Consider the following 112,158-nt stretch of genomic DNA (forward strand, 5'->3'; position numbering starts at 1 on the left):
CGTGGAGCTGCCCCCCGGGCAATGGTGAGAACGCGGACGTTTCCGCGGTCACGTGTTGCGATGGATCTGCGAGGAGTCGCCCGGCTGTCCCGCTCCACGGGGTGCCGCCGCCGCTTACGTGGCTGGACAGCAGGTGCCGGACCCGGCCGATAAGGGAGGGGCCCGTTCCCGGCCGTCTGCCAAATTTTCCCCACGATAGCCCTGCGGGGCGCCCGCCCGGGTAGGCGCTGACCTCATGAGATTCGGTAATTGGGATGTCAGACCGTTGGGCGGCTGGGCGGGCTGCCTGGTCATGATCCTCATATCGGTGGTGCTGTCGATCGTATTGACGATCGTCATCAATCTGCTGCTCTAGGGTAACGACTACGCCAAGCAGCTCGCCGCCTCGGGCCAGCTGCCCGACGTGCAGATCGGCATGCTCTTCGCCGAGGCGGGCGTCACCGCGCCGCCCAAGACGTACGCCGAGTTGCCGGCCGCCGCGGAGAAACTCAAGACCGCCGGGATCACGCCGTTCGTCAGCGGCGGGGTGTTCGTCACCTCCCGGCCGTGGACCGCCATCCTCGCCATCGACGTGTACGCCGAAATCCGCCTCACCGGAGAGGGCAGGCAAGGGCGCGATGTACCCGATGGGCAGCTGGTTCGCCGCCGCGGCAGACAAGTCCGACATGAAGGGCAGGGGTGTTCGCCTGGCCGAGCGACGCCGGCACCCTGCATCTGCCGGCGTTCGCCGGCGGCGGACTGTCCGGGAGCGCGACCGCCAGGAACAGGGCGGCGGCCAAGAAATTCGCCCTGGCCTTCCAGCTCACGAAAGAGAACCTGGATGCCTCGGTCAAGGCCGACGCCCTGTTCCCCACGATCAAGGGCTACACGCCGCCGTCCGACACCGGACCCGTGTTCAAGCCCGTGTACGACCTCTGGCAGCAGGCGCTCGCCCAGAACGCGACCGTGCCGCCGTTCAGCTGGGAGGCCGGTGACACGGCCATGTTGCCGGGAATGCAGGGCACGTTCTGGTCGGCCGCGCAGGATCTCGTCAGCGGCAAGAAGAACGTGGACCAGGTGCCGGCGTTCCTCGACACCGAGTGGGAGAAGAGCGGCTGATGGCCGTCGGCGCCAGCGAACGCAGCCCCGGCCACGCGGCCACCGGAGCGCGAGGGAGCCGCGTGAGGCGGTCGCGACGGCCGGGCCTGTGGCATTTCCTGACCTTCGCGGCGCCGGGCACGCTCCTTCTGCGTGGTCGTCTACCTGGCCGCTGCCGGCCCCGGCGCTGACCGTCAACACCGTCGTGCTGCTGATCTCCGCGTTCAAGATCTTCGATCACGTGAAGGTCATCACGTACGGCGGCCCTGGCGGCGGGCGATGTTCAGGTGGTCGTGCAGATCGCGGCGGGCCGGCGGGGGCGCGTCGATGCGCCAGGAGGAGGCCGAGACGGCCGCCGGACGATGGAGCAGCCGTCCCGCCCGGGCCGGGTCGATCAGGGCGAGCAGTCCGTCGGCCGCGCCGCGGACGATGGCGTGCGGCGTGTTGGCCGGGATGAGCGCGGCCGTCATGGCGTGGTCGGTCCCGTCCGCGCCACGCAGGACCAGCCCTTCGCCGATCAGCAGCTGGGCCGCGTAGTGGGCGTGGAGCGCGGCGGGGCCGATCCGCCCGCCGAAGTAGAGCCGGCCGGTTGTGATCGCCGCCCAACCCTGCCAGCGAGGCGCTGGTCTGCCCGGCGGCGCCGAGCTCGTGGGTGGTGGGAGGCGACGGATCGTCATCGTTCGGGGGTGGCGGGGGAGCAGCAACCGCCCGAGCACCCGCCGGGGGCGCTGAGCGAGGTGGCGGCGGGCACGGCGCAGCAGGCGTCGCCGCGCCAGGCTTCGCGGCCCTCCTTCACCGCGACCGCGGCGATGACCAGGGCGGCGACGGGGTCGGCCCAGGACCAGCCGAAGAGGCTGTTGAGCGCCAGCCCGGCCAGCAGCACCCCGGACAGATAGGTGCACAGCAGCGTCTGCTTGGAGTCGGCCACGGCGGAGGCGGAGCCGAGCTCACGGCCGGCGCGGCGCTGGGCGTACGACAGGAACGGCATGACGATCAGGGAGAGCGCGGCCAGGATCAGGCCGGGCGTCGAGTGCTCGGCCTCACCGGCGCCGAGCAGTGCCCGGACGGCGTCGAAGCTGACGTACGCGGCCAGGGCGAAGAACGAGATCGCGATGACGCGCAGCGCTGTCCGCTCACGGCGTTCGTGGTCGGCGGCGGAGAACTGCCAGGCCACCGCGGCGGCCGAGGCCACCTCCACGATGGAGTCGAGGCCGAATCCGATCAGCGCGGCGGAGGAGGCGATCGTGCCGGCGGTGATGGCGACCGCCGCTTCGATCACGTTGTAGGTGATGGTGGCGGCGACCAGGAGCCGGATGCGGCGTTGCAGCAGGGTGCGCCGGGCGGGGGAGGGGCCGAGGCCGGGCAGGTTCAGCGCGGTCATGACACCGTTTCCTCCTCCGCGAGCGCCCGGTCGTAGGTGGGGCAGAGCGCGACGGCGTGGCCGGTGGCGGCCAGCAGGTGCTCGGCGGAGGCGAGCAGGTCCATCAGCTCGGGGCGGGTCAGGGAGTAGAACGACTGGCGGCCCTCGGCGCGGTAGTCGACGAGGCCGCAGTCGCGCAGGCAGGCAAGGTGCTTGGACACGGTGGACTGGGCGAGCCCGAGCTCGGCGGTCAGATCCACCACGCGTGCCTCGCCGCGGGCCAGGCGCTGCACGATGCGCAGCCGGTTCTCATCCGCCAGGGAGTGGAACAGCGCCGCCGCCGGAGGAATCCCGGCGGCGATGTCCGCACTCACACACCGCCCGGCATCAGTATCAATCGCCATATGTCGATGATAACGCCATTCCGGCATGTCATTGCAAGATGGCAACCAAAGGTGGCGTCGCCGGCTGACCCACCGAAGGCCGACCGCGCCCAGTCCCGCGCCCAGTCCCGCACCCAGCCCGATGGCCTGCCACGGCGCGAGCGCCGCGCGGGTGTACCCCCCGCCCGAGCCTCGCGACCTTAGCGAACACGTCCTGTTCGGTATCGCGGGGTGAGCGCCCGAGCGACGCCGCGGCGGACGGAATGCAGGAGCAGACATCACGTCGTTGTGCTCATCGCGTGCCCCTGCGAGGGCGGCGGAATTCGCTGACACGACAGGAGTCTCCCCGGTGCGGGTGTTACCGCGGTCTCGTCGTCGCTCGCGCGAGGAGGTTGGACGACCGCTGATGTTCACCCTCGTGCTATCTGCACGTGATGTCGCACTTGTCCCCGGTGCGGCAGGATCTGGCCGGGGGTATGGACCGTGGCAATCGATCAAGGGCCCCGTGACCTCGAGCGTGGCCGGTTCCTGTGGGAGTTCGTCAAATCGCCGCTGCGTACGGCCTCGGTGGTGCCGAGCTCGGTCTGGCTGGCGGAGCGCATGGTGGTGGGCGTTCCGGAGCGCGGTCACCCGGTGGTGGTGGAGCTCGGCGCGGGGACGGGCGCCTTCACCTCGGCCATCCAGCGGCGGCTGGCCGGCCGCGGCAGGCACGTCGTCGTCGAGCTCAACGAGAGGTTCGCGGCGGGGATCGCGCAGGCGTACCCGTCGGTCGAGGTGGTGTGCGACGACGTCACCCGCCTGCCCGAACTGCTCGCGGAACGTGGCATCGGGCCGGTGGACGTCATGGTCAGCGGCCTGCGTGGGTCGCCTACGCAGGGGAGCCTCCCCTGATCCGGTCGGTGGCCCGCGCGCTCGCCCCCGCCGGGGTCTACACGCAGTTCGCCTACACCTGGACGCGCTGGGCGGCCCCGGCCCGGCGGCTGCTCGGCGACCTGCGGACGGAGTTCGAAGAGGTCGTGACCAGCATGACGGTCTGGCGCAACCTGCCGCCCGCGGTGGTCTACGTCGCCCGCCGCCCCCGCTGGAGGTGAAGGCACGTCACCGCGGGTCGTTGCGCTCGGGGAGGTCGATGACGCCGCAGGCGGCCAGAGGAGCCGTATGTCAAACGGGCTTGAGCAGGGTGAGGAAACTGTCGAGCTGTGCGGTGAGGGTCTGAGCGGTCTCCAGGGTGGGCATCAGGGTCGCGGTGATCTGCGCGCCGAGCAGCGCGGTGAGCAGGTGCCCGATGACGTGTTCGTCGGGGATCGGGGTGCGGATCTCTCCGGCGTCGCGGGCTTCGGTGAGATGGCGCTGTAGTTGTTGGCGCCACTCGCGCATGGCGTGCTCGTGCCGCGCGGCCAGGTGGGGACTTGCGAGAGCTTTGTACCAGAAGGGAATGACGATGCGGGCCTCGTCCAGGGTTGTGTCATCCAGCGGCAGGATCTCCCTGCAGTAGGCGCGCAGGGCCGTCAGGCCGTGCTTGCCGGCGGTGGCCGCGGCCATGCGGCGGCCGGTCTGGACGTAGATGTAGTCGAAGGCGGCGGCCAGCAGGTCGTCCTTGGTCGCGAAGTACGGTTTGAGCGCTCCGTTGGAGAAGCCGGCTTCGGCGGCGATGGCGGCCATGGTGGCCGAGTCCCATCCGGTGCGGGCGATGGTGCGCCAGGCGGCCTCGATGAGCTCCACGCGGCGTCCGTCGTGGTCGACGACCTTCGGCACGTCTCGTCCCTTCCCTCGGTCGGCGGCTGGGGTGTGTGCGGGCCGCTACGCGTCGGCGTCGGCGAGCAGGTCGAGGACGTGCTGGTGCAGGGACGGCACGTGCTGCTCGGTCTCGGGCTTCATGAGCACGCTGCGCAGGATGCGGCCGTGCGGCACGTCGGCGGTCACCTGGTGCCCGCGCGCGGCCAGCGCGGCGGCATCGACGGTGTACGTGGCCACGAACAGCGACTGCGCCGGAGGCAGGTGCATGCCCCGCGTCAGGACGTGGGCGCTGGCCCGGTCCACCTCGGACAAGCGGTCACGGGTGGGGTAGTAGGTGAGGATGTCCAGCTGCGGCTGCTGGTACAGGCTCAGCTGCTCGCTCGCCCTGATGCGCTCGGCCCAGGCCAGTGCGGCGCGCCGGCCGGGGCGCAGCGCCGCGCCCAAGCCCTCAGGCGTCAGCGGCAGCAGCCGGAGTGTCAGCCACAGGGCGGCGGCCGCCGCGCCCGCGCGGGAGCACTCCAGGGAGATCTCACCCAGGTGCAGTTCCTCGGAGGTGAAGTAGGTGTAGGGCGATTCGTGCAGGTAGTGCCGCGCCGCGCCGGGGTCCTTGAACAGCACCGCGCCGCAGCCGTAGGGCTGCAGGCCGTGTTTGTGCGGGTCGATGACGACCGAGTCGCACTCGGCGATGGCGGCGAAGGGGGCGGCGGCCACACCGTCGGGGCCGTCGTCGGCGATGAGGCGGAAGAACCCGCCGTAGGCGGCGTCGACGTGCACCCGGGCCCCGTACCGCCGGCACAGCGCGACGATGTCGTGGACGGGGTCGACCGCGCCCAGCCCGGTGGTGCCGGTGGTGGCCACCACGGTGCCGATGCCTCCCGCGCGCAGCAGCTCCTCCAGGGCCTGCAGGTCCATCGTGCCGTCGGACGCCGTCGGGACCGCCGTGCCCGCCACGCCCAGGAGGTGGCACATGCGGGAGTGGGTGTAATGGGCGTCGGCGCTGTAGGCCACCGCCTTGCCCGGGTGCGTCTGGCGGGCGACGAACAGCGCCTCGAGGTTGGCGATGGTGCCGCTGCTGGTGAGGTGGCCCAAGTGCTGGTCGAAGCCGAACATGGCCGCCAGCTGCGCCACGACCTCTTTCTCCATCCGCGCGGTCGCCGGCCCGCCGTCGAGGGCGTGATTGTTCGGGTTGATCAGCATCGCGGTCACGTAGCCGATCACCGCTGCCGGGTGCGGTGGCTTGAGCATCTGCCCGACGTAGCGGGGGTGGAAGAACGGGTAGTTGTCCCGCAACCGGGTGCGCAACTCCTCGGTGGCCCGCTCCAGTGCGCCCACCTCGACGTCCAAGGACGTGTGCGGGCTGAAGCTCCCGTACTCGTCCATCCAACGGGCCATCTCCGCGACGGCGGTCTGCAACTGCTCGGCCAGCGCCGCTGCGCCTGCCGGGCCGCTGTGCAGCAGCCGGCTCGCGGTGTGAGGTGTCGTCGCCACGTCGTCATCCCTCCAGATCCGCCCTCACCGTCATCGCACCGAGGGCCGGGGAGGACGGAAACCGAGGATCGTTTTTCTATAGTCATAGAAAAACGCTGGTCGACGGTACCACCGGGCCGCCGGGCGGGTCAACGGCAGGAAACCGCCGCGAGCTCGGGCCTTGGCCTGGGAGCGCGGCGGACCTCGAACACGAGAAAGCCGCTCCGTCGAGCATGCCGACCCGTAAGGACGGGAGCGTCTCCTGACAGTGAAACGGCCGCGGCATGTCCCGGTCGGTGGAGGTGCAGCTCATCGGCGGGCCGCCGAGTGAGACGCCTCGGGCTCCTTACCGGGGTCTCCTGGATGACGGGTCTGATTCTCCGCCGAAGCCGGAACGGCCGGAAACCCGTGAGAAGGGTTTCCGGCCGCTGCGGAGCCGATGTCAGTTGCAGGTGGTGGTGTAGAGGTACTTCGCCACCTCGGGGTCGTCGACGTTCTCCTTGGTGATGACGGTGGAGTCCGTGCCGATCTGCTTCCGCACCTGCTCGCCGCGTGCCGCCGCGGCGGCCTGTGCGACGCCGTCGGCGCCGATCTGCGCCGGCTGCTGAGCGACCAGGGCCTGGACCACGTCTTCGCGCAACTGCTCGACCTGCGCGGGTCCGGCGTCGAAGCCCACCAGCTTGATCTTGCCGGCCTTGCCCGCCGCCTTCACCGCGTTGTTGGCACCCTGGCTCTGGTCCGTGCTGAGCGCGAAGATGCCGGCCAGGTCGGGATGCGCCGCGAGCTGGGCGGAGACCAGCTGGGAGATCTTCGCGACGCCGTTGGAGGTGAACACGTTGCCGAGATATTTGATGTTGGGATATTTCTTCAGCCCCTCCTCGAACCCCTTCTGACGCGCCTCGGCCGTGCTCACCCCGGGCTGGCCGCCGACCAGGAGGACGCTGCCCTTCTCGCCGATGAGCTTCGCCAGCGCGTCGGCGGCGACCTGCCCGCCCTTGACGTTGTCACTGGCGATCGCCGAGGAGACGAAGCTGGTGTCCGACAGCGTGGTGTCCACCAGCACCACCTTGATGCCGGCCTCGGTCGCCTGCTTCAGTGGCTGGACCAGGGCCTCGGAGTCGTTGGGGGCGATGAACATCGCGTCCGGCCGGGCGGCGATGACCGAGTTGACCATCGGGATCTGCAGGCTCACGTCCCAGTTCTTGGCGCCCTGTACGTTGAGCTCCACGTTGTGCTGCGCCGCCGCCTCCTTGGCGCCGCAGGCCATGGTCTCGTAGAAGGGGTCACCGGCGACCCCTTCGATGAAGGTCACTTTGACCTTCTTGGCTCCCGCCGCGGTCGACGCGGCGGAGGCGCCGGCGTGCGAGGCGGTGTCCGTGCCGCTGGAAGCGGAGGAACCGCAGGCGGCGAGCGTGGTCACGAGACCGGCGACGACGGCCAGCCATGCCATGGGTGTTCTCTGCATCGTCGACTCTCCTGATTGATGCGGCCGCACACGGTCGGCGTGTGCAGGCGATGGCGTGAAACGTGCGTCGTCGGAGGAGGGAGCCTCGTGGGCGGCGCAGGGCGTGAGGAGACGTGGGGGTGAGCGGGATGGATCCTGTGGAGGTCCCGTGGTCCTCTGGAGGCCTGCGGGGATGAGTTCCGTGGGGGGACGGGACGTGTCGTGGTGCGGGTGAGCGTGCGCGGAGACCGCGCTATGTCCGTACGTCGCGCCGGCGGCGGCGCTGGTCGACCATCACGACCACGACCAGAGCGACGCCGAGCGCGACCTGCTGCCAGAAGGGCTCCAAGCCGAGGATGACGAAGCCGTCCGTGAGCACCGATGGGATCATGACGCCGACGACGGTGCCGAGCACGGTGCCGACACCCCCGATCAGACTCGTCCCGCCGATGACGACCGCGAGAATCGCCTGCAGCATGTCGGTCTGGTGTCCGTTGAGCGTCGTCGTCTGGAACCGGGCCAGGCTCATGAATCCGGACAACCCCGCCAGTGCACTGGAGAGAACGTAAACCTTGACGATGTGGTTGTTGACGTTGACCGCGGCCCGGCGGACCGCCTCCTCGTTGGATCCGATCGCGGCCGTGTAGCGGCCGAACCGCGTCTGTGACATCACGAAGGCGCCGACGGCGGCGACCGCCAGCGCCACCAGCACCGTGTACGGCACGCCGAGGAACTCGCCGAAGCCGAGGGTGTCGGCCAGCGTGCGTGGCACACCGTGCATGTCCTGCCCGCCGGCCAGGAGATAGGCGAGGCCGGTGGCGGCGGCGAAACTGCCCAGCGTCGTGATCAGTGGAGAGACGCCGCCGCGGGTGGTGACCAGCCCGTTGACCAGACCCCATGCCAACCCGGAGAGCACCGCGGCGGCGAGTCCGGCCAGCAGGACGAGTGGCCCGTCACCGCCGATCGCGAGCATCACCTTGAGGCTGACGACGCCGGAGAACACGAGCACCGAGCCGACCGAGAGGTCGATGCCCGCGATCGTGATGACGAAGGTCATCCCGACCGCGATGAGCAGATAGCTGGAGGCGTCGACGGCGATGCTCTTGGCGTTGAACCAGGACACGAACTGCTCTGGGCGCATCACCGAGAAGATCGCGATCAAGGTGAGCAGGACGAGCACCGACCAGCTGCGTTGCGTCCGGTGCAGGTTACGGAGCCGGCCGGGCATCTGCGATCTCGGCCGGGCGCCGTCCGCGGCGGCCACCGGACGTGCCGCGTCGGCGCTCGTCGGCGCTGTCTCAGTCTCTGACATCGCTCACCTCTATGGGGTGCGCCATTGGTGACAACGTTGTCACATCGGATGAGGCACGGTAACCCCGGCCGCCGGTGGTCGTCAACGCCGGTGGCCGAATTGTTGCCGGCGGAGGGTCACCGGGGAGTCCGCCGTCCGTACGGCGTCGGCCACCTCGGCCGGCACAGGAGGAATCGGACGCGGCACCGGGAGCCCCGCCAGGGAGAGCGACACCTCGGCGAACAGGGAGTTCGCCCAGGCGAACCACGGCCGGGTGAAGGCGGAGGGGTCGTCGGCGTGGAAGCTCTCGTGCATCAGGCCGGTGCCGGCGTCCGTGGCCAGGAGCACGCGGTAGACGTCGGCCGACTCCTGCCGTGACCCGGCGGTGAGGGCCTGCACGCACAACGCCATCGGCCAGACGTGCCGGGCGGGTGTGTGCGGGCTGCCGACGCCTTCCGCAGCCCGGCCCCGGTAGTAGTAGGGGTTCCGCCCGCTCAGCACGAACTCGCGGGTCCGCCGATAGAGCGGATCATCGCGGTCGCACCAGCCGAGATAGGGCAGCGACAGCAGGCTGGGCACGTTGGCGTCGTCCATCAGGTTCACGTTGCCGAGGCCGTCCACCTCGTACGCGTAGACGGGGCCGGAGTCGCTCTGCGCCACTCCGTGGCGGGCGATGCCGTCCGCGAGCTCGACGGCCAGCTCCAGCGCCCGGGCGCGGAGGGCCGGCTCCAGCAGGCCCTCGTCGCACAGCCGTACGACGCCGTTGAGCGCGACCACGGCCGCCGCGTTGGCCGGGATCAGGTAGCCGTACTGGCACCGGTCGTCGCTGGGCCGGAATCCCGACCAGGTCATCCCCGTGCGGGCGACCGGCGACCCGAGACCGCCGCGGTCCAGCGTGTCGCCCCGGAACGGGCCGGCCACGCGCTCGAACCGGTACGGCGAGGCCCGCTCGTGGTCCTGCTCGACCCGCCAGACCCGCATGACCAGGTCCGCCGCCGCCGCGAAGTGCCCGTCCAGATGCGCCGCCGATCCACTGGCCGCCCACAGCTCGTAGCCGAACGACAGCAACGAGCACAGCGAGTCCACCTCGTACTTGCGCTCCCACACGTCCGGGGACGGCGCCGGCCGGTCGTGCTCGTCCGCATGGCCGCCGGTGGGCCCGTCGTTCACCGCGTTCGCGTAGGGGTCGGCCAGGACCGCGCGGGCCATCCGCCGGACGACGCCGGTCAGGACGCGCAGCACGGCCGGGTCCGGCAGCCCTGTCAAGTACGGCCGGAGCTGGCCGACCGTGTCCCGGTGCCACATGGCCTCGATGTCGCCGGTGATGACGAAGGGCTCGGCCGGGTCCCCGCGCAGCGTGGTCGTCCACGCGTTGGCGAAGCAGCGCCGGAACATCTCACCCGCACCGAACTCCGCCTCCAGCCGAGCCGCCGCCCGGGAGGACACGGAGGCCAGGCTCTCGGCGAGAACCGCCCAGTGTGCTGCGTGGACGTCGGCTGACAAGAGAACGCACCCCTCACCTGATCGGCGGAACGGCGCGGCACCGCGAGTGGCGGCGGGATCTCCGCACCGCGGATATCTTTGCAGGCGAACGCTACCCTAGTACTGTCCGATGCGACAGCGTTGTCACCCCTGTGATGGATCTCCGGCTTCCCCCGGCCGGACGGGATCCGAGGAGGCGCCCATGAGCAGCAGCCCTGACACCCCGCTCCTGCAGTTGTCCGGGATCGTCAAGCACTACGGGACGGTCCGGGCCCTCCAGGGCGCCTCGCTGACCGTTCACCCGAACGAGGTCGTCGCCCTGGTCGGAGACAACGGCGCGGGCAAGAGCACCGTGATAAAAGTGATCTCGGGAGTGATCCAGCCGGATGAGGGCGAGATCGTCGTCGACGGCCGCCCGGTCAGCTTCTCCAGCCCGCTCGATCCGCGAAGCCACGGCATCGAGACCGTCTATCAGGATCTCGCCCTCGCCCCCGACCTCGATCCCGCCGCGAACCTCTTCCTCGGCCGTGAAGTGCTGCGCGGCGGTCTGCTCGGCATGCTGGGCATGCTGGACAAGCCGAAGATGCGTCGCCAGGCCGACGACGCGTTCGCCCGCCTCAGCGTCGGCCTGCAGGACACCCGCAGCACGGTCGGCACCATGTCCGGTGGACAGCGGCAGGGGATCGCGGTGGCGCGGGCGGTGCTGTGGGCGAGCCGCCTGGTCCTGATGGACGAGCCGACGGCCGCTCTGGGCGTCGTCCAGACCGGCCGCGTCCGGGCGTTGATCGAGTCCGTACGGGAGCAGGGCGTGTCCGTGGTGCTGGTCAGCCACAATCTCCCCTTCGTCTTCGAGGTGGCCGACCGGATCGAGGTGCTGCGGCTGGGGCAGCGCGTGGCCGCCTTCACGCGGGCGGAGGCCACGGCGGAACGCGTGCTCGGCGCCATGACCGGCGCGCTGGCCGAGGTGCCGCCCGGCGATCCCGCCCCGGATACGATGATCGGTAGCGTGATCGACGCCGGGGCGGACGGCATCAGCCGGGTGGACGACACCGGCGGTGTCAGCGGAACCCGCGGGATGGAGGCATGACGGGCCCCGCCGACGTGCCCGCGGCCTTGTAGTGATCGACGAGCCGCAGGAAAGGGGACGGACCGTGACTCGGCCGACGATGAAGCAGGTGGCCGAACTCGCCGGGGTGGGCATGAAGACGGTGTCCCGGGTCGTGAACGGGGAGGGGCGGGTCAGCCGCGAGACGCGGTCGAAGGTGGAGGCGGCCATCGCCGCGACCGGCTACCGGCGCAACGAGGTGGCCCGGAGCATGCGGGGCATGCGATCGGGGCAGAGCACCGGAGACATCGGCCTGCTGCTCGGAGACCTCACCAACCCGTTCTTCGCGGCCATCGCCTCGGCGGTGATCGGCGTGGCCCGGGCGCGCGGCTACGCCGTCGTGCTGGCCAGCGCCGACGAGGATCCCCAGGCGGAGCGCGCGGCCATCGACGGCCTGCTGGGACGCCAGGTGGCCGGGCTCCTCGTCGTTCCCGGCGGCCGGGACTACAGCTACCTGCAGCCGGAGATCGAGCGCGGCACCCCGGTCGTCTTCGTGGACCGCCCAGGCGCCGGAGTGGAGGCCGACGAGGTCGTGCTCGACAACGCCGCCGGAGCGCGGATGGCCGTACGGCACCTCCTCTCGTACGGGCACTCCCGGATCGGCGCCATCGTGGCGCCGAGCCGCTGGACGACCACGCAGCGCCTGCGCGGCTTCCGGGACGCCATGCGCGCCGAGGCCGGTCCGGCCGACCCCGCACTGATCCGGCGCCTGTCCACCGGTTCCGTCGCCGAGGCCGAACGGGCGGCCCGCGAGCTCCTGGCGATGCCGGACCCGCCGACGGCCGTCTTCACCACCACCGGCTTCATGACCCAGGGCCTGCTGCGTGCGCTGGGGCCGCGCCGGGACGTCGCGGTCACCGGCTTCGACGACTTCCCGCTGGCCGACATGCTTCCGGTCCCGCTGACCGTCGTCGCGGGCGATCCGGTCAGCCTGGGCACGGTCGCCGCGCAGACCCTGTTCGCCAGGATCGACGGGTGGACCGGGCCACCGGCCCGCCGCGTCATCCGCCCCACGCTGGTGCCGCGCGGCAGCGGCGAGATCCGTCCGCCCGCCTCGTCGATCCAGCCGGCCCTGCTGCCCTCCTGATCAGGCGAACGCCGCCCAGCGCCGCCCCCGGGTATACCCGGGAGGCGAGGGCGGCCACGCTCACCGCCGCCACCACCTATGGCCGCACTGCCCGTTCCACACCGGCCCGACGCCGACCTGGCCGGCCGCCCCATCCTCGTCGACCCGGTGCGCTGGCGCGGCGGAGCCGCCCGCGATGCCACCGGCCCGGCCGTTCCTGGTCGCCGGTCACCGCGGCGAGCCCGCACTCTTCCGGACCGATCGGGCCCTGTCCGCCGCCATCCTGGTCCGCCGCCATCCTGGACGAGCCCGTCCGGCGCCGCGGCGACGGGCTGGAGTGGGCCGGCGTCTGGGACGGCCTGCGCCGCCGCATCGACGACATTCCCGCCCCGCTGCCGTCACGGTCAGCATCCACCGGGACATCCTGGACGAATTCCTGCGCATCCAGGAGGCCGACCTGGCCGGGCCCCTCCCGCCGACCTCCCACCCGGCACCGCGCCCCGGCCGAGCTCCGCCAGGCCCTGGCCCGCAAGCGGCCGAGGCCGCCGCCCGCTACACGCGGCTGATCGGCCCCGGCCGTCATGCCGGCCGCTGTCTAGTGGCGGCCGCGGCCGGACAAGCGGTCGCGTACGCGGTCGACCAGCCCGGCGCCGGGAGCCAGCAGCTTGTTCAGCGGCGGCCGGTCAGGGGCCGACGGATGCGGACGAGTGGGCGCTTTCGCCTTGGCGGATTCGACCTTCTTGCCCAGTTCGAGCAGATCGTCGGGGGTGGCGTGCCGGGCGAGCGCGGGGAACAGGTTGCTCTCCTCGTCCCGTACGTGGGAGGTCACGTCCTCGACCAGCCGGCGCACCAGCGTGTCGAAGTCCGCGCCGGTGGCCGTGTCCATCTTCTCCAGTTCCTTGAGGACGCGTTCGATCTCGGCGTGGTCGGAGAGCTCCTTGTCGGCGATCGCGTCGCCGTCCGGGACGTGCCGGCGTACGGCGGGGTACAGGTGCATCTCTTCGGCGATCGCATGCCGTACCAGCTCGATGGTGACGTCGTCGGCGATCCGCCGGCGCTTTTCCGGATCCGTTTCGGCGGTCAGCTGGGTGAACATGTCCTCCACCTCGCGATGATCCTGAGTGAGGATCTCGATGACGCTACGTCGGTTCTCTGCCATGACCACTCCCCGCGACGGCAGACGTCGGCCTCGATGGACCGTGATTGCGACGACTGCCTACCCGAATGCCGCACAACGTAAGGGCAAGGGCGCGCCAAGTGGACCAAGGATTCCAGGCCTGAACCACTCGTTTCCGGCGTTGAGAGGTCACATCCGGAGATGAACGGATATTCCGGACTCTGCAGGGTACACGGCGCTTGTGGCCAAGAGTGGCCGAACCGTTACGGAAGGCAACACGATGGCCGCTGCGGTAGCGGCGTCCGTGTCAGCAGGTGAAGGAGCGCGCCTGATGGAATTCGAGGGCCTCGTCGTCGAGGAAGAGGCGAGGTGGAGTGGTGACGGCGCGGCGCGGCAGGCCGCGCGCGGCCTGGGGTGGCTGAGCCTCGGTCTCGGTGCGGTGCAGCTGGCCGCACCTCGGGGAGTCAGCAGGCTCGCGGGGGTGGACGACTCGGCCGTGGCCCGTGTGGCGGTCCGGCTCGTGGGCGTACGCGAGCTGGTCCAGGCGGCGGGCCTGTTGAGCGGTCGCCGGCCCGCCGAGTGGATCTGGATGCGGGTCGCCGGCGACGTCCTGGACGTGTCGGCACTGGGCTGGGCGCTGAACGCGCGGCGCGGCGGGAGGCGGCTGCGGGCCGGGTTCGCGTCGGCAGCCCTCGTCGGCATCGCGGCCGTGGACCTGATGACCGCCGCTCGCGTGGCCCGCTCCCGGGCGGTGACGGCTGGGGGCAGAACCATGCGCCTGGAGCGTTCTGTCACGATCAACCGGCCGGTGTCCGAGGTGTTCTCGTTCTGGCGTGACTTCACGAACCTGCCGCGCTTCATGACGCACCTGGACCGGGTCGAGGTGCTGGACGAGCGGCATTCGCATTGGGTGGCGAAGGCCCCCATGGGGCACGTGGCGTGGGACGCCGAGATCATCGCCGAGGAGCAGGACCGGATGATCGCCTGGCGGGCGATCGGGGCGCCCGGCGTGCCGAACGCCGGGCAGGTCACCTTCGCGGCAGCGCCGGGAGGACGCGGTACGGAGGTACGCGTCAGGCTGGCCTACCGTCCGCCGGGCGGGGCGGTCGGGGTGGCCCTGGCCCGCCTGGCCGGGCGGGAGCCGGACCAGCAGGTGCGCGAGGATCTGCGCCGGCTCAAGCAGGTGCTCGAATGCGGGGAAGTGATCGCCGTCGACGAGCGCGTGTCGGCTCGAGGGCCGATGCAGCGGCGTGTGACCCGGGTGCTCCGGCGGCGTCTGGCGACGGGAGGGCGGCCGTGAAGGCGATCTGCTGGATGGGGGTCAACCAGGTGAGCGTCGAGGACGTTCCCGAACCGGAGATCCTGAGCAGCCGGGACGCGATCGTCCGCGTCACCGCCAGTTCGGTGTGCGGCTCGGACCTGCATCTCATCGACGGCTACCTGCCGGGCATGCGCGAGGGCGACGTCCTCGGCCACGAGTTCACCGGAGAGGTCGTCGAGGTCGGGTCCGACGTGCGCAAGGTCCGCCCTGGTGACCGGGTCGTGGTCGGCTCGTTCGTCGGGTGCGGCGGCTGCCACTACTGCCAGGAGGAGCTGTGGTCGCTGTGCGACAACACCAACCCCCAGCCGCTGCTGCAGGAGAAGCTGTGGGGGCACGCGATCGGCGGAGTGTACGGGTACACCCACGCGACGGGCGGCTTCCCGGGTAGCCATGCCGAGCTGATCCGGGTCCCGTTCGCCGACAACAACGCCTTCCCCGTACCCGATGGGCTGTCCGACGAGCAGGTGGTGTTCGCCTCCGATGCGCTGCCGACCGGCTGGATGGGCGCGGAGATGTGCAACCTGTGGCCGGGCAGCGTCGTCGCGGTGTGGGGATGCGGCGCCGTCGGCCAGGCCGCGATACGGGCGGCTTACCTGCTCGGCGCCGAGCGCGTGATCGCGATCGACCGGCTGCCGGAGCGGCTGACGATGACCGCGCGGCATACCGGGGCGCAGACGCTGAACTACGAGGAGGCCGACGTCCTCGAGGCGCTGCGGGAAGCCACCGGCGGACGCGGGCCGGACGCCTGCATCGAGGCGGTGGGGATGGAGGCGCACAGCACCGGCCTGCAGCACGCCTACGACCGCACCAAGCAGGCGCTGCGCCTGCACACCGAACGGGGCGCCACCCTGCGGCAGGCGATCCTCGCCTGCCGCAAGGGCGGCACGGTGTCGATCATCGGCGTGTTCGGCGGATATCTCGACAAGATGCCGATCGGCGCCGCCATGAACAAGGCGCTGACCTTCCGGATGGGCCAGCAGCACGGCCAGCGGTACATCCCGATGCTGCTCGACCGCATCGCCCGCGGCGAGATCGACCTCCGGTACCTGGCCACCCACTCGCTGCCCTTGGAGGACGGCCCTTGGGGCTACGAGATGTTCAAGCACAAGCAGGACGGCTGCGTGCGGGCGGTCTTTCACCCGGCCGCCTGAGAAGACGCGCGGTCAAGGGACGGAACCACCTGTCGGCGTCGTGCGGACTCACCGGGACGAGACTTGCGGCTGGGGCGTGGGACGGGTCAGGAAGGGGCCGCCTGTTCGCTCAGAAGGCGCTGTTCGAGCACCACGTCGAGTTGGAGCTCGCGGTAGCCGGCCTCCTCGAAGAGCACCGTCAGCCGGTCCTCGCCCCGCTGGATGACCTGACCGGGCCCCCAGGTCCGGTGCTCCACCCGGGCGTGCACAGGGAACGGGCCGGCCTCCTCCGGCGGCCGGCCGGCGGTTCCGGCGCGGCACGTGTCACAGTTGCCGCAGGCGTCGGCGAGTTCCTCGCCGAAGTAGCCGAGCAGGAAACGTCGCCGGCAGTCGCCGGTCTCGGCGTAGCGGCGCATCATCTCCAGGCGGGTGCGTTCGACGTCCCTGCGGCGCTCGGCCAGTTCTCGGGCGAGGCCGGCCGCCGTGCGCGGGTCCGGGGCACCGGGTACGGGGTCGATCAGGCGGGTGCCCAGCCGTACCGCGCCGGCTCGTTCCAGCAGGTCGAGCAGGGCCGTCAGACGCCGTGGGGACAGCCCGGTGCGCTCGCGCAGCCCCTTGCGGTCGCTGCCGGGACAGGCCGCCGCGACCGCCTCGGCGACCCGCGCCAGCGTCTCCAGATCGGGCACCCCTCCCGTGAAGTAGCGTTGAAGCGCCAGGTCCTCGGGCCGGTAGAACAGCATCGCCCTGGCCGCCTCGCCATCCCTGCCGGCCCGGCCGATCTCCTGGTAGTACGCGTCGGGGGACCCGGGGATCTCGGCGTGGAAGACGAAACGGACGTCCGGCTTGTCGACGCCCATGCCGAAGGCGTTGGTGGCGACCACGACATCCAGGTCGCCGCCCATGAACCGGCCGTGCACCTCGTCACGTTCGGCGCGTCGCAGGCCCGCGTGGTAGGCCGCCGCCCGTACGCCGGCCTCGGCCAGCAGCCCGCTGAGGCGGCCGGTCTGCTTGCGCGATGCCGTGTACACGATGCCGGGCTTCGGTTCCGCCGCGACGGCGGCGAGGATCTCGGGGGCGGGGTCGTCGAGCATCCGGCGTACCCCCAGCCAGATGTTGGGCCGGTCGAACCCCTGGACGATCTCGACCGGCCTCCGCATGCCCAGCCGCTCTGCTATCTCGGCCCGCACCGGCGGCGCGGCGGTCGCCGTCAGGGCGGCGATCACCGGACGGCCCAGCGCCTCCGCCACCGAACCGAGCCGCAGGTAGTCGGGGCGGAAGTCGTGCCCCCACGCCGAGATGCAGTGGGCCTCGTCGACCACCATGAGCGAAGGAGCGGCGGCCGCCAGCTCGCGCAGGACGTCGGGGCGTGCCAGCTGCTCCGGCGCGCAGAACAGGAACTCCGTCTCGCCCGCGCGCAGCGCCTCGAAGGCCGCCGTCCGCTTGCCCGCCCGCGTTCCCGCGTCCAGGCTCACCGCATCCTCGTCGCGGCTGCGCAGGGCCTCGACCTGGTCGCGCTGCAGGGCGATCAGCGGCGACACCACCAGGCTCGGCCCCCGCAGGAGCAACGCCGGCACCTGGTAGATCGCCGACTTGCCGCTGCCGGTCGGCATGACCACCAGCGTGTCCCTGCCCTCGGCCAGCGCCGTCATCGCGCGCAGCTGGCCGGGCCGGAGATCGGTCAGGCCGAGTGCCTTCCTGGCCATCCGTTCGCATTCCGCTGCCGTATCCCGCATCGGCCCCTCCTCGCCGGCAGAACGTCCTTACTGCCCCGCCCGCTCTCCGGCATGTCACCTTGTCAGGCTTGTTTTCCCGCAGCGCCACAAGACGAACGGCAGGGTGCGCGAGCGACTGTCTCGACCTTTCCAGCCATGCGATGGAGGCGTTGGAGCAGGTCTGTTCCGGCCCGCCGAACTTCCTGGCGGTCCGCCGCGTGCGCGTCGTCATCACGGCGACGGTGGGTGCTCAGATCCTGCTGCACGAGGTGTTCGGCAGGAGTGCTCCCGTCGCGCATGCCGCGACGTGCGCTGTTCGAGAACAACCCCAGCAGCCGCAGCCCCTTGGCCGGCACCCACGTACATTCGCGTCAACGGCGACAAGGAGAGCTGATGAGAGCGCGACTGGCCGGGCTGCTGCCCGGCGAACTCGACGAGGAGCAGGCGCAGGTCTACCGGGCCATCACCGGCGGCCCCCGCGCCGCCGGTCCGCAGGCATTCGCGTTGACCGACGAGGATGGGCGCCTGCGCGGCCCGTTCAACGCCATGCTCCTGAGCCCGCCGGTGGGGCTCGCGGTGCAGGCCCTCGGCGCGGCCGTGCGCTACGGCTCCGTGCTGAGCGACCGGGCGCGGGAGATGGCGATCCTCGCCGTGGCCGCTCACTGGGGCAGCGCCTTCGAGCGAGAGGCTCACGAGGCGGTGGGCCGCGTCAGCGGCCTGACCGAGGCCGAGATGGCCGCGCTGCGCGCCGGCGGGGTGCCGGAGCTCGCCGACCCGGTCGAGCGGGCCGTCCTGACAGTGATTGCCGGGCTGCTGCGGCGCGGCGCATTGAGCGACGACGAGTACGCCGACGCCAGGGACGCGGTGGGGGAGCGAGGCCTGTTCGAGCTGACGACGCTGGTCGGCTACTACGCCATGCTCGCACTCCAGTTGCGTGTTTTCGCAGGCGAGGGGGGTGAGTGCGGTGCTGGGGACTGCGGCTCTCAGCCCTCCGCGATGCCTTGACGCTCCATCACTTTCGGCGGCGGGCGGGTCGGCAGGCTGGAGCCGGAGGAACGGCTGGTGCTGCCGCTGGAGGCAGGGAGCACGCGGGAGGACCGGCTCAGCCCGCGGGTGATGAAACTACCTCCGCCAATACCCGCGCCGCCCGCTCCACGTCCGCGAACGACACATACAGCGGCGTGAAGCCGAAGCGCAGCACGTCCGGGTGCCGGAAGTCGCCGACGACCCCTCGGGCGATCAGCCGGCGCATCACCTCGGCCGCGTCGGCGCACCGCAGCGCGACCTGGCTGCCCCGCTCGGCGTGCCGGTCCGGGGTGATCGACTCGACTCGGCCCGCGGGCACGTACGCCGCGACGCATTCCAGGAAGAAGTCGGTCAGGGCCAGGCTCTTCTCCCGTACCGCCTCGATCGACACCCCATCCCACACCTCGAGTGCCGCCTCCAGGGCGAGCATCGAGAGGATGTCGGGGGTGCCCACGCGGCCCCGCGGCGCGCCGTCCGCGGCCTCGTACCGCGGTGACATGCCGAAGGGGTCGCGGTGCGAGTTCCACCCGGGCAGCGGGGAGTCGAAGCGGGCCTGCAGGTCCCGCCGTACATAGAGAAAGGCAGGCGAGCCGGGGCCTCCGTTGAGGTACTTGTAGGTGCAGCCGACCGCGAGGTCGACGCCGTACGCGTCGAGCCCGACCGGCAACGCGCCGGCGCTGTGGCACAGGTCCCACACCACCAGGGCGCCCGCGGCGTGCGCGGCGGCCGTCACACCCGGCAGGTCGTGGAGCCGCCCGCTGCGGTAGTCGACGTGGTTGACCAGCGCGGCGGCAGTGCGTGGACCGAGGGTGCTCGGGAGTTCCGACGGGTCGACGGCGACCAGGCGGCGGCCGGTCATCCGGGCGGCGGACTCGGCGATGTAGCCGTCCGTGGGGAACGTCGTCGCGTCGACGACGATCTCGTCCCGTTCGGCGGCGGACATCCGCACCGCGCCCACCAGCGCCTTGAAGACGTTCACGCTGGTGGAGTCGCCGACGACGACCTGGCCGGGCGCCGCGCCGACCAGCGGGGCGATGCGGTCACCGATCCGTTCCGGCGCGGTCCACCACCCGGACTCCGTCCAGGATCGGATGCGCAGCCGTCCCCACTCCCTGGCCACCACGTCGGCCACCCGGCCGGGCACGGTGGCCGGCAGCGCGCCCAGCGAGTTCCCGTCCAGGTAGACGGTGTCGTCGTCGAGGACGAACTCGGCGCGCTTGGCACGCAGCGCGTCCATCTCGTCGAGCTTGGACGCCTTCTCCGAAAGATCCAAAAAGTTCACGAGATTCGCGGTTTCCTGACGTCGAAGGTTCGCGGTGCGGGTGGGATCAAACATGGCTGCGCGCCGTCCACAGCTCGGGGAACACGTTCTTCACGGCCCGCTTCTCCAGCCAGGCCACGGTGCTGGAGGTGGGTGAGGACGTCCGCGCGGACGTAGTCCTCGTACGGGGTCGTGCCCGCGAAGTCGAGGTTCGGGGACTCCGAACCGGCACCGGCTTCTCGGGACTCGGGGCGATGCGGCATCGCTGTCTCCTCGAGGCGTGACTCCCTTCCTCTCGGCACTGGAGCCCCGGTCCCCTCGGGCCCGTCCGTCTTGGTACGTCTCGGTACGGCGACGAGCCTACCGGGTAGCGGTCCGGCAAGTGCTGCGCACTGCGTGCCCCGGTGGGACGGATGTGACGGGGGAGGGCGAAGCGGCAGGGGCGGTCGCCGTGGCGCGTGACCAACAGTCAGGGCAAAATGCTGACCGTTGGTCGGTATGTCACGACTCCTGATGGCCACAGCCGGAATCACACGGACTGAGCTGAAGGGAACACTGTTGCCCGACAGGGAAGCGCCCCCATCGCCGCGCCCCCGGCCCCATGAGAGCTTCGGCCCGAAGGAGAACCTCCTGATCGAGGTGCTCCGGCGCCGTGACGACACGCCGTGGACGCGGGCGAGCCGCGGCCCGGGCCCGACGCCGAGACGCTGTCCCGCATCATGCGAGGATCGCGCCGCCGGGATCGGCGCCCCGGGCGGCACGGCGTGAACGGCCGGGGCTTCGGGCCGCACAGTCTGCTCGCCGACGTCCTCGACCACGCCGAGGCCAGCGGCATCCTCCGCCGCGCGTTGCCCGGGGTCGTGAACTCGCCGATGCTGGTGCAGCTGCGCCGGCGCACGCTCGGCGACATCACGGCCGCCGGCCCGCACGCCCGCCTCACCTCCGCACAGCTCGATGACCTGTGGCGCGAGCTCGCCGCAGTCGATGCCGGCGATCCGAGCGTGCGCCCTGATCCGCCGGCGATCGCGCCGGATCCCCGCTACGAGCCGGCCGGCACGCCCCGCGGTTCGGCGGAAGTGATCTCCGCGCCCGCCGCAGGCGAAGTGTGGGCGACCTGGGAGCTCGCACTCGCCGGGCCGAGCCATGGCAATCCGTTCGTCGACGTGGACCTGCACGCACGCGTGACCGCCCCCGACGGGTCGGCACGCCGGCTCGGCGGCTTCTACGACGGCGACGGGATCTGGCGCCTGCGGCTGCTGCCCGACCAGCCCGGACGCTGGGTCGTCACGACGGAGGCGACCACGCCCTCCCTCGACGGCGTCACCGTGGAGCTCACCGCGGCGGCCGGTACCGGCCGGGGCCCCGTCCGGGTTGCCGACCGGTTCCACTTCTCGCACGCGGACGGCACGGGTCATCTGCCGCTCGGCACGACGGCGTACGCCTGGACCCACCAGAGCGAAGCGCTGCAGGAACAGACGTTGCGCACGCTTGCCGGCTCGCCCTTCACCAAGATCCGGATGGGGGTCTTCCCGAAGGCGTACCTCTTCAACGCCAACGAGCCTCCGCTCTACCCCTTCGAGCGGGACGGCGACGGCTCGTGGGACTTCACGCGCTTCAACCCCGCCTGTTTCCGCGCCTTCGAGCGCCGGATCGCGGAGCTCGCGGCGATCGGCGTCGAAGCCGATGTCATCCTGTTCCACGCCTACGATCGCTGGGGCTTCTCCGACATGGGCGCCGCCGCGGACGACCGCTACATCCGCTACGTGGTCCGGCGATTGTCGGCCTTGCCGAATGTCTGGTGGTCGCTCGCGAACGAGTACGACCTGCTGTCCTCCAAGACCGTCGACGACTGGGAGCGGCTGGCCGCGATCGTCGTCGAGGAGGACCCGGTCGGGCACCTGCTCTCCATCCACAACTGCTTCGGCTTCTACGATTACGGCCGCCCGTGGATCACCCACGCGAGTGTGCAGCGCATCGACGTGTACCGCACCGCGGAGAACACCGACCAGTGGCGTCAGCAGTGGGGCAAACCCGTCGTCGTCGACGAGTGCGCCTACGAAGGCGACATCGACCAGGGCTGGGGCAACATCACGGGAGAGGAGATGACCCGGCGCTTCTGGGAAGGCGCGGTGCGCGGCGGCTACGTGGGGCATGGGGAGACCTACCTCAACGACCGCGAAGAGCTGTGGTGGTCGAAAGGCGGCGAACTCGTCGGCTCGAGCCCGGACCGGATCGCCTTCCTCAGACGGATCATCGAGGAATCGCCGACCGGTGTGCTCGACCCGCTGCCCAGCGACTGGGACGTCCCCTGGGGCGGTGTGGCGTCGCGCTACCTGATCGCCTATTTCGGCTTCAACCGGCCGTCGTATCGCGACGTCACGATGGAGCCCGGCACGGTCTGGACGGTCGACGTGATCGACACGTGGAACATGACCGTCGAGAGGCTGCCCGGCACGTACTCGGGCAGCTTCCGCGTCCCCCTGCCGGCGCGCCAATACATGGCGATCCGGCTCGTCGCGGTCACTACGGAACCGCCTGGTCGCATGGAGCCGGGTGGGGGCCAGTAGGATGCATTCCCGCCCGGTGCGATGCCCCTCATGGCGGAAGAAGGCGATCATTCCCGTGTTGTCCAAGCTTGCCCCGCATGACACGGACTGTCTGCTCTTCGACTGGGATGGCACGCTGGTGGACAGCCAAAGCGCCAACTACCGCGCGATGGCGGCGGCCTTGTCCCAGGTCGGGGTGGCGTTGGAGGAATCCTGGTTCGGCTCCCGGACCGGGCTCTCCTCAGCAGAGATGATCGATGCCCTTGTTCAGGAACGCGGACTGACCTTGCCCGTGCCCGTGCAGGAGATCGTCGCCCATCGCGACGAGCGCTTTCTCGCAGAGGCGCATCACGTTCGGGCTCACCCGGCTCTGCTGGAGATCGTCAACACCTGGTACGGCCGCCTGCCCATGGCGGTCGCCTCCGGCGGTTCCCGCCGCATCATCATGGAGACCATGCGGCATCTGCCCTACGCGTCGCGCTTCACCACGGTGGTCACTCGCGAGGACGTCGAGCGCGGCAAACCCTCGCCCGAGATCTTCTTGCTGGCCGCACACCGACTGGGTGCCGTTCCCGGACGATGCACCGTCTACGAGGACAGCGACGAAGGCATCGCCGCCGCCGCGGCGGCGGGCATGACCGTCATCGATGTCCGCCCCTTCACCCGGCGGTAGCCGGCGAGCGGATCAGGCGGCCGTTCAGCCCCGCCGAGCTCGCGGACTGGGAGCCGGCCGAGTTGCTCCGCTTCACGAAGGGGCTCCGGACGATGCGGATGCCGGCGGGCCGCGGTCGGATGAACCCCTGGCAGCACGGCAGCCTGCTGTTCGACCTCCAGGCCGACCCGGTGCAGGACCTCTCGCCGATGGTCCTCATGCCGGGAACCGTGCGCGGGCAGCCCCCTCCATGGCCGGCCCCCCGAACACGCGGTCGAAGCCATCGGAAAGGGGTCTGCTTCAGAGCCGCGGGGACCGGGCCGTTGGAAAAGCGGGAGATCGGCGTCTGCCAGGCCTCTCGCCTGGCGCGATGTCGCCTGCCCTTAACATTCTCGACAGGTGTCGCTGTGCGATCGACCTGCTCGCGACTGAGCTGATCGCCAAGGAGAGCTTCATCAACGACGTCGACCGCGGCGTGTTCGTCGTGCCGCCGGTCTGAGGGGGCGGGCATGGGACGGGTATCGGGCAAGGTCGTCGTCGTCACCGGCGCGGCCCGCGGCCAGGGCGCGGCCGAGGTGGAGGCGCTGGCCAGGGAAGGCGCGACGGTCGTGGCGGCAGACGTGCTGGACGGCGAGGGCAGGGCGCTCGCCGACCGCCTGACGGACGAAGGGCTGCAGGTGAGCTACGTGAGTCTCGACGTCCGCGACCAGCGGGCGTGGGACGACCTGGCCGCGCTGCTGCGGGAGCGTCACGGGCGGGTCGACGCCCTCGTCAACAACGCCGGAGTGGCCGCCAGAGACCGGATCCCCCACGTGGATCCGCAGGTCTGGCAGCGCACCTTCGACATCAACGTCACCGGTCCGCTCCTCGGGATCCAGGCGCTCGTGCCGTTGATGAGCGCGGGCGCCTCGATCGTCAACGTCTGCTCGGTGGCGGCGATGGCGGGGCACGTGGCGGCCGCGTACACGGCGAGCAAATGGGCGCTGCGAGGCCTGACCAGGAGCGCTTCGCTCGAACTCGGCGAGCGCGGCATCCGGGTCAACGCCGTCATGCCCGGGCTGATCGAGACCCCGCTGATGGCGTCGGCCTCCCCGGCGTTCACCGGGGCGGCCCTGGCCGAGATCCCCCTGGGCCGCGCCGGGACGCCCGCGGACGTCGCCCCGCTGATGGTCTTCCTCGTCTCCGACGAGTCCGCGTACGTCAACGGCGCCGAGCTGGTGGTCGACGGCGGTCTCACCGCACACGTCTCCCACAAGGGCATCGCCGACGCCACCCGCTCGTGACCGTCCCGGCGACTACCTCCCCTTCCAGCACGATCCCGTAGTCGATCGACGCCGTCCGATGCTCCGGACCGGTGACTCTGACCGGCTTCTCACCGAACCGCACTGGTGTCCATGGGTCGCCAAGTTCAAATCCTGACATTTGACACGTCATGCGTCTTTGGGGCTAAAGTACATGACGCATCACCTGATGTGTCATGTAATGAGGAAGTGCTCAGCGAGGAGCCCACCCATGTCTGATCTCGTGTTCGGCCTCGACACCTTCGGCGACGTGCCGGAGGACGACTCCGGGACGCTCCTTTCCCACGCCGCGGCCATCCGCCAGGTCGTCGACGAGGCGGTGCTGGCCGACGAGCTCGGCATAGACGTCGTCGCCCTCGGTGAACACCACCGGCCGGAGTTCTCCATATCGACCCCGGAGACCGTGCTGGCCGGCATCGCCCCGCGCACCAAGCGCATCAGGCTCGCCTCCGGCGTGACCGTGCTGAGCTCCGACGACCCGGTCCGCGTGTTCCAGCGCTTCGCCACGGTGGACGCCTTGTCGAGCGGCCGCGCCGAGGTCATCCTCGGCCGCGGCTCGTTCACCGAGTCGTTCCCGCTGTTCGGCTACGACCTGCGCGACTACGACACACTGTTCGAGGAGAAGCTCGAGCTCTTCGTGAAGCTGCTCGACGAGAAGCCGGTGACCTGGAGCGGCACCATGCGCGCCCCGCTCGAGCACGCCGACGTCTTCCCCAAGACCGAGTCCGGGCACCTGACCACCTGGGTCGGCGTCGGCGGCTCACCGCAGTCGGTCATCCGCACCGCGCGCCACGGCCTGCCGCTCATGCTCGCCATCATCGGCGGCCCGCCCCAGCGCTTCGCCGGCTACATCGACCTGTACCGGCGCGCCGCCGAGCAGCTGGGCACGACCGCGCACCCGGTCGGCATGCACTCCCCGGGCTTCATCGCCGACACCGACGAGGAGGCCAAGGAGGTGTTCTGGCCCCGTTACCGGGTCATCCGCGACACGATCGGCGCCCTGCGCGGCTGGCCGCCGGTCAGCCGTCAGGAGTTCGACGCCGAGATCGAGCACGGCTCCCTCTACATCGGCTCACCGCAGACCGTCGCCCGCAAGATCGCCGCCACGGTCGGCAGCCTCGGCGTCGGCAGGTTCGACCTCATCTACACCGCCGGATCGCAGCCGGTCAGTGCCCGCCTGCGCGCCGTCGAGCTGTACGGCAGCACGGTGATCCCCATGGTCCGCGACATCCTCGCCGGCTGACCCGCCCCTCGGCAGGCATCGAAAACTGGAGTACGACATGAACGGCAGCGCCCCCAACGGCCCTGAGACCATCGGCATCCTCGGCGCCGGCAAGGTGGGCACCGTGCTCGCCCGGCTCGCCGTGGCCGCCGGCTACCGGGTGCTCGTCGCCGGCTCCGGCGACCCCGCCAAGATCGCCCTCACCGTGGAGGTGCTCACCCCCGGAGCGGTCGCCACCACCGCCGCCGACGCCGCGGCCGGCGCCGACGTCGTCCTCCTGGCCCTCCCGCTCGGCAAGCACCGCGGCATTCCCGCCGAAGCGCTGCGCGGCAAGCTCGTCGTCGACGCCATGAACTACTGGTGGGAGGTCGACGGCATCCGCGACGACCTCACCGACCCCCGCACCTCCTCAAGCGAGATCGTCCAGGCGTTCCTTCCCGGCTCCCGCGTCGTCAAGGCGTTCAACCACCTCGGCTACCACGACCTCGAAGACAAGGCCCGCCCTGCCGGGCAGCCGGGACGCACCGCCATCGCGATCGCCGGCGACGACCCCGCCGGCCTGGCCGCCGTGGCCACCCTCGTCGACAGGCTCGGCTTCGATCCGGTCGTCGCCGGCCCCCTCGCCGAGGGCATGCGTTTCGAACCGGGTACCGAGCTCTTCGGCGCCGTCGTGGACGCCGGCGAGGTCCAGGCCAGACTCGACCGCTTCCCCGATTCCGAGCGCGGGCGGATCGTCGGCCGCGCCCGTGCCGCGACCCCTGCGGAAGCGTCCGAGGCCCGCCGGACCTGATCCCCTACCGCCTCCACGCCACGTGACCACGACGGCCGCGCAGGCCCGGCACCGCCACGTGACCGCGACGGCCGCGCAGGCCCGGCACCGCCACGTGACCGCGACGGCCGCGCAGGCCCGGCACCGCCACGTGACCGCGACGGCCGCGCAGGCCCGGCACCGCCGCCGGGGCTGACGACGTGGTTCTCGGCTTGGGGGTGACTCGCGCCCCCCCGGCCTGGAGACCGCGGGGAAGACCGCCGCTCCCGCGATGGGCAGGACCGCCCGCCGGCTGAACGCCGGCCCAGGCCCAACGGCCCCGGCGCGACCCTCCGCCATGTCCTCGGCAGCGCCCAGGACGGCGGCTACGAGTGGCGGCCCGGCGGCAGCGGGCCCGTGCGGAACGGGATCACCGCGCTGGAACCGGACGGCGACGGCGTCAGCCCAGTTCTTTTCTCAGCCAGTGCAGGACGTCGGGGGTCACGGGGTCGGTGATGTCGGCGAACTCGTCATGCTTCTTCAGGAGTTTGGCCACGTACGGGCAGACGGGCACGATCCGCTTCCCCGAGGCGCGCACGTCGGCGAGCGCCCGCAGGACCAACCGCGCGGCCAGGCCCTGGCCGGCGAAGGCGTCGTCGACCTCCGTGTGGTAGAAGACCCGTTGCTCACCGCGGTCGAGGTACGCGGTCAGGCCGGCCCGCTTGCCGTCGACCAGGATCTCGTATCGATGCTCGGCATCCACCCGCTCGACGGTCGGAGTGGCAGACGGCTGTGTCATGGCGTGCCTTTCGGACGAAGCTCGGTACGCGGAGGGTTCCCGCGCGGCTTGATGGTGGCATGGGGCAGGACGGGCGCGCGAAGGCGGTCCCCGGGATATCCGTCGACGACGCCGAAGCGGTCGGAGGAGGCCTCCCAGTCCTCTCGGGCCCGGACGATGTCCTCATGTGTGCGGCCGATGAAGTTCCACCACATGACGATCTCCTCCTCGAACGGAGTGCCGCCGAGCAGGAGCGCCCTCGCCGGGCCGTCCGAGGTGTTCGTGAGCTCCAGGGCGTCGGCGCCGGGGCGGACGTAGCCGAGCTCCGCCGGGCGCAGCAGGGTGCCGGCCACGCGGACGTCGCCGCTGTCCACGAGAAGGCCGTGCTCGAAGGCGGCGTCCACGGCGAGGGTGATCGTCGCATGCGGTTCGAGGGTGATCTCGGCGCCGAGCAGCGGGGTGAAGGTCCGCACGGGGGAGGCGTCTCCGGCGAGCGAGCCCAGGAACACCCTGATCTCGGCGCCGTCGATCCGCACGGGTTCGGGTACGTGGTGCTGGAAGTCCCGTCCGGCGTTGCGGTGCTCTTCGGGCAGCGCCACCCACAGCTGGACGCCGTGGAGGACGGTGGTGCGCGGGGTGGAGACCTCCGAGTGGGCGATGCCGTACCCGCCCGTCATGAGGTTCATCTCACCGGGCCGGATGAAGGCGTGGCTGCCGAGACTGTCGCGGTGTTCGACCTCCCCGCTGAAGAGCCAGCTCACCGTCTGCAGGCCGGTGTGCGGATGCGGGGGCACCTCCATGCCGCCTGACCGGGCGACGTCGTCGGGGCCGTAGTGATCGGCGAAGCACCAGGCTCCGATCAACGTCCGGGCCCGCTGCGGCAGCGTCCGCCGTACGGACATCGCCCGCGGCCCGCCCAGGGGCACGTTCCGCGCGGAGAGCACGTCGACCGAGGGCACCTCTCCCGGCCGCCCCTCGCCCACCGGCTCTCCACATCTCATTTCGACAGGCTCGGCTTCCACGTTGCTCACCGAGACCACCTCCCACGCAATCTGGTTTCCAGCTACGACGCCACGACATGACACCGGACGGCGCGATCCGATCGTCCCGCGCCGCCCAGCCAGGATGGACCCCGCCCCCGCGACAGGTCAGTCCGGGTCCGGGAGCCGCACCGCCCGGCTCACTCGGAACATGTGCCCGAGGCGCTGCATCTGGTCCTCGTCCAGCGGCGGCGGCAGTTCACCCGTCGCGGCCGGGTCGACGGTGATGGCTCCTCCCTTCCAGGGACGGATCGGTCAGGTGAAGGGGTACGGTCCGAAGCGGCCCCAGACCACGAACAGGGCCAGCGCGAGCAGCACCACGTTGATCACGATCGGCTGGGTCTCCTTGCGCCGGGCGTGTGTGAGGATGGCGCCGATCATCGTCACCGCCAGCCCGGCGGCGGCCAGCGGCGCGAGCACCGGGGCGATGCCCAGCGCGGGGGGCAGGATCAGCCCGAGCGCGCCCAGCACCTCCAGCGCGCCGATCGCCTTCAGCGCGCGGGGCGGGAAGTCCTCGGCCCAGCCCATGTTCGGCGAGGCGGTCAGCTTTTCTTTCGATTGGGCCAGTTTCGCGCCGCCGGCGCCGAGGAACACCAGGGCGAGCAGGGCGGCGACGATCCACAAAACGATGTTCACGGGCGATTTCCAGGACTCGTGGAGAGGGATGCGGGGGGCGGCGGGGTCGTGGTCAGATGCCGGCCAGGTCGGTCTTGTGCGCCGCCAGCCACTGCTCGAAGTCCTGCAGTTGCGGGTTGAGGCCGCGGACGACGTCGAGGTCACGGTCGGCGACGAACTGCGGCACCTGCGCGTAGAACTGGAACATGTTCCCTATCTCGGCGGCGGCGGGGAACGGCTGCGCGCGCATGGCGTCGAAGGGCACGGGCACGTAGGTGACCTGTTCGCCCAGCGCCTTGCTGAGGTGGGCGGCCATCTGCGCGCCGGTCAGGTGCTCACCGGCGATGGACACGCTGTGCCCGACGAGTTCGTCGCCGCGCTTGAAGATGCCGTAGGCGGTCTTGCCGATGTCTTCGGCGGCGATGCCGGCGAGCTTGCCGTCGGCCATCGGCAGGGCGAGCACGAGCCGCCCGTCCTGTGCCCTGTGGGCGCGGGTGTCATCCAGCGTCGACCAGATCACGTGGCGCAGGCCGGCGTTCTTGGCCGCCCGTGCCATCGTGGCGGCGTCCTGCTTCTCCTGCTCCGGCGACATGTGCTCCCAGAAGTCGGTCACCAGGAAGGCGCCGTGCGCCCCGTCGAACGCCTCCGTCAGCCGCGCCTCGTCCCTGATGTCGGCCTCGACCACCACGGCCCCCTGGGCGGCCAGTTTCCGCGCCTTGTCCGAGGAGGGGTTGCGGGTCAGCGCGCGGACCGCGAAGGCGCCGCCGGCATCGGCCAGGATGGCGCGGGCCAGGCCGCCGCCTTGGGCTCCGGTCGCGCCGACCACCGCGATCACTTTCTTGTCCGCCACGGTCTTCTCCTTCGTCCGTCCGTTACATGACGCATCAATTGATGTGTCATGTACTTTAGCCGGAGCGTATGACGTGTCAAGTGGGCGGGTGGGCTCCCAACGTCACGATCTACTGGCTGACCGGCACCGCCCGAGGCCTCGTCCGATGACCGCAGTCGGGCTTTTCAGCCACCGTGCCCGGCGTCACCAGTCGGCGCAGAGCCGCTCGGCCGCGCGGAACGCCAGCGCCATGATCGTCAGTACGGGGTTGAGCGCGCCGTTGGTGACGTGCACGGAGGCGTCCATGACGTACAGGTTGTCGTGACCGTGCACCCGGCCCCATCGGTCGACGACCGACGCCCGCTCGTCGTCGCCCATCCGGCACGTTCCCGACTGGTGCTGCCCGGCGTGCAAGGCCAGGTGCGCCGGCTCGGTCCACGTCCGCCGCGCGCCCGAGGCGTGCAGCCAGGCGCGGGCGCGGCCGGCGAGGTGGGCGGCGGTGCGCAGTGTCTCCGGGTGGGTGGTGCCGGACAGGCGGGCGACCGGGATGCCCCAGCGGTCGCGCACGTGGCGGTCGAGCCGCGCCCTCGCGTCAGGGCTGGGGATCTCCTGGACGGGACCGCCGACGCGCATGACGCGGCGGTAGTTCTCCCGCATGTACCGCTTGTTGTCCAGGCCCCAGCGGGGCAGGTCAGGAGGCAGGTTCCGGGCCCAGAAGGCGATCGGCAGCACGGTGAACTCGTCCGCAAGCATGGCTCCCCCGACGACGCCGTCGTTCTGGTGCGCGAAGTCCAGCGTCGCGAGCGAGACGCCGGGGCCCAGCCCGTCGTGCACGGGCTCGGGCATCTCGCCGAGAGCCCACGCGTAGGTGTGACCTTGCAGGTGCCGCCCGACCTGGTCGTGGTTGTTGCCCAGCCCGTACGGCTCGCGCCGGGTCGGCGAGTTCTGCAGCAGCCGCGCCGTCTCGATCGCGCCGGCCGCGCAGATCACCACCTCGGCCTCGACGACGTGACGCGCCCCCGAGCGGTCCACCCAGCGCACGCCGGTGACGCGGCCGGCGGGATCGCATTCGACGCGTTCGGCGACGGCCTCCGGCAGCAGCCGGGCGCGGCCGGTGGCGAGCGCGCGGCGCAGGACGGTGTTGTGCGAGCCGTTCTTGGCGTCCGCCGGGCACGCGAAGCCGACGCAGTGCCCGCACCGCGTGCAGCCGTCCCGTCCGGCGTACGGCACCGAGTTGATCAGCAGCGGCACCGGCAGCACGTCCCAGCCCAGGGCGGCCGCGCCCTGCCGCAGCGCCCTGGCCTGCAGGCCCTCGGGGAGCGGTGGCATCGGGTACGGCTTGGCACGCGGCCAGTGGCGGCTGCTCGCCACATGATCACCGCACACCCCGATCTCCCACTCGGCACGCTCGTAGAAGGGCGCGAGGTCGTCGTAACCGATCGGCCAGTCGGCGAGGCTGCTCCCCGCGGGCACGCCGTACGTGCTCGCCATCGCGAAGTCGGCCGGCAGGAAACGCCAGGCCTGGGCCCCATAGAGTCGCGTGCCTCCGCCGACCAGCGTGGGGTTGCCGTGAAAGCCCGGCTCGTGTGCCCGCACCAGACGCTCCCGGCCCGCGACGTCGACGAAGACGCGGGGGTTCCCCTCCAGGTCCGTCCCGGCCCGGTGCGGATGGCGGGCGATCCGGTGGTTGCGCAAATGATCGCGGCCGATCTCCTCGTAGGTGACATCGCGGCCGCGTTCGAGAACGAGCACCTGCTTGCCTGCCTGCGCGAGGACCGCGGCGGCGACCCCGCCCCCGGCGCCCGAGCCGACCACGACCGCGTCCACCCGCATCAACCCCGAGCCTCCGGCTCCGCCTCGACCGCGGCTTCCCGCATCAGTCCCGCACCTCGAATCTGATCATCCGCCACGAGACGGCGTCGCGGTTGCCGCCGTTGCCCGGATCGCCGTAGAACCCCTCCATGACGTGCCCCACCACCGTGCTCACGAACGTGGCCGCGTCGAACGGCCACGGCGTGTGCGTGTCGCCGGCTTCGACCGCCTTCAGCAGGGCCTCGCGACGGCCGGGCCGGAGCAGGGCGAAGCCCGCGCCGTACACCTCGCGCGCCTCGGCGTCGATCGCGTCGAGGCCCGCGCCGTAGTAGGCGAGCAGGCCGGCCAGGTCGCCCCGGAACTGCCCCGCGAGGTAGCGGAGGACGCCGGCCTCGACGCCGCCCGGGTCGTCATCGGCGGGGACGACCGTGTCGACCACCGCGCGCAGGGTCGCGGACTGCGACGCCGTCAGGTCCGCTGCCATGATCACTCCTCGAAACGGCCCGCCGGGCGCTCGCACCTGCTTCCCAAGCGTACGACCCGTCCTCTTAATGATGTTCAGGGTGTCTGTACGGCGGCGGCCGTGAAGCGGGGCAGGCCCGCGCACAGCGCCGGCAGGTCACGCCCCGCGCGCAGCACCGTGCCGTCCGGGCGGACGACGGCGGCCGTCGCGTTTCCCCGCCGCAGCCAGCGGTGCAGTTCGCCGCCCGGTCCGGCCACGAGCAGGACGCCGCCGCGCCGCTCCACCTGGGCCCGCTGCGCCGCCGTCACCCCGATCGAGGACACGACGGCGAACCGGCCGGCGGCCACCTCGTCGAAACGCCGCCCCCCGTCGATGATCGGATTGGGACACAGCCGGCCCGCCAGACTGCGGCGCAGGCGCGGCCGCATCACCAGGGCGGACCGGCGCAGGGCCGGGGTCTGGCTGCTCAGGATCCGCCGCTTGAGCCCGGGCAGCCGGGGCAGGAGCGGCGCCAGGACGGCGCGGAGGAGATCGCCCAGCTCGCCGCCTTGTGTCATCGCCGTCCCGACGAGCTTGGCCATCCGGATCAGGGTGCGCACGTGCGGTTTTCGTTCCGTTTCGTACGTGTCCAGGACGTGGTCCGGCAGGCTCCCGTTGAGGACGCCCGCCAGTTTCCAGGCCAGGTTGGCCGCGTCCCGCAGCCCGGCGCCCATGCCCTGGCCGATGAACGGCGGGGTGAGGTGGGCGGCATCGCCCAGCAGGAAGATCCGGCGGTCTCGCCAGCTGTCGGCGACCTGGGCGCGGAAGGTGTACTCGGCCACGCGCAGGAGGCGCAGCTCCTCGACCGGGACGTCCCCGGTCCAGGGTGCGAGCAGGGGATGCAGGCGGTCCATCGCCTGGTACACGGCGGCGCTCTCGCCGTGCCGCAGGCGGAACTCCCAGCGGTGGCGGGGGTGCCCGACGCGCATGTAGGTGGCGGCGCGGCGCGGGTCGCAGACCTGGTGCACGCCCTCCCACACGGCCAGATCGGCGTCGGTGGCCACGTCGACGACGAGCCAGCGTTGCGCGAAGCGCAGGTCCCGCATCGTGACAGCCATGGAGGCGCGGGTCAGGCTGTTGGCGCCGTCGCAGCCGAGCACGTAGACCGCGTGGACCGAGTGGCGCTCGCCGGTGGACCGGTCGGTGAAGTCGACCCGCACCGGGCCGGGCCCGACCTGGCGGAGTGCGGTGACCTCGGCGTCGCCGCGCAGTGCGATGACGGGGTGGCGGCTCAGGTTCGCGCGGAGGAGCGCCTCCAGGTCCGGCTGGTCGAACATGTTGGCTTCGGGGTGGCCGTTCCTGCCGATGGCGGTGCCGCGGCGGAACTCGGCCAGGACCCGCAGGTTCCGGTCGAGCAGGCGCAGGCCGCAGGCGGGCCGGGAGATCGCGGCGAACTCCTCGCCGAGTCCGAGGCGGGCCAGGATGCGGTGGATCTCGTCGTCGAGGTGGACGGCCCGGGGCTGTGGATAGATCGACTCCCACCGCTCCAGCACCAGGCATGTGACGCCGTACTGCGCGAGCAGCGTCGCGGCGGTCAGCCCGGTCGGACCTGCGCCGACGATCACCACCGGAACGACGTGCGATTGACCGTGATCGCTCATGCCGTGCTCTCGAGATAGCTGCCGCCGTAGACACGCTCGACGGTGATCTCGACGATGACGCGGTTCATCGCGGCCAGGTCGGCATCGCTCAGCGGCCCGGCGTTCTGGCCGCCGATGCGTGACCAGACCCGTGCGGTGTCCGGCCCGATGCCGGCGGTCCGGATCCGGGCCACGCCTTCCAGCGTCACCGACGGGTACGGCGGCGCCGCGCCGACCACGCACAGGGATGCGCGCCCGGTGCGCCGCACGTCCTTGGCCTTGGCGCGAGCGGGTTCGGTGGAGACGAGCAGGCGGTCGCCGTCCAGGGCGAAGTGGACGACCGACTGCCGCACGCCGCCGTCGGGCCTGGTGGTGGCCGGCACGCCCGCCGGATGCCGGGCGAGGAGGTCGCGGACAACGGGTTCGATCACGGGGTCACCGTCCGGCGGCGGATGAGGAGTAGCGGTCGAGCGCTGCGGCCGGCTCCGGGTTCTGGCCGATCAGGGCGGCCGGGCGGCCGTCCTCCAGGACGACTTCGGCCGGGGCGCCGGGGTTGAGCTCGCGGCGGGCCAGGACCAGGGAGCGCTCGCCCTCCGTGTGGTGCGTCATCGTGCGTGCCTCACGACCGTGCGCTGGGTTCCCAGGTCGATCGCGCCGTCGTCGGTGGCCACGCCGGCCTCGATGACATCGCCGTCCTGCAGGTATCGGGGGTTCTTGGCCTGGCGGTCGAAGAAGAGCTTCCACTTGATGGCCGGTGGCAGGAGCGAGGCGAGGATCTCGATCGGCTTCGGGGGCGCGCTCAGGGCCGTGCCGACGGGGGTCCCGGTCAGCAGCAGATCGCCCGCGTCCAGGCGCTGGAAGCGGGTCAGCGCCTGCAGCGCCTGAAGGGGCTGGTAGATCATGTCGGCGACCGTCATGTCCTGCCGGAGCTCGCCGTTGACCCACAGGCGTAGCCGCAGGTCGCTGAACCGCTTGAGCTCGTCGGCGTCCAGCAGCACCAGCGCGGGGCCGACCGGGGTGAAGGTGGGGTAGGACTTGGATTCGTAGAACTGCGTCTTGGGCAGTTGCAGGTCGCGCGCGGAGATGTCGTTCGTGACGACCAGGCCCGCCACGTAGTGGTGGAGGTCGCCTGCGGTGACCGCCGTGCCGACGGGCATCTCGCGGCCGATGACCAGCCCGATCTCCACCTCGTAGTCCAGCAGCCGCACGTGGGCGGGCCGGATGACCTCGTCGTGGGGTCCGCTGATCGAGCCGGAGGACTTGCGGAAGAAGGTCAGCGGGACGGCGGCGGGGTTCATCCCCGCCTCCTCGACGTGTGAGGCGAAGTTGGTCATCTGGGCGACGAGGCGGCAGGGCGCCGTCACCGGCGAGTGCAGGGTCAGGCTGCCGGTGGGCACCGTGGCGGTGCTCGCGGCGGCAGCGGCGATCGCCTGCCGGTCGGCCAGCAGCTGCCCGGTGGTGGTGGCCCGGGTGTCCACCTTGGCGGCGCCCGACGGTGTGGCCACCCACCAGGCGTCGGCGGTCCGCAGGATGGAGGTGCTCATGAGGTGGCTGCTCTCAGCAGGCCGCGCAGGCGGTCCAGGTCGAATTCGTTGTCCTCGCGCAGCGCGCGCACGATCCCGGCCAGTTCGCGCAGCGACTCCCGGCCGGGTCTGACACCGAGGAAGTCCTTGCTCGCCGGAGGGCCCCACTGGGCCAGGCCGGAGGCGGTCATCGGCGCCCACCCCGGTTCGAGCGTGCAGTCGAACAGGTCGCCGTCGCTGAAGTGCTCGACCAGGAAACCGTCCGGGTCACGCCAGTAGTCGAAGATCTGGCTGCCCTGGATGTGCCGGCCGATGCCCCAGGAACGCCGGTAGCCCTCCTCCAGCAGGTACTGGCCGCCGGCGGCCAGCGCGTCGAGGTCGGCGACCTGGTAGGCGGAGTGGACGTAGCGGTTGACCGGGCCGAGGGTCATCGCGAGCGTGTGGTGGTCGGTGGGCGTCATGCCGAGGTCGCAGCGGATGAAGCTCATCACCGGCCCGCGTTCGCGCTGCCCGGGGTAGTAGAGGAAGTCGCTGACGATCAGGCCGAGGTGCTCCAGATACCAGTTCAGCGTCTCGACGTACCGAGTGGTCTGCAGCACCACGTGCCCGAGCCGCTGAACCTTGGCGGGCTCGCGCGGCGGGCGCTGGGCGGCGTTCGTCCGCGCCGTCGCGTGGCCGAAGTTGAACGTGAGCGGGACCTGCGCGGGCAGCGCGGCGAGCTCATGCGTGCCGGACACGACCCGCACCCGGTTGCCGCTCGGATCGACCAGGTCGACGGCGAGCCCGCCCAGGCTCTCCGGCAACGGCGCTGCCCTCCGCCCGGTGGCCTCCGCCAGCCGCAGCACGTCGCTCGGGTCGGCCGCGTGGAACGCCGGGCCGGCGAACGCCGGCCGGGATCCCCTGCGGACGAGCACGCAGGGGGAGCCGGCGTCCGTGCCCCTGAGCCGCAGCTCGTGCGCGGTACGCAGCGACGTGGTGAATCCGAAGGCGTGGGCGAACCGTTCGGCGCCCTCGAGATCCGGCTTGCGGAACTCCAGCCAGGCCAGGTCGCGCACCTTGACGATCGGGTTGGCCGCCCTCCCGGGGTGTTCGCCCCCGAGGGCCCCGTGCTCGCTGTGCAGGCCGGTATGAGGATCGTGGTGATCGATCACGGCCACCTCCTTCCAACGTTTCTGACGATATCCTCAGTTATGAGTATTTAGTCAACCGTCAGAAGTGATGAGTTCATCACAATGAAGCGGCGCTAGGGTGGGTGCCGGACGCGGCAGCTGGGGGAGGGGCGAGCAGGGATGGCCCGGAGGGCGGGGGCGGCGCCCAGCCGTCTGGATCGGCGCAAGGCGCGCACCCGCGCCGCGCTGGTGCGGGCGGCTCAGGCCTTCATCGCCGACGGCAAGACGAACGTCCCGATCCTGGAGATCACCCAGGCCGCGGACGTGGGGATGGGGTCGTTCTACAACCACTTCGACAGCAAGGAGGAGCTCTTCCACGCCGCCGTGGAAGCGGCCCTCGATCGCCACGGCGCGCTGCTCGACGAGCTCACCCTCGACCTGGACGACCCGGCCGAGATCTTCGCGCAGAGCTTCCGGCTCACCGGCCGTCTGCACCGGCGCCGGCCCGAGCTGAGCAAAGTGCTGTTGAACCACGGGCCGGTCCTGACCCGCTCGGAGCGGGGGCTGGTGCCCCGGGCCCGGCGCGACATCCAGGCCGCCGCCCGGGCCGGACGTTTCACGGTGGCCGACACGGAGCTGGCCCTGACGGTCGTGGTCGGCGCCGCGCTGTCCCTGGGCCGGCTGCTGCACGACCAGCCCGGCCGTGACGACGTCCAGGCCACCGATCAGATCACCGAGGACCTGCTGCGCATGTTCGGCCTCCCCGCCGGCGAGGCCCGCGAAATCTGCCGCCGCCCCCTGCCGGACCTCGAGGCGCTCGACCGGGACGACACTGACGTGGCGGGCCATCACCCCTGACGGACGCGGCGCGGCAGGCGGGCGATCAGCGCCGGCATGGCGAGCACGGCGGCGAGGACGCCGCCGGCCGCCGCGATGACGGCGCCCAGGACGCTCGGGGGAGAAGCAGGTACGCCGGCGAGAAGTCAGCGGGTCGGGTGCTGCTCACGGGTTTCCCGACCGGCAGATCCCGCCGGAGCGGAATTCGACGGATGCGCCGGTCGCGTCGGAGATCACCGCGCGGATGTCGTAGCTCGAACCGGGCTGGCAGCCGATCCCCACGAACGATCTGTTGTCGTAGGCGGGGACGTGGTTGCCGTTGACGAACCAGCGGATGGTGACCGGCGCCACCGCGCCGCTGTAGGAGACCTCGCAGAGAAAACGCCGCGCGAGCCGCTCGCAGCTTCCGCCGTCCAAGGTCAGGGCCATCATGGCCGCCGGCCCGGCCGGCCCGGCCGACGCGGGGGAGGCGAGCACGCCGGGGACCGTCAGCAGGCCGGCCGCCAATAAAACGGATGCCATGATTCCGCGCCGGGTGGGCATTCCTCACTCCTTTTCGCCGAGGAGGGAATACGGCGAGATCCGCCTCCAGTATGAGAGGCCAGATGGCCGTTGACCACCATGGTGTGAGGCATTGCCACCGGCGCCCGAACGAGCAGCACAGGGATAATCGACCCGCTTTATCGGCGGGAGAGGCAAGAGAAAATGCCCGTCCTATTTCGGGGCGTCCTTTCCCTGCCCGCACACGTCCTCGTAACGCGTGTTCGGAAGGGAGGTGCGCCGGTTCTGTGGGGGAGAGCCGGCGCGGGCCCGCGCGCACACGGCCGTGATCAGGCGGTCCGGGTCGAGCGGGAGCGCGCGCAGGAAGTCGTCACCCAGCAGGAGCAGCCGCCCGTCGACCGGCATCCCGACCATCGCGGACACCAGGGGAACGCGGCCGATGGAGCGGCCGGTCGCGGTGTCCCACAGGCTCAGGGCGGAGCCGTCGGAGATGACGGCGGTGGAGCCGTCGAGCTCGACGGCGGAGATGTCCTGCGGGGTGTCCTCCAGGACGAGCGTCCGCGGGCGGGCCGCGCCGGGCGGCCACACCCAGAGACGGTTCGCGTCGTCCTGGCGGGCGTGGAAGGCGCCCGAGGCGCTGAAGTCCAGGCGCCTGGCGCCGGGGCCGAACAGCTGGCCGGCGTCCACAGTCTTGCCCGAGGCCGCGTCGACCAGGACGATGCCCGCGGGGCCGCGGACCGCGATCGTCCGGCCGTCGGGGGTGAAGCGGAGGTCGTCGACCTCCGCGCTCTGCGACCACGTCCAGAGCCGGCGGGCCGTGCGGAGCTCCCACAGGACGAGCCTGACCCGTGATTCGCCGTCCGCCGCCGGGTACTGCTCGGCGACGGCCAGCCGGGTGCCGTCGGGGCTGAAGGTCATGCCACGGGACGAGGTGGGCTCGTCCTCGGTCAGCGTGGTCGCGTGCCGGCCGGTGCGGGTGTCGTGGACGGTGATGCGCCCGTTGTCGTCGCGGACGGCGAGCAGGCCGCCGTCGTCGCTGACGACGGTCAGGTCGACGTCATCGGTGCCCAGGTCGACGCCGGGCCCGGCCGGCTTGCCCGTGGCGGTGTCCCACAACAGCACCCGCGTCTCCTCCTCGGTGGCGAGGGTGCCGCCGTCGGGGCTGAGCCGGCTAGAGCCGGTGACGGGCACGATCGAGCCGGGCGGGCCGGCGTCGTAGGACACCACGGTGTCGTCGGCCAGGACGCGCAGGGTGCGGCCGTCGGGGTCGAAGGCGGGCGTCCCGCCGCGCCCGAGTTCGAGCACCGCATCCAAAGGATCTTCGCCGCCGAGGCGCCACACCTTGCGGCCGTCGGTGAGCAGCCGCCCGTCGTGGCTGAGGACGGGCGCGCCGTCCGCCCAGTCACCGGGTGTCGCCTCATCGCGTTCGCGGCCGGTGACCGCGTCGATCATGACGGGGTCGGGGTCGTCACTGATGATCAGGGTGCGGCCGTCAGGGGTGAGCGCCATGGCGCACGGCGGCCGGCAGTCGTCTCTGAGCCGCTCGGCCTCTCCGGCGGGGAACGGCTTGCGGAAGATCTTGCCGGTGAACGCGTAGAACACGGTCGCGCCGTCCTCGGAGGTGGTCACGTCGCCGCCGAGGGTGGGGACGTGGACCTCCCGCCCGGTCCGCACGTCCCAGGCGGTCGCGCCCTGTCCCTGGCCGACGATCACGATGTGCTCGGCCTCCCCGTATCCCAAGGTCAGGTCGAATTCCTCGGCGTCCGGAGCCAGCGGACGGCGGGTCCCGTACGGCCGCCCGGTGCGGACGTCCCAGACCCGGATGCCGCGCTCGGTGGCGACGGCCAGCCCCTGCGCGCCGGGGCTGAGCGCCGCCCGGACGATCCGTCCGTCCCGGTCGTCGCCGACGGGGAAGCGGCCGGTACGGGTGCCGGTGCGGACGTCCCACACCCTGGCCTCGCCGTCGCCCACACTGACCAGCGTGCGGCCGTCGCGGCTCAGCAGCCGAAGGGCGTCCGGCGCCGGGTCGCGGAAGGCGGCGACCTCCGGCCCGGTGAGCGAGCCCACCAGAGCCGCCCGCGCCTCGGGCACCGGCGCCAGCCGCCAGGCGGCCACGCTCAGCAGCATGGCCCGGTTCGGGTCGAGGGCGCGCAGGTCCTCGGCCGCCGCGGCGAGGCGGCGTGCCTCGGCCTCGTCCCGCTGGACGGAGATCTGGCGGCCCTGCCAGACCGCCAGGCCGCCGCCGACGAGCGCGGCCACCAGCAGCGCCGCCATCGTCACCGTCACCAGCCTGCCGCGCCGCACCCTGCGCCGGGCCAGCGCCGCCCCCGCCGTCAGGAAGTCCCGTTCCATCGGGGTCAGCGTGATGTCGCGGCGGTCGGTGGCCGCCCACCGCAGCGCGCCGTCCAGGTCGTCGCCCTGCAGCAGGTCGCCGTCCCTGCGGCCGCGGCCGTTCCAGCGCCGCGCCGCGGTGGCGATGTGCCGGTGCACCGCCAGGCCGTCCCGGTTGGCGGCGATCCAGCCGCGGAGCCGGGGCCAGGCCTGCGGCAGCGCGGGCCGGGCCAGCGCGATCTCCTCACCGGTGGTCAGCAGGTAGGCGAACGCCTCCAGGACCTCCCCGGCCTGCTCCTCCAACTCCTCCCGGGGCGCGCGGCGGGGCAGCAGCTCGCCGTCCTCTCCCACGGTGACCAGCCGCAGGAACACCTGCCGCGCCGCCTCGCGCCCGCCCGGGCTCAACCCCGCGTAGCAGTCTTCGGCCAGCGCCCCCAGCGCCGGGTCGTCACTCACTCCGGAGGCGATCGCGCCTGCCCGGCGGGCGCCCGCGGCCAGCAGCCGCGGCAGGTCCAGGCGCCGGCCGTCCCCGCTGATCAGGGCAGGCAGCAGCTCGCCCGCCGTGGGCCGGGCCGCCGGGTCCTTCGCCAGCGCCGCCCCCACCAGGTTCCGCAGCGAATCGGGCAGCACACTGAGGTCGGGGTCGGCCGACAGCACCCGGTGGATCACCGCGCCCAGCCCGTCGGCGTGGAACGGATCCGTGCTCGTGGCTGCGAACAGCACCACCGCGCCCCAGGCGAAGATGTCGGCGGGCCTGCCCGCCCGCTCGCCGGTGAACACCTCCGGCGCCATGTAGGTGGGCGTGCCCGCGGCGACGCCGCTGGCGGTCAGCGTCATGTCCTCGGTCCGGGCCACCCCGAAGTCGATCACCCGTGGCCCGTCGGGGCCGAGCAGCACGTTGCCCGGCTTCAGGTCCCTGTGCACCACCCCGGCGTCGTGGATCGCCGCCACCGCCGTGGCGATCGCCGTAGCCAGCCGGTGCAGTTCGTCCCCCGCGAACCGGCGGCCGGCCGCGACCGCCTCGCGCAGGCTCGCCCCCGGCACGTACTCCGTCACGATGTACGGCCGGTCGGCGTCCAGGTCGGCCGCCAGCACGCGCGCCGTGCAGAACGAGGCCACCCGCTGCGCCGCGGCCACCTCCCGGCGCACCTGCCCGGCCGCGTGCCCGTGCAGCAGCTTGACCGCAACCCGCGTCCCGTCGCCGTCGTAGGCCTCGTACACCACCCCCTGGCCGCCCGCACCCAGCCGTCCCGCGAGCCAGTAGCCGCCCACGCGCTGCGGATCCCCGTCGACAAGCGTTCGCCTCATGTGCCGGTCCCCGTTCGGTGCGTCCCCGTCGAGGCATTGGACGCCACCGGTCCGGGCGAGGTTCTGGACGGAGGCCGGCCGCACCGGTCAGATTCGTCCAAGAGATCCCGGCCCCAACCTTTGTACGGTGGCGTCATGGACATCGACCACCTGATCGTCGGAGCGGGGACCGCGGGCTGCGTGCTGGCCGCCCGGTTGTCGGAGGACCCCGCGCGGCAGGTGATGCTCCTGGAAGCGGGACCCGAAGGCGTCGAGGACGCCGAGTACGACTGGGGGCTGCGCGCCACGGTGACCGCCGGCCGCGACGACGGGCTCGCCCGCGGCAAGGTGATCGGCGGGTCGGCCCGGGTCAACGGCATGGGCGCGGTACGGGCTCCGGCCAGGGACTACCACGCCTGGGCGGCGCTCGGCCTGCCGGCGTGGGGCTGGGACCGGGTGCTGGAGTCGTACCGCCGCGTCGAGACCGACCTGGAGTACGGCGACCAGCCCCACCACGGCGACAGCGGGCCCGTCCCCATCACCCGCCACCCGCGCGAGCAGTGGATCGCGCCGGTGAGCGCCCTGGTCGAGGCCGTGCGGGCCGCCGGGCATCCCTACTGCCCCGACATGAACGCGCCCGACGCGTCGGGCATCGGCCCGTACCCGCACAACCGAAGGGGAGGGGCGCGTATGCCGACCTCGGTCACCCACCTCGCTCCCGCCCGATCGCGCCCGAACCTGACGGTCCGCGCCGATCTCCCGGTCGAGCGGGTCGTCGTCCGCGACGGCCGCGCGGCCGGCGTGCTGGCGGGCGGCGAGTTCATCGCCGCCCGGGAGGTGATCCTGTGCGCCGGCACGCCGCTGAGCGCGGTCCTGCTGCTGCGCTCGGGCCTCGGCCCCGCCGACGACCTGCGGGAAGCCGGGGTGGACGTCGTCGCCGACCTGCCCGGTGTGGGACGGAACCTGTACGACCAGCCCGGCGCGGTCATCCCCGCCCTGCCGGTACCCGGCGCCGTCCCCGGAGGAAGCCCCGTGACCCAGGTGATCGCCCGGCTGGCCGCGATCCCCGGCCACGAGCCGGACGACGGCTTCTACCTGTGCCTGTTCGCCGGGCCGCCGCCGGGCGGGACCGAGGTCATGATCAGCATCATGGTCGGCGACCTGAACCCCGCCTCGCGTGGCGCGATCACGCTCACCGGCCCCTCTCCGGGCGACCCTCCGCGGATCGACCTCGGCTTCTACACGGCGCCCGGCGACCTCGGGCGGATGCGTGCCGCCTACCGCCACGCCTGGTCGATCGCCCAGCACGAGGCGTACGCCCGCACCGTGGACCGGTTCTACGAAGTGAGCGACGAACTGGTCGGCTCCGACGAGGCGCTCGACGGGCTGCTCCGCGCGATGACCTTCAGCCGCCTGGCCCTGCTGGGCGGCGCGGCCATGGGACCACCGGACGACCCGTCGGCCGTCGTCGGCGAGGACTGCCGCGTCCGCGGCGTCGGCGGACTCAGGGTCGCCGACCTGTCCATCGTCCCGGTGGCGCTGCGCGCGCCGACGGCCCTGGACGCCATGATGATCGGCGAGCACGCCGCCACATTGATCACCGCCTGACGGGAGACCGGATGGCTGCCGCTCGGGCCGATCCCGGCCGACCATGGGGGAGCGGATCGCCGAATTCCACGAATGTGCTGAGCCGGATTGAGGCCGGGTCTTTCGAAAACCGCAGCGGGGCCTCACACTGATGCGTGTTCTCGAGGAGGCCGATCATGACCATGCGTGTCGAGCCGTCCCGGCAGGCGGTTCAGGAACGGCGCCCGGAGCTCGACGCCATGCGTGCCCTCGTGGTGGTCGGGCTGGTGTTCTTCCACGCGTCACTGGTGTTCGACTCGCGCGACGACTTCTACGTCAAGAACGCCGAGACCACCGAGATCACCCTCTACATCGCGGCGCTGTGCGTGATCTGGGCCATGCCGCTGCTCTTCCTCATCGCCGGGCTGGGGTCGTGGCACTCGATGCGGCGCCGCGGCCCCGGCGGGTTCGCCGCGGAGCGATTGCTGCGGCTGGGCGTGCCGCTGGTGTTCGCCACGGCCACGATCGTCCCGGTGCCGCAGTGGTTGCGGCTGCGGGCCGATCCCGCCTACCACGAGTCCTACCTGGCGTTCCTGCCGAAGTTCTACACGGTGCGGCTGGATCTGAGCGACTTCCCCTTCGTCCTGGACGGCGCCTACTTCGAGACCGGGCACCTGTGGTTTGTGGTGCTGCTGCTCACGTTCTCCCTCCTGCTCGCGCCGCTGGTGCGGTACGTGCCGCGCGAGCGCGCCCGCCGCCTCCGCGCCCGGCTGGCCGCCATCGCCCGGCCGCGGTGCGCGCTGCTGCTGCTCGGCGTGCCCATCGCGGTCGTCTGCGCGCTCGTGGGGCTGGAGGAGGCGTTCGGCGGCTGGAGCCGCTGGGCGTACCTGGTGTTCTTCCTGTACGGGTTCGTGCTCGTCACCGATCCCGGCTTCCGCGCGGCGATGCGGCGGGATCGCCTGCCCGCCGCCGTGGCCGGGCTCGTGCTGATGGCGGTGGGGGTGCCCGGCTTCGTCGTCGCGGGCGACGTGCCGGGCGCCGACCCGTTCACGGACCTGACCCCGCTCGCGATCGGGGTGCGCGCTCTGTACGGCCTGGCCGGATGGTGCTGGCTGGTCGCGATACTCGGGGCTCTGGACCGCCCGCGCCCCTCCCCGGCGGCGCCGGCCGGGCGGCCGCCGCGCCGGCTGTACGCCTACCTGGCCGCCGCCGTGCTTCCCCTCTACGTGCTGCACCAGCCGATCGTCGTGGCCGTGGCCTACTTCGTGGTCGGATGGCAGGCGCCGATCCTGGTCGAATACCTGGTGATCGTGGCGGTGTCGCTCGTGCTCACCGTGGCGGTCTACGACGTGTTCGTACGGCGTACCAGGGTGACCAGGTTCCTGTTCGGGATGCGGGGCCGGTGAAGCAGCCTCAGAAGGCGGCCGCGGTCAGTGTCTGCAGCTCGCCCTGGTACAGCAGGCGATTGACGAACAGCACGTCCGCCGTGTCGCTCAGCGTCAGGACGGCTCTCAGAACCGTGTGCCCGCCCGCACGGACCTGATCGTGTGCGATCTCCGATGCGTACTTGCCGTACGTCCCGCCGTCGCGCATGTTCCCCGCCGGGGTGAGCCGGGTCGTCAGCGCCCGTTCGACCTCGGCGGCGGCCGACGCGGTGGGCAGCACGCAGATCACGTTGACCGGCCGGTCCGCGAGGCCGGCCGGGCGGCGCAGGCCCACGGCGTACAGCGTGACGGCGCCCGGCGCGGGCGAGGCCATGATCGTGGCGGTGGCGACGTCGCCGAGGCAGCCGGCCACGGCGGCGTGGCCGGGGCTGTCGGCCAGCGACGACGATCCCGCATCCAGAACGGCCGCGAGCGGGCCGGGGGCCGAGGCCGTCGCCACCGTGGTGTCGGTCACCACGACTTGGTTGAGCTGGTTGGTCACCCCGGGGACGATCATCCGGGAGGCGTCGATCTCGTCGCCGGGGGAGAAGGAGAGCCCGTCGTGGCCGCCCATGCGCCGCGGTTCGGCGCCGAGGGCGGCCAGCTTCTTCCGTACGGCGTCCGGGTCGACGCCGCCGTCGAAGCGGAAGGCCTGCCGCGGCGGCACGCCGATCGAGATCACCCGCGTGGCCGCCTCCGGTGTCATGCCTGTGATCTTCGGCATGACCGCCGCGGCGTCGGCCAGGCTCCCGAGACCGGAGAAGGTCACGGGCAGCCAGCGGCGGCCGTCGCCGGAGCCGTCCTTCACGCCGAGGCCGCGCCACCAGGCCGGTTCGCCGTATTCGAGGTACGCGGCGGCGGGCCCCTCGCCGGAGACCCCGGCCAGCGCCTTCAGCAGTCCGCTCGTGGCGGCGGCCGTGGCCGACACGGACGGGGAGGCCGTGCCCCGCGGGGGCTCGGCGGTGGTGTCGGCGGCCTCACGCGCACACCCTGTCAGGACCAGCAGCGCCGCCAGCGCCACACTCACTTTTCGCATGCACGTGAAACTAGACGGCCGCTCTTGGAGCTCACTGGAGGGCTGCCGCAAGCCCGCCGGCGTCGTCGTGCCCAGGGTTCTTCGAGCGTGGTGCTGCTCTCGGGCCCTCCAGGCCGAAGCGCGGGCCGATCCGGCAGAATCCGGTGACCTCCGGCGCCCCTGTCCAGCTCCAGCACCGTCGCCGGCTTTCCGGCGCGTCGTCCAGACACCACGCCCCGCTCCGCCGTCCTGCCGGTCCCCGGACCCTGGTCACTGCCGGGCAAGGGGCCGGCGTTCAGCAGACCCATGGCATCGCGAACCGCTCCGCCCCATGCCGCGTATCTCCGGGTATGCGGTGGAGTAGGGCGGCCTGACCATGTCGAAGGTTTATCCGATGCGTAAGCGTGCCAGCCTGCCGGTCCGGCTCGCGTGGCCCACTGTCCAGGACAGCCGTATCCGGCGGATCTACGCCGGTTCGGCGTTGATCGCCGCGGGCCTTCTGGCCCTGGTCGTCGCCTTGGGGTCAGCCGGGGCAGGGCAGCAGGAGATCACGGGGCTGCCCACGGCGGGGCCGCTCACCGAGTGGGGCCTGCCGGTGGTCCGGTTCTGCTCCAACCTGTGCGCGGTCGCCACCGTGGGGACGCTGCTGGCGGCCGCCGTCCTGGCCCCCGCCGCCTCGCCGGAGAGGGCGGCCTGCGTGCGGGCGGCCCGCCGGTGGACGCTCGGCTGGGCGGTGGCCATCGTTTTGAGCTACGTGCTGACCGTCTCGGACGTCACCGCACTGCCCGCCGCGGGCCTGCTCGCCTCTTCCGACCTGCTGACCTACGGCATGACCATCCCTCAGGCCCGGATCCTGCTGCCGGTCCTGGCCGTGGTCGCCGTGGCGGGCCTGGCCACGCGGGTGCCGCGCCTGCCCCTGTGGATCCCGCTGCTGATCGCCGTGTTCGCGATGCTGCCGCCCACCACCGTGGGTCACGCGGCCTCCGCCGCCGACCACGACATCGCGCTGTCGGCCCTGATGGCGCACCTGGTCACGGTGTCGCTGTGGGTCGGCGGGCTGGGCGCGGTCCTCGTCCACTTCCGCCGCTCCGACGATCTGCGGATCGTGCTGCCCCGGTTCAGCACCATCGCCCTGTGCTGTTTCGCGGGGGTGGCCGTCTCCGGCCTGGCCGCCGCCTGGGTGCGCCTCAACGCCGTCTCGGACCTCTGGCTGAGCGAGTACGGCTGGTTCCTGCTGGCCAAGACCGCCGCCCTGATGATCCTCGCCCTGTTCGGCCAGGCCCACCGGCGCCGTACGGTCGCGCGCGTCGCCGACCGGAGCGTGCGCCAGGTCTTCACCCGGCTTGCGGCCGGCGAGATGATCGTGATGGCGGCGGCCATGGCGCTGGCCGTCGGCCTGTCACGCACCCCGCCACCGGTCCCCGAGGGCGGCGCCGGCGGCGGGCACGACATGCGGGTGCTGGAGTACGACCTGGCCCCCGTCTCGCCCGCCACGTTGCTCACCGAGATCCGCCCGGACCCGATGATCCTGCTGATCTTGGCGCTGCCCGCCATCGGCTACCTGGTAGGCATGCGGCGGGTCCCCTCCTGGCCGGCCGGTCGCGCGCTCGCCTGGTACGCCGGCCTCGCGCTGATGGCGCTGGTCCTGCTCGGCGGCGTCGGCGGCTACGCGCGGGCGATGGCGTCGGTCCACGCCCTGCAGCACACCGTGCTCGCGGTCGTCGCCCCGGTCCTGCTCTGCCTGGGCGCCCCGCTCACCCTCGCCGCCCGCGCGACCACCGCCTCCTCCCAGTACGGCGACCTCGGCTCCCGGTTCCCGGTCCGGCGCCTGAGTCTCCTGGCCGTGCTGCCGGCCGCGTACATGCTGGCCTTCCCGCTGCTGTTCCGCACGGGGTGGCTGGAGTGGTCGCTGGCGGGCCACGTGCCCCGTCTGGTCACCGCCTCCGCGTTCTTCGGTGCCGGGTTGCTGGTGTTCTGGGTGGTGGCGGGCGTGGACCCGCTGCCGCGCCCGATCTCGTGGACCGTCCGCGCCGGGCTGCTGGCCGCCGTGCTGGTGGTGCAGCTGGCCGTGGGCGCGTTCCTGCTGCGTGGACCGCTGGTCGCGGCCGACTGGTTCCTGCTGACGGCCCCGCCGGCCGCGCCGGACCTGGTCACCGACCAGCGGCTGGCCGGGGCCGTCTACCTGCTCGTCCCGGTGCTCCCGCTCGCGCTGCTGGGCTTGCGCCTGGCCCGGGCCCGCCGGGCGGCCCCGGCGGGGGCCGGCGTGCGTCCGGTGCGCGAGGGCCTGGAGGTGAGGGTCCCCGACCTGGGCACGTGAGGGCGATCAACCGCGGTCGAGAGCCGTCCCTATGAAGATGGAAACGGTTTTCATGTGCTAATCTCTCGATCGCCGATTCCCTCAACTCTGGACAATCCGTGCTTAACCGTAGTTTTTTCCTTGCCCTCGGGGCGGTTTGCGCCCTCTCATTGACCGCGTGTTCTGTTCCGGCGGGCGGGCAGAGCGCGGACCCCGCCGGCGGGCGGATCAAGGTGGCCATGCTCCTGCCGCCGCGTTCCGGCCTGTCGCCGTTCAGTGACGACGCCTTCAAACTGTCGCGCTGGTCCACCGCCGAGACCCTGGTCAATCTGGACGAGGAGGGCGACGCGCAGCCGGCGCTCGCCACCGCGTGGTCCCGCAGCTCGGACCGCACCTGGGAATTCACCATCCGCCAGGGCGTGACCTTCCACGACGGCAGCAAGCTGACCGCCCAGGTCGCCGCCAACGCGCTGACCAGGGCCGGCCAGGCGACCCCCAAGCCGCGCATCCTCGACGGCGTCGAGCTCACCGCCAAGGCCGAGGGCGACAAGCTGGTCGTGACCACCGGAGAGCCCGATCCGCTGGTGCCGCACCGCCTGTCCTCGCCGCAGCTGTCGATCCTGGCCGAGCGCGCGTACGGCTCGGACGGCCAGGTGAACCCGGTCGGCACCGGCAGCGGCCCGTTCAAGCTGACCCGGATCAACGGCACCACGACCGCCACCCTCGACCGCTACGACGGCTACTGGGGCGAGAAGGCCAAGGCCGCCGGCATCGACGTCTCCTTCGTGCCCGACGGCACCGCCCGCGCCGCCGCCATCCGCAGCGGCCAGGCGCACGTCGTCGAGGCGGTGCCGGTCTCGCAGGCCGCGCTCCTGCCGAAGGAGACGATCAGCGAGGTGCCGATGCCCCGCACCAACACGCTCTACCTCAACACCGCGAAAGGCCCGTTCAAGGACGCCGGCCTGCGTGCCGCCGCCCGCACCGCCATCGACGCCGGGCAACTGGTGAACGGCGTGTACGAGGGCCGCGCCGACGTCGCCGCCGGACTGCTGGGCCCCGCCCTCCCGTGGGCCGCCGAAGGCCGCAAGCCCCTGACCCAGCGCACGGCCGCCGCGGACGCCAAGGGCACGCGGATCACCCTGGCCACCTACTCCGACCGGCCGGAGCTGCCCGAGGTCGCCTCGGTGCTGCAACAGCAGCTCCAGGCCGCAGGCTTCACGGTCAAGCTCGTGGTACGCGAGTACGCCCACATCGAGGAGGACGCCCTCGCCGGCGAGTTCGACGCGTTCATCCTCTCCCGGGCGACCATGCTGGACTCCGGCGACCCGGTGGCGTACCTGCAGGCCGACTTCACCTGCGACGGCTCCTTCAACCTCGCCAAGCTGTGCGACGACGGCGTCGACAAGGCGGTGAAGAAGGCCGCGGCCACGGAGGCCGGTGCCGCGAGGCGCGCGGCGATCCTCGAGGCCGAGGCGGCGATCCTGCGCACCGACGCCGCCATCCCCATGCTGCACGAGCGCGTCATCCAGGGCGACGCCACCACGGTGACGGGCTCGGCGAAGGACCCGCGCGAGCGGATCCTGATCACCCTCGACACCCGGCTGAAGTGATCGCGCCGCCGATGCGCGAGCGCGCCGGCGCCGTGCTCGCGCGGACCGTCGCGGTCGCCGCGATCATCGTCGTGGTGGGGCTCCTGCCCTGGCTGTCCGGCCGCGACGCGGCCCTGTCGCTGCTGCGCGCCCGCTCCGCCGAGCAGGAGCCGACGCCGGAGGTCCTGGAGGCCATCCGGCGCGAGCTGGGCCTGGACGGCGGTCCGGTGCCGCTGCTCGGCGGCTGGCTGGCGGGCGTCCTGCGCGGCGACCTCGGCCGCTCCTGGGTGGACGGCGGCCCCGTGCTGCCCTCGGTCCTGTCCGGCCTCGGCGTCTCGCTGACGCTGATGACCGCTGCGCTGATCGTGACCGTGGCGCTGGTGTGCGTGCTGTGCGCGCCGACGCTGGTCCGCGGCGCGCGCGGCACCCTGCGCGGCGGTCGCGCCACGGGGGCCGCGGCCGCCGCGCTGGCCGCGCTGCCCGAGTTCCTCATCGCGACGCTGCTGCTGGTGACGCTGTCGGTGTGGCTCGGCTGGCTGCCGCCCTACGGCTGGCAGAACCCGCAGGACATGGTGCTGCCCGCGCTCGCGCTCGGCATCCCGGCGGGCGGGGTGCTGGGGCGGCTGGTGGACGACGCGCTGCCCGCGGTGTTCGCCGAGCCCTGGGTCGGGCTGTGGCGCTCGGCCGGCTGCCGGCCCGGCGTCATCGCCCGGGCGGCGCTGCGCCGCGCGCTGCCCCCGCTCGTGCCCCAGTTCGGGCTGGTGGCCGTCGGGCTGACGGGCGGAGCGGTCGCCGTCGAGACGGTGTTCGCGGTGCCCGGCATCGGCAGGACCGCGCTGGGTGCGGCGGAATCCCAGGACCTGCCGCTGCTCCAGGGCTCGGTGCTCGCCCTCGTCCTGCTCGGCGTCCTCGCCGGGACCCTGGCGACCGCCGGCCGGCGCTGGATGCTCGGCCCCGGGCTGCGCGACGCCGCGCTGTCGCTGCCCGCGCCCGCCGCCGGCGGCGGTGGCCGGTGGCGCCGCCTGGTGCCGGCCGCCTGCGCCGCGGTGCTGGCGGTGGCCGTCGGCTGGGGGCTGTTCCTCGACCCGCTGGCCATCGACGTGGCCGCCAGGCTGGCCGGGCCGAGCTGGGACCATCCGCTGGGCACCGACGCTCTGGGCCGGGACGTGCTGGCCAGGGTCGGCCACGGCGCGGCGGCCACACTGGGGGTCGCGGCGCTGGTCAGCGCGGGCTCGTACGTCGTCTCCCTGGCCCTCGGCTTCCTGCCGGGGCCCGCCTCGGGCGCCGCCGAGATCGCCAACGCCGTGCCGCCGGTGATCGCCGGCATCCTGGTCGCGGCGGCGCTCGGCCCCGGCACACTGGGCGCCTCCGTCGCGGTGGCCCTGGTCTCCTGGCCCGTGCTCTCCGCCCACACCGCCGCCCTGGTCTCCGAGACCCGCGCGGCGGCCCACCTGGTGGCCCAGCGCGCCATCGGCTCCCCGCCCTCCTGGATCCTGACCCGTCACGTCCTGCCCGCGGTCGCCGGGCCGATCGCCCGGCACGCGGTGCTGCGCCTGCCCGGTGTCGCCCTGGCCCTGGCCTCGCTCGGCTTTCTCGGCCTGGGCGCCCAGCCGCCCGCTCCGGAGTGGGGGCTGACGCTGGCCGAGTCGCTGCCGTACGTCGAGCGCGCGCCGTGGGCGGCGCTGGCCCCTGCCACGATGCTCCTGCTGCTGGCCGCGCTGGCCGTCTCGCTGTCCACGCTCCACGGCACGGAGGGCCGCCCGTCATGACGAGCACCGACCCGGCCGGCACGACGGGTGCCGAGCCGCTGCTGAGCGTTCGCGACCTGCGCGTCGCCACGGACTCGGCCGAGATCGTCCGGGGGCTGTCCTTCGACGTGGCCCTCGGTGAGATGCTCGCGGTCGTCGGCGAGTCCGGCGCGGGCAAGTCGCTCACCGCGCGTGCCCTGCTCGGGCTGCTGCCGCCCGGCCTGCGCGTCTCCGGCAGCGTGCGCCTGGAGGGAGTCGAGCTGGCGGGGGCGCCCCAGCGCGTCTATCGGCGGGTACGCGGCCGGCGCGTCGCCTTCGTGCCGCAGGACGCGCTCTCGGTGCTCAGTCCCGTCCACACCGTCGGCGACCAGCTCGCGCTCGCCGCCCGCTCCGTGCGGCGGCTGGGCCGCAGAGCCGCCTGGGACCACGCGGTGGCCGCACTGGACCGGGTCGGCATCCCCGACGCGGCGCGGCGGGCACGCGCCTACCCGCACGAGTTCTCCGGCGGGATGCGCCAGCGCGCGGTGATCGCCATGGCCACCGTCAACGACCCCGCCCTCGTCGTCGCCGACGAGCCGACCACCGCCCTCGACTCCGCCGTCCAGGCCATGATCCTGCGCATGCTCGCCGACCTGCGCGAACAGGCGGGGCTGGCCGTGCTGCTGGTCACCCACGACCTGGCGGTGGCGGCGGGGCACGCCGATCGCGTGCTCGTCATGTACGCGGGCCGGCAGGTCGAATCCGGCCCGGTCGGCCGCGTGCTGCGCCATCCGCGAGCCCCCTACACCGGCGGCCTCATCGCGTCCCTCCCGCGCCGTGAGGCGGTGGACCGGCGGCTTCCCGTGATCGGCGGCGCGCCGCCGCACCCCGGCGCGCTCCCGCCCGGCTGCGCCTTCTCGCCCCGCTGCCCGGCCGCCGCCGACGCCTGCCAGGACCGCGAGCCCGAGCCCGGCGAGGCCGGCGACGGGCACCTGGCCGCCTGCCACCGGCTCGGCGAGCTGCCGGACCCGGTCACCGACCTGTTCCAGGCCACTCCAGGAGCCCGCATGACGCCGTCCGAGCCGGTCCAGGAGTCGCGATGACGGAGGAGTCTTGTATGACGCGTCTGAGGCCGGTCCGGGAGGTCCGATGACGGATGAGCCCCGCATGACGCCGTCCGAGGCCGGTCCGGGAGTCCCGATGAGGGAGGAGCCCCGTATGACGCCGTCCGAGCCGGTCCGGGAGTCCCCGGTGACGCCGCCCCTCCTGGAGGTGCACGATCTCGTCGTGCGCTACCCGGCGCGCGGCCGCCGCACGCCGCCCGTCCTCGCGGTGGACGGCGTCTCGTTCGCCCTGGCCGCCGGCGAGACGCTCGCCCTGGTCGGCGGCTCGGGCTCCGGGAAGTCCAGCATCGCCGCCGCCGTCCTCATGCTGCGCAGGCCCGAGAGCGGCTCGGTGCGCTTCGAGGGCCGCGAGCTCACCACGCTCGACGAGCGGGCCCTGCGCCCGCTGCGGCCTGCGCTGCAGCCCGTCTTCCAGGACCCCTACGGCTCGCTCAGCCCGCGCCTGCGCGTGTCGGACGCCATCGCCGAACCCCTGCGCGTCCAGGGCCGCTGGGACCCGCTGACCGGCCCGGCCCGCGTCGCCGAGCTGCTCGACCTGGTGCGCCTGGACGGCGCCCTGGCCCGGCGCCGGCCGTACGAGCTGTCCGGCGGCCAGTGCCAGCGCGTCGGCATCGCCCGCGCCCTGGCCTGCGAGCCCCGGCTGCTCGTCCTGGACGAGCCCGTGTCCGCGCTGGACCCGTCCGTACGGGCCGGGATCGTCAACCTCCTCGCCGACCTGCGGGACGACCTCGGGCTCGGCCAGCTGTTCATCGGCCACGACCTCGCCCTCGTCCGGCACGTGGCCGACCGCGTCGCGGTGCTGCGCCACGGCCGGATCGTCGAGACCGGACCCGTCCGCCAGGTGTGGGACGCGCCCGCGCACGACTACACCCGCGAGCTGCTCGCCGCCGTCCCGGAGCTCACCCGGCCCCGCCCAGCGGCATCGAGCACGGCCGGCGCAGCGACGGCAGGCGGTCCTCGGGCGGGCGCCGCTTGACCTGCCCGCCCACCGGACCGGCTCGCCGGCGCTGGCCGGCCGGCTCGTCGGCCTGATCCTGGGCCTGCGCACGTCCAGCCGGCAGCGGCTGTTCGTGATGCCTGCCCGTCGAGGTCGAGCGGGCCACGGGCACGCAGGGTGCGCTCGGCCGGTTGTTCGCCCTCTCCTGGGCGCTGGTCGTCGCCGCGCAGATCCCGCTGTCCGGGTGGGCCGCGCGCCGGCTGTCCCTGCGCGGCGCGCTGCTGACCGGCCTGGGGCTCATGGCCACCGGCGCGGTCGCCGCCGGGCTGCTGCCGCCCGTGCGCGCGGCCGGCGGTCTGCTGCCGTCGCCGGCCATCGTCGTGCTGCTGACCGCCGGACAGATGCTGCTGGTCCCCGTGGCCCGCGCCAGGCTGCCGGACCTGGCCGGGGGACCACCGGCTGGGCCTCTACACGGGCGCCATGTCGTCCTGTCCGGGCTGCTCGTGCTGCCCGGCGGCGCCCCGCCCGGCGGGTCGAAGAGCGCCCCGCCCGGCGCGCTGTTCGACGCGCGGGGCCGGACGGCGGAGAGGCGGCGGTCAGCGTTCACCGAGGGGAGATCTGCGGGTGGCCCGGGTCAGGCGGCCAGCGCCGCCGGCACGTCCAGGGGTGTGGTGCCGGCGGCCGCGTACGCGGGAAGGTCGAACCGGACGACCTTGCCGCCGGCCGTGGGAACCGCGTCCCAGCGGCTGGACAGCGTGTCGACCAGGAACAGCCCGCGCCCGCTCTCGTCATCGACGGCGGCGTCGCACAGCCGCGGCAGCCTCGGGTCCTCGTCCTCGACCTCGCACCGCACCAAGCCGTCCACGACGGACAGACTCAGGCGAACCTGCCCGCGCGCATGCTTCAGCGCGTTGCCGACCAACTCGCTGACCAGCAACTCGGCGACCTCCACCGGATCCTGCAGATCCCACTCGGCCAGCGTCGCCCGGGTCAGCCGGCGCGCCGCGCGCACCGAGCCGAGGTCTCGCGCCAACGTCCACGACGCGCTCCGGCACCCGTTCATCTCGGCCGAGGTCCTGCTCGCCGCAAGCCCCTTCATCTCGCACGCTCCCCGTGACCGCTTCCGCTCAGTGACAGCCAACGGGCATAGGCGAGAATTCCCCGTGGAGACAGCTCTTGAGGGGAGCCTGCGGCCGGGGTCAGCCCTTGCCGGCGGCGTTCACGATCCGGGTCGTGGAGCGGCCCGGGATGGCCTCCAGCTCCCAGCACTCGGCGCCCAGGATCGCGGCCGCGGCGGCGCGGGCGCCCGCGTGCGGGTCGCCCGCCGTGTGCGCGAGCGCGCCGGGACGCATCGGGGCGAGCAGGTCGATGTAGTCCTCCGGGCCGTGGGCCTCGGACGGGCCCGTGACGATGAAGACGCCGGTGACGAAGCGGAGCGCGGCCAGGACCTCGGCACGCTCGGCCGCCGGGTTGAGCGGGCGGCTCGGGCCCTTCCAGGCGCGCACGCGGGGGTCGTCCTCGACGCCGACGACGAGCGGCCGCCCGCGGGCCGCCACCGCGCCCAGATAGCGCACGTGCCCCACGTGCAGGATGTCGAAGACCCCGGTCACGACCGCCGCCCCCGGCAGGTCGTACGGCTGCACCCAGACGGCCTCCAGGCTGCTCACGCGACCTCCTCCGCTGCCCCACGGGCCTCGACGCTTCCCCTGCGGGCCTAGACGACTCGTCGATCGCAGCGTACTCGGTCGCCGCCGGCGCTCGTGCAGGCGACCTTGGGAAAGGGCATTCCTACCTTTTTGCGATAGTCCGATGGCCTCCACCCGGGCGTCTCATAACGCAGCGTTGAGGTTGGGGCCCGACTATGGGGGAGGTCGCTGTGGCGCCGCTGGATTCTCATCGTGTCAATGGGGGCGACCCAATCGGCTCGGGCGGGCTCATGGCTCGGCTGCCGGGGGTTCCCTCCCAGGTGTCACGGGCCAGGGGGATCGTGACGGCCGCGCTCGGCCGCGATCACCCCCTCTACGACGACGTGGTCCTGCTCACCAGCGAGCTGGCCACCAACGCGATTTTGCACACCCGGTCCGGCGTGGGCGGCTCGTTCACGGTGACCGTGACGAGCTCGGAGGCCGCGGTGCGGGTGTGCGTGTCGGACGCCGGCTCCGACGGGCCGCCGTGCGTGTGCCGTACGAGCGCGCAGTCCACCAGCGGGCGCGGCCTGCCGCTGATCGAGGCGCTCAGCCACCGCTGGGGCTTCACCCGCGAGGCCGGCTCGACGACGGTCTGGTTCGAGCTCCTGCAGGCCGACCTCCCGGCCGTGGCGGTCTAGACGTCCAGGCGGCACAGGCCCTCGGCGAGGGCCTTGGTGGTGAGGCGGGTGCGGCTGTCGCAGCCCAGCTTGGCGAAGATGTGCTCCAGGTGGGTGGTCACCGTGCGGACGCTGAGCACGAGCGCGGCGGCGATCTGCGGGTTGGAGTCGCCCGCCGCGACCCTCGTGAGCACGTCCACCTCCCTGCCGGTCAGGTCGTACGGCAGCGCGCACGGCCGTTCCGCCGCCACGGCCCCCTGCAGCGCCCCCTGGAACCCGACGCCGGCCCGGAGCAGCCGTAACTCGTGCCAGCGCCCGTCGCCGTCGAGCCACAGCCCGTGCCTGCTCAGCTCGCGCGAGTCGATGAACGCCCGGGCGTACGCCGCCACGGCCGGGTCGTCCCAGAGGGCGGCCGACACCTCACGCCCTGGCACCTCGCGGCGCACGCCGACCCGGTCGAAGGCCACGGCGCGGAAGTCGGGAGGCAGCCCCACGGGGTCGATCACGCACCTGGTCAGGTCGGTGAGATGGGCGAGCATCGGGCTCACCGCCGCCACAAGGGCCCCGGTGAGCCGGGGGAAGGCATCCCGGGACGCCAGGTGCAGCAGGCCCGTGTAGCGGCCCTCGGCCAGGAACAGCGGAGCCGTCAGCCCGGCCCGCCACCCGTAGGGCGCCAGGTGGCGGCGGAAGTAGCGCTCGGTGCCCGGCTCCGGCATGCTCACGGGCGCCCGGGTGGACAACGCCCTGCGGTAGGCGTCGAGGCCGGCGTATTCCTCGGCGGCGTCCCGGTCGATGCGCCGGTGCCCGTCGGACACCACGCTGTGGTGGCGGCCCGTCGCCGGATCGAACGCGACGAACTCGTAGGCGTCGAGCGGGACCACCCGGCGCAGCGCGGCCATCGCCCCGTGCGCGTCGCCGCCGCCCGCCGCCTGGTAGCCGACCTCGGCGAACGCCTGCAGCTGGCAGACGTCCAGAGTGATCTCGGCCACGGAGCCTTTATATACCATTTGCCAAACCTTGAGGTCTTCTTGAAGGTTTTTTTCACCAGCGGGTGCGAGGTCACCGATGCTACGGTTGAGGACATGCAGCGCGCCCACGTCTTCGTCACGACGACGCCGGACCTCGTCCCGGCGCGCTGATTCCACGCTTCCCGGGCGAACGCCCGGGACAGCTGGTCGTTCGCCCTTTCCCTGGAAAGGATCATCATGAACGACCACCGCAGGCTCGGCCGTGAGCTGGGCATCTTCGACACCGACCCGTTGATCGGCTCCGGCCTGCCCTACTGGCTGCCCGCCGGGGCGGCCATGCGCAAGGCCATCGAGGACTATGTCCACGAACTGGAGCGCCGCAACGGCTACCAGCACGTCAACTCGCCGGTGCTCGGGAAACGGGAGCTCTACGAGCGCTCCGGGCATTGGTCCCACTATGCGGACGACATGTTCCCGCCCATGAACGTGGGAGGCGAGGAGTTCGTCCTGCGCCCCAGCCTGTGCCCGCACCACGCGCTCATCTACCGCCGGCGCCAGAGGAGTCACCGCGAGCTGCCGCTGCGCCTGGCCGAGCTGGGCGGGCAATACCGTTCCGAGCTGTCCGGCGTCCTGGGCGGGCTGACCAGGGTGCGCTCCATCTCCCTCAACGACGGCCACGTGTTCTGCGCCCCTGAGCAGGCCGCCGCCGAGGTGTCGGCCGCGCTCGACCTGATCGAGGCCGCGCACGCCCGGCTCGGCATCCGGGCCGCGCGCTACCGGCTGTCGCTGCGCGGCGACGGGGACAAGTTCGTCGACGACCCCGTCATGTGGGCCCGCTCCGAGGCCGTGCTGCGCGAGGTGCTCAAGGAGCGCGGCCAGCCCTACGAGGAGGAGCGCGGCGAGAGCGCCTTCTACGGGCCGAAGATCGACATCCAGATCGCCGACCCCGCCGGGCGTGAGTCCACCCTGTCGACCGTCCAGGTGGATCTTTACATGCCCGAGCGCTTCGACCTGGGCTACGTCGGCGGCCACCGCCCGGCCATGGTCCACCGCAGCGTCGTCGGCGGCCTCGAACGCCTGGTCGCGCACCTCATCGAGGTGCACGGAGGCGCGTTCCCCGCGTGGCTGGCGCCCGTGCAGGCGGTGGTGCTGCCGCTGTCGGACGCCGAGCTGCCGGCCGCCGAGGACCTGCTGCGGCGCTGCGTGGCCGCCGGGCTGCGGGCGGAGCTGGCGCCCGCCGACCGGGGGAGTCTCGGGGCCAGGATCAGGGCGCACCGGCTGGTGCCGTACCAGCTCGTCGTCGGGCCGCGCGAGGTGGCGAGCGGGCTGCCCGCGGTACGGCTGCGCGACGGGAGCCAGGCGGGGGAGGTGCCGATCGAGCGGCTGGCGGCCGAGGCGCGACCTTTGATCTGACAATCAGGTAACAGAGTCTTCCCTGATCGTGGAAACGCCTCGTAAAGTCCCTGCAACGCCGTGTCGGGGGAGGACGTCTTGACCGAGCTGAGCGATCGTGAGGCCGAGCTGGTTTCCGCTCACGAGCAGGAACGCCCGGCTCGGCATCTGGGCGGCGGGCTCCGGCTCGGCGTGTGGATCGTGGGCGGCCTGCTGTCGGCCTACTCGCTGGTGGTGGTGTTCCGGCCGGTCGAGGCGCTCCAGCATCGGATGACGTTCCTGGCGGTGGCGCTGCCCCTGGTGTTCCTGTGTTACCGCTCGGGCGTGCCGGCCGGGCTGGACCGGCTGCTGCGCCGCCGCCCCGCCTGGAAGAAGGCCCGGGACGCCGCGGCGCCCGTGCCCGCGGGCGACGAGTCGGGCCCGCCGGCCGGGACGGCGCCGGGCGACCGGGCGGCCGTGACTGCGCTGGACGACCGGGCGGCCGGGACGACGGTGGACGGGCGGGCGGTTCCGCCGGCGGAGGAGGAGCGGCCCGACCCGCTGGCCGGGGTGTCACGGGCGGTGGTGCATCCGGAGGGGACGCGGCGCGCCGAGTGGCCGACCGTGGCCGACTGGCTGCTGGCGGCCGCCGCCCTCGCCGTGCTGGTCTATCCGCTGCTCGACATGGACGGGTTCCGCGACCGGGGCTCGGGTGCCGCGCTGACGGACCTGGACGTCGTGGCCGGCCTGGTGTTGACGGTGCTGCTGCTGGAGGCGGTACGGCGCACCGTCGGATGGTCGCTGGCCATCATCTGCATAGTTTTCCTGATTTATACCTATTACGGGTCGTATCTGCCGATTGACTGGACGATCGGCCATCGCGGCTTCGACCTCGAGCAGATCGTGGCGCAGCTCTACACCGGCACGGAGGGCTTCTTCGGCGTCCCGATGCAGGTCGCCGCGAGCTACATCATCCTGTTCACGATCTACGGCGCCGTGCTGGAGTTCTCGGGCGCGAGCCGGTTCTTCATCGACCTCAGCTTCGCCGCCTTCCGCCAGTCGCGCGCCGCCCCCGGCCGTACCGTCACCCTGGCCGGCTTCCTGCTCGGCACCGTGTCGGGCTCCGGCGTGGCCACCACGGTCAGCCTCGGCAGCGTCGCCTGGCCCGTGCTGCGGCGGGCCGGCTATCCGCGGGAGCCCGCGGGCGGCATCCTGGCGGCCGGCGGCATCGGCGCGATCCTCTCCCCGCCCACGCTGGGCGCGGCGGCGTTCATCATCGCCGAGTACCTCAATGTCAGCTACCTCGAGGTGCTGCTCTACGCGACGATCCCCACGATCCTGTACTACCTGGGCATCTTCCTCGCCATCGAGATCGACTCGCGCCGCTTCGGCACCCACGCCGTGCAGGTGGACGCCCCCAAGGCCGGGCGGTTGCTGCTGCGCTTCGGCTACCACTTCAGCTCGCTCATCCTCATCATCGTGCTGATGGCGCTGGACCGGTCGGCGTTCCAGTCCGTGGTGATCGCCACCGCCGTGGCCTTCGCGCTGTCGTTCCTCGACCCCGCGAACCGGATGACCCCCAAGCGCGTCGGGCAGGCGCTGGCCAAGGGCACGCTGGAGGTGCTGCCGGTGACCGCGGTGTGCGCGGCGGCGGGCATCATCGTCGGCGCCATCACGCTGACCGGGCTCGGGCAGAGCCTCGCCGACATCATCGTGGACATCGGCGCGGGCAGCCTGATCATCACGGCGGTCATGGCCGCCATCGCCGTCATGGTGCTGGGCCTGGCCGTGCCGGTGACCGCGAGCTTCATCATCGCCGCGGTGATCATCGGCCCGGCGCTTTTGAAGCTGGGCGTCACGCAGGCCGAGGCGTACATGTTCGTCTTCTACTACGCGGTGCTGTCGGAGGTGAGCCCGCCCACGGCGCTGTCCGCGGTCGCGGCGGCCGCCATCACGGGCGGCAACACGTACCGGACCATGATGATGACCTGGCGGTACACCCTGCCGGCGTTCCTGGTGCCGTTCGCGTTCGTGCTGACGCCGAACGGCCAGGCGCTGCTCGGGCAGGGGCCCATCGGGACCGTGCTGCTGATGGCGGCGGTCTCGGCGGTCGCGGTGGCCGCCCTCGCCATGGCCACGGGCGGGCTGACCGGCGTGCCGGAGCGGCTGCTCGCGGCGGCGGCCGCGGTGCTGCTGCTGTTCCTCGAACCCGTCCCCATCGTCGCCGGCCTGGCCGTGCTGGCCGTGGCCGCCGCCCTGCATCTCGTCAGAAGAAGGAGAAGGGACCCAGCGTGAAGCGGATCTTTGCGATAGTCGCCGCAGCAGCCCTGACCGTGGCGGGCTGCGGCGGCGGCGGAAGCGGCGGCGGCTCGGGCAACCGGCTGTCGATCGCCACGGGCGGCACGACGGGCGTCTACTACGTGTACGGCGGCGGCCTGGCCAAGCAGCTGTCGGCGAACATCGCCAACACGCGGGCCACCGCGTCGGTCACCTCGGCCTCCGTCGAGAACATCAAGCTGCTGGCCGAGGGCAAGGCCGACATCGGCTTCTCCCAGGCCGACACCGCGGCCGACGCGGTCAACGGCAAGGACACCTTCACCGCCAAGCAGCCGGTCAAGGCGATCGCCCGCATCTACGACAACTACACGCACGTCGTGGTCGCCCCGGGCGTCGAGGCCACCAAGGTCGCCGATCTGAAGGGCAAGCGCGTCTCGCTCGGCCCGGCGAACTCCGGCACCCAGGTCGTGGCCCGGCGCATGCTGGAGGCGGCCGGACTCAACCCCGACACCGACATCACCAAGCAGCAGCTGTCGATCAACGAGTCGGTGCAGGCCGCCAAGGACGGAACGATCGACGCGTTCTTCTGGGTCGGCGGGCTGCCCACCGCGGGCATCACCGACCTGGCATCCAGCAAGCCCGACATGAAGCTGCTCGACACGGCCGACGTCCTGGCGAAGATGCAGTCCACGTACGGGCAGCAGTACGTCGGGCTCGACGTCGACATGTCCACCTACAAGCTGGACGGCACCGTCAAGACGGTCGGCATCGCGAACGTGCTGCTGGTGCCGGACAAGATGAGCGAGCAGCTCGCCTACGACATCACCAAGACCCTCTTCGAGAAGAAGACCGAGCTGTCGGCCGTGCACCCGGAGGCCAAGAAGCTCGACGCGAAGCTGGGCCAGCAGGTGGCCCCTGTCGAGCTGCACCCGGGCGCGGCCCGCTACTACAAGGAAAAGGCCTGATCAGGCTCGTCCTCGCGGTCCTGGCGGCGATGGCGCTCGGCTCCGGCGACGGGGCCGGGCGCCTCACCGTGAACGGCCTGCCGGTCGGCTCCGGCGGCTTCATGATCGGTTACGTGCACTCGATCTACAAGGCGCCGTCGGCCGAGCTCTTCACGGTCGAGGGCCGCCGGTTCACCATGCGGGCGGTCATCTCGGCCAGCGAGAACGTCCTCGACTACTACGCGCTGGCGGGCACCCGCAGCCGGACCCGGACGGGGGCGTGGCTGCTGCGCCTGGCCGAGCCCGCCACGTACGAGGAGCTGTCGCTGCTCACCACCTCCATCGGCCGCCGCACGCTGATCGCGGGCGGCCGCTGCCTGCCGCTCTACCCCGGCGCGGGCGCCGCCGAGGTGCGGCTGAAGGTGGAGCTGACGCGTGACGTCCGGGGCGAGCCCTGCCGCCCGCCCTACGACCGGTCCTTCCTCTAGCCGAGCCGGGCGAATCGCCGCGCGTTGCGGACCGCCGCCCCTCCCACGTCGTTGTTGAAGTACACGTAGACGTCCTCCCAGCCCGCCTCGCGCACCCGCCGCACCCAGGTGCGCAGCGAGGTGTCGCCGTACTCGACGCCCGCCCGGCCCTGGTGCATGCGCACGTACCCCCATCCGGCCGTGCGCCAGAGCGGATTCCGCGGCCGGCCCAGCCGGTCCGCCCAGCACAGGGCCGCCCCGTGGGTCAGAAGGACGTCCTGCACCTCGTCGGTCCACCAGGAGTCGTGCCGCGGTTCGACGGCCACCCGCACGTCGCGCGGGAAGCACCTCAGGCACCGGTCGAGCCGGCCGGGCTCGGCCCTGAGCGTCGGCGGCAGCTGCAGCAGGATCGGGCCGAGCTTCTCCTTCAGCGCGGAAACGGCGCCCATGAGCCTCCGGACCGGCTCCTCCGGCTCGTCCAGCCGCTTGATGTGGGTCAGGAACCTGCTGGCCTTGACCGCCATCACGAACCCGTCGGGCGTGCGCTCCCGCCAGGCGCCGAACGTCTCGGGCGTCGGCAGCCGGTAGAAGGCGTTGTTGCTCTCGACGGTGGGGAACTCGCGGGCGTACACCTCCAGCCAGAGCCGCTGCGGCACCCCCGCCGGATACAGCACCCCCCGCCAGTCCTTGTACTGCCACCCGGAGGTGCCGACCAGCCATGTCATGCTTTTACGCCTACCCTGACCTTCCAGGTGCAGTACTGTCACTATTCGTCAGCCGAGGAGGACCTTCACGTCGATGGGCGCACATCACGCGCACGGCACCGCCGTCCCCACTTCGCGACGCACGCTCGTCGCCACCCTGGCCGTGCTGGTGCCGCTGGCGATCGTCACACTGGCCGGCCTGCTGTGGCTCTGGCCGGACGGGCCGGACGCCGGCCCGCCGCAGGCCGGGGTTCAGCGGCTCACCGGAACGGTCACCAGCGTCACGCTCAAGACCTGCCCGCCGGCCGCGGAGGGCGCGCCTCGATCCGACCCCGCCACCTGCGGGAACGCCACGGTCAAGGTCGGCGCGGGGCCCGATGTGAACAAGGACGTCACGCTCCGCCTGCCGAGCGGCCCCGGCGCGCAGCGCTTCGCCCCGGGCGACGACGTCATCCTGCTGCGTGACGCGGACGGGGCCTACCAGATCTCCGATCACGACCGGGCGGTGCCGCTGTGGCTGTTCGGGGCGGCGTTCGTGCTGGCGGTGATCGCCTTCGGGCGGTGGCGCGGCGTCACCGCGCTCGTGGGCCTGGCGGTCACGTTCGGGCTGCTGCTGACGTTCGTCATCCCCGGGCTCCTCGAGGGCAAGCCGCCCCTGCTGGTGGCCATCGTCGGGGCGGCGGCGATCATGCTGACCGTGCTCTATCTCACGCACGGCTTCTCGCCGACCACGTCTATGGCCGTGCTCGGCACGCTGGCCAGCCTGGCGCTCACCGGCGGGCTGGCGTACGGGGCGCTGGGGCTCGCGCAGCTCAACGGCGTCACCGACGACGCCTCCGTGGTCGTGGGCATGAGCCTGCCCATCGACACGCAGGGGTTGCTGCTGGCCGGGATCATCATCGGCGCGCTGGGCGTGCTCGACGACGTCACGGTCACGCAGGCGGTGACGGTGGCCGAGCTGGCGCAGGCCAACCCCTCGTACGGGTTCGCCCGCCTTTACAAGGCGGCCGGCCGGATCGGGCGGGCGCACATCGCGTCCGTCATCAACACGATCATCCTGGCGTACGCGGGGGCGTCGCTGCCGTTGCTGCTGCTGTTCAGCATCGGGTCCCAGCCGCTGGGGGACGTGCTGACGACGCCGGTCGTCGCGCAGGAGATCGTCCGCAGCATCGCCGGCACGCTCGGCCTCATCTCAGCCGTCCCCATCACCACCGCCCTCGCGGCCCTGTCCGCCTCCCGCCGCTCCCGCCGCTTCGAGACGGCTGAAGGCGGTGAGGAGGCCGGGGAGGACTTCTTGTCCCGCCGGGACGGCGCCGAGGAGGACTTCTTCTCCCGCCCGGCCGACGCCGACGACGACTTCTTCTCGCGCTCCGACGACACGGACGACGGCTTCTTCTCCCGCTCCGACCACGACGGCTTGGTCACCGGCCGCGGCCGCCGCCACCCCGAACCGGCCCGCGACCTGGGGCCGGTCATGGATCGGCGCGAATCCGCCACGCCGGAAGGCGGCTTCTTCACCCCGGCCGTGCGCCGCCCCGGCGGCCCATCGGGCCGTCCCGTCGACCACGCGGGCCGGGGCCCACTGGCGTCCCCCGCCGGACCTGCCCCGGACGAGCCCCCCACCGACCGGCCTCCGGGCCGCCGCCGTCGCCGCGCGGACACCTGAGGCCCGGCGTCGGCGCGTCGGCCGCCGAGCACACGAGCATCCAGTGGACCGGCTCCAGGGAATGCGATCAACCGGCCGGGAAGCGCCGGGGAGGCCATCAGCAGGTGGGCCGGGCACAACCGGTGGAGTCGGGGGGTTCCAACGTGGGCCCGTCAGTCGATCGCGGCGCTGCCGCCCACCCGGAGCTTCCGCCGGGCCCGTTCGTAGAACGTGGTGCCGACCCGCACCACCTTCGCCGCGCCTGGCCACGCGGACACCGTGATGCGGTCGCCCGGGCACAGATGCCCGGCCACGGCCCCGTCGACCTCCACCGCCAACCGCCCGCTGGAAGGCAGCACCTCCAGCGTCACCTCCTCGTCCGCGGGCAACACCAGAGCCCGGTTGAACGCGGAGTGCGCCGCGGCGGGCACGACGAGCACCGCCTCCACCCGCGGCGACACGATGGGCCCTCCGGCGGAGAAGCTGTAGGCGGTCGATCCGGTGGACGTCGCCACGATCACCGCGTCCGCCGCGTACCGCACGAAATCGCTCCCGGCCGGGGTCACCGCCACGGCCCCCAGCCCTTCGCCGGGGATCCGCACCAGCGCGATGTCGTTGAACGCGGTGACCTCCGTGTCGCCGACCCGGCTCCTGATCGCCATGCGCGGCTCGATCGTGTACCGGTGCCCGTCGATGGCCGACAACGTGTCGCCCAGCTCGTCCACGTCGATCTCCGCGAGGAACCCGAGCCGCCCGAGATTGACGCCGAGGATGGGAGTGGGCCGTCCGGCGAGCAGCCGCATGGTGCGCAGCATCGTCCCGTCCCCGCCGAGCCCGACCAGCAGGTCGGCCCGCTCGACGAGCGCGTCGGCGTCGACCGGCACGGCGCTGCAGTGGATCCGCCCCACCTCCTCGGGCAGCCCCAGCACGGTGGCGCCCTTGCCCGCCGCCCAGTTCAGGATGGTGTCTATCGCCTTCTTCGAGTCGCGCTCCGGGTGCAACACCAGCCCGACCGTCCCGACCATGCCCATGGGGCCACCCTATGCCGTGGAGCCGGCGGGCTCCGATGTCGGGGAGCTCCGATACCGTCGGGTCCATGCGGCTTCATGTGGGATGCGCGATGTGGACGCACGCGTCGTGGCAGGGCCGGCTCCTGCCGCACCCGCTCCCGCCCGGGGAGCGCCTGCGCGCCTATGCGACCTGGTGCAACGCGGTGGAGGGCAACACCACGTTCTACGCGACTCCGACGAGGAGCGCGGTGGAGTCGTGGGCCGCCCAGACCGACCCGGATTTCCGCTTCGTGGTCAAACTGCCCAAGCCGATCACTCACGAACGCCGCCTCGTCGACGTCGACGAGCAGGTGCGCGCGTTCCTGGCGGCCATGGAGCCGCTCGGCCCGCGTACGCATGCTCTGTGGGTGCAGCTGCCGGGCTCGTTCGGGCCGGGCGACCTCGGCGCGCTGGCGGCCTTCCTCGGGCGCCTGCCCTCCTCCCACCGGTACGCCGTCGAGGTCCGCCACCGGGCGTTCTTCGAGGAGGAGCGGTCCGCGCGGCTGCTGGAGCGGGTGCTCGCGGGCGTCGAGGCCGAATGGGTCCCGTTCGACACCACCGCCTTCTTCACCCACCCGCCGACCAGCGACGCCGAGCGCGACGCGTGGACCAAGAAGCCCCGGGTGCCGCGCCGCACGCGCGCCCTCACCGCCCACCCGATCGTCCGCTACCTGGGACGCGACGCCACGGAGCGCACGGTGGAGGGCTGGCGGCCGTGGGTCGGCACCGTCGCCGGCTGGCTGCGCGAGGGGCGCTCGCCGACCGTCTTCATCCACACCCCCGACAACGCCGACGCGCTCACGCTGGCACGCCGCTTCCACGACGAGGTACGCGCCCGCGTGCCCGAGCTCGACCCCCTTCCCGAGCCGATGCCGAACGAGCCGCTGACCCTCTTCTGACGGCGGTCCGGCCATGCGCCCGCCTAGCTCGCGACGGGTTTCCCTCCGGGGGAGAGGCAGGGCAGACGCGCCGAGCGGATCAGCATGACGATCAGCACCACGAGGGCCGTGAACCAGGCGATGGCCGTGGCCGGGCCGGGGATCGCGTAGCCGTACCCGGCCGGCAGGGCGAGTGCGCCCAGGCCTGCCACGGCCCAGCGCAGCACGTCGAGCCGGGCGGCCCTGGAGGTCTTCCCGCAGGAGCGGAGCCGTCGGACGACCGCCTCGACGACCAGCCAGAGGGCGATCAGGGAGCCCAGGGTGTCGACGACCTCGATCACGTGCTCGGCGGCGGACTCCGTCACCCCGCGGCCCGCGCCCGGGCTGGGTGAGAGCAGGGCGGCGAGCGAGACGAAGATCATGACCATGGCGGCGGCTTCGGCCCGTGCGAAGGGGCCTTCCGGGGAGCGCTGCAGCCGAGACGCCCCGGCCGCGCACATTCCCCATCCGACGGGGTCGAACAGCAGGTCGAAGCCGTTGAAACGGAGCGCGCCGAAGACCACGACGAACCCGAGGGCGATCGTCGTGACGGGCGGCATTCCCGGCGTGCCGCCGCCGGCGGACGGGTTGCCCGTCAGGGCCATTCCGAGTTCACCGCCTCATTGCAGGCATCACCGCTGAGCCACCGTTGCCAGGCCACGGGAACGCTCTTCTCGGGTCCGTTGAGCCGCCATGAATCCCACGTCACCTCCGCGGAACTCGTGCCCGCCCAGGTTCGGTAAGTGAAGCGCACCGGCCGGGGATCGTGGGGCACCGCCGCGCAGTCGGTGACGACGATGCGCCGTTTCAAGGTTTCAGCTTCGCCGGGCGCCACGGTGACCGCCGGGAGTTCCTCGTTCGCCTTGTCGGCCGGCAGCCAGCGGAGGCCCGGGATTTCCGCCGAGATATCGGTGAGCGTGAAGCCGGTCGCTCCCTTGTTTTCCAGGCGGGTGCCGCGATCGTGTTGTCGGCGGCCCTGCTCACCCCCGGGCAACCACCGCGGCATGAACTGCCTGAATACTCGATGCCTCAACCGTTTCCGGAATACACCGCCGAGTTCTCCATGGTGGCCAAATACCAGGCGCCCAGTTGTCCGTGGTTCGACCAGGTGGAAGACCCCTGTCGGTACTGGCTGGTGAACGGGGAGCCGTTTCCGCAGGCCGCGACGTACGTCATCAGGAAGGGCGGAGCACCTCAGCGGGCCCCGTTCGCGATCAGCGCTGACGGCCGGGCGGTCGTCTGCCTGGACCGGCGCACCCGCCGCATGACGTACCAGGACGCCAAGGGCATCCGCCACCTCACCGGCAGGATGCCCGACACCCAGGTGGTGCCCACGCCCACGTTCGCGGGCCAGAGCAGGTACGTCGCACTCACCGAGGACGGCACGCAGATCACCGACACCAAGACCTGGACCACGGTGTCGGTCCCCGGCGCCCGGCGGGTCCATGTGCTGAGCGCGAGCGGGAGCGTGGTCACGACGGCGTCTCAGGTGCTCGTGCTCGACAGCCGGGGGAAGACGCAGATGCGCCTGTCCTCCACGAAGGTCCGGGACGACGCCCCCGACGACACCTACAACCTCCGGCCGGATGGACGTCGGTTCGTGGTCATCCGAGGAGATGACGGCCGTGTGGAGACCTTCGACCCGCGCACCGGCGAGCGTGTGTCCAGGGTGACGCCCAGGTTCCCCGGGGACGACTTCATCGACGTCGGTCTCGGCTGGTCGAAGCAGGGCATTTTTCAGGTCCGCGGCTACCGGAGCAGCCGGGTCTACTACCTCGACCTGGAGACGGGCAAGTTCTGGCGGCGTGAGAAGTGAGCACCGGCATGATCGCGTAATCTTCCGTGTCATGACAGGCGACATGGTGGCGAAGCGGGTGACGGATCTGCTGGCCCCGCAGGTGCTGGTGATCGTCATGCCGCCCCTGGTCGGCCTGCTCGCGCAGGGGTGGCGCGGTGCGGCGTGGGGGCTGGTGGCCTCGCTGTTCTGCGGCGGCGTGCCGGCGGCGGTGATCGCGGTGGGCGTGCGGTCGGGGCGGCTCGACTCGCATCACATCGTGGATCGTTCCCGCCGTACGAAGCCGCTGCTCGCCGCCGTGGCGGCCGTGCTCGTGGCGCTGGCGCTGCTGGTCGTGATGGGGGCCCCGGCGTTGCTCGTCGCCACCGTGACGGCGATGCTGGCGGCGCTGGCGGTGACCGTGCCCATCACGTTGCGCTGGAAGATCTCCTTCCACGCCGCCGTGTCCGCGGGCACGGTCGTGGTGTTCGCCCACGTGCTGCCCGCCTGGCCGGCCGCGATCGTCGGAGCCGCCGTCGTGGCGCTGGTGTGCTGGGCCAGAGTACGCCTCGCGCACCACACCTGGGCGCAGGTCGCGGCGGGGGCGGTGGTCGGCACGGTGACGACGTGGGGGACGCTGGCGGCGTTCGGGGTGCAGTTCGGGGTGCAGTAGGAATAGCCGCGATGCCAGCGGAGTTGCCGCGAGCATGGAAGCTGGGAATCGCGGCCGGGTCCGCGTCGAGCGGACGGCTAAGCGCGTGCGGACCTACCTCGGCGGCCGGGTGGTGGCCGACACCACCTCCGCCCTGCTGGTGTGGGAGGTCCCGTATTACCCGACCTACTACTTCCGGCTCGCCGACGTGGACGAGTCTGCGCTGAAGGCGACCGGGACCACCAAGCACTCCCCGAGCAGGGGCGACGCCGTCGTCTACACGGTCACCTCCGGTGCGGCGGAGGCCGTGGAGGGGGCGCTGGCGTACCCGGACTCGCCGCTGGAGGAGATCCGCGGGCACGTCAGGTTCGACTGGGACGCCATGGACGCCTGGTTCGAGGAGGACGAGCAGGTCTACTTCCACCCGCGTGACCCGTACACGCGGGTGGACATCCTGCCGAGTTCGCGGCACGTGCGGGTCGAGGTGGACGGCGTCACCGTGGCCGACTCGCGCAGCCCGCGCATCCTCTTCGAGACGGGGCTGCCCGCCCGCTACTACCTGCCGAAGACGGACGTACGCCTCGACCTGCTCGAGCACACCGACACCGTCACCCACTGCCCGTACAAAGGGACGGCGGAATACTGGTCGGTCAACGGCAAGAAGGACCTGGCCTGGTCGTACCGGACGCCGCTGCCGGAGAGCGAGCGGATCGCCGGGCTGATCGCCTTCTACAACGAGAAGCTCGACATCTACGTGGACGGCGAACTGGAGGAACGGCCGAAGACCAAGTTCTCCTGAGCCGCCGGAGCGGTCAGGCGGCCGTCCAGCGGGGGTCGCGGCCGAGGTAGCGCAGGAGCGCGGCCACGTCGTCGTCGCCCGGCTCGGGCTCCAGCGCGGTCGCGTACGCGCCCCACGCGCGCAGCGGCTCGACGATCTCCTTCGCGACCTTCATGAGGGGGACGGCCAGTTCGGGCGTGAGCGGTGAGGGGGCGCCGACGGCCATGGCGATGTCCCAGGCGTGGACGGCGGCGTCGAGCCCGCACGCCGCCGACCCCGACCACGGCGACATCTTGTGCGGCGGCACCGGCGTCGGGACCTCGGCGGCGTCCCGGTCGACCGCGGCCCACGCCTTGGCCGAGCGCGCCAGGGCGGCCTCGAGGAACGCCGACGGGTCCTCCTCAAGCACGCCGGAGGGGTCGAACGGGTTGAAGTCGGGGCCGGGCTCGCCGGTCAGCGCGGCGGCGAAGCCGATCTGGTCGCCGACGGCGTGCTGGAAGACCTTCGTGACGCTCCAGCCCGCGCAGGGCGTGGGCAGGTCCCAGCCGCCGGACGGAACGGCGGCGACCGCCTTGCGCAGCGCCTCGTGCGAGGCGTCCAGGACGTCCCAACCGCTGGAGATCGTGGTGTCGCTCATCGGTGAGCCCCCTTTCGTGGTGCTCACCACTCTATCAGAACGGAATGGTTTGTTCCACTGATGTGAGGAGCCGGGTGAGGACGCGGGTGCCGAACTCCAGGCCCTCCACCGGAACGCGCTCGTCCTTGCCGTGGAACATCCCGAAGTAGTCCAGGTCCGGACGGAGCATGAGCGGCGCGAAGCCGTACCCCGTGATGCCGATCCTGGCGAACGACTTGGCGTCGGTGCCTCCCGCCATCACGTACGGCACCGGCCTGGCGAGGGGGTCCTCGGCCACCAGAGAGCCCGCCAGTTCGTCGAAGAACGCCGACGGGTACGGCGCCGCCGGCGCGTCCTCCAGGTTGACGAACTCGCGGGTGATCTTCGGCCCGAGCAGCTCGTCGAGCGTCTCCAGGAACTCCTCTCGCAGGCCGGGCAGGTAGCGCCCGTCCACGTGCGCCTCGGCCGTCGAGGGCACCACGTTGACCTTGTAGCCGGCCTCCAGCATCGTCGGGTTCGCCGAGTTGCGGATCTGGCTCTTGAACAGGCCGCCGAGCGGCCCGAGGCGGACGGCCTCGGCGTCCAGCCGGTCCAGGTCGATCGGCTGCCCGGTGATCTCCGACAGGCTCTGGAGGAGCGCCGCGACCGACGGCGTCAGGCGTACCGGCCACTGGTACGAGGCCACCCGGGACAGCGCGTGCACCAGCGTGGCAACCGGATTGTCCACCGGGGGACGGGACCCGTGACCGGCCACGCCGTGCGCGGTGAGCTTCATCCACGCCGTCCCGCGCTCGCCCACGGCGATCGGGTAGACCCGGTGCCCGCCGGAGGCCACGCTGAAGCCACCGGACTCGCTGATCGCCTCGCTCACGCCGTCGAACAGCTCCCGGTGCTCGCTCACCGCGTGCCGCGAGCCGTAGTCGCCGGTCGCCTCCTCGTCGGCCAGGAACGCCAGCACCAGGTCCCGCTTGGGGCGCACGCCGCGGGCTGCCAGGTCGAGCACGGTGGCGAGGGTCATCGCGCACGAGCCCTTCATGTCGACCGCGCCCCGCCCGTACACGCAGCCGTCGGTGATCTCGCCCGAGAACGGGTGCATCCGCCACTCGGCCGGATCCGCGGGCACGACGTCGAGGTGGCCGTGGATGAGCAGCGCGTCGGGGGAGTCGCCGTCGATCCTCGCCACGACCGTGGTCCGCTTGGGCGCCGACTCGAACACGACCGGCTCCAGGCCCGCGTCGGCCAGCAGCGTGGCCACGTATTCGGCGGCCGGGCGCTCGCCCGAACCCGGATTCGTGGTGTCGAACCTGATCAGATCCGAGCAGATCTCGGCGACGCTCTTCACGCTCTTCCCTTCAGCTTCAACGGCGGCACCTCGGGCGTCTCCATCCCGAAGATCAGCCCGTAGAAGGCCAGCTCGGCCTCCAGGGCCGCGACGATGGTCTCCTCCCGGCGCCAGCCGTGCTGCTCGCCGGGGAAGGTCAACAGTGCCCACTCTTTGCCATGTTTGTCCAATTCCGCGGTGAACCGCTCGGCCTGCGAGACGTCCACGATCGCGTCCTCCAGGCCGTGCAGCATGAGGCACGGGCCGGACGCGCGGGCGGCGTTCAGCAGCGGCGAGCGCTCGGTGTAACGCCGCCGGGTCTCGGGGAGCGGGCCCACCAGGCCGTCCAGGTAGCGGGACTCGAAGTCGTGCGTCTCGGCGGCCCAGCTCTCCGGGTCGGTGATCGCGTAATGGGCGACGCCGCCCGCGAACACGTCGCTGTGCACGAGCGCCGCCACCGTCGTCCAGCCGCCCGCGCTGCCGCCGCGGATGGCCAGCTTGGCGGCGTCGGCGCGGCCCAGCTCGACCAGGCCGCGGGCCACCTTGGCGCAGTCCTGCACGTCCACGACGCCCCACTGGTGGCGCAGCCGCTCCCGGTAGGCGCGGCCGTAGCCGGTGGAGCCGCCGTAGTTCACCACGGCCACGCCGATGCCGCGGCTGGTGAAGTAGGCGATCTCCAGGTCGAGCACGATCGGGAGATGGCCGGTGGGGCCGCCGTGCACGAAGATCACGTACGGGCCGGGGCCCCGCACCCCGGACGGCGGGTAGAGGTGCGCGTGCACGCCCTCGATCGTCACGGCCTCGGGCGTGGGCAGCAGGGCGCGGTCCGGCAGCGGCTTGCGCGCCGACACGACCTCCTGCGTGCCGTCGCCGAGGTCGACGAGCGTCACCTCCAGCGGCGTGTACGGCGTCGCCCGCACGGCCGCCGCCTTGCCGCCCGCCGCGGACCCCGCTGCGGACCCCGCCACGGACACGGTCGAGGACCAGTGGGTGGCCGCCCCTCCGATCTCCCGCAGCTCGCCGGTCTGTGGGTCCAGCACGCCGAGCCGGCGCCGGTCGGCCGTCCCGTACACGGCGACCAGGCTCCCGTCCTCGGCGACGGCGAAATAGGTCATGCCCGGCTTCCACGCGGCGCCGCCGAACTCCAGCTCCAGGGGAGTGAGGTTGCGGCCCGCGGAGCCGTCCACGGGGACGAGGTGGATGTTCCACCAGCCGGTGGGGTCGGTCACCGCGTACAGGGTCGCGTCGTCGCGCCACTCCGCCTGGGCGACCGCCTCCCGCGGGCCGCCCGCGATCACCCGGTGCCCGCCCGCCGCGCCGGCCTCGGTCAACGGGGCCACACAGAGCTCGGTGCCGTCCCACGGCATGTTCGGGTGGTCCCAGCCGATCCAGGCGACATTCCGCCCGTCGGGCGATATACGCGGATTCATCAGGAAATGTTGTGCTTTAACGATCACTCGGAGGGGGCCGTCGCCGCCGAGCGGCACCGCCACCAGGTCGCGCACGTCGTCGATCTCCCGTACCGCCCACACCTCGTCACGGCCGGGCGGCAGGTAGAGGTCCGCGTAGCGCGCGGGACCCTCCGGGGTGAGCGGCACCGGTTCCCCGTCCCGCACGCGGTAGAGGCGCTGGTCGGCCCAGTTCGTGAAGACCAGCCCGCCGCCCGGCAGCGGCCGCCAGGAGCGGCCGCCGTACTCCATCACCCGGTTGCGCGCGTTCCAGCCCGGAGGCAGCGCGTCGGCACGGGTGCCGTCCGGCAGCCTGCGCACCACGCAACGCCGGCCGCCCTGGTGCGGGCGGGGCTCGTCCCACCAGACCTCGACACCGGAGGGCGTGGCCACCGCCTCCACCCACTGAGGGCCGCCGTCGGTACGGGCCACGTCGATCGGTCGAATGCTCATCAACTCACCAATTGCCATCGATACAAGGGGGAAGAGGGTGCTCAGGCGGGTGCAGGACGTACGCGATGCCGCCGCTGCCCGAGCTCCTGAGCCACACGTTCTCGAACGCTGCCCGCGGATAGACCCGGCGAACCTCGTCGTCGCGGGGCGCGGCCGGGTCGTTCACGACGACGTCGCCGGCGGCCGTGAAGCCGATCACGACCAGGATGTGCCCGTTGGTCGAGTAACAGGAGCCGGGCAGCTCATGAGCCTTGAACGACTGCGAGGTGATCACCGGGATCCCGGCGCGAACGAACCGCTCCAGCTCGGCCGCCGACCTCAGCCGCGTCACGAACCCGGACAAACCGTATCGGCCCGCGTAGGCCACGTTGAACGGCCAGTTGCCGGTGCCCTGATAACTGGCGTCGTACGTGCCCATCGCCGCGTGGTCCACGGCCGGCGCCGGGTCGCCCGCCCCCACCCACTCCAGCTCCTCCGGCCCCGGGCCGCGGCCCCAGAAGCCGAGCACCATGGCCACCGAGGCCGGGCTGCACCAGTTCGTCCCGCCGCCGTCGAAGCGCGGATGGTGACCGGCGTGCACGTGCTGCGAGTGCCGCGGCACCGCCAGCTCCACCGGGTCCGCCGCGAGCGGAGCGCTCGGCACGACCGGGCGCCGCGGCACGGCCGAGGCCATCACGCCCAGGCCGCCGACGCGAGCGGGGCCGTGCCGGGTGACCCGCGCCTGGTAGGCCACCACCGGCCGCCGGGCCACGAACGTGTCCACCGCCACGTCCCCGTCCTCGTCGCCCTGCCCGGGCACCGACGTGCGCGGGTCGCCGTGCTCGGACCAGTGCCCCATCACGTACCACTTGGTACGGGCCCCTGATGAGACCCTGGCCCGAAGAGCGACCTCGATCCACGCGCCCGGCGGGGTGCGCGCCGTCCACGAGGGCACGAGCTGGGTGGCGGCGAAGCCGATCTCGTGTTCCTCGCCCGTCCACACCGCTTCGGCCGTCAGGGGCACGGCGAAGCGGGTGAAGGCGACACGGGCCAGATCGACGGTGAGCACCAGGCACATTGTGGTTTCGTACTGCATGTCGCACATCGGATGGTTTACGTACCAGCCCGAATTGTGTCGGTGATGATCTCTATGGTTCGGGGCATGACTCAAGCGGTACAGGCATACTCCTACGCCGGGCCCTCCACACTGGCCGACGGCAAGCTCGGACTCTCGACCTCGGGCGGCACGGCGTTATCCGGCCCGCAGACCCACCCCAGGTTCTTCAGCGGCCTGCTCGCCCAGGCCGCGCCGGCCGCGGCCGGGCTGCTGGCGGTGGCCGACGTGGCGCTCACCCGCTACCACCAGCCCCGGCCGGGCTGGACCCGCGACCCGGTGGTGACCTGCGACGGCGGGAGGCTCCGGTTCGAGTCGTTCTCGGCCTGCGGCGGCGTCTACGCCCGGCTCGACGTGCTGGAGCTCGACGGCGACGTCCTCGACCGGGGCACCACCAACGTCGACGTCAACGGCCCGCTGCGCGAGGCCCTCGCCAGGGTCGGCGGACGCGACCCGCTCCACCTGGGCGTCGGGCCCGACGAGCTGACGGTCACCACACTCGACGGCGCGGTCGTGGAGAAGAAGGTCCCGCTGCCGTCGCGGTGGCTGCGCGGGTTCGCCGAGGTGCAGGTGATCGCGGCCGGGTTCGACCTGCGGGCCGAGCTGACCGGGCCGCACGCCGTGCGTTTCCTGCGCTCGCTGCCGCGCGGCGCCCGCTCCACCGTCTGGGCCGTGCCCTCCGGCCGCGACCTGCGCGTCTCCTCCGGCCCGGCGCGCGGCGGCGTCTGCCTGTCGGGCACCGGCCGGGTCGCCACGCTGCTGCCGCTGCTCCGCTTCGCCAAGAAGCTGCGTGCGTACGGCCCCGCCGACGGCTCCTCCACGGCCAGCGCCTGGGAGCTGGAGCTGCCCGGGATGCGCTACACGCTCGCCGTCTCGCCCGAGCCGTGGCGCGGCTTCTCCGGCGAGGGGCAGGTCCTGGGCGACCTGGCCACCGACGAGGCGGCGGGCGACGCCGACGTGGTGGGCATGCTGCTCAGCTTCGAGCCCACGGTCGAGCTGGGGCTCCTCGCCGACCGCTCCGGGCTGTCCATCGATCGGGTACGCGCCGCGCTCACCCAGCTCGGCACCGCCGGCCGCGTCGGTTACGACCTGCACGAGGCGGCCCACTTCCACCGAGAGCTGCCCTATGACCGCGACCAGGTCGCCCAGCTCAACCCGCGCCTGACGGCCGCCCGCGCGCTGGTGGACTCGGGGGCCGTCCGCCTGCTGGGCGACTCCGGCTCGGCCGAGGTGTCGACCGACGGCGGGGTCCGGCGGGTCCGCATGGAGGCGGGGGAGTGCACCTGCCCCTGGTGGTTCGACCACCAGGGGTCGCGCGGCCCGTGCAAGCACGTGCTGGCCGCCCGCATCGCCGCCCGCGTCGACGTGACGGTGACCCCGTGACCCCGGGACCCCGTGAACGGCTCAGTGTTCGGCCAGGACGATCACCGAGTCCTGCTCGCCGAGGACGAGGGGCTCCGACTTGCTCGGGTTGAGCACGATGCCGTAGTGGGGCGGGTCGTTGCGGGCCGCGGCGCTGCGGTAGCCGATGGCGGTCTCGCCCCTGCGCCGGGCTGCCTCGATGACCGTGGAGAACGTCACCTTCACCCCCGTCTTGACGTACGAGGCGGCGGGCCGCGGGTAGATCTCCGAGCCGCGCGAGTCGAACAGGTAGCCGAACACGTCCGCCAGGTGCCTGTTCTCGGCCAGCTGGGCCAGGAGCAGGCCGATGACGGTGTCGCTGATCACGATGTCGTCGGCCTCGGTGACCTCCGCCAGGGCGCGGTTGTTCTCGTCGTGCATCTCGCTGACGATCGAGTAGTGCTCGCCGAGCACGCTCTGCATGTCGCGCAGTTGCAGCAGCGTCATGAGCGTGCGCGTGTCGGAGTGATGGGCGTCGAAGCGGTCGTCGGAGAGCACGATGACGTGCTGGAAGAGGCCGACGCCGAGCGACTCCAGCGCGTACCTGTCGGTGGTGTCGCAGTCCTTGACGTTCACGGTGAGGTTGCGCAGCCCGGACAGGCCGGAGCCGGCCTTGGGGTGGTCGGCGGCGATCTCCAGGACGGAGCCGGGCGCCACGTACGCGTCGAGGTAGCGGACGATCTGCTCGGCCCGGCCGTTCCAGTTGAGCAGCAGCGTGCGCTCGGGCTCGGGAGCCTGCGGCGCGGCCTCGACGATTGCGGACTCGTCCACGGACGGCTTGCCGGCGGCCAGTCGGACGTGGGAGTCGTCGTGCGCGATGACGATGATCTGATCGTCGGCGTCGATCACGGTGTCGGACGGCGGGTTCAGCACGACGCCGGAGGGCCGGCGCAGGCCGATGACGGAGGCGGTCTGGTAGGCGTGCAGCGCATCTCCGTACGTGACGCCGACGAGCTTCTTCGGGGTGCGCATGTAGATCTCGCCGCCGTCGAAGTTGAGCAGGTCCATGCAGACCACGGACATGCCGGACTGGCGGGAGGACTGCACGATGAGCCGCGAGGCGGTGTCGTCGGAGTCGACCAGGTGCACGTCCTCGCCGCCGGCCAGGCGGGCGGCGGCGATGTTGCGGTTGGAGGCCAGGGCGGCGACCACCGGCGGGTGGGTGCCCTCGCGTTTGGCGAGCGCGAGGAGGATCTTGATGACGTGCGCGTCCGGGTCCTCGCCCTCGGGCGAGAGCACGACGACGGAGCTGGCCGAGGCCAGGTTCATCAGCGCGAGGTCGCGCGGCTCGGTGGGCCGCCCCGTGCGGCACACCAGGCGGGTCCTGCCCAGGTCGCCGACATGCTCGCGGATGGCCTCCTCCATCTCGAGTTTGTCACGTTCCGCCAGCACCGCGACGACCGACCGCTTCTGGCTGGCGTGGGCCTTGACCAGCTCGCCCACGATCGTGAACACCTGGTCCGACCAGCCGAGCACCACGGTGTGACCCGACTCCGCGATCCGCGAGCGGCCCCGGCGCAGGCGGTCGACCTTCTGCTTGAGCCCGTTGGCCAGCAGGCCGACGAGCATGCTGACGATGAACAGACCGCCGAGCGAGCCGACGAACATGACGGCCAGGTAGGCGATGGAGCCCTTGTCGCTGGCGATCTTGAGGGGGGACAGCGCGTGCATGAGGGAGATCCAGAGCACTTCCCCGGCGTGGCTCACCCCTTCCGGCTCCCCCGGCGCGAGCCAGAGCGTGAGACCGGTCACGACCACGACCAGCACCACCGACACGATCGCCAGCCAGCCGATGAGCGAAGCGGTCCCCCTGGACATGGTGTTGTCGAACCAGTACCGCACTCGCTCGCGGAACGTGACCTTCGACACTTCCCCGTTACCTCCGTGAAAGGAGTGATTTGACCCAACGCACCAAGGTACCGCTCGATCTTCGCTTCCGCATGGCGACCGGTAACGTATCGGCCATGGTGAGCCCCCTCACACCGGACGACCCGGCGTCGCTGGGCGGCTTCCGCCTGGCCGGACGGCTCGGCGAGGGCGGGCAGGGTGTGGTCTACCTCGCCCATTCGGCCGACGGCGAACCTGTCGCGATCAAGCTGCTGAGCACCGGCGACCGGGAGACGCGGGCCAGGCTCGCGCGTGAGCTCGACGCGCTGGAGAGCATCGCCTCCTTCTGCACGGCCCGCGTGCTCGACGCCTCGACCGACGGGCCGCGGCCGTACGTGGTGAGCGAATACGTCGACGGGCCCTCCCTGGCCGACCGGGTGAGCGAGCGCGGCCCCTTACACGGGGGCGAGCTCGAACGGCTGGTGGTCGGCACCGCCACCGCGCTGGCCGCCATCCACGCCGCCGGGATCGTGCACCGCGACTTCAAACCGGCCAACGTGCTGCTCGGGCCGGACGGCCCGCGGGTGGTGGACTTCGGCATCGCCCGGGCGGAGGGGGCCGCGACGATGACCTCCGGTCTGATCGGGACGCCCGCCTACCTGGCGCCCGAGCAGATCGGCGGCACGCCCGCGTCGCCGGCGTCGGACGTGTTCGCGTGGGCGGCGTCGATGGTGTACGCGGCCACGGGGACGAGCCCGTTCGGGGCGGACACCGTACCGGCGGTGCTGCACCGGGTGCTGCACAGCGAGCCGGACCTGACGCCGCTGCCGGAGCGGCTGCGCGGGGTGATCGCGTCCTGCCTGGCCAAGGACCCGGCGCGGCGGCCCACGGCACAGCAGCTGATGGTCTCCCTGGTCACCCCCAACACCCCGCCACCCGCTCCGCCCTTCACCGCACCACCGGGACCGCCGCCCTCCCCCTCCACCGCCACAACACCGCCTGCGGCAACACCGCCTGCGGCCACCTCGGCCGGACGGCCCGGAGCCGTGCAAGGGCCGCCCGGCGCGGCCGCCGGGACACCCGCCGCCTGGGCCGGACCAGCCGGCGCCCCGGCGCCGCCGCACGGCACCCCATCGGGGACGCCCGGCGCCCCGGCCTGGTCACCGGCCGCCTCGGGAGTCACCGGGCCGCAACACCCCGCCTCCGCCTCCACCACGGCACCGGGGCGCCGCTCACCCTCGCGGGGCCTGATCGCCGGCGCGGCCCTGGCGGTGGTCGCGCTGGCCGCGACCGTCGCCACGGTGCTCATGCTCAACCGCGCCCCCGCGACCACGGAGGCGGGCCGATCAGCGTCGCCCGTCCCGCCCGCCACCCAGTCGTCACCCGCCCGGTCACCGTCCGAGGAATCCTCACCCACCACATCCCAGGCCGAGACCTCATCCGGTGAGTCGTCGCCCGGCGCCACGCGGACCCAGCCCGCCGCGGGCCTGAAGATCCCGGCCGCGTTCGAGGGCGAGTGGTCCGGCCACACCACCAGCACCAACCCCATGGACCCCGACGGCGCCGAGAACACGGTGAAGCTGGAGAAGGGCGAGTCCACCGCGGCATGGACGGAGAAACACGCCGAGGTCGAGTGCAAGGGCACCATCACGCTGACCAAGGTGGAACGGACCCGCCTCACCTTCTCCCTGGGCCAGAACGAGGGCAACTGCATCGCCGGCACCATCTGGCTGGCGCTGGAGGGCGACGTCCTCACCTACACGTGGCGGGACGTGCCGGGCATGGACCTCGTCACGCAGACCGGCAAACTGATCAAGAACGGATGAGATTCCCTCCCAAAACCCTTCGACATCGAGCCCGGTGGCCTAGATCATTGACGTTATGTCTGTGATTAAGGAGGTGCCCTTCCCCAGCCCTGACTCGTCCTCCGAGCTGCCGATGAACATCTGGCTCGACGACGCCGACTCCGCCGTCGACGTGATCGACGCGCTGGCGCTGTCGCCGTTCGCGACGGGCGCCCAGCCCTGGTCCCACCTGGCCAATCTGGAGCGCGTCCGCCCGGACGCCCCGCTCAGCCCGGCAGGCGGCCGCCTGCTGCGCACGGCGCGCATCGAGGACGGCTCGGAGTCGCGGCTCATCTGCGGCGACGGCTGGACCCTGCGGGTGGTGCGCCACCGCAACCGCACCGCCACCGTCAGCGTCACGGCGGTCAACGAGGAGCTGGCCAAGAGCGTCCTCAAGGAGAGCATCGAGGGCGCCGAGGAGGCCGCGCCGGAGGCCGACCACGTCGAGATGGGCTTCTGGTGGCGCGGCACGCACGGCGGCAACCGGTCGGAGAAGCCGATCACGGCCCAGCCGTGGTACGAGATCAGCCAGAATTACTCGGGGAAGATCCGCCCGGCCCTCGGCAGGCTGATGTCGGTCACGCCCGGCGACGTGACGGGCCGCCTCATCCTCCTGCACGGCCGCCCCGGCACCGGCAAGACCACGCTGCTGCGCACGCTGGCCAAGCAGTGGCGCGAGTGGTGCCAGGTGGACTGCGTACTCGACCCGGAGCGCCTGTTCAACGAGCCCGGCTATCTCATGGAGGTGGCGGTCGGCTACGACAGCGACGAGGACGCGCAGCGGTGGCGGCTGCTCGTCCTGGAGGACTGCGACGAGCTGATCAGCTCGGGCGCCAAGGCGCAGGCGGGTCAGGGCCTGTCGCGCCTGCTCAACCTGACCGACGGCCTGCTCGGGCAGGGCCGCGACGTGCTGGTGGCGATCACCACGAACGAGGACCTGGCCCGGCTCCACCCCGCCGTCGTACGTCCGGGGCGGTGCCTGGCGCAGCTCGAGGTGGGCCCGCTCAGCAGGGAGGAGGCGATCGCGTGGCTCGACAGGTCCGAGGGCGTGGGCCCGTCGGGGGCGACGCTCGCGGAGCTGTACGCCCTCCGCGCCGGCCGCGAGTTCACCTCCGCCGAAGCCGACGACTCCACGGGCCTGTACCTCTGACCTGTCCCGCCGTCAGGTCAGGTACGTGTGGAGCCGCCGCTGCGTGGCGATCGGCCCCGCATTCCGGGACCGCGGACACGATCCGTGCCGCCCCGACGCGGCGCGTACGCGGGCGGCCAGGACGCTCAACACCGTTCGGAGCGTTCGGCTGAGCAGGTGCCACTCATGCTCAGTCCTCAGGAAGCGGTTAGCGTTGCCGTGTGAGGACCATTGACTGGGTCGACGGCGCCGTCGAACTCGTGGACCAGACGCTGTTGCCCGACAAATGCGTGATGCTCCGCATCCGCACCGTCGACGAGCTCGTCGACGCCATCCGCCGGCTGGCCGTGCGCGGCGCCCCCGCGCTCGGCGTGGCCGGCGCCCTCGGCGTCGTACTGGCCGACGGCGACGCCGAGCAGATCGCCCGGCTCCGCGCCGCCCGCCCCACCGCCGTCAACCTGGCCTGGGGCGTCGACCAGGCCGTCGCGCACCTGAGCGAGGGCCGCGAGGCGGTGCTGGCCGCCGCGCTGCGCGTGCGCGACGACGACATCGCCGCCTGCAAGGCCATGGGGGAGCGCGCTGCCGACCTGCTCGAGGGCGACCGGTTGCGGATCATGACCGTGTGCAACACCGGCGGGCTCGCCGCCGTCGAGCGCGGCACCGCCCTCGGCGTCGTGCAGACGTTGCACGAGCGCGGGCGGCTGGCCGAGGTGCTCGCCCTCGAGACCCGGCCGCTGCTGCAGGGCGCCAGGCTCACCACCTGGGAGCTGGCCAGGATGGGCGCGCCGCACCGGCTCATCGCCGACTCGGCGGGGCCGTACCTGCTGGCCAAGGGCGAGGTGGACGCGGTGCTCATCGGCGCCGACCGCATCGCCGCCAACGGCGACACCGCCAACAAGATCGGCTCGTACGCGCTCGCGCTCGGCGCCGAACGCGCCGGAGTGCCCTTCGTCGTGGTCGCGCCCGAGTCCACGATCGACTCCGGCACACTGTCGGGCGAGCACATCACGATCGAGGACAGAGGCGCCGACGAGATCGTGTCCATCCGCGGCGTGCGCGTGGCCCCCGAGGGAACCCCGGCGTTGAACCCCGCGTTCGACGTGACCCCGCACGACCTGATCACCGCGATCGTGACGGACAAGCGTGTGATCAGGCCCTAGACCGATCCGTCCAGCCGCACCCGGTAGACGGCCCGGGCCTGCTCCAGCAAGGAGACGTGGTCGCCGAACTGGTAAGGGCTCGCCAGCCGGGCGTGCTGCTTGATCAGGTCCTCGAGCAGGTCCAGCCACTCCAGGCACCACCGCACGTCCTCGGCCCTGGCGACCCGCCGGCCGTCCACGTCCACGTAGACGGGGCTGGTCAGGGCGTACCCGGTGGTCGTCATGGTGCGCGGATGCGGGTCGCACAGGACCTCGGCCATGATGTACGTCGGCGCGTCCGCCCGCAGGTCGGCCGTCACGGTGAGGGGCTCGGCCCCGCCGGGGAGCCGCTCCGCCCCCGCCCGCACGCCGTCGGCCGTGCGGATGCGCACAGCCACGACCTCAGGACCGACGGCACGGGCGGTGACGCTGACGCGGTCGCCCCGGCGGGCGTGGATGACGTGGCCGGGGCCGTGGCCGTCCACGGACAGCTCCAGCCAGGGCCCGGTCGTGGCGAACGTGCGGCCCGCGCGTACGGCGGCCGCGAACGACCGGGCGGTCAGCTCGCCCTCGACGCGGGCGTAGACGCGGGCCCAGCCGGGCGGGTTCGACTGGTTGTCGGAGCGGGTGAAGGAGATCATCGCGTCCGTGCCCGCGGTCACGGCCAGCCGGTTGCCCGCGCCGATCAGTCTCCGGTACACCGCCGCCGTGGCCGGGATCGAGGCATGGGTGAGCACGTCGAGGCTGTCCACGAGCCCGAGCGCGGCGTCGGCGACCAGCTCGCGGGCGGCGCAGTTGCGTGGCACCGGCGAGACCACGCCCTTGGGCGGGCCGTCGTCGGTGATCCATGGGCCGAAGGGATGGCTGTAGCCGACCAGCGCCCCCAGCCCGCGCAGCTCCCGCAGCCCATCGGCGTTGGGGGGCCAGTCGGCGTCGCCGTCGAACCCGGTGTGGAAGCGCCCCGGCGCGGCCCGCGGCGCGAAGGCGTAGATGTGACCGAGCAGGTCGTTGCGGTATTCGACGCCCATCCTGGCCAGGTGGGTGACGTCGGACCAGGGCAGGTCCCGGTCGATCCAGTGCTCCAGCGCCTCGCGGTCGTAGACGCGCCGGCCCGACACGTTGCCGGCCAGCAGGTTGAGCACGTGGAGGTCCTCGCCGTGCTGGGCGGCGGCCGCGTCGGCGGGCACGCCCACGAGGTCGCCGGCCCAGTTGAGGTGGACGTGCATGTCGCCGCCGTACCAGCCGCGGGCGGCCGCGTCGTAGAGGCGCTCGGGGGTCAGCCTGATCAGGTGCTCGGCGCCCGGGTCCGGGGTCAGCTCCCGCGTGGCCTCGCCGTACTCCATGCCGCGGGCGACGGTGACCGTCAGCGGCTGCCCGGCCGGGACCTCGACCACGACGTCGTCGCCGTGGAAGTACGGGCGGCCGTGGTAGTCGTGGCGGTGGGGCGTGCCCGGCGGGAACCAGCCCCCGTCGGCGCCCATCACGCTCCAGCGGCACGGCATCCCGGCCACGAGCCGGAGCCTGGCCGCCGGAACGGGCCTCAGCAGCGTCTCCAGGAGCACTTGGGCGCCGTCGACGGCGATGGTGCTGTCCCGGTCCACCTCCACGAGCCAGGCGCCGCGCGGGGCGAGCAGGCGCTCGGTCCCGTCCACGAGGACCTGGCAGGAGGCGTCCCTGCTGGAGTCGACGAGCAGCGGGATGCGCTCCTCGCCCCGCCCCCGCAGCCCCTCGCGCGCCCGTCGCGAGCCGGCGCGCTCGACCGGGCGGAGAGGTCGCGAAGGGAGCAGGACCGTGCGCGGCGTGCCTTGGAGCGTGTGCCCGTCCGGGCCGACCCGCAGCGCGACCAGGTGCCCCGGCAGCTCGCCCGCGAGCGTGTCGCGCAGCACCTCGTCGTAGTCGGCCTCGCTCAGCCGGGCCCCGATCCGGTCGGCCGGCTCCCCGGGATGCCGGGCGGCGACCGACTTGAAGACCAGTTTCCAGAACCGGTCGATCAGCTCGGGCGGCAGCACCCTGCGCCGGGCGAAGAACTTCACGTAATGGAGCTCCGGCTCTCCCCAGGTGATGCCGTGCTCACCCAGCAGCCCGCCGTACTCCTCGAGCGCCCCTGCCACCGGCTCCGGCAGCATCGCTTCCGCATGCATGCGCGCCTCTCCCACGTCGGTTGCGCGACACCCTGATGTGACTGATCCACTCCTCGGCCGAACCACGCGCCGCATCGGACGGCGATCATGCATGGGCGCACGCCGAACGCGATCGACCGAACCGACTCGATGACGGTACAGGCACGCGTTGAGCGGCCCCCGGAAGCACGGGGCGCACGGGACGCGATATTTCATCCCTGGTAGAAGTTTCTCCACCGGCGTTGAAGCCGACCGGTGACCGAACGCGGCTCAGTGTGGCCTTTGTTGGTGTTGGCGTAGCTTCGGTTCGCCGGGCCGCGCTACGTCCCCTGGACCGTGCGGTGGCGCTCGGCGGGTTTCGCCCTCATCGCGGCGGCAGGGGGGCCGGTCAGCGCCTCGTCCATCGCGTACGTGCCGCCGCTCGTCGCGGCCGGACGCCCGCAGCCCGATCATGGCGTCCCGGAACCGGTCAGGGGCGCTTGAAAGCGGACAGGATGCGGTCGGCGGCGAGGGACGGAGTGAGCTCGCCCGCCAGGACCTTGGCTTCGACCTCCTGCCTGACCGCGGCCACCTCGGGGTCGTCGCGCAGCTCGGACAACAGCCGGTCGCGTACCAGGGTCCAGGTCCAGCGCACCTGCTGAGCGCGGCGCTTGGCGGCCAGGTCGAGCGACTCCCGGTGGTCCAGGACGTGCCGCCAGAGCTTCTCCAAGCCCTCGCCGGTGAGGCCGCTGCAGGTGAGCACGGGCGGCGGGGTGGAGTCGGAGCGCAGCATGCGCAGCGCGCCGGCCAGCTCGCGGGCGGCCTTCCTGGCCGGCATCTGGTGCTCTCCGTCGGCCTTGTTGACCGCGATCACGTCGGCCAGCTCCAGCACGCCCTTCTTGATGCCCTGCAGCTGGTCGCCGGTGCGGGCCAGGGTGAGCAGCAGAAACGTGTCCACCATGTCGGCCACGGCGGTCTCCGACTGCCCGACGCCGACGGTCTCGACCAGGACCACGTCGAAACCGGCGGCCTCGACCACCACCATGGCCTCCCTGGTCGCCTTGGCGACCCCGCCCAGGGTGCCGGACGTGGGGGAGGGGCGGATGAAGGCGGCCGGGTCCGTCGCCAGGCGGGCCATGCGGGTCTTGTCGCCCAGGATGCTGCCGCCGGTCCTGGTGGAGGAGGGGTCCACGGCCAGGACGGCGACTTTGTGCCCCTGTCCGGTCAGAAGTGTGCCGAGGGAGTCGATGAACGTGGACTTGCCCACCCCGGGCACGCCGGAGACGCCGACCCGGCACGCGTGGCCCGTCAGCGGCGTGAGCTCGACGAGCAGACGCTGGGCCAGGGCCATGTGGTCGAGCCTGGTCGACTCGACCAGGGTGATCGCGCGGGCGATCCATGTACGCGAGCCCGCGCGTACGCCCTCGGCGTACTGCTCCAGCGAGTGCACCCGGCTTGCCCCTTTCTTCTGATTGATCAGCCTAACTTCTGACAAGTCTTGACATTTGCCGTAGGGTGCTGGAGTTCTCTTCTCAGCCGTCACAGGAGTCACTCCCCTCATGCCCAACGTCGAATCCCTGCGCGAGGGGGACCCGGCAGCGGTGGGCCCGTACCGGCTGGTCGGGCGGCTCGGCGCGGGCGGCCACGGTGTCGTCTACCTCGGTCAGGCCCGCAACGGCACACCCGTCGCCGTCAAGGTGCTGCGCGAGGAGCTGGCCGGGAGCGACCGCCTCGCCAGGGAGATCGCCGCCGCGCGGAGGGTGGAGCCGTTCTGCCTCGCGGAGGTGCTCGACGCGTCGACCGGCGACAGGCCGTACATCGTCGCCGAGTACGTGGACGGGCCCTCGCTGCAGGAGGCGGGCCGGGTCGGCGGGGCTGAGCTGCAGCGGCTCGCCGTGGCGACGGCCACCGCGCTGGACGCCCTGCACCAGGCCGGCGTCCTGCACCTGAACCTCAAGCCGGCGAACGTGCTGCTCGGGCCCGACGGGGCGCGGGTCGTCGACTACGGGATCGCCCGGGCGTTCGCCGGGCCGGGGGCGAGCGCGACCGGCGCCGTCGTGGGCACGCCCGCGTACCTGGCGCCGGAGCAGGTCGCGGGGAAGGCGGCGGGGGCGCCTGCCGACGTGTTCGCGTGGGGTTCGGTGCTCGTGTACGCCGCCACGGGGATGCCGCCGTTCGGGGACGACTCGCCGCCCGCGGTCATCGAGCGGATCCTGAGGGAGAAGCCGCGCATCGACGGTGTGCCGCGGCCGTTGCGCGAGGTCGTGACCGCCTGCCTGATCAAGGACCCCGGCGCCCGTCCCACGATGCGGGACGTGCTGCTGCGGCTGCTCGGCGGCGAGCGACCGCAGCAGACGCGGCCCTCGCGCGCGGTTCCGTCCCGCCTGCCCGACGACGCGTACGCGACCCCGGCCGCTCCCGACCGCGGCCCCGCCCCCACACTCGACCGCCGCGTCGCCCCAGCCTCGGGCACCCCCGATCACGCCGTCAGCCCGACCGCGGGCACGCTCGATCACATCGCCAGCCCGACCGCGGGCACGTTCGGTCACGTGGTCAGCCCGACGGCGGGCACGCTCGATCACGTCAGCCCGACCGCCGGCACGCTCGATCACGTCAGCCCGACCGCGGGCACGTACGATCATGTCAGCCCCACCGCGGGCACGCTGGACCACATCGCCGGTCCGACCGAGGGCCCGCACGACCCCGGCGCCGCGCCGACCGCGGGCGCGCAAGGCCGCAACGCCACACCCGCCTCGGCCGCCCAGGACCGGGACGCCGCACCGGCCTTCCGCGCCTTCGATCGCGACACCGCCTCCTTCCCGGCGGCCTTCCATCGTGATGCCGGGTCCTCGCCGGCCGCGTACCCCGGCGACGCCGGGTCCTCCTCGGCCGCGCACCGCCGCGGCGACGCAACGGCCTTCGGCGGGCATGCGGATCCCGCGACGCCGCCGGGGCCGCCGCACGGCACGGGCGGGGACACGATCCCCGCCGCGCACCCCGGCGCGTCGCGAGACCACGCCCCGCACGCGGGCCCGGCGTGGCGTGACGGCGGGGCGCATGATTTCGGCCCGCACGCGGGTGCGGCGTCGCACCACGGCGCGGCGGACACGGGCCGGGCCTTTCACCACGACCCGGCGGACGCCCATGCCGCCTATCACGGCGAAGGGGCGCGCCGGCCGTCCGGGCCGCGCCAGGGCGCGTTCCCGCTGGCGGCTCCGGTGGAAACGCCCTCGGCCGCCGTGTACCCGGGCCAGGCCGGCCACCACCCGACGGCCGAGCACCACGCCACCCCCGGGCACCCGTCCGCGGACGGCCGGCCGGGCGCCGGCGAAGGAGCGCCCGCCGATGAGGAGCCGGGCCGCGGCGGGCCGCCGGTGCGGCATTCGCAGCTCGTCGACATCCTCGTCGCGGGCACACCGGGCACCGGCGGCAAGACGCCGGCGAAGCGACCGGCCCGCAGGCGGGTCAAGACCGTGCTGATCGCGGGCGTCTCCGGCGTGTCCGTGCTGGCCCTGGCCGCCGCCATCGTGTGGCTCACGCCCACGACCCCCACGCCCAAGGCCGACAACGCGGCCGCCGACACCGGAGCGCCCACCTCCGCGGCCGCCCCCACCTCCTCCAGGACGCCGCGCCCCCAGCGGACCCGTACCGCGAGACCGACCCCGCAGACCGAGGGCACGCCCAGCACCGTCCCGACCGACGGCACCACCCCGACCGCCGCGACCGGCCGGCTCAGGGTCGTCTACCTGCGCCCCGGCGGGACGCGGAACGGCGACTGCTGGGCGGGTGGCGAGGTGACGCTGCAGGCGCTGGTGACGCGGACGGGCGGCCCGCTGACGTTGAGGTACACCTGGCTCATCGACGGCACGCCCGTGGGCCGCTCCTCGACGATCATCGCGGAGAACGGCCGGCGCTATCTGACCGCGCCGCGCAACCTCACAACCCCAGGCGCGACCCACCGCGTCACCTTGCGGATCACCGCCCCCGTGCCCATCCAGCGGTCCATCGACGTCACGCTGTGTGACGACGTCTGAGCTCCTCCAGGAGGTCGAGCGCGGCGTCGGCGATCACGGTGCCCGGCGGGAAGATCGCGGCCGCGCCCGCGGCCCGCAGCTCGTCGTGGTCGCCGGGCGGGATGACGCCGCCCACGACGATCATGATGTCGGCGGCGTCGAGGTCGGCCAGAGCCTGGCGCAGCGCCGGCACCAGCGTGAGGTGCCCGGCCGCCAGCGACGAGACGCCGACGATGTGCACGTCGGCCTCGACCGCCTGCCTGGCGACCTCCTCCGGCGTCTGGAACAGCGGGCCGACGTCCACGTCGAAGCCCAGGTCGGCGAAGGCCGTGGCGATCACCTTCTGGCCGCGGTCGTGGCCGTCCTGCCCCATCTTGGCCACCAGGATGCGCGGGCGGCGCCCCTCGGCCCGCGCGAAGTCCGCGCAGGCCTCGCGGACGCGCTCGATGCCGGCGGCCGGGCCCGACTCGTCGCGATACACCCCTGAGATGGTACGGACCTGCTCGGCGTGCCGGCCGAACACCTTCTCGAGCGCGTCGGAGATCTCGCCCACCGTGGCCTTGGCGCGGGCGGCGTCCACGGCGAGCTTGAGCAGGTTGTTCTCCAGCCCGGGCGCGGGGTTCGCGGCCGCCTTGGTGAGCGCGTCGAGGGCCTGCCGGACCGCCTCGTCGTCGCGTTCGGCCCGCAGGCGCGCCAGCTTGTCGAGCTGCTGGGCGCGCACCGCGCTGTTGTCGACCTTGAGCACCTCGATGGCCTCGTCGCTCTCGGCGCGGTACTTGTTGACGCCGATCACCGGCTGCCGCCCGGAGTCGATGCGGGCCTGGGTGCGGGCCGCGGCCTCCTCGATGCGGAGCTTGGGCAGCCCGGCTTCGATGGCCTTGGCCATGCCGCCGGCGGCCTCGACCTCCTGGATGTGGGCCCAGGCGCGTTCGGCGAGGTCGTGGGTGAGGCGCTCGACGTAGTAGGAGCCGCCCCACGGGTCGATGGGGCGGGTGGTGCCCGACTCCTGCTGGAGGAGGAGCTGGGTGTTGCGGGCGATGCGCGCGGAGAAGTCGGTGGGCAGGGCGAGCGCCTCGTCGAGGGCGTTGGTGTGCAGCGACTGGGTGTGGCCCTGAGTGGCGGCCATGGCCTCGACGCACGTCCGTACGACGTTGTTGAACACGTCCTGGGCGGTCAGCGACCAGCCGGAGGTCTGGCTGTGCGTACGCAGGCTCAGCGACTTGGGGTTCTCCGCCCCGAACCCTTCGACCAGCTTGGCCCACAGCAGGCGGGCGGCGCGCAGCTTGGCGACCTCCATGAAGAAGTTCATGCCGATGCACCAGAAGAACGACAACCGCGGCGCGAACCTGTCCGCGTCCATCCCGGCCGCGACCCCGGCCCGCAGGTATTCGACGCCGTCGGCCAGCGTGTAGGCCAGCTCCAGGTCGCAGGTCGCCCCGGCCTCCTGGATGTGGTAGCCCGAGATGCTGATCGAGTTGAACTTCGGCATCTTCTCGCTGGTGTAGGCGAAGATGTCGGAGATGATCCGCATCGACGGCGCCGGCGGATAGATGTAGGTGTTGCGGACCATGAACTCCTTGAGGATGTCGTTCTGGATGGTCCCGGCGAGCTGCTCCGGCGCGACACCCTGCTCCTCGGCGGCCACGATGTACAGCGCCAGCACGGGCAGCACGGCGCCGTTCATGGTCATCGACACCGACATCTTGTCGAGCGGGATGCCGTCGAACAGCTGCCGCATGTCGTAGATCGAGTCGATCGCCACCCCGGCCATGCCGACGTCGCCGGCCACGCGCGGGTGGTCGGAGTCGTAGCCGCGGTGGGTGGCCAGGTCGAAGGCCACCGACAGGCCCTTCTGCCCGGCGGCGAGGTTGCGGCGGTAGAAGGCGTTGGAGTCCTCGGCCGTGGAGAAGCCGGCGTACTGGCGGATCGTCCAGGGCTGGTTGACGTACATGGTGGGGTACGGGCCGCGCAGGTACGGCGCCGCGCCCGGATACGTGCGCAGGAAGTCGAGCCCCTCGAGGTCCTGGGCCGTGTACAGCGGCTTGACGCCGATGCCCTCGGGCGTCTCCCAGATCTCGCCCTCGTGCGCGGGCGGCGCCTCCTCCGCCTCCTTCGGCAGGCCGCCCAGCGGGACGCCGGAGAAGTCGGGGATCATCGGGTCACCTCCAGGTCGTCGAAGGTCGTGCGGAGCACGTGGAGCGCGTCGCAGCCCGCGTGGAGAGTGGCGTCCACGCCGTCGTACTCTCCCTTCCCCGCCAGCCACACCCTCTTCGCCCCGGCTCTCCGCAGCGCGGTGGCCACGGCGGCGGCGTGCTGGGCGTACAGCTTGTCGCTGGAGCACAGGCAGGCGACCCGCGCGCCGCTGACGGCGAACGCGGTGGCGATCTGCTCGGGGTCGGCCCCCGGTCCGGCGGTTTCGGTGGCCAGGCCGCCGGACTGGAACAGGTTCGCGGCGAACGACGCCCGCGCCGTGTGAGCGGCGACGGGGCCGATGGTGGCCAGGAACACCTTGGGACGCTCCGGCTGGGCGTCGGCGAGATCGCGCAGGGCCTCGAACTCCTCGGCGTAACGCACCTTCGGCAACCCGCCGACCGGCGACGCGCCGGCGCCCGCAGCCGGCTCGGCGGCGGGCGGGGGAGCGGCGGAGGCGGGTGGTTGCGCGACCGCATCAGGCACCGGCGCCGACGGTTCGCCGGTTGGCGGCGTGCCCGCGCCCACGTTCCCGGCGGGGGCGGTGCGGCGGAGGGGGGTCTCGTTGATGTCAGGGAACTCGCTGACGCCGGTGATCGGGAAGCGGCGGTGGGCGATGTCCTCGGCGCGGCGCGCGCGGGTGGCGGCGATCCGCTCGGACACCAGCCCGGCGGCCGCGTCCGCGCCTCCGGCGGCCTCGATCTCCTGGAACCAGGCCCACGCCCGCTCCGCCAGCTCGGCGGTCCGGCGCTCGACGTACCAGGAGCCGCCCGCCGGATCGACCACGCGCCCGACCCCCGCCTCCTCCAGCAGCAACGACTGCGTGTTGCGGGCGATCCGGCGCGAGAACGCGTCCGGCAGCCCGAGGCAGGCGTCGAACGGCCGCACGGTCACCGCCTCCGCCCCGCCCACGCCGGCGGCGAAGCAGGCCAGGGTGGTACGCAGCATGTTGACCCAGGGATCGCGGGCCGTCATCATGGCCGCGCTGGTCACCGCGTGCTGCCGCTGACCCCCGTGCGCGGCCGCGCCGCACACCTCGGCGACCCTGGCCCACATCCGCCGGGCGGCCCGCAGCTTGCAGATGGTGGCGAACTGGTCGGCGGTGGCGGCGTACCGGAACTCGATCTGCCCTAGCGCTTGTTCAACTGAGAGCCCGGCGCCGGTGAGCGCCCGCACCTCCGCGACGCCCCGCGCCAGAGAACATCCCAGCTCCTCGGCGTCGCTCCCACCCGCGTCGTGGAAGGGCGTGGCGTCCACGGTGACGGCCCGCAGCCCGGGGAACTCGGCCGCGCACCGCAGCGCCAGCTCCACCCCCACGGCGCCAGAAGCCCCCAGGTTGCCGCGCGGCGCGACGCCCCGCGCCGCGGCCAGCCCGAACAGCGCCTCGGCGGCCTCCCGCGCCGACGCGCCGGCCTCCAGCACGACCGGGGCCAGGTCGAGGTAGACGTCCTTCAGCACCGTCTCCAGCGCGCCGACCGGGATCGCGTCGTCCCCGACGACCAGCCACAGCGAGGTGACCCCGTTCTCCAGATCGGCCAGCACCGCCTCCGGGTCCGCTACGGCGTGCCGCTGCCGCACGTCCCAGCCGGAGACGGCCCTCGACCCGCGGACGTAAGGCGGCGCCCCGGGCAGCCCCGGATCACCGGGCAGATCGTCCAGGTCGTAGAGGGGCGCGACCGTCAGCCCGTCGTAGGTGGCGACGCCCAGCGCCTCCTCCGGTGAGCCCGCCTCGATCCCCGACTTGCGCAGGACCTCCACCGCCAGCGCCCGCCAGTCGTCCCGGGTCGTGGGCGCGAACCCCGCTGCCAGTTCCATGGTTCGGATAGTAGGCGGAGCTCCGGCTGCCCGGTAACCCCGGGGCCGTACCAGAGCGGATCATCTCGCCGAGACGGGGGCCTCCCAGGCCAGCCGCCACGTGACCGGCCCCACGATCCCGTCGTCCGCGACGCCCTGCTCACGCTGGAACCGGCGGCACACGTCCCGCGACTCGGCGCCGTACGCGCCGTCCACGGCCACGTCCCAGCCCCGCGCCCGCATCTGCCGCTGCCACGTGCGCACGTCCTCGCCGCGCATCACCGGCGGGTACTTCAGCAGCCGCCCCGGGAAGGGCGGCGCGACGGGACGCGGCGGAGGAGGCGCGCTCCCTCCCGGCCGCGGCGCGCCCCGCCGCACCCAGGCGTAGAGGGGCTCGCCGGGGCAGTCGGTGGCGTATCCGTCCCGGTGCCCCTTGATCTCCCTGCCGGCGTGGCCGCGGTCGCGGACGTACTGGACCGCGTCGAGGATCCCGTGCAGCAGCCCGTCGGGCGGCTGCACGAGCCCCGCGTTGCCGACCAGCCCGAGCACGGCGTAGTGGCCGGCGTTGAGCCCGGGGCCGTTGGCGGCGGGCAGGTGGTGCAGCCCGCGCCCCTCGAAGACCTTGCGGTGTGGACAGGCGATGTACGAGTTGCCGGTGAAATAGACGCTGCCCGCCCGCCGCGCCATCCAGCTCCGGTTCCCGGTACGAGGGCACCAGATCTCACCGTGATAGGTCTCCCGGCTGATCGCGGCAGTGCCGGGCGAGAAATGCTGCCGCCCCGTGACGTCCACCTGCCAGGCGGGCGTCGAAGGCAGGCGACGCAGCGAGGCCGAGGCCCCGGTCAGCAGGACGGCGAACATGAACGCCTCAGCCGCCGCCCGATCCTGCCACACCGGCGTGTCCCCGCGGCTCGCGAGCGAGGTCTCGACGAACAGGGACAACTGCGCCCTCGTCAGCGAGAGCAAGAAATCGAGGCCGGGGGCCACCTCGCTCAGCCGCCTGCCCGCGTCGGCGGACAGCCGGAACTCGACGAGCCGCCGGTCGGCGACCTCACGCCAGGGGGACACCCCGTCAGGAGCGGGAGGGCCGAAGACCGACGTGAGCGCGGCGCGGATCCGGGCGACATGAACCGGCTTCTCCAGGGACCGGCACACCGCGGGGCCGGCGGCTCCGGCGCGGCCGTCCGCCCATAACCACGCCACGAGCTCGACGAAGGCGTCCGACCATTTCGCTTCCACGGGCAGGTCCGCGCAGGGCGCCGCGAGCGGGATCCGGTCCCCGAGCCCCAACGTCTCCGTGGTCACCCATGAACGCTCGAAGCCGGCGACGACACGTGGAGCCTTCCCCGCGCCGGCTCCTCTCCGCCACCGCATTCGCGTGCGCCGGCGTTCGACGGGCCAGCGGTGGTGGGGCGTGGTGAGCGACGAGTGGTGCGGCCCCTCGATCCGCACCATTTCGCGGGGGCGCGCCGGAAAGACGCACACCTCCAGCACCGGCTGCCATTCCGACAGCCCGCTCTCGTGATCGAGCGTGAGCGCCAGGTCCCCGGTGCGTAACTCGCGATACGACTTCCAGCCCTCCCGGGTCAGGATCTCCGTCTCCTCGTCCACGCAGTAGCCGATGTCGATCCAGCCGTTGGCGTCCATGTGGTAGCCCTGGATCGACCGGACCAGCGCGACGCACTCCTCGTGGTCGTCCACGATGCCGGGGGCCACCCTGCCGCCCGTGTAATGCACCTTCACCCCCCTGGTGGAGTCGAGCTGCGTGTAGCTGCCACGTGGCGCACGCGCCTGCCAATCCCGCCGCAATACCAGATCAATGGCCACGGTGCTCTCCGGGGGGTCTAGTACATGACGACTGAGCGTAACAATGCCAATGCGACCAGGTCCCGAGATTCAAGATTTCAGGTCATTCAGGCGTAATAGGCTGATGATGATGGACGCGAAGGCGCTGCTGCGCGACCACCCCGAGTGGCTCGCGCACCTCGAATCCCTGGGCGGCCTCGACCTCGCCTTCCCCGACGATCTGCCGTCGGAGCTGCTCCGGCTGGCCGTCCCGCACGAGGACGTCAACGCCGTCATCGCCACCCGCCCCGAGCCGGGCGGCCCGCAGTGGTGGCTGGCCGAGCGGTGCGCGCACTCCCTGGTGTCCACGATGGGCGGCCTCGACGGCCCGCCGCCGTTCCAGCCGCTGCCCGAGCTGGGGCCGTACTTCTACGTGCACGTCTTCCTCGCCACGCTGCCGCACACCCGGCGTCACCACCGCGAGCTGGGCGTCCCGGAGGAGGTGTCCTGGGCGACGTTCACCGACCTGGGACGCAACATGGCCGTGCACCGCAAGCGCCACGGCACCGGCGGCCTGCACGCGCCCCACTGGTTCATGCTGCACGCCCGCGGCGTCCTCTACCAGCTGGGGCGGCTCCAGTTCAACCGGTGCCGGCTGGGCCGGAGGACGGCGGAGGCGATCCGCGGGGCCGGGCTGCCGGCCGCGCCCGGCGACGCGGCGCTGGGGGTGCACGTCCCCGACTTCCTGGGCCCGCTGACGCCCGCGGCGTGCGACGCGTCGTTCGAGCGGGCCAGGGCCTTCTTCCCGCGCCACTTCCCGGACGAGCGCCACCCCGTCATGACCTGCGGGTCGTGGCTGCTCGACGAGCAACTGGCCCGCTACCTGCCCGCCGACTCCAACATCATGGCCTTCCAGCGGCGTTTCCGCCTCCTCCACCGGCTCGACGACTCCGGCATGCTCGAGTTCGTGTACGGCCGCGACGCCGCCGACCCCGCCCGGCTGCCCCGCCGCACGCGGCTGGAGCGGGCCGTCGCCGACCACCTGGCGGCCGGCGGCACCTGGTACGGCCGGACCGGCTGGCTCCCCTTCTGACACCCGTCACCGCCGCGCACGTTCTAGCCGTATGGGCTAGGTTTTGGCCATGCGGTCAGAAAATGAGCCGAGCGGACAGAAGGCCCGCTCCTTCATCGAGGAGGCCCGGCGGTCCCAGATCGTGGCCTCCGCCGTGGAGGTGATCGCCGAGGTCGGGTTCCACCAGGCGTCCCTTGCACGGATCGCCCAGCACGCCGGCATCAGCAAGGGCGTGATCTCCTACCACTTCGCCGGCAAGGACGAGCTCATGACCGAGGTCGTCGAGCGCACCTACGGGGCCATCGCCGAACACGTGCTGGCCAAGATGGCGGGCCTGGAGTCGGCCACCCAGCTGCTCAGGACGCACGTCATGTCCGTCGCCGAGCACATGCGCGGCCACCGCACCCAGATCAAGGCGCTGGGGGAGATCTTCTACAACTTCCGCGCCCCCGACGGACGACCCCGGTACGGAATCGAGTCCAGCGAGGAGATCTATCTGTCACTGGAGCGGATCTACCGCCTCGGCCAGGAGACCGGCGAATTCCGGCAGTTCGACCCGCGGGTCATGGCCGTCACCCACTCCGCGGCCGTCGACACCATGTTCGCCTACTGGATGGCCCACCCCGACCACGACCTCGACGCGCATGCGCGCGAGCTGGCCGACCTCCTCGAAAGGGCGTGCGCAAAATGAAGACCGAGACCACCACCAGGCTCTACGCATTAGACAACCTGCGCACCGCCCTCACCGCGCTGGTCGTCGCCCACCACGTCGCCATCACCTACGGCAACATCCCGCTCTGGTACTACCTGGAGCCCGCCAAGGACCCGTCGGGCATCGCGCTCGACATCTTCGCGGTGTTCAACCAGGCGTTCTTCATGGGGTTCTTCTTCCTCATCTCCGGGTTCTTCACCCCCGGCTCCTACGACCGCAAGGGCGCCCGCGCGTTCCTGCGCGACCGGCTGGTGCGGCTCGGCATCCCCCTGCTGGTCTTCATCCTGCTGCTGCGGCCGCTCATCACCTTCGGCGGGCGCGACGGGATGCCGTACTGGCAGTACTACCTGGTCTCGTGGGACCCGGGGCCGATGTGGTTCGCCGAGGTGCTCATCGCCTTCGCGCTGGCGTACGCGGGCTGGCGGAGCCTGCGCGCGCCGCTCGACCAGCGCCCGGCGCCGCTCACCTTCAAGGGGATCGCGTTGTTCACGGCGGGGTTGGCGGCGGCCACGTTCCTGTGGCGCGTCCCCGTGCCCACCGGCACCTACGTGCCGGTGCTCGGGCTGCCGACGCCCAACTTCCTGCCGCAGTACGCCGCCATGTTCGCGCTCGGCTGCGTGGCCTTCAGACGCGGCTGGTTCGAGACGTTGCCGGCGCGGGCCTCGTGGCTGGGCTTCGTCACGGCCGGTGCGTCGAGCGCGGTGCTCCTGGTGCCGGCGTTCACGACCACCGGGACGCTGTCCTCGGCGCTGACCGCCCTGTGGGAGTCGGTCTTCGCGGTCGGCATGATCATCGGGCTGACCGTGTGGTTCAGGGAGCGGTTCAACCGTCAGGGGCCGCGCGGGAAATTCCTGTCCGACCACGCCTTCACGGTCTACATCATCCACCCGCTCGCGCTGGTCGGCCTCGGCTGGGCGCTGCGCTGGCTGCCCGCGATCGCGATCGTCAAGTTCGCCGTCATGCTGGTGCTCGCGCTGCCGCTGTGCTGGTGGATCGCCTACCTGGTGCGCCTGCTGCCAGGCGCTAGGCGGGTGCTGTGAGCATCGCCGGCAGGGGAGCGGCGCGGCCGTCGCGGACGCACACGTACGTGATCGTCCCGACGGCCACCAGCTCGTCGCCGCCGCGCCGCATCGTGAACGTCATCGTGATCGAGGTGCTCCCGACCCGGGCGGGCGCGCTCTCCACGGCCAGCACGTCGCCGAGGCGGGCGGGGGAGTGGTGCTCGCAGCCGCTGACCTTGACCACCAGGTCGGCACCCTCCTGCCGGAGCCGCTCGTAGCCGCCCCTGGCGCCGAGCCAGTCGAGGAAGGCGTCCTCGAAGAACTCGTAGTAGCGGGTGGCGTGCATCATGGCCTGGGCGTCGCAGTGGCGGGGGCGTACCGGAAGATGCGAGATCACGCCAGGGACCCTACGGTACGCCTCCAGCCCGGCGCCGACGCGGGGCCGCGTCAGCCCTCGTAGAAGGAGTCCAGCGTCTCGCCGTAGCGTTCCTCGACCGCCTTGCGCTTGATCTTGAGGCTGGCCGTCAGCTCGCCCGTCTCCACGGCGAAGTCGTCGGCCAGGATCGCGAACTTCTTGACCGTGGCGTAGCCGGCCTCGCCCGCGTTGACCTGGTCGATCGCCTTCTGGACCTCCTCACGCATGCGCGGGTGCGCGCTCAGCTCGCGCGGGTCCTCCGGCAGGCCCTCGGCCTGCGCCCACGGTCTGGCCACGTCCATGTCCAGCGTGACCAGCGCCGTGACGTAGTTGCGCCGGTCGCCGTGCACGAACACGTGCGACAGGTACGGGCAGGCCGCCTTGATGCGCGCCTCCAGGTACGTCGGCGCGACGTACTTGCCGCCCGAGGTCTTGATCAGCTCCTTCTTGCGGTCGGTGATGCGCAGCCGCCCCGCCTCGTCCACCTCGCCGATGTCGCCCGTGTGCAGCCAGCCGTCCTCCAGCGCCGCCGCCGTCTCCTCCGGCAGGTTGTGGTAGCCGCGCATGATGCCGCGCCCGCGGATGAGGACCTCGCCGTCCTCGGCGATGCGGACCTCGGTCCCTGGTAGCGGCGGGCCCACCGTGCCGAACTTCATCGACTCCGGCAGGTTGAAGAAGTTGCCCGCCGACGTCTCGGTCAGGCCGTAGCCCTCGAGGATCGGCAGGCCGGCCGCGTCGAAGAACTCGGCCATCTCCAGGGACAGCGGGGCGGCGCCGGAGACGAAGAAGCGGATCCGGCCGCCGAACCGTTCGCGGAGCTTGGCGAAGACCAGGCGGTCGGCCAGGGCGTATTCGATGCGGGTGGTGAGCGGGATCGCCGCGCCCCGCTGGCGGGCCCTGCTGACCCTGATGCCGGTCTCGCGCGCCCAGTTGAAGATCTTCAGCTTCAGGCCGCCCTCGCGCTGGACCGTGGCGACGACCGTGTTGTGGATCTTCTCGAAGATACGCGGCGCGGCGCCCATGAACGTCGGCTTGACCACGCCGAGGTTCTCGGCGATCTTGTCGAGGCGGCCGTCGATCGCCGTCGGCACGCCGATGTCGATCATCACGACCTCGAGCAGCTTCCCGAACGAGTGCGACAGCGGCAGCCACAGGAAGTGCAGGTCGGCGGGGGAGATCAGGTCGAGCCTGCGCACCGCTTCGGCGACGTAGAGCCAGTTGTCGTGGGTGAGCTCCACGCCCTTGGGCCGGCCGGTGGTGCCGGAGGTGTAGATGAGCGTGGCCAGGTCGTCCTGGGCGATGGAGTCGACCATCGCGTCATAGTCGCCCTCCTCGGCGGGCAGCGAGTCGAGCGTGATCACCCAGCCGTCGTCGCTCGGCGAGCCGTCGATGACGATCACGTGTGTGACGTCGGGAAGTTCTTTCTGCACGGACCTGATCTTGGCGACCTGGTCGTCGTTCTCGGCGATGACGATCGTGCTGCCGGAGTCGTTGATGACGAACGCCGACTCGGCGGCCGTGTTGGACGGATAGATCGTGGTCGTGGCCGCGCCCGTCGCCAGCACGGCCAGGTCGGTGAGGATCCATTCGAGCCGGGTGGAGCACAGGATGGACACCCGTTTGCCCGGTCCCGCGCCCAGCTTCGCCATGCCCAGCGCCAGCCCGCGCACCCGTTCGCCCACCTCCCGCCATGAGATCGACTCCCAGCCGCCGTCGGAGGGCACTCGATACGCCTCGGCGTCTGGGGTGGCCGCGATCCGGTCGCGTAGCAGGGCGGGAATGCTCGACATGCCTGGCCTCCTGGGAAGTGTTGACCAGACTTTAGGACGTCGGGACCGCGTCAGTCGATGGTTACGGCCGGGCGCACCCGGACCGTGGCGACCATCCCCAGGGTGCGCACCTCCCACGCGCCGCACGCGCAGCGCAGGTAGGAGACCAGGCCTTCGGAGGTGCGGTGCGAGGAGACGACGGTCAGAGCGAGCGGGTCGTGCAGATGTCTGGAATGCATGGTTCCAACCTGCTGTAATGGCCTTATGCATTTCAATGCTTACGGCGGCAACGGGGCGGCCCTCGCGGCGGCGCTGGTCAACGCGACCGACTTCAGCGCGCCGGCGGTCGAGGCGATGCTCACCGAGCACCGGCTGCTGCGCACCGCCGTCACCGCCGAGCAGGCCGGCGAGCTGCGGGCCTGGGCGCGCCGGCTCGCCCCGGTGTTCGGCGAGACGGACCAGGAGGTGCAGATCAAGCTGGTCAACGACCTGCTCGACGTCACCGCCTCGAAGCCGTACATCAGCGCCCACGACGGCCGTGAGCCGCACCTGCACTTCTACTCCCCGCACGCCGACATCGTCTCCAGGGCCAAGGACACCACCGCCGGCGGCCTGGCCATGTGCATGTCGTTCGCCGGCGGAGGCCGCCTCGGCCGGTGCGACCGGGACGGGTGCGAAACCGTCTACGTCGACACCTCGCGCAACGGGCGGCGCCGGTTCTGCTCGCTGGCCTGCGCGAACCGGGTCAACGTGGCCGCGCACCGGGCGCGCCGGGTTGCCAGGTGATCGGCACGTCGCATAACCTGGCGAGCGTCTCATCCCCGAGCCGTGAGGGCAGTTGATTTGAGGATCTGAGGTCGCGGGCACCGCGCCGTTCCGCCCTGTCGTGGGCACGCGCGCACACCTGGACCTCTGGCGACCTCCTCGCCCTCTGTCGCGGACTCGGCTGTCGAGTTCCTGGTGCGTAGCGCGCGTTTGCGGTGATTCCCGCCAAGTCACGAAATTTTGATTTTTGTGATGGGAGCCGCCTTATGTCTTTTTCCATTGTCGTCGACCACGTCTCCTTCGCCTGGCCGGACGGCACCACGGTGCTCGACGGGCTCGACGCCGCCTTCCCCGCCGGCCGCACCGGCCTCATCGGGGTCAACGGGTCGGGCAAGTCCACCCTGCTGAAGATCATCGCCCGTGAGCTGGCTCCGCGGTCCGGGTCGGTCTCCGTCTCCGGCGAGGTCGGATACCTGCCGCAGAACGTGCCGCTCGCCGCCGCCCGTACCGTCTCCGACCTGCTGGAGATCAGCGGGAAGCGGGCCGCGTTGCACGCCATCGAGAGCGGCGACGTCGCCGAGGAGCACTTCGCCTCGATCGGGGACGACTGGGACGTCGAGGAGCGCGCCCGGGCCGAGCTCGACCGGCTCGGCCTGGCCCACATCGGGCTGGACCGCACGGTCGGCACGCTGTCCGGCGGCGAGACCATCATGGTCGCGCTCGCCGCCCAGCTGCTGAAACGGCCCGACGTGCTGCTGCTCGACGAGCCCACCAACAACCTCGACCTCGACGCCCGCGAGCGGCTCTACGCCGCCGTGTCCGCCTGGCAGGGCGTGCTGGTGGTGGTCAGCCACGACCGTATGCTGCTCGAACTCGTCGACCAGGTCGCCGAGCTGCGCGAGGGCGTCGTGCGCATGTACGGGGGCAACCTCTCCGCCTTCGAGGAGCAGGTGGCGGCCGAGCAGGAGGCCGCCCACCGCATGATCCGCACCGCCGAGGGCGAGGTGAGACGGCAGCAGCGCGAGCTGATCGAGGCCAGGATCAGGATCGACAGGAACATCCGGGCCGGCAAGAAGGCGGCCGCGAACAACAAGGCGCCGAAGATCGTCGCGAACGGCCTCAAACGGAAGGCCCAGGTGACCGCCGGCAAACAGCGCGCCCTGCACCAGGAGAAGCTGGAGGAGGCGCGTGAGCGGCTCACCGAGGCCGAGCAGGCCGTGCGCGACGACGCGGAGATCCGCATCGAGCTGCCGGGCACCGAGGTCCCGGCCGGCCGCACGGTCCTGACCCTCCCGCTCGACCCGCCCTGCACCCCCTGGGACGCGGACGCGGAGGACGAGGCCCCGCGGGCGAAGCCGCTGGAGACGCTCGTCGTCCGCGGTCCCGAGCGCATCGCGCTGACCGGCCCGAACGGCTCCGGCAAGACCACGCTGCTCAAGCGGATCGTCGAGCACGGCGCCCACGTGCCGGTCCGCTACCTGCCGCAGCGGCTCGACCTGCTGGACGACGCGCTCAGCGTGGCGGACAACGTGCGGGCCGTGGCGCCCTCCGCCTCGGTCAACGACGTACGGGCCCGCCTGGCGCGCTTCCTGTTCCGTGGGGAGCGGGTCAACCAGACCGTCGGCACGCTGTCGGGCGGGGAGCGCTTCCGCGCCACCCTGGCCGCGCTGCTGTCGGCGGAGCCGCCGCCCCAGCTGCTCCTGCTCGACGAGCCGACCAACAACCTGGACATGCCCAGCGTGCGGCAGCTCGCGCAGGCGCTGTCCGCGTACCGGGGAGCGCTCATCGTGGCCAGCCACGACCTGCCGTTCCTGGAGATGATCGGCATCACCCGCCGGCTGCGGCAGGACCGAGAGGAGGGGCTGACGGAATCATGATCGACGGGCCGCAGAGAGGGGCCCGATTGACGGGCGCGATTGACGGGCGGGGAGCAACCGGGCGATAGTGTGGCAGGTGGCTGCACCCCGGTTGATCTCGTGTGTTCTCGCTCTGGCGGCACTCACGCTCAGCGCCTGTTCCTCACCCGTTCCGACGCCGGAAGGCGGCGAGCCGAGGGTCAGCGGCATCGCCGGCGGCAAGGGCGCGGCGCCCTCGGGCAACGGCGGCGCGCCGTCCAGCAGCCCGAGCGCGGCCGCGCTGACACCCGAGGCGTACAAGTCCGAGCTCGACAGCAGGCACAAGGCCATGACCGACGTGATCAGCGCCATGGCGGGCGCGCGCGGGGTCAAAGCGCTGGACCAGCGGGTGACCCGGGCCGAGGAGGCGCTGAGCGGGGCCGCCGACGCGTTGTCCGAGCTCAGCCCGCCCGACACCGTACGCACCCAGCACGAGGCGTACGTCACCAGCCTGCGGGACTTCGCCTCGGCGCTGAGCACCACGGAGGGCAAGGTCGGCGCGCGGGACCTGTGCACGCCCTCGGCCGTGCTCATCGATCTCGACGACAAGCTGGCCGCGCTCGACAAGGCCGGCGAGGCCCTGCAGAGCGCCGGCGACTACCCGGCCGACGTCGTGGACGTGAAGGCGGGCAAGAAGCAGACCAGGCGGCTGAGCAACGGCTCGTTCATCCGCAGGGGCACGCTCAACGGGCGCAGCTCGCTGGAGATCGACAACGGGGCCCCGCGCGACGCGGTGGTGACCGTGATGCGGGGCGGCAGCAAGGCGTTCAGCGTGTACGTGCGGAAGAAGGCGAAGTTCAAGGTCCGGGGTGTGCGGGACGGCAACTACAAGATCTACTTCACGCACGGGGTGGACTGGGACGGCAAGAGCAAGGCGTTCACGCGGGAGTGCAGCTTCGAGCGGTTCGAGAAGCCGGTGAAGTTCAAGACCACGTTCACCGCGACGCAGATCCGCTGGCACGACTGGCGGATCACCCTCCACGCGATCGCCGGCGGCAACACCCCCACCTCCCCGGTGGACCCGGACGACTTCCCCGGCTGACGAGCCCCGCGGTCGCCTGCCTCATCGCCCTTGAGCTCTCGGACGGCACTCGCGCCGGGCAATGCGCTGGTCTTCGCGCTGCACGCCGCCCGGGACCGGGCTCCATCCGGCGTTCACGATTCCGGACGGCGACGTGGTGGTGACCAAGCGACGGACGAGCGCCTTCACGGGAACCGACCTCGACATGGTTCTCCGCGCCCGGGGCGTGCGCCCGCTGGCGGTGACCGGTGCGGCCACGAGCGCGATGGTGGCCGTGACGCGGGGAGGCGCCGAAACGGTGACGTCCATGCCGGATCTGCTGCGTGATATTGCCCGGCCGGCGATGCGGCTGGCCGGGGCCACGTCGCCGGACCGGGCCAGGCGACGGCCGGCGATCGCCGAGGCCGCCGTCGGAGATGACGCCGATGCGGCACGAGACGCGATGGAGGGGAGGACTGCGGCGGAGGTCCCTCGAAGTCCTCACTCACACTGGCGGCGTAGGACGGGGAGGACTTCGGTGAAGGTCTTAGGGACGGGGAAGGGCCGCGCATCCCTCCTCGGTGCGCGGCCCGGCGACGATCAGGTCGAGAACAGCATGCCCACCCAGCTGCGCTGCCGGTGGTGGCCGTGGTGGTAGCCACCGTGCGGCGCGCCCCAGGACGGGCCGGGGGCGGGCGGCGGCGGGGGAGCCGCGTGGTACTGCGACTCCATCCTGGTCAGCGTCTCCAGCTCGCCGTAGTCCAGGAAGATCCCACGGCAGTTGTCGCACTGTTCGATGTGGACGCCGTTGCGCTCATAGGTCCGCATGTTGCCGCGGCACTTAGGGCACTGCATCTAAGTCGCTCTCCTTGGCTTCGAGGTCTCCAGGATGAAACCTACCGCGCGCAACCACGTCACGCTCTGACGATTCTGTTGCACGATTCGACCAACGAATGTTCGACCTCGTCCAGTTCCCGGCCCTCGCGCTCGGCGTTGACCACGGCCACCGCGGCCAGCTGGACGGTGAGCGCCCTGGCCGGCACGTCGAGCCGCCGCCACGGGTCGTCCCCCTGCCCGAGCGCGGGCCCGCCGGAGGCGAGGTACGCGCCCAGGAACCGCTCCCAGACGGCCGGCTCCAGCAGCCCGGCGGCGTACCAGGCGGCCGGTCTGGCCAGATCCCATGCCGGGTCGCCGACGCCCAGGTCGTCGACGTCGATGAGCAGCCACCGGTCGCGGTGCACGAGCTGGCCGAGGTGCCAGTCGCCGTGCGTGAGCAGCCCCGGCGCGGGCGCCGACGCGGGCAGCTCCTTGAACACCCGCCTGATGAGCTGCTCGACCGGCCCGTCGCCGGTCATGCGCCCCACCGCGCGGGCGGCGCGCGCCGGGCCGCCGGCGGCGGGCAGCGGCGGCAGCAGCGTGAGAGGGACGGCGTGCAGCGCGGCCAGCAGCCTGGCCCCCTCCTCCCACGGCGCCGAGCCGGGGTCGTCCTGCGCGACGGGGCGGCCGGCGGGCCACACCGTGACGGCGCGGCCGGCGGCCGTCAGCACCTCGGGCTCGAGCGGGGCCAGCATGACGCCGCTGACGGCGGCCGAGGCGGCGGCCCGCAGCCGGACGCGCAGCGCCTCCGCGTCGTCGCGGGCGGAGTGGGCCTTGACCACGACCTCGCCCATGCGTAACACCACGACGTCCGTGCGGGTCGGATGCAGCCTGGGCTCGCCCGATCCGCCGTACGCGGCGGCTATGCCCGCCAGCTTCTCCTCCAGACCCACTCGTACAGACTATTCGCCGGTGTTGGGGGTGCACGCCGCCGGACGCAATCGCCGGACCTAGCCAAACCCCTGGCCATACCTGCGGTAACGGCGGCCCGTCCGCGTTCGGCATGTGCCATCGTGTGCCGGTCGATGCCTGCGGGTGCCGCTGGCTGCGGAATACGGGCGGAATGATCTTGCTGCCCGTGACACCGGCGTCCCCAGCCGTGGCACCATGACGGCGGCGGCCTACACGGGCCGCCCACGACAGCCCCAGCGCGGCCCAATAGGGTGCGCCGCGTCTGTGGGGGCGGGCCCGCATACACGCCTGCACGCTGTACGTCCGGCAGGCGCGCACCAACCATCCAACCGCCCGAGCACTCCCCGAACCACCTGGCGGCGAGGTACCGCCGTCTCGGGCCTGCCCGACCTCGTCGGAACGCTGTCGCGGGCGCTCATCGCCGCCGCGGTGCCGCGCCGCATGCGCCGGGCCGACTCGCAGAAAGCCTTCCTCCGCGCCCTCAAGGAGGACGCGGAGGTCCTGGGGTTGCGCAGTGACGGCTACGCAAACCTCGTACTGATCTGCACCCTCATCGCCCGGCGCATGAACTGGGAGACCAAGTGCTCCCGTCCCACCATCGCGTGGCTGGTCGAACAGTCTGGCCTGTCCAAGCCGACCGTGAAGCGGTGGGTGCGGTGGCTGCGCGAACGCGGCTGGCTCGGCGTCGTCGAGCAAGGCTCCACCGTTCGCTACCGCAAAGGCACGAACGCGGGCCTGGATGACGACGGGTTCGGCAACCGCGCCGCCGTGTGGGTGCTGTGCGTGCCGCGCCGGACACGCCGTGATCGCCTCCGCGACAACCGTGATCAAGATCAAGGTTGCGCCGCTGACCAGCAGGAACAGATAAGTGAACCCCCCTCTGTGTCTCTCCCTGAGAGACACAGAGTTGATCCCACGCGCACGCGCGAGACACGCCGCCGCTCCCATGATCATCCCCGTATTTCGCCGACATGGGGACTGCACGCCACGCCACGGACCAAACGAGATCGACTAGCAGCCTGTGAACGGCTCCGCCTGGAGTCGCCGGTGCTACGTAGGATGTCGGCCTGGTATCTGCGATGGCTGCTCAAAATCCTCTTCGACGCGGGGGCGACCGTCGCCGACGTGCTGCATGGTCTTGACGTGCGCGAGGACGACAGCCACTGGACGTACACGTGGTCGAGCACGAGCGAGATCCGGCACCCGGCGGGCTGGGTGCGGCATCGGCTATCGGCGTGGATCGGCCCGGACGGGCAGGTGCTGCCGCTACCGTCGCAGCGGCGCGCGGCGGCGGACGCGGCCCGTCGCGCGGCACAGGAGGCGCGGCGGCAAGAGTGGGAGACGATGGCGCGGGCGGCCGGCCACGTGCTCACGCCTCGCCCGGCTGTCGAGCACATCACCGCGGCGGCACGTCTCGAGACCGTGGCGCCGCTCGCGGCCCCAGCCGCCGAGCCACCAGCCGAGTATCGGGCGGTGCGAGCGGCGTTGGAGCGGCGTCGCCGGGAACAGGAGGCGGCCGAGCTGGCGATGCTCGCCGCCTGGCGGGCTAGGAGGTCGTCATGACGGACGCGCGTCAGTGGGCGGAGCTGGCCCGCGAGTGGCTAGCATCGTCGTCGCCGCGGGCGGCCAGGGCGATGCAGGAGCGAGAGCAGGAGGCCGCCAGGCGTCGCCGTGAGTGGCGGCCGGGCGAGAGCTGGAGGGGGAAACGAGCCGACCAGGAAGCGGAGACCGCCTTGGCACGGGCCCGCTGGGCGACGGAACCCGAGACGATGGCCGAGCCGAGCCCAGAGGACATCGAGGCGGCCGAGGAGGCGTTGCGTCGTGCCGTGTCGCTGGCTCGGGCGAGAGCACGAGCACGAGCCGAGCAGAAGGTTGCGGCTTCCGCTCAGGCCCCTCAGCGCCAACCGCAGTGCAAGCACACGACCAAAGCCTCGTACGCGACGACACCCGCCACAACCGGAGACACGAGAGTAGACACCTGGCTGGCCGCCGCTCGCAACGGCACGCGCGCCACCTTGGTGACGGCCCTACCGCTCGACGAGTTCCGGACATGGCTGGCCGCCACCCTGGCCGGCGTCCCTGCCGCAAAGTACGGGGCCAAGCAGTTGACGGACGAGCAGGCGGTGCGGGTCGTGCACGCCGAGGCCGAGTGCGCCGCGCTGCCGCTGTTCCTGACTGAGGCTCACACGCTGGGCCAGTCGCTCGGTACGGCCTGGTGGGCGACGCGCGGCATCCAGCTCGTGGTCGTCCAGGACGGAGCGACCATGCCGGAGACCGACCGGGACATGCTCGCCCGAGCAGGCGTGCGGGTGGTGGGCTGAGATACGCCGCAGGGTCATCGGCGTGCTGCCCTCCACCACCAACCACCGATCACGAAGGAGCGCATGATGAGCAAGAAGAAGCCCCGCAGGCCCGGCCGCCGCGCCCGCCTGGAGCAGCGCATGCAGGAACGGCGGGAACGCACGCGCAGCACGCTGCCGCCCGACGGTGGTGAGATGCTGGCCGTCGCGCCGTGGACGGTGTTCGACCACATCGACGCCGACCTCGACGACCAGGACGCGGAGCAGGCTCGGGCGGTGGCCGCGCACCTGCCGTTCCGGCTCGGCGGCCCGGACAGCGTCGTTTCCTTGGCGTTCCTGGCCGACAGCGCGGGAGTGAGCGTCGAGGAGCAGGTCAAGCAGATGCGGTGGATGGCCGAGCGAGGCTACCTGTGGTGGGACGAGGCGGGTCAGACCGTGGTCCCGACGATTCCAGAACGTCCGTGATGAGGCACCCCGATGAGTAGGAAGCCCGGCAAGGCCCAGGCCGCCGAAGCACTCGCCGCTCGCATGGCGGCTCACGCCTACTGCGAGACGCATCCGCTGGAGGACGAGCGGCCAGACTGCCCGTACTGCCTGGACCGGGCGGCGTACGCCGAATGGCTGGCCAGCGGCGGCCATGACTACCGGCCTGTCGATCCGCCGGGGGCCACGACGGTCAGCCTGTTCGAGCTGCGGGCCAAGCACGAAGGGATCGGGTACCAATGATGTCGTGTCGCGGTCGGCTCTCGCCGGGCGCCGAGGGGGACCGGCCCGTCCCCCTCGTGTGGCCCCGGAGGCGAACCGGGCGAGCGTCTAGCCATCTGGCCCACCACTGGCAGGCGATCAGCCCTGCCGCGATCATCATACGGTGCGGCCGGAAGACGGCAGGTGCGGGCCGCGTGGCGACTGCTGGCGTCGGCGTGGCCGCGAGAGACGCGCGGAATGGTCTTCATGGTGGCCGCTCGCAGGCGAACAGGCGCTCTCTGGTGTTGTCGCTACCGCCAACAATGATCTTGGCTCAGAATCGCGTACAGCGCTAACGCTGCGAGCTGCATCAATCCGTTACATATACATATGTGCGAACAGAGGTAGACTGGAGGTAGCTCCACACAAGATCAAATATGCAGTGACCAGGCCAAACACCCCAGCCGGAGGACGCCATGCACTTGCCCACCCCCGAGTACGACATCCCCACTGGCCGCCCCAGCCCCGCCGACGTCGGCGAGCAGGCCGCACGCGAAGGAGCCACCCCCGCCCAGCAGATCGAACGCGTCGCCGACGCCATCACCGCCGAGCTCCGCCAGTACCACCACCCGCTCATCCCGGCCGCCACAGTCCACGCCCACGCCGTCCAGCTCATGACCGCCGACGACCAGGACTGGCCGAACCGGGCCGCCGACGCCTTCGACGCCATCGAGCGAGCCCTCTTCGACGGCAGGATGTACGAGTGGGCCGCGCTGAGTGGCCAAGCCACCACCACCGTCCGCCTCGGCCGGGTCATCTCCCAGATCGCCCGCGACCGCATCCCCTCGACCCCTGGCCTGGAGGTGTGGGAGGTGATCGGCCAGGTCCGCGCCGAGACGGAAAACAGGGCACGCAGTTGGCTCGCCGCCAGCCATCACCAGGACGCCCTGGACGACTGGGACACCTTCGACAGCCTGCCCGCCGACGTCGCGGACGCCATGGTCCAACACCTCACCGCCGTCCCCGCCGACCAGATCGCCGCCCTCACCCCGTCCCAGGTCCTCGCCGACGCGCGGGCCGCCGGCGCCCGCCCCGAGCACGTCCTGGACGCGGTCACGGTCGCCATCGCCGCCGTTCTGGCCTCGGCAGCGGGTGCCGACTTCTACGAACTGCTCCCTGCGGTCTACGCCGACGTGCGAGAGAGGGCGCACGGATGGGTCCACGAGACGCTCGGCCTTCAGGTGGGGGACAGCACCGACTACATCGCCGAGCTGGGCGCCGACAACGTCGCCGGGATGCTCGACCACGTCGAGCAGTTCGCCCGGCAATACGACACCTACGCGGGCTAATTCGTTGGCGGTATGGCAAACGAACCCCGAACATGCATTGAGCCGGACCCATCGCCACATGGGTCCGGCTCACCAACCAGCTATGAACCCCCACCACCACAGGGAGTACGTGACCAGTGCTCCCACGATAACGCACCGCGCGGGCCACACCGCAACCCCCAACCCGATCACCGCACGACGCGATGGGAGATCAACGCCCATGCACAACGACAAGCTCGTCGCCACCGGCGACCCGGACGCCGACGCCTACCTGAGCATCGCCCGAGAGATCCACGGCATGGACGTGGTTCTCGCCGAGGCGACCGAGATGCTCGAAGCCGGACACGCGCGCGGGTCGGTGACGTGGCCGCCCGCGATTACGGACCAGAACCCGCTCGGCTACGAGCGCGCCGCCAGCGTCACAGAGCGCGCCCCCGCCCTGATGGAGGAGGCGTGGGAGCGGGCGCACAAGCACTACCGAGCCGCGCTCGACAGCGACCCGCGAGCGGCGGAGCTGGCGGACCTGCACGCGGGTCGCCTGTGGAATCCGGACTTCACCCTGGAGGACTGAACTCCATGACAGCAATCCCTGTCCTGCCCGAACTGCCCGGCACGAACGGCTACCGCACCACGCGGCACCTGCCGCGCGAGGTCCTGAACAGCCCCCAATACACGAGCCCCGATGCCTCCCACACCTACCCGACTGTCCGGCACGTCGGCGTCAGCCGAGGCTCGTGGGGTTCCCGCCCTTACGACGTCACCGTCGTTCACGTGCCCGGCTGTCCCAAGCTCAGCGACCCGCAGGAGGAGCCGGACGCCGTCCCCGGCCTGGGCGAGTGGACCGGCACTGGCCTGGACCTGCACTACGCCGACCCCGACCTCATCTGGTGTCGCGACTGCACTGCTCACCGCTACCACCACGTCGTCCTCCCGGACGGGCGCCGCGCCTACCGGCCCGCCGGCCCGATCGGTGTGAACGGCTGGGGTGACCAGGCGTGGGCGTCTTGGGCGGTGGCCGCGGAGGAGGACGGCGTGTGGTCCGTGGTCACGTGGACCGTGTGCGAGGCGGAGGCGGAGTTCATCGCGCAGGGGTGGCCGACGATGGCCGTGGTCCTCGACCCGGACAGCTTCCCGTGGGAGCGGGGCGAGGGATGACTGACCTGCTCACCCCCGCGGCCAGGCCGACTCCGGTGGACCTGATCCGGGACTCAGTCGAGCTGATGCGCAGCACGTGGCGGGTGCGTGGCGACTTCGTCATCGGCCGCCTCACAACCGGTCACGGGTTCTGCCCGGTCGGCGCGATGAGCGCGGTCGCCGGGGACGTGTTCGTGGGCGGGGTGCCGCGCGTGCGCGTCCCGCTCGTCCAGGAGACCCTGGCCTGGCTGGTGCGCTACCACCGGCTGCCCCGCTGCCGCCAAGAGCGCGCGAAGCGCCGCACCCTCCCGCGCCTGGCGTACCTGCGGGTCGCCGAATGGGCCGATTCGTTCCCCGAATCGGCGGACGATGAGCTGTACGCCGCACTGGAAGCCGCCGCCGACGCATGGCGGCTCAACCCGTATTCGGTTGGCGGTACCGCCAACAAGACGAGGAGATCAGCATGACGACCATCTATGCCGAGCGCGCGTGGCGAGCGTTCGACCGCATCACCCTTGCCGACGAGATCGGCACCGATCCCTACTGGGACCAGGCGGTGTTCCGCTCCGACTGCGGCACCGGCTGCTGCTACGCGGGCCACCTCGCCCTCGACAACGGCGGCGCGTGGCTCGTGAACATCCGCGACAACGGCGACATGTTCATCGACGGCACGCTGGTCTCCGACGACGACCCAGGGCTTGAGTTCGCCATCTGGGAGTACATGCTGGCCGAGCCCGACGACCCGGAGGACGCGATCGAGGAGACGCACGGCAAGCAGGTGGTCCACGTGTCCTACCGGGCGGAACGCCTGATCGGCCTGGCCAACGTCAGCCACGACCTCTTCTACAGCAACAACACGAGAGCCGACCTGGAGCGGCTTATCACCAGGTACATCGGCCCCCGCCCGAGCAACGTTGGCGGAAACGCCAACTAGACCCCTCGCCGGCTGGCCCGCTCCGTGCGGGCCAGCCACCCCACCACCAATAGGAAGGAATCACTGTGTCGAGAACCGACATGACCCCCGAGGAACTGGCCGCCTGGCAGGCCCGCAAGGACAACGGACGAGCCGCCGCCAAGAGCGCCGAGGTGCAGATCGCCGCAGCGATCAGGGACAAGCCCGAGCTGATCGACGGGTTCCGGGCGTTCTGCGCCCGCATGAACCCGTACTCGATCCGGAACTGCCTGCGCATCTTTGGGCAGAACCCGGAGGCTACGCACGTGCAGCCGCGCTTCTTCTGGGGCGGGTACGGACGCGCCATCATCGACGACAACGCCGCCGTGTGGATCATGGCTCCGAAGGTGGAGCGGACCAAGACCAAGGAAGTCGAGAACCCCCGCACCGGCCAGGTCGAGGAGGTCGAGGACACCTACAAGTTCTGGCCCGTCGAGGACGTCTACCCAGCGAGCGCGACGGTGCCGAAGAACGGGCCATGCCCCTTCTGCAACGGACCGGAGGGCGAGCGGTGCCCAGACTGGTGTGCGGTGATGCAGCCGCAGGCCGGGTCCGCTCCCTCCCGGGAGGACGTCGCCGAGGCGCTGAACGCGGTCCTCAAGCAGATCGGCGGCTTCGACCCCAACCTACTGCACGGGCTCGGCCCCGACCCGATCGACGAGGACGACGGCTGTCCTGGGGTCACCTGGCACAACGTGACCATCACCAAGGGCGCCGCCAAGGACAAGAAGCCGAGGACGCGCCGCTACCGGTTCATCCACACGATCGACCTGGACCGGCCCGGCGTCCGCTACGCCGTCGCCGGCCTGGGTGTGATCTGGATCGGGCCGCACGAGTTCCGACGCGACACGGGCGGCGACGACGCGGTGACGGTGCAGTACGGCGACGACGTCCCCTCGGACTGGGAGAAGCCGCGCTGGGCGTGGGGTGACAGCGCCTACCACCAGGCTGGTCCGCACGCGCCGAACATCAACGGGATCACGTTCGCCTCGTACAGCGTCGTCTATCCGAGCGAGGATCGGTGGCGGTGGTTCGAGCCGTGGCGGGAGGGCAAGGGCCGCGTTCCCGAGACCACCGCAGAGCAGATGGGCCAGGTCGTCCGACAGCTCCTCGACCACTACCGCGGGCTCGTCGAGTTGGACGCAATCGAGCAAGCGGGATTCCGGAAACGGTCAGCGTACCGAGCCCGGGAGGCGGAGCACGAGGCATCCCGGCTCGCGAAACGGGAGCAGGAACTGGCCCAGCAGCGGGCCGAGGCAGAGCAGCGCGCCGCCGCGCAGCGGGCGCTGGCTGAGCAGTAGAAGCGCGAGCCCGCGGCTATCGGGCTCGCGCCACCCATCGATCGTACGGCCTCGCCCTCGCCGGCGGGCGGGGGCATCCTTAACCCCACAGGGAGCCAACCGTGAAACTCACAGCACTCGCCGTGGCGGCGGTACTCCTCGCCGCCGAGCCCGCAGGATGCGGCGCGAAGGGCAAAACCACCGACCCGTACAAGCCCGGCGCGCTCGGCTGTACGCGGGCGGTCCATGTCGAGGCCGTCCGGATCGGGTCGGCCGAGCCGCGCGTCCGCGTCCTCGTCAACGAGTCATGCACCAAGCCGTCCGGCGTCGCCACCCAGCTCCTGTCCATCAACCTGGAGTACCGCGAGACGTTCGGCGCCCCGTGGCTGGCGGTCAACAGCCAGCATTTCCCTCACATGACGTCCAATCACCGGTACGTGCTGGTCCACCATCCGTGCCTGTCCGGCCGCTACCGCGCCAAGGTCGGCGTCGCGGGCACGTTCGACACCGGCAAGGAGTTCCGGGCGTCGGTCGAGGAGTCGGCGCGGGTCAACTGCGACAAGCCGCGCAACATCTCCTCCTACTAGCGGCGCCACCAGCGGCGGCGGGCGGCGCGGGCGCGGAAGCGCGCTTCGCCGTCCGGGTCGCCGGCGTAGGGGCAGCGCACCCGCAGCCGGGGATGCGGCGGCACGACGCCGACCGCCCAGTGTGACGCCGCCTCCGGCGCGGCGTGGGTGATGTTGCCGGTGGCGTAGGCGGGCGGCGCGGTGCAGTCCGGTGTCTCGCCTGGCCAAACGCCCCATCCGTCGCCCCACCAGGCGACCGTCCACACCTGCTCATCCACGCATCCGATCGTACGACCCCGCCCCGCCACGGGCGGTGTCATCCAGCCCAGAACCACCACCACGCAGGAGGAAGGCAGTGGCCAACACTGCGATCCCCATCCAACTCGCCTACGCCGAGACCTACAACGGCATGGTCATCCCGTTCATCACCCTCCGGCACGCGGACGGCACCCCCGAGTTCGGGCAGATCGACCACAACCGCGTCGCCGAGTGCATCACCGGCCGCCTGTGCCAGCTCTGCGCCCAGCCACTCACCGACGCCGCGGTGCTCATGGCCCGCCCCATGGACTTCGGGTACGGCTACGTGCCCGAACCCGCCCAGCACCCGGAGTGCGCCGCCTACGC

General features: G+C 72.1%; 108 protein-coding genes (2 of these 108 only partly in view). 58 read left to right on the forward strand and 50 right to left on the reverse strand.

Going from position 1 to position 112,158, the window contains the following annotated elements; all coding sequences use genetic code 11:
- Positions 1-28 carry the 3' portion of a hypothetical protein gene (locus ID574_RS42850; protein ID WP_188194770.1) on the forward strand. The gene continues 233 nt to the left of window position 1, outside the view, so the window shows 28 of its 261 coding nt (coding positions 234-261); its start codon lies off the left edge, out of view; its stop codon occupies positions 26-28.
- Positions 29-363: 335 nt separating this feature from the next.
- Here ID574_RS42850 and ID574_RS42855 read toward each other — a convergent pair whose 3' ends face one another.
- Entirely contained in the window at positions 364-567 is a 204-nt protein-coding gene (locus ID574_RS42855) for a hypothetical protein (RefSeq protein ID WP_223167658.1), read from the reverse strand.
- Between the two features lie 111 nt (positions 568-678).
- Here ID574_RS42855 and ID574_RS42860 point away from each other — a divergent pair, with 111 nt between their 5' ends.
- Positions 679-1,098 (forward strand): hypothetical protein, encoded by a 420-nt coding sequence (locus ID574_RS42860; protein WP_188194772.1) that lies wholly within the window; start codon positions 679-681, stop codon positions 1,096-1,098.
- 230 nt (positions 1,099-1,328) lie between these two features.
- Here the strand turns inward: ID574_RS42860 and ID574_RS42865 are convergent, their stop codons facing one another.
- Genes ID574_RS42865 through ID574_RS42875 form a run of 3 tightly spaced genes read right to left on the reverse strand, consistent with a single transcriptional unit; the run spans position 1,329 to position 2,841 of the window.
- Positions 1,329-1,754, reverse strand: coding sequence for a hypothetical protein (locus ID574_RS42865; protein WP_188194773.1), 426 nt, complete (start codon positions 1,752-1,754; stop codon positions 1,329-1,331).
- Complete coding sequence (locus ID574_RS42870; RefSeq protein ID WP_188194774.1) at positions 1,751-2,458, reverse strand: cation efflux transmembrane domain-containing protein; 708 nt, start codon at positions 2,456-2,458, stop codon at positions 1,751-1,753. Before ID574_RS42870 ends, ID574_RS42865 begins: the two co-directional genes overlap by 4 nt.
- Complete coding sequence (locus ID574_RS42875; RefSeq protein ID WP_188194775.1) at positions 2,455-2,841, reverse strand: ArsR/SmtB family transcription factor; 387 nt, start codon at positions 2,839-2,841, stop codon at positions 2,455-2,457. The genes ID574_RS42870 and ID574_RS42875 overlap by 4 nt, the downstream gene beginning before the upstream one ends.
- 462 nt (positions 2,842-3,303) lie before the next feature.
- On the opposite strand from ID574_RS42875, the gene ID574_RS42880 reads away from it, so the two are divergent.
- Positions 3,304-3,711, forward strand: a complete 408-nt coding sequence (locus tag ID574_RS42880; protein ID WP_223167659.1) for a class I SAM-dependent methyltransferase — start codon at positions 3,304-3,306, stop codon at positions 3,709-3,711.
- A gap of 8 nt (positions 3,712-3,719) precedes the next feature.
- Positions 3,720-3,911 carry a hypothetical protein gene (locus tag ID574_RS60695; protein WP_223167660.1) on the forward strand — a complete coding sequence of 64 codons (192 nt, stop codon included), beginning with the start codon at positions 3,720-3,722 and terminating at the stop codon, positions 3,909-3,911.
- Positions 3,912-3,981: 70 nt separating this feature from the next.
- Here ID574_RS60695 and ID574_RS42885 read toward each other — a convergent pair whose 3' ends face one another.
- The 5 genes from ID574_RS42885 to ID574_RS42905 form a co-directional block, all read right to left on the reverse strand.
- Positions 3,982-4,575: a TetR/AcrR family transcriptional regulator gene (locus ID574_RS42885; RefSeq protein ID WP_188194776.1), complete on the reverse strand. Its 594-nt coding sequence runs from the start codon at positions 4,573-4,575 to the stop codon at positions 3,982-3,984.
- Between the two features lie 45 nt (positions 4,576-4,620).
- On the reverse strand, positions 4,621-6,045 hold the full coding sequence (locus ID574_RS42890; RefSeq protein WP_223167661.1) for a pyridoxal phosphate-dependent decarboxylase family protein: 1,425 nt from the start codon (positions 6,043-6,045) through the stop codon (positions 4,621-4,623).
- A gap of 421 nt (positions 6,046-6,466) precedes the next feature.
- On the reverse strand, positions 6,467-7,489 hold the full coding sequence (locus ID574_RS42895) for an ABC transporter substrate-binding protein (RefSeq protein WP_188194777.1): 1,023 nt from the start codon (positions 7,487-7,489) through the stop codon (positions 6,467-6,469).
- Positions 7,490-7,721: 232 nt separating this feature from the next.
- On the reverse strand, positions 7,722-8,780 hold the full coding sequence (locus ID574_RS42900; RefSeq protein ID WP_223167662.1) for an ABC transporter permease: 1,059 nt from the start codon (positions 8,778-8,780) through the stop codon (positions 7,722-7,724).
- Positions 8,781-8,861: 81 nt separating this feature from the next.
- Positions 8,862-10,262 (reverse strand): glycoside hydrolase family 125 protein, encoded by a 1,401-nt coding sequence (locus ID574_RS42905; protein ID WP_223167663.1) that lies wholly within the window; start codon positions 10,260-10,262, stop codon positions 8,862-8,864.
- Positions 10,263-10,443: 181 nt separating this feature from the next.
- Between ID574_RS42905 and ID574_RS42910 the strand changes: the two genes are divergently transcribed.
- The gene (locus ID574_RS42910; RefSeq protein WP_188194778.1) at positions 10,444-11,328 is read left to right on the forward strand and encodes an ATP-binding cassette domain-containing protein; all 885 of its coding nucleotides are present in this window, start codon (positions 10,444-10,446) and stop codon (positions 11,326-11,328) included.
- Positions 11,329-11,392: 64 nt separating this feature from the next.
- Entirely contained in the window at positions 11,393-12,433 is a 1,041-nt protein-coding gene (locus ID574_RS42915; RefSeq protein WP_223167664.1) for a LacI family DNA-binding transcriptional regulator, read from the forward strand.
- A gap of 574 nt (positions 12,434-13,007) precedes the next feature.
- Here ID574_RS42915 and ID574_RS42920 read toward each other — a convergent pair.
- Positions 13,008-13,571 (reverse strand): hemerythrin domain-containing protein, encoded by a 564-nt coding sequence (locus ID574_RS42920; RefSeq protein ID WP_188194779.1) that lies wholly within the window; start codon positions 13,569-13,571, stop codon positions 13,008-13,010.
- Positions 13,572-13,860: 289 nt separating this feature from the next.
- Between ID574_RS42920 and ID574_RS42925 the strand changes: the two genes are divergently transcribed.
- Together ID574_RS42925 and ID574_RS42930 are read left to right on the forward strand one after the other, a co-directional pair.
- Entirely contained in the window at positions 13,861-14,829 is a 969-nt protein-coding gene (locus tag ID574_RS42925; protein ID WP_188194780.1) for an SRPBCC family protein, read from the forward strand.
- A complete protein-coding gene (locus ID574_RS42930; RefSeq protein WP_188194781.1) occupies positions 14,826-16,001 on the forward strand; it encodes a zinc-dependent alcohol dehydrogenase in 1,176 nt (391 codons plus the stop codon). The genes ID574_RS42925 and ID574_RS42930 overlap by 4 nt, the downstream gene beginning before the upstream one ends.
- 86 nt (positions 16,002-16,087) lie before the next feature.
- Here ID574_RS42930 and ID574_RS42935 read toward each other — a convergent pair whose 3' ends face one another.
- Positions 16,088-17,713 (reverse strand): RecQ family ATP-dependent DNA helicase, encoded by a 1,626-nt coding sequence (locus ID574_RS42935; protein WP_188194782.1) that lies wholly within the window; start codon positions 17,711-17,713, stop codon positions 16,088-16,090.
- Between the two features lie 372 nt (positions 17,714-18,085).
- Between ID574_RS42935 and ID574_RS42940 the strand changes: the two genes are divergently transcribed.
- Positions 18,086-18,697, forward strand: a complete 612-nt coding sequence (locus ID574_RS42940; protein WP_188194783.1) for a carboxymuconolactone decarboxylase family protein — start codon at positions 18,086-18,088, stop codon at positions 18,695-18,697.
- Positions 18,698-18,794: 97 nt separating this feature from the next.
- On the opposite strand, the gene kynU is transcribed toward ID574_RS42940, so the two are convergent.
- Entirely contained in the window at positions 18,795-19,991 is a 1,197-nt protein-coding gene (gene kynU, locus ID574_RS42945; protein ID WP_223167665.1) for a kynureninase, read from the reverse strand.
- 653 nt (positions 19,992-20,644) lie between these two features.
- On the opposite strand from kynU, the gene ID574_RS42955 reads away from it, so the two are divergent.
- The 7 genes from ID574_RS42955 (at position 20,645) to ID574_RS42980 (ending at position 26,665) form a co-directional block, all read left to right on the forward strand.
- Complete coding sequence (locus tag ID574_RS42955) at positions 20,645-22,546, forward strand: DUF5605 domain-containing protein (protein ID WP_223167666.1); 1,902 nt, start codon at positions 20,645-20,647, stop codon at positions 22,544-22,546.
- 55 nt (positions 22,547-22,601) lie between these two features.
- Positions 22,602-23,198: an HAD family hydrolase gene (locus tag ID574_RS42960; RefSeq protein ID WP_223167667.1), complete on the forward strand. Its 597-nt coding sequence runs from the start codon at positions 22,602-22,604 to the stop codon at positions 23,196-23,198.
- A gap of 349 nt (positions 23,199-23,547) precedes the next feature.
- A complete protein-coding gene (locus ID574_RS62010) occupies positions 23,548-23,676 on the forward strand; it encodes a hypothetical protein (RefSeq protein WP_262496117.1) in 129 nt (42 codons plus the stop codon).
- A 10-nt stretch (positions 23,677-23,686) separates the two neighbouring features.
- Positions 23,687-24,460 carry an SDR family NAD(P)-dependent oxidoreductase gene (locus ID574_RS42965; protein ID WP_188194786.1) on the forward strand — a complete coding sequence of 258 codons (774 nt, stop codon included), beginning with the start codon at positions 23,687-23,689 and terminating at the stop codon, positions 24,458-24,460.
- A 229-nt stretch (positions 24,461-24,689) separates the two neighbouring features.
- A complete protein-coding gene (locus ID574_RS42970) occupies positions 24,690-25,721 on the forward strand; it encodes an LLM class flavin-dependent oxidoreductase (RefSeq protein WP_188194787.1) in 1,032 nt (343 codons plus the stop codon).
- A 37-nt stretch (positions 25,722-25,758) separates the two neighbouring features.
- Entirely contained in the window at positions 25,759-26,490 is a 732-nt protein-coding gene (locus ID574_RS42975) for an NADPH-dependent F420 reductase (protein WP_188194788.1), read from the forward strand.
- Positions 26,491-26,512: 22 nt separating this feature from the next.
- A complete protein-coding gene (locus tag ID574_RS42980; RefSeq protein ID WP_188194789.1) occupies positions 26,513-26,665 on the forward strand; it encodes a hypothetical protein in 153 nt (50 codons plus the stop codon).
- 243 nt (positions 26,666-26,908) lie between these two features.
- On the opposite strand, the gene ID574_RS42985 is transcribed toward ID574_RS42980, so the two are convergent.
- The 11 genes from ID574_RS42985 to ID574_RS43035 form a co-directional block, all read right to left on the reverse strand.
- The gene (locus ID574_RS42985; protein WP_188194790.1) at positions 26,909-27,247 is read right to left on the reverse strand and encodes a GNAT family N-acetyltransferase; all 339 of its coding nucleotides are present in this window, start codon (positions 27,245-27,247) and stop codon (positions 26,909-26,911) included.
- A complete protein-coding gene (locus ID574_RS42990) occupies positions 27,244-28,257 on the reverse strand; it encodes a pirin family protein (RefSeq protein ID WP_188194791.1) in 1,014 nt (337 codons plus the stop codon). Before ID574_RS42990 ends, ID574_RS42985 begins: the two co-directional genes overlap by 4 nt.
- Positions 28,258-28,521: 264 nt before the next feature.
- Positions 28,522-28,902, reverse strand: coding sequence for a DoxX family protein (locus ID574_RS42995; RefSeq protein ID WP_188194792.1), 381 nt, complete (start codon positions 28,900-28,902; stop codon positions 28,522-28,524).
- Between the two features lie 52 nt (positions 28,903-28,954).
- Positions 28,955-29,731 carry an NmrA family NAD(P)-binding protein gene (locus tag ID574_RS43000; RefSeq protein WP_188194793.1) on the reverse strand — a complete coding sequence of 259 codons (777 nt, stop codon included), beginning with the start codon at positions 29,729-29,731 and terminating at the stop codon, positions 28,955-28,957.
- Between the two features lie 183 nt (positions 29,732-29,914).
- The gene (locus ID574_RS43005) at positions 29,915-31,543 is read right to left on the reverse strand and encodes a GMC family oxidoreductase (RefSeq protein WP_223167668.1); all 1,629 of its coding nucleotides are present in this window, start codon (positions 31,541-31,543) and stop codon (positions 29,915-29,917) included.
- 43 nt (positions 31,544-31,586) lie between these two features.
- Positions 31,587-32,006 carry a gluconate 2-dehydrogenase subunit 3 family protein gene (locus ID574_RS43010; RefSeq protein WP_188194795.1) on the reverse strand — a complete coding sequence of 140 codons (420 nt, stop codon included), beginning with the start codon at positions 32,004-32,006 and terminating at the stop codon, positions 31,587-31,589.
- Between the two features lie 74 nt (positions 32,007-32,080).
- Entirely contained in the window at positions 32,081-33,625 is a 1,545-nt protein-coding gene (gene mhpA / locus ID574_RS43015) for a bifunctional 3-(3-hydroxy-phenyl)propionate/3-hydroxycinnamic acid hydroxylase MhpA (RefSeq protein WP_188194796.1), read from the reverse strand.
- Complete coding sequence (locus tag ID574_RS43020) at positions 33,622-34,035, reverse strand: TIGR03618 family F420-dependent PPOX class oxidoreductase (protein ID WP_188194797.1); 414 nt, start codon at positions 34,033-34,035, stop codon at positions 33,622-33,624. The genes mhpA and ID574_RS43020 overlap by 4 nt, the downstream gene beginning before the upstream one ends.
- A gap of 4 nt (positions 34,036-34,039) precedes the next feature.
- Positions 34,040-34,213 carry a hypothetical protein gene (locus tag ID574_RS43025; protein WP_188194798.1) on the reverse strand — a complete coding sequence of 58 codons (174 nt, stop codon included), beginning with the start codon at positions 34,211-34,213 and terminating at the stop codon, positions 34,040-34,042.
- Positions 34,210-35,148 (reverse strand): fumarylacetoacetate hydrolase family protein, encoded by a 939-nt coding sequence (locus ID574_RS43030; RefSeq protein ID WP_188194799.1) that lies wholly within the window; start codon positions 35,146-35,148, stop codon positions 34,210-34,212. The genes ID574_RS43025 and ID574_RS43030 overlap by 4 nt, the downstream gene beginning before the upstream one ends.
- On the reverse strand, positions 35,145-36,278 hold the full coding sequence (locus tag ID574_RS43035; RefSeq protein ID WP_188194800.1) for a VOC family protein: 1,134 nt from the start codon (positions 36,276-36,278) through the stop codon (positions 35,145-35,147). The genes ID574_RS43030 and ID574_RS43035 overlap by 4 nt, the downstream gene beginning before the upstream one ends.
- A 138-nt stretch (positions 36,279-36,416) precedes the next feature.
- Between ID574_RS43035 and ID574_RS43040 the strand changes: the two genes are divergently transcribed.
- Positions 36,417-37,094 carry a TetR/AcrR family transcriptional regulator gene (locus ID574_RS43040; protein ID WP_188194801.1) on the forward strand — a complete coding sequence of 226 codons (678 nt, stop codon included), beginning with the start codon at positions 36,417-36,419 and terminating at the stop codon, positions 37,092-37,094.
- Positions 37,095-37,238: 144 nt separating this feature from the next.
- Here the strand turns inward: ID574_RS43040 and ID574_RS43045 are convergent, their stop codons facing one another.
- Together ID574_RS43045 and ID574_RS43050 are read right to left on the reverse strand one after the other, a co-directional pair.
- A complete protein-coding gene (locus ID574_RS43045; RefSeq protein ID WP_188194802.1) occupies positions 37,239-37,616 on the reverse strand; it encodes a hypothetical protein in 378 nt (125 codons plus the stop codon).
- A gap of 171 nt (positions 37,617-37,787) precedes the next feature.
- Positions 37,788-41,213 (reverse strand): serine/threonine-protein kinase, encoded by a 3,426-nt coding sequence (locus ID574_RS43050; protein WP_188194803.1) that lies wholly within the window; start codon positions 41,211-41,213, stop codon positions 37,788-37,790.
- A 135-nt stretch (positions 41,214-41,348) separates the two neighbouring features.
- On the opposite strand from ID574_RS43050, the gene ID574_RS43055 reads away from it, so the two are divergent.
- On the forward strand, positions 41,349-42,800 hold the full coding sequence (locus ID574_RS43055) for a GMC family oxidoreductase (protein WP_188194804.1): 1,452 nt from the start codon (positions 41,349-41,351) through the stop codon (positions 42,798-42,800).
- A 155-nt stretch (positions 42,801-42,955) separates the two neighbouring features.
- Positions 42,956-44,164, forward strand: coding sequence for an acyltransferase family protein (locus tag ID574_RS43060; RefSeq protein ID WP_223167669.1), 1,209 nt, complete (start codon positions 42,956-42,958; stop codon positions 44,162-44,164).
- Between the two features lie 7 nt (positions 44,165-44,171).
- Here the strand turns inward: ID574_RS43060 and ID574_RS43065 are convergent, their stop codons facing one another.
- Positions 44,172-45,218 carry a hypothetical protein gene (locus ID574_RS43065; protein ID WP_188194805.1) on the reverse strand — a complete coding sequence of 349 codons (1,047 nt, stop codon included), beginning with the start codon at positions 45,216-45,218 and terminating at the stop codon, positions 44,172-44,174.
- A 373-nt stretch (positions 45,219-45,591) separates the two neighbouring features.
- Between ID574_RS43065 and ID574_RS43070 the strand changes: the two genes are divergently transcribed.
- The 5 genes from ID574_RS43070 to ID574_RS43090 all read left to right on the forward strand — a co-directional run bounded on the left by ID574_RS43070 (position 45,592) and on the right by ID574_RS43090 (position 52,909).
- On the forward strand, positions 45,592-47,514 hold the full coding sequence (locus ID574_RS43070) for a bifunctional copper resistance protein CopD/cytochrome c oxidase assembly protein (protein ID WP_188194806.1): 1,923 nt from the start codon (positions 45,592-45,594) through the stop codon (positions 47,512-47,514).
- Between the two features lie 218 nt (positions 47,515-47,732).
- The gene (locus tag ID574_RS43075; RefSeq protein WP_188194807.1) at positions 47,733-49,103 is read left to right on the forward strand and encodes an ABC transporter substrate-binding protein; all 1,371 of its coding nucleotides are present in this window, start codon (positions 47,733-47,735) and stop codon (positions 49,101-49,103) included.
- Positions 49,104-49,114: 11 nt separating this feature from the next.
- Positions 49,115-50,851, forward strand: coding sequence for an ABC transporter permease subunit (locus ID574_RS43080; protein WP_188194808.1), 1,737 nt, complete (start codon positions 49,115-49,117; stop codon positions 50,849-50,851).
- Positions 50,848-51,912: an ABC transporter ATP-binding protein gene (locus tag ID574_RS43085; RefSeq protein WP_188194809.1), complete on the forward strand. Its 1,065-nt coding sequence runs from the start codon at positions 50,848-50,850 to the stop codon at positions 51,910-51,912. Before ID574_RS43080 ends, ID574_RS43085 begins: the two co-directional genes overlap by 4 nt.
- 115 nt (positions 51,913-52,027) lie before the next feature.
- Positions 52,028-52,909: an ATP-binding cassette domain-containing protein gene (locus tag ID574_RS43090; protein WP_188194810.1), complete on the forward strand. Its 882-nt coding sequence runs from the start codon at positions 52,028-52,030 to the stop codon at positions 52,907-52,909.
- Here ID574_RS43090 and ID574_RS43095 read toward each other — a convergent pair.
- The 3 genes from ID574_RS43095 to ID574_RS43105 form a co-directional block, all read right to left on the reverse strand.
- On the reverse strand, positions 52,833-53,246 hold the full coding sequence (locus tag ID574_RS43095; protein ID WP_188194811.1) for a hypothetical protein: 414 nt from the start codon (positions 53,244-53,246) through the stop codon (positions 52,833-52,835). The genes ID574_RS43090 and ID574_RS43095 overlap by 77 nt on opposite strands.
- Before the next feature lie 258 nt (positions 53,247-53,504).
- Positions 53,505-53,969 (reverse strand): ATP-binding protein, encoded by a 465-nt coding sequence (locus ID574_RS43100; protein ID WP_188194812.1) that lies wholly within the window; start codon positions 53,967-53,969, stop codon positions 53,505-53,507.
- A 100-nt stretch (positions 53,970-54,069) separates the two neighbouring features.
- Positions 54,070-54,537 (reverse strand): adenylyltransferase/cytidyltransferase family protein, encoded by a 468-nt coding sequence (locus ID574_RS43105; RefSeq protein ID WP_188194813.1) that lies wholly within the window; start codon positions 54,535-54,537, stop codon positions 54,070-54,072.
- A 269-nt stretch (positions 54,538-54,806) separates the two neighbouring features.
- Here ID574_RS43105 and ID574_RS43110 point away from each other — a divergent pair, with 269 nt between their 5' ends.
- On the forward strand, positions 54,807-55,196 hold the full coding sequence (locus ID574_RS43110; protein WP_223167670.1) for an ATP-binding protein: 390 nt from the start codon (positions 54,807-54,809) through the stop codon (positions 55,194-55,196).
- On the opposite strand, the gene ID574_RS43115 is transcribed toward ID574_RS43110, so the two are convergent.
- On the reverse strand, positions 55,193-56,164 hold the full coding sequence (locus ID574_RS43115) for a helix-turn-helix transcriptional regulator (protein WP_188194815.1): 972 nt from the start codon (positions 56,162-56,164) through the stop codon (positions 55,193-55,195). The two genes, ID574_RS43110 and ID574_RS43115, sit on opposite strands and share 4 nt — an antisense overlap.
- 201 nt (positions 56,165-56,365) lie before the next feature.
- On the opposite strand from ID574_RS43115, the gene thrS reads away from it, so the two are divergent.
- The 4 genes from thrS (at position 56,366) to ID574_RS43135 (ending at position 61,223) form a co-directional block, all read left to right on the forward strand.
- Positions 56,366-57,556 carry a threonine--tRNA ligase gene (gene thrS / locus ID574_RS43120; RefSeq protein WP_223167684.1) on the forward strand — a complete coding sequence of 397 codons (1,191 nt, stop codon included), beginning with the start codon at positions 56,366-56,368 and terminating at the stop codon, positions 57,554-57,556.
- Positions 57,557-57,634: 78 nt separating this feature from the next.
- A complete protein-coding gene (locus ID574_RS43125; protein ID WP_223167671.1) occupies positions 57,635-59,809 on the forward strand; it encodes a TRAP transporter permease in 2,175 nt (724 codons plus the stop codon).
- Positions 59,806-60,756, forward strand: coding sequence for a TAXI family TRAP transporter solute-binding subunit (locus tag ID574_RS43130; RefSeq protein WP_188194817.1), 951 nt, complete (start codon positions 59,806-59,808; stop codon positions 60,754-60,756). Before ID574_RS43125 ends, ID574_RS43130 begins: the two co-directional genes overlap by 4 nt.
- 29 nt (positions 60,757-60,785) lie before the next feature.
- A complete protein-coding gene (locus ID574_RS43135; protein ID WP_188194818.1) occupies positions 60,786-61,223 on the forward strand; it encodes a DUF1850 domain-containing protein in 438 nt (145 codons plus the stop codon).
- Here the strand turns inward: ID574_RS43135 and ID574_RS43140 are convergent.
- Positions 61,220-61,927: a DUF72 domain-containing protein gene (locus ID574_RS43140; protein ID WP_188194819.1), complete on the reverse strand. Its 708-nt coding sequence runs from the start codon at positions 61,925-61,927 to the stop codon at positions 61,220-61,222. The genes ID574_RS43135 and ID574_RS43140 overlap by 4 nt on opposite strands.
- Positions 61,928-62,000: 73 nt before the next feature.
- Here ID574_RS43140 and ID574_RS43145 point away from each other — a divergent pair, with 73 nt between their 5' ends.
- Positions 62,001-63,572, forward strand: coding sequence for a YibE/F family protein (locus ID574_RS43145; protein ID WP_188194820.1), 1,572 nt, complete (start codon positions 62,001-62,003; stop codon positions 63,570-63,572).
- Positions 63,573-63,724: 152 nt separating this feature from the next.
- On the opposite strand, the gene ID574_RS43150 is transcribed toward ID574_RS43145, so the two are convergent.
- Positions 63,725-64,582, reverse strand: coding sequence for an NAD(+)/NADH kinase (locus ID574_RS43150; protein ID WP_188194821.1), 858 nt, complete (start codon positions 64,580-64,582; stop codon positions 63,725-63,727).
- Positions 64,583-64,647: 65 nt separating this feature from the next.
- On the opposite strand from ID574_RS43150, the gene ID574_RS43155 reads away from it, so the two are divergent.
- Positions 64,648-65,499 (forward strand): DUF72 domain-containing protein, encoded by an 852-nt coding sequence (locus ID574_RS43155; RefSeq protein WP_188194822.1) that lies wholly within the window; start codon positions 64,648-64,650, stop codon positions 65,497-65,499.
- A 23-nt stretch (positions 65,500-65,522) separates the two neighbouring features.
- Here ID574_RS43155 and ID574_RS43160 read toward each other — a convergent pair whose 3' ends face one another.
- Together ID574_RS43160 and ID574_RS43165 are read right to left on the reverse strand one after the other, a co-directional pair.
- Positions 65,523-66,122 (reverse strand): hypothetical protein, encoded by a 600-nt coding sequence (locus ID574_RS43160; protein ID WP_188194823.1) that lies wholly within the window; start codon positions 66,120-66,122, stop codon positions 65,523-65,525.
- Positions 66,113-66,523 carry a hypothetical protein gene (locus ID574_RS43165; RefSeq protein WP_188194824.1) on the reverse strand — a complete coding sequence of 137 codons (411 nt, stop codon included), beginning with the start codon at positions 66,521-66,523 and terminating at the stop codon, positions 66,113-66,115. The genes ID574_RS43160 and ID574_RS43165 overlap by 10 nt, the downstream gene beginning before the upstream one ends.
- Before the next feature lie 18 nt (positions 66,524-66,541).
- Between ID574_RS43165 and ID574_RS43170 the strand changes: the two genes are divergently transcribed.
- The 3 genes from ID574_RS43170 to ID574_RS43180 are packed head-to-tail and all read left to right on the forward strand — an operon-like array spanning position 66,542 to position 68,742.
- Positions 66,542-67,333 (forward strand): YncE family protein, encoded by a 792-nt coding sequence (locus tag ID574_RS43170; RefSeq protein WP_188194825.1) that lies wholly within the window; start codon positions 66,542-66,544, stop codon positions 67,331-67,333.
- Positions 67,334-67,364: 31 nt separating this feature from the next.
- Positions 67,365-67,964 carry a hypothetical protein gene (locus ID574_RS43175; protein ID WP_188194826.1) on the forward strand — a complete coding sequence of 200 codons (600 nt, stop codon included), beginning with the start codon at positions 67,365-67,367 and terminating at the stop codon, positions 67,962-67,964.
- Between the two features lie 34 nt (positions 67,965-67,998).
- On the forward strand, positions 67,999-68,742 hold the full coding sequence (locus ID574_RS43180) for a DUF427 domain-containing protein (RefSeq protein ID WP_188194827.1): 744 nt from the start codon (positions 67,999-68,001) through the stop codon (positions 68,740-68,742).
- A gap of 13 nt (positions 68,743-68,755) precedes the next feature.
- Here ID574_RS43180 and ID574_RS43185 read toward each other — a convergent pair whose 3' ends face one another.
- The 4 genes from ID574_RS43185 to ID574_RS43200 are packed head-to-tail and all read right to left on the reverse strand — an operon-like array spanning position 68,756 to position 73,634.
- Complete coding sequence (locus tag ID574_RS43185) at positions 68,756-69,358, reverse strand: TIGR03086 family metal-binding protein (protein ID WP_188194828.1); 603 nt, start codon at positions 69,356-69,358, stop codon at positions 68,756-68,758.
- Positions 69,359-69,392: 34 nt separating this feature from the next.
- Complete coding sequence (locus ID574_RS43190) at positions 69,393-70,679, reverse strand: M20/M25/M40 family metallo-hydrolase (protein ID WP_188194829.1); 1,287 nt, start codon at positions 70,677-70,679, stop codon at positions 69,393-69,395.
- The gene (locus tag ID574_RS43195; protein ID WP_223167672.1) at positions 70,676-72,559 is read right to left on the reverse strand and encodes a S9 family peptidase; all 1,884 of its coding nucleotides are present in this window, start codon (positions 72,557-72,559) and stop codon (positions 70,676-70,678) included. Before ID574_RS43195 ends, ID574_RS43190 begins: the two co-directional genes overlap by 4 nt.
- Positions 72,560-72,563: 4 nt before the next feature.
- The gene (locus ID574_RS43200) at positions 72,564-73,634 is read right to left on the reverse strand and encodes a C39 family peptidase (protein ID WP_223167673.1); all 1,071 of its coding nucleotides are present in this window, start codon (positions 73,632-73,634) and stop codon (positions 72,564-72,566) included.
- 66 nt (positions 73,635-73,700) lie between these two features.
- On the opposite strand from ID574_RS43200, the gene ID574_RS43205 reads away from it, so the two are divergent.
- Entirely contained in the window at positions 73,701-75,035 is a 1,335-nt protein-coding gene (locus ID574_RS43205; RefSeq protein ID WP_188194830.1) for an SWIM zinc finger family protein, read from the forward strand.
- Positions 75,036-75,056: 21 nt separating this feature from the next.
- Here ID574_RS43205 and ID574_RS43210 read toward each other — a convergent pair whose 3' ends face one another.
- Positions 75,057-76,922 (reverse strand): CASTOR/POLLUX-related putative ion channel, encoded by a 1,866-nt coding sequence (locus ID574_RS43210; protein WP_188194831.1) that lies wholly within the window; start codon positions 76,920-76,922, stop codon positions 75,057-75,059.
- A gap of 95 nt (positions 76,923-77,017) precedes the next feature.
- Here ID574_RS43210 and ID574_RS43215 point away from each other — a divergent pair, with 95 nt between their 5' ends.
- The 3 genes from ID574_RS43215 to mtnA all read left to right on the forward strand — a co-directional run bounded on the left by ID574_RS43215 (position 77,018) and on the right by mtnA (position 81,013).
- On the forward strand, positions 77,018-78,706 hold the full coding sequence (locus ID574_RS43215) for a serine/threonine-protein kinase (protein ID WP_188194832.1): 1,689 nt from the start codon (positions 77,018-77,020) through the stop codon (positions 78,704-78,706).
- Positions 78,707-78,761: 55 nt separating this feature from the next.
- Positions 78,762-79,874 (forward strand): DUF5925 domain-containing protein, encoded by a 1,113-nt coding sequence (locus ID574_RS43220; protein WP_188194833.1) that lies wholly within the window; start codon positions 78,762-78,764, stop codon positions 79,872-79,874.
- A 200-nt stretch (positions 79,875-80,074) separates the two neighbouring features.
- On the forward strand, positions 80,075-81,013 hold the full coding sequence (gene mtnA, locus ID574_RS43225; RefSeq protein WP_188194834.1) for an S-methyl-5-thioribose-1-phosphate isomerase: 939 nt from the start codon (positions 80,075-80,077) through the stop codon (positions 81,011-81,013).
- Here the strand turns inward: mtnA and ID574_RS43230 are convergent.
- Positions 81,010-83,133, reverse strand: coding sequence for a CehA/McbA family metallohydrolase (locus tag ID574_RS43230; RefSeq protein ID WP_188194835.1), 2,124 nt, complete (start codon positions 83,131-83,133; stop codon positions 81,010-81,012). The genes mtnA and ID574_RS43230 overlap by 4 nt on opposite strands.
- Positions 83,134-83,581: 448 nt before the next feature.
- The gene (gene meaB / locus ID574_RS43235) at positions 83,582-84,541 is read right to left on the reverse strand and encodes a methylmalonyl Co-A mutase-associated GTPase MeaB (RefSeq protein WP_223167674.1); all 960 of its coding nucleotides are present in this window, start codon (positions 84,539-84,541) and stop codon (positions 83,582-83,584) included.
- A 109-nt stretch (positions 84,542-84,650) separates the two neighbouring features.
- Here meaB and ID574_RS43240 point away from each other — a divergent pair, with 109 nt between their 5' ends.
- A complete protein-coding gene (locus ID574_RS43240; protein ID WP_188194837.1) occupies positions 84,651-87,125 on the forward strand; it encodes a serine/threonine-protein kinase in 2,475 nt (824 codons plus the stop codon).
- On the opposite strand, the gene scpA is transcribed toward ID574_RS43240, so the two are convergent.
- Genes scpA through ID574_RS60700 form a run of 3 tightly spaced genes read right to left on the reverse strand, consistent with a single transcriptional unit; the run spans position 87,103 to position 92,915 of the window.
- The gene (gene scpA, locus ID574_RS43245; protein WP_188194838.1) at positions 87,103-89,259 is read right to left on the reverse strand and encodes a methylmalonyl-CoA mutase; all 2,157 of its coding nucleotides are present in this window, start codon (positions 89,257-89,259) and stop codon (positions 87,103-87,105) included. The two genes, ID574_RS43240 and scpA, sit on opposite strands and share 23 nt — an antisense overlap.
- A complete protein-coding gene (locus ID574_RS43250; protein ID WP_188194839.1) occupies positions 89,256-91,109 on the reverse strand; it encodes a methylmalonyl-CoA mutase family protein in 1,854 nt (617 codons plus the stop codon). Before ID574_RS43250 ends, scpA begins: the two co-directional genes overlap by 4 nt.
- A gap of 60 nt (positions 91,110-91,169) precedes the next feature.
- Positions 91,170-92,915: a peptidoglycan-binding protein gene (locus ID574_RS60700; protein WP_223167675.1), complete on the reverse strand. Its 1,746-nt coding sequence runs from the start codon at positions 92,913-92,915 to the stop codon at positions 91,170-91,172.
- A 103-nt stretch (positions 92,916-93,018) separates the two neighbouring features.
- Here ID574_RS60700 and ID574_RS43265 point away from each other — a divergent pair, with 103 nt between their 5' ends.
- Genes ID574_RS43265 through ID574_RS43275 form a run of 3 tightly spaced genes read left to right on the forward strand, consistent with a single transcriptional unit; the run spans position 93,019 to position 95,697 of the window.
- Positions 93,019-93,966, forward strand: coding sequence for an acyltransferase domain-containing protein (locus ID574_RS43265; protein ID WP_223167676.1), 948 nt, complete (start codon positions 93,019-93,021; stop codon positions 93,964-93,966).
- Between the two features lie 49 nt (positions 93,967-94,015).
- On the forward strand, positions 94,016-94,636 hold the full coding sequence (locus ID574_RS43270; RefSeq protein ID WP_188194840.1) for a TetR/AcrR family transcriptional regulator: 621 nt from the start codon (positions 94,016-94,018) through the stop codon (positions 94,634-94,636).
- A complete protein-coding gene (locus tag ID574_RS43275) occupies positions 94,633-95,697 on the forward strand; it encodes an acyltransferase family protein (RefSeq protein ID WP_188194841.1) in 1,065 nt (354 codons plus the stop codon). The genes ID574_RS43270 and ID574_RS43275 overlap by 4 nt, the downstream gene beginning before the upstream one ends.
- Here the strand turns inward: ID574_RS43275 and ID574_RS43280 are convergent.
- The 3 genes from ID574_RS43280 to ID574_RS43290 are packed head-to-tail and all read right to left on the reverse strand — an operon-like array spanning position 95,681 to position 98,081.
- Positions 95,681-96,055 (reverse strand): acyl-CoA thioesterase, encoded by a 375-nt coding sequence (locus tag ID574_RS43280; protein ID WP_188194842.1) that lies wholly within the window; start codon positions 96,053-96,055, stop codon positions 95,681-95,683. The genes ID574_RS43275 and ID574_RS43280 overlap by 17 nt on opposite strands.
- A gap of 50 nt (positions 96,056-96,105) precedes the next feature.
- A complete protein-coding gene (locus ID574_RS43285) occupies positions 96,106-97,863 on the reverse strand; it encodes an AMP-dependent synthetase/ligase (RefSeq protein WP_188194843.1) in 1,758 nt (585 codons plus the stop codon).
- 50 nt (positions 97,864-97,913) lie between these two features.
- Positions 97,914-98,081 carry a hypothetical protein gene (locus ID574_RS43290; protein WP_188194844.1) on the reverse strand — a complete coding sequence of 56 codons (168 nt, stop codon included), beginning with the start codon at positions 98,079-98,081 and terminating at the stop codon, positions 97,914-97,916.
- Between the two features lie 25 nt (positions 98,082-98,106).
- Between ID574_RS43290 and ID574_RS43295 the strand changes: the two genes are divergently transcribed.
- The 4 genes from ID574_RS43295 to ID574_RS60705 all read left to right on the forward strand — a co-directional run bounded on the left by ID574_RS43295 (position 98,107) and on the right by ID574_RS60705 (position 102,160).
- Complete coding sequence (locus ID574_RS43295; protein ID WP_188194845.1) at positions 98,107-98,628, forward strand: CGNR zinc finger domain-containing protein; 522 nt, start codon at positions 98,107-98,109, stop codon at positions 98,626-98,628.
- A 245-nt stretch (positions 98,629-98,873) separates the two neighbouring features.
- Positions 98,874-100,484, forward strand: a complete 1,611-nt coding sequence (locus tag ID574_RS43300; protein ID WP_188194846.1) for an ABC-F family ATP-binding cassette domain-containing protein — start codon at positions 98,874-98,876, stop codon at positions 100,482-100,484.
- 76 nt (positions 100,485-100,560) lie between these two features.
- A complete protein-coding gene (locus tag ID574_RS43305) occupies positions 100,561-101,544 on the forward strand; it encodes a hypothetical protein (protein ID WP_188194847.1) in 984 nt (327 codons plus the stop codon).
- Positions 101,545-101,605: 61 nt separating this feature from the next.
- Positions 101,606-102,160 carry a cysteine hydrolase family protein gene (locus tag ID574_RS60705; protein WP_223167677.1) on the forward strand — a complete coding sequence of 185 codons (555 nt, stop codon included), beginning with the start codon at positions 101,606-101,608 and terminating at the stop codon, positions 102,158-102,160.
- Here the strand turns inward: ID574_RS60705 and ID574_RS43315 are convergent.
- On the reverse strand, positions 102,103-102,357 hold the full coding sequence (locus ID574_RS43315; RefSeq protein ID WP_188194848.1) for a TFIIB-type zinc ribbon-containing protein: 255 nt from the start codon (positions 102,355-102,357) through the stop codon (positions 102,103-102,105). The genes ID574_RS60705 and ID574_RS43315 overlap by 58 nt on opposite strands.
- Before the next feature lie 59 nt (positions 102,358-102,416).
- Positions 102,417-103,271 carry a phosphotransferase gene (locus ID574_RS43320; RefSeq protein WP_188194849.1) on the reverse strand — a complete coding sequence of 285 codons (855 nt, stop codon included), beginning with the start codon at positions 103,269-103,271 and terminating at the stop codon, positions 102,417-102,419.
- Between the two features lie 460 nt (positions 103,272-103,731).
- Here ID574_RS43320 and ID574_RS43325 point away from each other — a divergent pair, with 460 nt between their 5' ends.
- From ID574_RS43325 to ID574_RS43375, 11 genes are all read left to right on the forward strand, one after another.
- Positions 103,732-104,853, forward strand: a complete 1,122-nt coding sequence (locus ID574_RS43325) for a helix-turn-helix domain-containing protein (protein ID WP_188194850.1) — start codon at positions 103,732-103,734, stop codon at positions 104,851-104,853.
- A complete protein-coding gene (locus ID574_RS43330; protein ID WP_188194851.1) occupies positions 104,850-105,611 on the forward strand; it encodes a hypothetical protein in 762 nt (253 codons plus the stop codon). The genes ID574_RS43325 and ID574_RS43330 overlap by 4 nt, the downstream gene beginning before the upstream one ends.
- A gap of 66 nt (positions 105,612-105,677) precedes the next feature.
- The gene (locus ID574_RS43335) at positions 105,678-106,055 is read left to right on the forward strand and encodes a hypothetical protein (protein ID WP_188194852.1); all 378 of its coding nucleotides are present in this window, start codon (positions 105,678-105,680) and stop codon (positions 106,053-106,055) included.
- A gap of 12 nt (positions 106,056-106,067) precedes the next feature.
- Positions 106,068-106,316, forward strand: coding sequence for a hypothetical protein (locus ID574_RS43340; protein WP_188194853.1), 249 nt, complete (start codon positions 106,068-106,070; stop codon positions 106,314-106,316).
- A 434-nt stretch (positions 106,317-106,750) separates the two neighbouring features.
- Positions 106,751-107,623, forward strand: coding sequence for a hypothetical protein (locus ID574_RS43345; protein ID WP_188194854.1), 873 nt, complete (start codon positions 106,751-106,753; stop codon positions 107,621-107,623).
- Between the two features lie 199 nt (positions 107,624-107,822).
- Positions 107,823-108,173, forward strand: a complete 351-nt coding sequence (locus tag ID574_RS43350) for a hypothetical protein (protein ID WP_188194855.1) — start codon at positions 107,823-107,825, stop codon at positions 108,171-108,173.
- 5 nt (positions 108,174-108,178) lie between these two features.
- On the forward strand, positions 108,179-108,757 hold the full coding sequence (locus tag ID574_RS43355) for a hypothetical protein (protein ID WP_188194856.1): 579 nt from the start codon (positions 108,179-108,181) through the stop codon (positions 108,755-108,757).
- Entirely contained in the window at positions 108,754-109,203 is a 450-nt protein-coding gene (locus ID574_RS43360; protein ID WP_188194857.1) for a hypothetical protein, read from the forward strand. The genes ID574_RS43355 and ID574_RS43360 overlap by 4 nt, the downstream gene beginning before the upstream one ends.
- Entirely contained in the window at positions 109,200-109,670 is a 471-nt protein-coding gene (locus tag ID574_RS43365; protein ID WP_188194858.1) for a hypothetical protein, read from the forward strand. The genes ID574_RS43360 and ID574_RS43365 overlap by 4 nt, the downstream gene beginning before the upstream one ends.
- A 65-nt stretch (positions 109,671-109,735) precedes the next feature.
- Positions 109,736-110,989, forward strand: coding sequence for a hypothetical protein (locus tag ID574_RS43370; RefSeq protein WP_188194859.1), 1,254 nt, complete (start codon positions 109,736-109,738; stop codon positions 110,987-110,989).
- A 101-nt stretch (positions 110,990-111,090) separates the two neighbouring features.
- On the forward strand, positions 111,091-111,555 hold the full coding sequence (locus ID574_RS43375; protein WP_188194860.1) for a hypothetical protein: 465 nt from the start codon (positions 111,091-111,093) through the stop codon (positions 111,553-111,555).
- Here the strand turns inward: ID574_RS43375 and ID574_RS43380 are convergent.
- Positions 111,552-111,812, reverse strand: coding sequence for a hypothetical protein (locus tag ID574_RS43380; RefSeq protein WP_188194861.1), 261 nt, complete (start codon positions 111,810-111,812; stop codon positions 111,552-111,554). The genes ID574_RS43375 and ID574_RS43380 overlap by 4 nt on opposite strands.
- 77 nt (positions 111,813-111,889) lie before the next feature.
- Between ID574_RS43380 and ID574_RS43385 the strand changes: the two genes are divergently transcribed.
- Positions 111,890-112,158: the 5' end (the start) of a hypothetical protein gene (locus ID574_RS43385; RefSeq protein WP_188194862.1), read on the forward strand. It continues 358 nt past the right edge of the window; only the first 269 of its 627 coding nucleotides appear in the window; it begins with the start codon at positions 111,890-111,892; its stop codon lies off the right edge, out of view.

The sequence above is a fragment of the Nonomuraea sp. SYSU D8015 genome (genome assembly GCF_008065375.1).
Taxonomy (GTDB): Bacteria; Actinomycetota; Actinomycetes; order Streptosporangiales; family Streptosporangiaceae; genus Nonomuraea.

Excerpts from the sequence above, each read along its gene's own strand:
- ID574_RS42855 (WP_223167658.1), bottom strand. The coding sequence starts at position 567 with ATGGCGAGGATGGCGGTCCACGGCCGGGAGGTGACGAACACCCCGCCG.
- ID574_RS42865 (WP_188194773.1), bottom strand. The coding sequence starts at position 1,754 with ATGACGATCCGTCGCCTCCCACCACCCACGAGCTCGGCGCCGCCGGGC.
- ID574_RS42870 (WP_188194774.1), bottom strand. The coding sequence starts at position 2,458 with ATGACCGCGCTGAACCTGCCCGGCCTCGGCCCCTCCCCCGCCCGGCGC.
- ID574_RS42875 (WP_188194775.1), bottom strand. The coding sequence starts at position 2,841 with ATGGCGATTGATACTGATGCCGGGCGGTGTGTGAGTGCGGACATCGCC.
- ID574_RS42895 (WP_188194777.1), bottom strand. The coding sequence starts at position 7,489 with ATGCAGAGAACACCCATGGCATGGCTGGCCGTCGTCGCCGGTCTCGTG.
- ID574_RS42900 (WP_223167662.1), bottom strand. The coding sequence starts at position 8,780 with ATGTCAGAGACTGAGACAGCGCCGACGAGCGCCGACGCGGCACGTCCG.
- ID574_RS42910 (WP_188194778.1), top strand. The coding sequence starts at position 10,444 with ATGAGCAGCAGCCCTGACACCCCGCTCCTGCAGTTGTCCGGGATCGTC.
- ID574_RS42920 (WP_188194779.1), bottom strand. The coding sequence starts at position 13,571 with ATGGCAGAGAACCGACGTAGCGTCATCGAGATCCTCACTCAGGATCAT.
- ID574_RS42925 (WP_188194780.1), top strand. The coding sequence starts at position 13,861 with ATGGAATTCGAGGGCCTCGTCGTCGAGGAAGAGGCGAGGTGGAGTGGT.
- ID574_RS42935 (WP_188194782.1), bottom strand. The coding sequence starts at position 17,713 with ATGCGGGATACGGCAGCGGAATGCGAACGGATGGCCAGGAAGGCACTC.
- ID574_RS42940 (WP_188194783.1), top strand. The coding sequence starts at position 18,086 with ATGAGAGCGCGACTGGCCGGGCTGCTGCCCGGCGAACTCGACGAGGAG.
- ID574_RS62010 (WP_262496117.1), top strand. The coding sequence starts at position 23,548 with ATGTCGCCTGCCCTTAACATTCTCGACAGGTGTCGCTGTGCGATCGAC.
- ID574_RS42965 (WP_188194786.1), top strand. The coding sequence starts at position 23,687 with ATGGGACGGGTATCGGGCAAGGTCGTCGTCGTCACCGGCGCGGCCCGC.
- ID574_RS42970 (WP_188194787.1), top strand. The coding sequence starts at position 24,690 with ATGTCTGATCTCGTGTTCGGCCTCGACACCTTCGGCGACGTGCCGGAG.
- ID574_RS42975 (WP_188194788.1), top strand. The coding sequence starts at position 25,759 with ATGAACGGCAGCGCCCCCAACGGCCCTGAGACCATCGGCATCCTCGGC.
- ID574_RS42985 (WP_188194790.1), bottom strand. The coding sequence starts at position 27,247 with ATGACACAGCCGTCTGCCACTCCGACCGTCGAGCGGGTGGATGCCGAG.
- ID574_RS43005 (WP_223167668.1), bottom strand. The coding sequence starts at position 31,543 with ATGCGGGTGGACGCGGTCGTGGTCGGCTCGGGCGCCGGGGGCGGGGTC.
- ID574_RS43010 (WP_188194795.1), bottom strand. The coding sequence starts at position 32,006 with ATGGCAGCGGACCTGACGGCGTCGCAGTCCGCGACCCTGCGCGCGGTG.
- mhpA (WP_188194796.1), bottom strand. The coding sequence starts at position 33,625 with ATGAGCGATCACGGTCAATCGCACGTCGTTCCGGTGGTGATCGTCGGC.
- ID574_RS43025 (WP_188194798.1), bottom strand. The coding sequence starts at position 34,213 with ATGACGCACCACACGGAGGGCGAGCGCTCCCTGGTCCTGGCCCGCCGC.
- ID574_RS43030 (WP_188194799.1), bottom strand. The coding sequence starts at position 35,148 with ATGAGCACCTCCATCCTGCGGACCGCCGACGCCTGGTGGGTGGCCACA.
- ID574_RS43040 (WP_188194801.1), top strand. The coding sequence starts at position 36,417 with ATGGCCCGGAGGGCGGGGGCGGCGCCCAGCCGTCTGGATCGGCGCAAG.
- ID574_RS43045 (WP_188194802.1), bottom strand. The coding sequence starts at position 37,616 with ATGCCCACCCGGCGCGGAATCATGGCATCCGTTTTATTGGCGGCCGGC.
- ID574_RS43050 (WP_188194803.1), bottom strand. The coding sequence starts at position 41,213 with ATGAGGCGAACGCTTGTCGACGGGGATCCGCAGCGCGTGGGCGGCTAC.
- ID574_RS43055 (WP_188194804.1), top strand. The coding sequence starts at position 41,349 with ATGGACATCGACCACCTGATCGTCGGAGCGGGGACCGCGGGCTGCGTG.
- ID574_RS43060 (WP_223167669.1), top strand. The coding sequence starts at position 42,956 with ATGACCATGCGTGTCGAGCCGTCCCGGCAGGCGGTTCAGGAACGGCGC.
- ID574_RS43065 (WP_188194805.1), bottom strand. The coding sequence starts at position 45,218 with ATGCGAAAAGTGAGTGTGGCGCTGGCGGCGCTGCTGGTCCTGACAGGG.
- ID574_RS43070 (WP_188194806.1), top strand. The coding sequence starts at position 45,592 with ATGCGTAAGCGTGCCAGCCTGCCGGTCCGGCTCGCGTGGCCCACTGTC.
- ID574_RS43075 (WP_188194807.1), top strand. The coding sequence starts at position 47,733 with ATGCTCCTGCCGCCGCGTTCCGGCCTGTCGCCGTTCAGTGACGACGCC.
- ID574_RS43080 (WP_188194808.1), top strand. The coding sequence starts at position 49,115 with ATGCGCGAGCGCGCCGGCGCCGTGCTCGCGCGGACCGTCGCGGTCGCC.
- ID574_RS43085 (WP_188194809.1), top strand. The coding sequence starts at position 50,848 with ATGACGAGCACCGACCCGGCCGGCACGACGGGTGCCGAGCCGCTGCTG.
- ID574_RS43090 (WP_188194810.1), top strand. The coding sequence starts at position 52,028 with ATGACGCCGTCCGAGCCGGTCCGGGAGTCCCCGGTGACGCCGCCCCTC.
- ID574_RS43095 (WP_188194811.1), bottom strand. The coding sequence starts at position 53,246 with ATGGCCGGCGACGGCAGCAGACCGCCGGCCGCGCGCACGGGCGGCAGC.
- ID574_RS43100 (WP_188194812.1), bottom strand. The coding sequence starts at position 53,969 with ATGAAGGGGCTTGCGGCGAGCAGGACCTCGGCCGAGATGAACGGGTGC.
- ID574_RS43110 (WP_223167670.1), top strand. The coding sequence starts at position 54,807 with ATGGCTCGGCTGCCGGGGGTTCCCTCCCAGGTGTCACGGGCCAGGGGG.
- ID574_RS43135 (WP_188194818.1), top strand. The coding sequence starts at position 60,786 with ATGGCGCTCGGCTCCGGCGACGGGGCCGGGCGCCTCACCGTGAACGGC.
- ID574_RS43140 (WP_188194819.1), bottom strand. The coding sequence starts at position 61,927 with ATGACATGGCTGGTCGGCACCTCCGGGTGGCAGTACAAGGACTGGCGG.
- ID574_RS43145 (WP_188194820.1), top strand. The coding sequence starts at position 62,001 with ATGGGCGCACATCACGCGCACGGCACCGCCGTCCCCACTTCGCGACGC.
- ID574_RS43150 (WP_188194821.1), bottom strand. The coding sequence starts at position 64,582 with ATGGGCATGGTCGGGACGGTCGGGCTGGTGTTGCACCCGGAGCGCGAC.
- ID574_RS43155 (WP_188194822.1), top strand. The coding sequence starts at position 64,648 with ATGCGGCTTCATGTGGGATGCGCGATGTGGACGCACGCGTCGTGGCAG.
- ID574_RS43160 (WP_188194823.1), bottom strand. The coding sequence starts at position 66,122 with ATGGCCCTGACGGGCAACCCGTCCGCCGGCGGCGGCACGCCGGGAATG.
- ID574_RS43165 (WP_188194824.1), bottom strand. The coding sequence starts at position 66,523 with ATGCCGCGGTGGTTGCCCGGGGGTGAGCAGGGCCGCCGACAACACGAT.
- ID574_RS43170 (WP_188194825.1), top strand. The coding sequence starts at position 66,542 with ATGCCTCAACCGTTTCCGGAATACACCGCCGAGTTCTCCATGGTGGCC.
- ID574_RS43175 (WP_188194826.1), top strand. The coding sequence starts at position 67,365 with ATGACAGGCGACATGGTGGCGAAGCGGGTGACGGATCTGCTGGCCCCG.
- ID574_RS43180 (WP_188194827.1), top strand. The coding sequence starts at position 67,999 with ATGGAAGCTGGGAATCGCGGCCGGGTCCGCGTCGAGCGGACGGCTAAG.
- ID574_RS43185 (WP_188194828.1), bottom strand. The coding sequence starts at position 69,358 with ATGAGCGACACCACGATCTCCAGCGGTTGGGACGTCCTGGACGCCTCG.
- ID574_RS43195 (WP_223167672.1), bottom strand. The coding sequence starts at position 72,559 with ATGAGCATTCGACCGATCGACGTGGCCCGTACCGACGGCGGCCCTCAG.
- ID574_RS43200 (WP_223167673.1), bottom strand. The coding sequence starts at position 73,634 with ATGCAGTACGAAACCACAATGTGCCTGGTGCTCACCGTCGATCTGGCC.
- ID574_RS43205 (WP_188194830.1), top strand. The coding sequence starts at position 73,701 with ATGACTCAAGCGGTACAGGCATACTCCTACGCCGGGCCCTCCACACTG.
- ID574_RS43215 (WP_188194832.1), top strand. The coding sequence starts at position 77,018 with ATGGTGAGCCCCCTCACACCGGACGACCCGGCGTCGCTGGGCGGCTTC.
- ID574_RS43220 (WP_188194833.1), top strand. The coding sequence starts at position 78,762 with ATGTCTGTGATTAAGGAGGTGCCCTTCCCCAGCCCTGACTCGTCCTCC.
- ID574_RS43230 (WP_188194835.1), bottom strand. The coding sequence starts at position 83,133 with ATGCATGCGGAAGCGATGCTGCCGGAGCCGGTGGCAGGGGCGCTCGAG.
- ID574_RS43240 (WP_188194837.1), top strand. The coding sequence starts at position 84,651 with ATGCCCAACGTCGAATCCCTGCGCGAGGGGGACCCGGCAGCGGTGGGC.
- scpA (WP_188194838.1), bottom strand. The coding sequence starts at position 89,259 with ATGATCCCCGACTTCTCCGGCGTCCCGCTGGGCGGCCTGCCGAAGGAG.
- ID574_RS43250 (WP_188194839.1), bottom strand. The coding sequence starts at position 91,109 with ATGGAACTGGCAGCGGGGTTCGCGCCCACGACCCGGGACGACTGGCGG.
- ID574_RS43265 (WP_223167676.1), top strand. The coding sequence starts at position 93,019 with ATGATGATGGACGCGAAGGCGCTGCTGCGCGACCACCCCGAGTGGCTC.
- ID574_RS43270 (WP_188194840.1), top strand. The coding sequence starts at position 94,016 with ATGCGGTCAGAAAATGAGCCGAGCGGACAGAAGGCCCGCTCCTTCATC.
- ID574_RS43275 (WP_188194841.1), top strand. The coding sequence starts at position 94,633 with ATGAAGACCGAGACCACCACCAGGCTCTACGCATTAGACAACCTGCGC.
- ID574_RS43285 (WP_188194843.1), bottom strand. The coding sequence starts at position 97,863 with ATGTCGAGCATTCCCGCCCTGCTACGCGACCGGATCGCGGCCACCCCA.
- ID574_RS43290 (WP_188194844.1), bottom strand. The coding sequence starts at position 98,081 with ATGCATTCCAGACATCTGCACGACCCGCTCGCTCTGACCGTCGTCTCC.
- ID574_RS43295 (WP_188194845.1), top strand. The coding sequence starts at position 98,107 with ATGCATTTCAATGCTTACGGCGGCAACGGGGCGGCCCTCGCGGCGGCG.
- ID574_RS43300 (WP_188194846.1), top strand. The coding sequence starts at position 98,874 with ATGTCTTTTTCCATTGTCGTCGACCACGTCTCCTTCGCCTGGCCGGAC.
- ID574_RS60705 (WP_223167677.1), top strand. The coding sequence starts at position 101,606 with ATGCGCTGGTCTTCGCGCTGCACGCCGCCCGGGACCGGGCTCCATCCG.
- ID574_RS43315 (WP_188194848.1), bottom strand. The coding sequence starts at position 102,357 with ATGCAGTGCCCTAAGTGCCGCGGCAACATGCGGACCTATGAGCGCAAC.
- ID574_RS43325 (WP_188194850.1), top strand. The coding sequence starts at position 103,732 with ATGCGCCGGGCCGACTCGCAGAAAGCCTTCCTCCGCGCCCTCAAGGAG.
- ID574_RS43330 (WP_188194851.1), top strand. The coding sequence starts at position 104,850 with ATGACGGACGCGCGTCAGTGGGCGGAGCTGGCCCGCGAGTGGCTAGCA.
- ID574_RS43335 (WP_188194852.1), top strand. The coding sequence starts at position 105,678 with ATGAGCAAGAAGAAGCCCCGCAGGCCCGGCCGCCGCGCCCGCCTGGAG.
- ID574_RS43340 (WP_188194853.1), top strand. The coding sequence starts at position 106,068 with ATGAGTAGGAAGCCCGGCAAGGCCCAGGCCGCCGAAGCACTCGCCGCT.
- ID574_RS43345 (WP_188194854.1), top strand. The coding sequence starts at position 106,751 with ATGCACTTGCCCACCCCCGAGTACGACATCCCCACTGGCCGCCCCAGC.
- ID574_RS43350 (WP_188194855.1), top strand. The coding sequence starts at position 107,823 with ATGCACAACGACAAGCTCGTCGCCACCGGCGACCCGGACGCCGACGCC.
- ID574_RS43355 (WP_188194856.1), top strand. The coding sequence starts at position 108,179 with ATGACAGCAATCCCTGTCCTGCCCGAACTGCCCGGCACGAACGGCTAC.
- ID574_RS43360 (WP_188194857.1), top strand. The coding sequence starts at position 108,754 with ATGACTGACCTGCTCACCCCCGCGGCCAGGCCGACTCCGGTGGACCTG.
- ID574_RS43365 (WP_188194858.1), top strand. The coding sequence starts at position 109,200 with ATGACGACCATCTATGCCGAGCGCGCGTGGCGAGCGTTCGACCGCATC.